The organism is Nonomuraea sp. NPDC003214 (assembly GCF_053590035.1).
Map to the genome: position 1 here is coordinate 514,454 of NZ_JBSFSX010000003.1, position 113,747 is coordinate 628,200.

At 73.8% G+C, this 113,747-nt stretch carries 91 protein-coding genes, 2 tRNA genes and 1 pseudogene (1 of these 94 cut by a window edge); 20 read left to right on the top strand and 74 right to left on the bottom strand.

Annotated features, from left to right (window positions below):
* Positions 1 to 254, bottom strand: the beginning of a protein-coding gene (locus ACWDXC_RS11260; RefSeq protein WP_449980631.1) for a carboxylesterase/lipase family protein. 1,273 nt of this gene lie to the left of the window's left edge; the window shows 254 of its 1,527 coding nt (coding positions 1–254); the start codon lies at positions 252 to 254; its stop codon lies beyond the left edge, outside the window.
* Between the two features lie 120 nt (positions 255 to 374).
* Here ACWDXC_RS11260 and ACWDXC_RS11265 point away from each other — a divergent pair, with 120 nt between their 5' ends.
* Positions 375 to 1,196 (top strand): DUF4253 domain-containing protein, encoded by an 822-nt coding sequence (locus tag ACWDXC_RS11265; RefSeq protein WP_219511571.1) that lies wholly within the window; start codon positions 375 to 377, stop codon positions 1,194 to 1,196.
* Positions 1,197 to 1,230: 34 nt separating this feature from the next.
* Here the strand turns inward: ACWDXC_RS11265 and ACWDXC_RS11270 are convergent, their stop codons facing one another.
* Positions 1,231 to 2,097 (bottom strand): SAM-dependent methyltransferase, encoded by an 867-nt coding sequence (locus ACWDXC_RS11270; protein ID WP_246646345.1) that lies wholly within the window; start codon positions 2,095 to 2,097, stop codon positions 1,231 to 1,233.
* A gap of 125 nt (positions 2,098 to 2,222) precedes the next feature.
* Complete coding sequence (locus ACWDXC_RS11275; protein WP_219511570.1) at positions 2,223 to 3,479, bottom strand: helix-turn-helix domain-containing protein; 1,257 nt, start codon at positions 3,477 to 3,479, stop codon at positions 2,223 to 2,225.
* A gap of 213 nt (positions 3,480 to 3,692) precedes the next feature.
* Here ACWDXC_RS11275 and ACWDXC_RS11280 point away from each other — a divergent pair, with 213 nt between their 5' ends.
* From ACWDXC_RS11280 to ACWDXC_RS11295, 4 genes are all read left to right on the top strand, one after another.
* Positions 3,693 to 4,451: a hypothetical protein gene (locus ACWDXC_RS11280; protein ID WP_449980634.1), complete on the top strand. Its 759-nt coding sequence runs from the start codon at positions 3,693 to 3,695 to the stop codon at positions 4,449 to 4,451.
* 11 nt (positions 4,452 to 4,462) lie between these two features.
* Positions 4,463 to 4,654 (top strand): hypothetical protein, encoded by a 192-nt coding sequence (locus tag ACWDXC_RS11285; protein ID WP_449980637.1) that lies wholly within the window; start codon positions 4,463 to 4,465, stop codon positions 4,652 to 4,654.
* Positions 4,651 to 5,364 carry a maleate cis-trans isomerase family protein gene (locus ACWDXC_RS11290; RefSeq protein ID WP_357587279.1) on the top strand — a complete coding sequence of 238 codons (714 nt, stop codon included), beginning with the start codon at positions 4,651 to 4,653 and terminating at the stop codon, positions 5,362 to 5,364. Before ACWDXC_RS11285 ends, ACWDXC_RS11290 begins: the two co-directional genes overlap by 4 nt.
* A 210-nt stretch (positions 5,365 to 5,574) precedes the next feature.
* Complete coding sequence (locus ACWDXC_RS11295; protein WP_449980639.1) at positions 5,575 to 7,578, top strand: hypothetical protein; 2,004 nt, start codon at positions 5,575 to 5,577, stop codon at positions 7,576 to 7,578.
* 87 nt (positions 7,579 to 7,665) lie between these two features.
* On the opposite strand, the gene ACWDXC_RS11300 is transcribed toward ACWDXC_RS11295, so the two are convergent.
* Positions 7,666 to 9,588, bottom strand: a complete 1,923-nt coding sequence (locus ACWDXC_RS11300; protein WP_449980641.1) for a Xaa-Pro dipeptidyl-peptidase — start codon at positions 9,586 to 9,588, stop codon at positions 7,666 to 7,668.
* A gap of 72 nt (positions 9,589 to 9,660) precedes the next feature.
* On the opposite strand from ACWDXC_RS11300, the gene ACWDXC_RS11305 reads away from it, so the two are divergent.
* Positions 9,661 to 10,341, top strand: a complete 681-nt coding sequence (locus tag ACWDXC_RS11305; RefSeq protein ID WP_246645569.1) for a FadR/GntR family transcriptional regulator — start codon at positions 9,661 to 9,663, stop codon at positions 10,339 to 10,341.
* Positions 10,342 to 10,350: 9 nt separating this feature from the next.
* On the opposite strand, the gene ACWDXC_RS11310 is transcribed toward ACWDXC_RS11305, so the two are convergent.
* The 3 genes from ACWDXC_RS11310 to ACWDXC_RS11320 form a co-directional block, all read right to left on the bottom strand.
* On the bottom strand, positions 10,351 to 11,379 hold the full coding sequence (locus ACWDXC_RS11310; RefSeq protein WP_449980643.1) for a hypothetical protein: 1,029 nt from the start codon (positions 11,377 to 11,379) through the stop codon (positions 10,351 to 10,353).
* 132 nt (positions 11,380 to 11,511) lie between these two features.
* A complete protein-coding gene (locus ACWDXC_RS11315) occupies positions 11,512 to 12,147 on the bottom strand; it encodes a class I SAM-dependent methyltransferase (RefSeq protein WP_449980645.1) in 636 nt (211 codons plus the stop codon).
* 34 nt (positions 12,148 to 12,181) lie between these two features.
* Positions 12,182 to 12,742, bottom strand: a complete 561-nt coding sequence (locus ACWDXC_RS11320) for a YybH family protein (RefSeq protein WP_449980648.1) — start codon at positions 12,740 to 12,742, stop codon at positions 12,182 to 12,184.
* A gap of 407 nt (positions 12,743 to 13,149) precedes the next feature.
* Here ACWDXC_RS11320 and ACWDXC_RS11325 point away from each other — a divergent pair, with 407 nt between their 5' ends.
* Positions 13,150 to 13,362 carry a CDGSH iron-sulfur domain-containing protein gene (locus ACWDXC_RS11325; RefSeq protein ID WP_357587289.1) on the top strand — a complete coding sequence of 71 codons (213 nt, stop codon included), beginning with the start codon at positions 13,150 to 13,152 and terminating at the stop codon, positions 13,360 to 13,362.
* Here ACWDXC_RS11325 and ACWDXC_RS11330 read toward each other — a convergent pair.
* The 9 genes from ACWDXC_RS11330 to ACWDXC_RS11370 all read right to left on the bottom strand — a co-directional run bounded on the left by ACWDXC_RS11330 (position 13,294) and on the right by ACWDXC_RS11370 (position 24,828).
* The gene (locus ACWDXC_RS11330; protein ID WP_449980650.1) at positions 13,294 to 14,274 is read right to left on the bottom strand and encodes a glycosyltransferase; all 981 of its coding nucleotides are present in this window, start codon (positions 14,272 to 14,274) and stop codon (positions 13,294 to 13,296) included. The genes ACWDXC_RS11325 and ACWDXC_RS11330 overlap by 69 nt on opposite strands.
* On the bottom strand, positions 14,274 to 15,281 hold the full coding sequence (locus ACWDXC_RS11335) for an iron-containing redox enzyme family protein (protein ID WP_449980652.1): 1,008 nt from the start codon (positions 15,279 to 15,281) through the stop codon (positions 14,274 to 14,276). The genes ACWDXC_RS11330 and ACWDXC_RS11335 overlap by 1 nt, the downstream gene beginning before the upstream one ends.
* Positions 15,281 to 16,015, bottom strand: a complete 735-nt coding sequence (locus ACWDXC_RS11340) for a class I SAM-dependent DNA methyltransferase (RefSeq protein WP_364169548.1) — start codon at positions 16,013 to 16,015, stop codon at positions 15,281 to 15,283. The genes ACWDXC_RS11335 and ACWDXC_RS11340 overlap by 1 nt, the downstream gene beginning before the upstream one ends.
* A 59-nt stretch (positions 16,016 to 16,074) precedes the next feature.
* Positions 16,075 to 16,401 carry a nitrite reductase small subunit NirD gene (gene nirD / locus ACWDXC_RS11345; protein ID WP_364169551.1) on the bottom strand — a complete coding sequence of 109 codons (327 nt, stop codon included), beginning with the start codon at positions 16,399 to 16,401 and terminating at the stop codon, positions 16,075 to 16,077.
* Positions 16,398 to 18,827, bottom strand: a complete 2,430-nt coding sequence (gene nirB / locus ACWDXC_RS11350; protein ID WP_449980656.1) for a nitrite reductase large subunit NirB — start codon at positions 18,825 to 18,827, stop codon at positions 16,398 to 16,400. Before nirB ends, nirD begins: the two co-directional genes overlap by 4 nt.
* Entirely contained in the window at positions 18,824 to 20,218 is a 1,395-nt protein-coding gene (locus ACWDXC_RS11355) for an FAD-dependent oxidoreductase (protein ID WP_449980658.1), read from the bottom strand. Before ACWDXC_RS11355 ends, nirB begins: the two co-directional genes overlap by 4 nt.
* On the bottom strand, positions 20,215 to 22,242 hold the full coding sequence (locus ACWDXC_RS11360; RefSeq protein WP_449980661.1) for a molybdopterin oxidoreductase family protein: 2,028 nt from the start codon (positions 22,240 to 22,242) through the stop codon (positions 20,215 to 20,217). The genes ACWDXC_RS11355 and ACWDXC_RS11360 overlap by 4 nt, the downstream gene beginning before the upstream one ends.
* A 3-nt stretch (positions 22,243 to 22,245) precedes the next feature.
* Positions 22,246 to 23,556, bottom strand: a complete 1,311-nt coding sequence (locus tag ACWDXC_RS11365) for an MFS transporter (RefSeq protein ID WP_449980664.1) — start codon at positions 23,554 to 23,556, stop codon at positions 22,246 to 22,248.
* A 141-nt stretch (positions 23,557 to 23,697) separates the two neighbouring features.
* Positions 23,698 to 24,828 (bottom strand): epoxide hydrolase family protein, encoded by a 1,131-nt coding sequence (locus tag ACWDXC_RS11370; protein WP_449980667.1) that lies wholly within the window; start codon positions 24,826 to 24,828, stop codon positions 23,698 to 23,700.
* A 54-nt stretch (positions 24,829 to 24,882) separates the two neighbouring features.
* Here ACWDXC_RS11370 and ACWDXC_RS11375 point away from each other — a divergent pair, with 54 nt between their 5' ends.
* From ACWDXC_RS11375 to ACWDXC_RS11385, 3 genes are all read left to right on the top strand, one after another.
* Entirely contained in the window at positions 24,883 to 25,905 is a 1,023-nt protein-coding gene (locus ACWDXC_RS11375; protein WP_449980670.1) for a helix-turn-helix transcriptional regulator, read from the top strand.
* Positions 25,874 to 26,170 carry a hypothetical protein gene (locus ACWDXC_RS11380; protein WP_364169568.1) on the top strand — a complete coding sequence of 99 codons (297 nt, stop codon included), beginning with the start codon at positions 25,874 to 25,876 and terminating at the stop codon, positions 26,168 to 26,170. The genes ACWDXC_RS11375 and ACWDXC_RS11380 overlap by 32 nt, the downstream gene beginning before the upstream one ends.
* Positions 26,171 to 26,374: 204 nt before the next feature.
* A complete protein-coding gene (locus ACWDXC_RS11385) occupies positions 26,375 to 26,824 on the top strand; it encodes a DUF6228 family protein (RefSeq protein ID WP_449980673.1) in 450 nt (149 codons plus the stop codon).
* A gap of 114 nt (positions 26,825 to 26,938) precedes the next feature.
* Here the strand turns inward: ACWDXC_RS11385 and ACWDXC_RS11390 are convergent, their stop codons facing one another.
* Together ACWDXC_RS11390 and ACWDXC_RS11395 are read right to left on the bottom strand one after the other, a co-directional pair.
* Positions 26,939 to 27,148, bottom strand: a complete 210-nt coding sequence (locus tag ACWDXC_RS11390; RefSeq protein ID WP_449980676.1) for a hypothetical protein — start codon at positions 27,146 to 27,148, stop codon at positions 26,939 to 26,941.
* 58 nt (positions 27,149 to 27,206) lie between these two features.
* A complete protein-coding gene (locus tag ACWDXC_RS11395) occupies positions 27,207 to 28,013 on the bottom strand; it encodes an alpha/beta fold hydrolase (RefSeq protein WP_449980679.1) in 807 nt (268 codons plus the stop codon).
* Positions 28,014 to 28,068: 55 nt separating this feature from the next.
* Between ACWDXC_RS11395 and ACWDXC_RS11400 the strand changes: the two genes are divergently transcribed.
* Positions 28,069 to 28,707, top strand: coding sequence for a TetR/AcrR family transcriptional regulator C-terminal domain-containing protein (locus ACWDXC_RS11400; RefSeq protein WP_449980682.1), 639 nt, complete (start codon positions 28,069 to 28,071; stop codon positions 28,705 to 28,707).
* Positions 28,708 to 28,815: 108 nt separating this feature from the next.
* Here the strand turns inward: ACWDXC_RS11400 and ACWDXC_RS11405 are convergent, their stop codons facing one another.
* The 3 genes from ACWDXC_RS11405 to ACWDXC_RS11415 all read right to left on the bottom strand — a co-directional run bounded on the left by ACWDXC_RS11405 (position 28,816) and on the right by ACWDXC_RS11415 (position 31,728).
* A complete protein-coding gene (locus tag ACWDXC_RS11405) occupies positions 28,816 to 29,733 on the bottom strand; it encodes a hypothetical protein (RefSeq protein ID WP_449980685.1) in 918 nt (305 codons plus the stop codon).
* A 271-nt stretch (positions 29,734 to 30,004) separates the two neighbouring features.
* A complete protein-coding gene (locus ACWDXC_RS11410; protein WP_449980688.1) occupies positions 30,005 to 31,072 on the bottom strand; it encodes an ROK family protein in 1,068 nt (355 codons plus the stop codon).
* Positions 31,069 to 31,728, bottom strand: coding sequence for an N-acetylmannosamine-6-phosphate 2-epimerase (locus ACWDXC_RS11415; RefSeq protein WP_219508260.1), 660 nt, complete (start codon positions 31,726 to 31,728; stop codon positions 31,069 to 31,071). The genes ACWDXC_RS11410 and ACWDXC_RS11415 overlap by 4 nt, the downstream gene beginning before the upstream one ends.
* Before the next feature lie 96 nt (positions 31,729 to 31,824).
* Between ACWDXC_RS11415 and ACWDXC_RS11420 the strand changes: the two genes are divergently transcribed.
* Entirely contained in the window at positions 31,825 to 32,535 is a 711-nt protein-coding gene (locus ACWDXC_RS11420; RefSeq protein ID WP_357587313.1) for a GntR family transcriptional regulator, read from the top strand.
* 21 nt (positions 32,536 to 32,556) lie between these two features.
* On the opposite strand, the gene ACWDXC_RS11425 is transcribed toward ACWDXC_RS11420, so the two are convergent.
* The gene (locus ACWDXC_RS11425) at positions 32,557 to 33,033 is read right to left on the bottom strand and encodes a GNAT family N-acetyltransferase (RefSeq protein ID WP_364169596.1); all 477 of its coding nucleotides are present in this window, start codon (positions 33,031 to 33,033) and stop codon (positions 32,557 to 32,559) included.
* 137 nt (positions 33,034 to 33,170) lie between these two features.
* On the opposite strand from ACWDXC_RS11425, the gene ACWDXC_RS11430 reads away from it, so the two are divergent.
* Positions 33,171 to 34,877: a hypothetical protein gene (locus ACWDXC_RS11430; RefSeq protein ID WP_449980693.1), complete on the top strand. Its 1,707-nt coding sequence runs from the start codon at positions 33,171 to 33,173 to the stop codon at positions 34,875 to 34,877.
* Here the strand turns inward: ACWDXC_RS11430 and ACWDXC_RS11435 are convergent.
* The 3 genes from ACWDXC_RS11435 to ACWDXC_RS11445 form a co-directional block, all read right to left on the bottom strand.
* A tRNA-Met gene (locus tag ACWDXC_RS11435) sits at positions 34,875 to 34,948 on the bottom strand. The genes ACWDXC_RS11430 and ACWDXC_RS11435 overlap by 3 nt on opposite strands.
* Before the next feature lie 31 nt (positions 34,949 to 34,979).
* Positions 34,980 to 36,938: a GTP-binding protein gene (locus ACWDXC_RS11440; RefSeq protein ID WP_449980696.1), complete on the bottom strand. Its 1,959-nt coding sequence runs from the start codon at positions 36,936 to 36,938 to the stop codon at positions 34,980 to 34,982.
* A 152-nt stretch (positions 36,939 to 37,090) separates the two neighbouring features.
* A complete protein-coding gene (locus ACWDXC_RS11445; protein WP_219508255.1) occupies positions 37,091 to 37,543 on the bottom strand; it encodes a VOC family protein in 453 nt (150 codons plus the stop codon).
* Between the two features lie 155 nt (positions 37,544 to 37,698).
* Here ACWDXC_RS11445 and ACWDXC_RS11450 point away from each other — a divergent pair, with 155 nt between their 5' ends.
* The gene (locus ACWDXC_RS11450) at positions 37,699 to 38,031 is read left to right on the top strand and encodes a putative quinol monooxygenase (RefSeq protein WP_449980700.1); all 333 of its coding nucleotides are present in this window, start codon (positions 37,699 to 37,701) and stop codon (positions 38,029 to 38,031) included.
* Here ACWDXC_RS11450 and ACWDXC_RS11455 read toward each other — a convergent pair.
* From ACWDXC_RS11455 to ACWDXC_RS11470, 4 genes are all read right to left on the bottom strand, one after another.
* A complete protein-coding gene (locus ACWDXC_RS11455) occupies positions 37,964 to 41,353 on the bottom strand; it encodes a helicase HerA domain-containing protein (RefSeq protein WP_449980703.1) in 3,390 nt (1,129 codons plus the stop codon). The genes ACWDXC_RS11450 and ACWDXC_RS11455 overlap by 68 nt on opposite strands.
* Complete coding sequence (locus ACWDXC_RS11460) at positions 41,338 to 42,015, bottom strand: hypothetical protein (RefSeq protein WP_449980705.1); 678 nt, start codon at positions 42,013 to 42,015, stop codon at positions 41,338 to 41,340. Before ACWDXC_RS11460 ends, ACWDXC_RS11455 begins: the two co-directional genes overlap by 16 nt.
* A 3-nt stretch (positions 42,016 to 42,018) precedes the next feature.
* Complete coding sequence (locus ACWDXC_RS11465) at positions 42,019 to 43,428, bottom strand: endonuclease domain-containing protein (RefSeq protein WP_449980707.1); 1,410 nt, start codon at positions 43,426 to 43,428, stop codon at positions 42,019 to 42,021.
* Between the two features lie 97 nt (positions 43,429 to 43,525).
* Entirely contained in the window at positions 43,526 to 45,868 is a 2,343-nt protein-coding gene (locus ACWDXC_RS11470) for a hypothetical protein (protein WP_449980709.1), read from the bottom strand.
* A 300-nt stretch (positions 45,869 to 46,168) separates the two neighbouring features.
* On the opposite strand from ACWDXC_RS11470, the gene ACWDXC_RS11475 reads away from it, so the two are divergent.
* Both ACWDXC_RS11475 and ACWDXC_RS11480 read left to right on the top strand, forming a co-directional pair.
* Positions 46,169 to 46,681, top strand: a complete 513-nt coding sequence (locus tag ACWDXC_RS11475; RefSeq protein ID WP_449980712.1) for an NUDIX domain-containing protein — start codon at positions 46,169 to 46,171, stop codon at positions 46,679 to 46,681.
* Positions 46,678 to 47,649 (top strand): carbohydrate kinase family protein, encoded by a 972-nt coding sequence (locus ACWDXC_RS11480; protein WP_449980715.1) that lies wholly within the window; start codon positions 46,678 to 46,680, stop codon positions 47,647 to 47,649. Before ACWDXC_RS11475 ends, ACWDXC_RS11480 begins: the two co-directional genes overlap by 4 nt.
* A gap of 221 nt (positions 47,650 to 47,870) precedes the next feature.
* Here the strand turns inward: ACWDXC_RS11480 and ACWDXC_RS11485 are convergent.
* Positions 47,871 to 48,680: pseudogene (locus ACWDXC_RS11485) on the bottom strand (HIT family protein); the annotation flags it as partial.
* Positions 48,681 to 48,732: 52 nt separating this feature from the next.
* Here ACWDXC_RS11485 and ACWDXC_RS11490 point away from each other — a divergent pair.
* Both ACWDXC_RS11490 and ACWDXC_RS11495 read left to right on the top strand, forming a co-directional pair.
* Positions 48,733 to 50,037 (top strand): prenyltransferase/squalene oxidase repeat-containing protein, encoded by a 1,305-nt coding sequence (locus ACWDXC_RS11490; RefSeq protein ID WP_449980718.1) that lies wholly within the window; start codon positions 48,733 to 48,735, stop codon positions 50,035 to 50,037.
* 160 nt (positions 50,038 to 50,197) lie between these two features.
* Positions 50,198 to 50,788, top strand: a complete 591-nt coding sequence (locus tag ACWDXC_RS11495) for a DUF6461 domain-containing protein (RefSeq protein WP_449980720.1) — start codon at positions 50,198 to 50,200, stop codon at positions 50,786 to 50,788.
* Here the strand turns inward: ACWDXC_RS11495 and ACWDXC_RS11500 are convergent.
* From ACWDXC_RS11500 to ACWDXC_RS11510, 3 genes are all read right to left on the bottom strand, one after another.
* Positions 50,777 to 51,538: a thioesterase II family protein gene (locus tag ACWDXC_RS11500; RefSeq protein WP_449980723.1), complete on the bottom strand. Its 762-nt coding sequence runs from the start codon at positions 51,536 to 51,538 to the stop codon at positions 50,777 to 50,779. The genes ACWDXC_RS11495 and ACWDXC_RS11500 overlap by 12 nt on opposite strands.
* A complete protein-coding gene (locus tag ACWDXC_RS11505) occupies positions 51,535 to 52,263 on the bottom strand; it encodes an ABC transporter ATP-binding protein (RefSeq protein ID WP_449980726.1) in 729 nt (242 codons plus the stop codon). The genes ACWDXC_RS11500 and ACWDXC_RS11505 overlap by 4 nt, the downstream gene beginning before the upstream one ends.
* A gap of 66 nt (positions 52,264 to 52,329) precedes the next feature.
* Positions 52,330 to 54,216, bottom strand: a complete 1,887-nt coding sequence (locus ACWDXC_RS11510; protein WP_449980729.1) for an ABC transporter permease — start codon at positions 54,214 to 54,216, stop codon at positions 52,330 to 52,332.
* 368 nt (positions 54,217 to 54,584) lie between these two features.
* Between ACWDXC_RS11510 and ACWDXC_RS11515 the strand changes: the two genes are divergently transcribed.
* Complete coding sequence (locus tag ACWDXC_RS11515) at positions 54,585 to 54,731, top strand: hypothetical protein (protein ID WP_364169635.1); 147 nt, start codon at positions 54,585 to 54,587, stop codon at positions 54,729 to 54,731.
* Positions 54,732 to 54,753: 22 nt separating this feature from the next.
* Here ACWDXC_RS11515 and ACWDXC_RS11520 read toward each other — a convergent pair whose 3' ends face one another.
* From ACWDXC_RS11520 to ACWDXC_RS11715, 40 genes are all read right to left on the bottom strand, one after another.
* The gene (locus ACWDXC_RS11520; RefSeq protein ID WP_449980732.1) at positions 54,754 to 55,479 is read right to left on the bottom strand and encodes a DUF4097 family beta strand repeat-containing protein; all 726 of its coding nucleotides are present in this window, start codon (positions 55,477 to 55,479) and stop codon (positions 54,754 to 54,756) included.
* Positions 55,476 to 56,117, bottom strand: coding sequence for a response regulator transcription factor (locus ACWDXC_RS11525; RefSeq protein WP_308125896.1), 642 nt, complete (start codon positions 56,115 to 56,117; stop codon positions 55,476 to 55,478). The genes ACWDXC_RS11520 and ACWDXC_RS11525 overlap by 4 nt, the downstream gene beginning before the upstream one ends.
* Positions 56,105 to 57,361, bottom strand: coding sequence for a sensor histidine kinase (locus tag ACWDXC_RS11530; RefSeq protein WP_449980735.1), 1,257 nt, complete (start codon positions 57,359 to 57,361; stop codon positions 56,105 to 56,107). Before ACWDXC_RS11530 ends, ACWDXC_RS11525 begins: the two co-directional genes overlap by 13 nt.
* A gap of 83 nt (positions 57,362 to 57,444) precedes the next feature.
* Positions 57,445 to 59,523: an MMPL family transporter gene (locus ACWDXC_RS11535; protein WP_449980738.1), complete on the bottom strand. Its 2,079-nt coding sequence runs from the start codon at positions 59,521 to 59,523 to the stop codon at positions 57,445 to 57,447.
* Between the two features lie 140 nt (positions 59,524 to 59,663).
* Positions 59,664 to 60,971 (bottom strand): MFS transporter, encoded by a 1,308-nt coding sequence (locus ACWDXC_RS11540; protein WP_449980740.1) that lies wholly within the window; start codon positions 60,969 to 60,971, stop codon positions 59,664 to 59,666.
* The gene (locus ACWDXC_RS11545) at positions 60,968 to 66,079 is read right to left on the bottom strand and encodes an amino acid adenylation domain-containing protein (protein WP_449980742.1); all 5,112 of its coding nucleotides are present in this window, start codon (positions 66,077 to 66,079) and stop codon (positions 60,968 to 60,970) included. The genes ACWDXC_RS11540 and ACWDXC_RS11545 overlap by 4 nt, the downstream gene beginning before the upstream one ends.
* A gap of 10 nt (positions 66,080 to 66,089) precedes the next feature.
* Positions 66,090 to 77,114 carry an amino acid adenylation domain-containing protein gene (locus ACWDXC_RS11550; RefSeq protein WP_449980745.1) on the bottom strand — a complete coding sequence of 3,675 codons (11,025 nt, stop codon included), beginning with the start codon at positions 77,112 to 77,114 and terminating at the stop codon, positions 66,090 to 66,092.
* 68 nt (positions 77,115 to 77,182) lie between these two features.
* Positions 77,183 to 77,392, bottom strand: coding sequence for an MbtH family protein (locus ACWDXC_RS11555; protein ID WP_449980747.1), 210 nt, complete (start codon positions 77,390 to 77,392; stop codon positions 77,183 to 77,185).
* A 128-nt stretch (positions 77,393 to 77,520) separates the two neighbouring features.
* The gene (locus ACWDXC_RS11560; protein ID WP_449980750.1) at positions 77,521 to 79,356 is read right to left on the bottom strand and encodes a BTAD domain-containing putative transcriptional regulator; all 1,836 of its coding nucleotides are present in this window, start codon (positions 79,354 to 79,356) and stop codon (positions 77,521 to 77,523) included.
* Between the two features lie 69 nt (positions 79,357 to 79,425).
* Positions 79,426 to 81,081, bottom strand: a complete 1,656-nt coding sequence (locus ACWDXC_RS11565) for an acyl-CoA dehydrogenase (protein ID WP_449980753.1) — start codon at positions 81,079 to 81,081, stop codon at positions 79,426 to 79,428.
* Entirely contained in the window at positions 81,078 to 81,974 is an 897-nt protein-coding gene (locus ACWDXC_RS11570) for an ornithine carbamoyltransferase (protein WP_449980755.1), read from the bottom strand. Before ACWDXC_RS11570 ends, ACWDXC_RS11565 begins: the two co-directional genes overlap by 4 nt.
* Positions 81,971 to 86,683: an amino acid adenylation domain-containing protein gene (locus tag ACWDXC_RS11575; protein WP_449980757.1), complete on the bottom strand. Its 4,713-nt coding sequence runs from the start codon at positions 86,681 to 86,683 to the stop codon at positions 81,971 to 81,973. Before ACWDXC_RS11575 ends, ACWDXC_RS11570 begins: the two co-directional genes overlap by 4 nt.
* Positions 86,680 to 86,853 (bottom strand): MbtH family protein, encoded by a 174-nt coding sequence (locus ACWDXC_RS11580; protein WP_219511627.1) that lies wholly within the window; start codon positions 86,851 to 86,853, stop codon positions 86,680 to 86,682. Before ACWDXC_RS11580 ends, ACWDXC_RS11575 begins: the two co-directional genes overlap by 4 nt.
* A gap of 14 nt (positions 86,854 to 86,867) precedes the next feature.
* Entirely contained in the window at positions 86,868 to 87,848 is a 981-nt protein-coding gene (gene sbnB / locus ACWDXC_RS11585) for a 2,3-diaminopropionate biosynthesis protein SbnB (RefSeq protein ID WP_219511629.1), read from the bottom strand.
* Between the two features lie 3 nt (positions 87,849 to 87,851).
* Complete coding sequence (gene sbnA / locus ACWDXC_RS11590) at positions 87,852 to 88,856, bottom strand: 2,3-diaminopropionate biosynthesis protein SbnA (RefSeq protein ID WP_219511630.1); 1,005 nt, start codon at positions 88,854 to 88,856, stop codon at positions 87,852 to 87,854.
* 115 nt (positions 88,857 to 88,971) lie between these two features.
* Positions 88,972 to 90,633 carry an AMP-binding protein gene (locus ACWDXC_RS11595; protein WP_449980760.1) on the bottom strand — a complete coding sequence of 554 codons (1,662 nt, stop codon included), beginning with the start codon at positions 90,631 to 90,633 and terminating at the stop codon, positions 88,972 to 88,974.
* A gap of 190 nt (positions 90,634 to 90,823) precedes the next feature.
* A complete protein-coding gene (locus ACWDXC_RS11600; RefSeq protein ID WP_449980762.1) occupies positions 90,824 to 92,158 on the bottom strand; it encodes a condensation domain-containing protein in 1,335 nt (444 codons plus the stop codon).
* Positions 92,158 to 92,397, bottom strand: a complete 240-nt coding sequence (locus ACWDXC_RS11605) for an acyl carrier protein (RefSeq protein ID WP_357587347.1) — start codon at positions 92,395 to 92,397, stop codon at positions 92,158 to 92,160. The genes ACWDXC_RS11600 and ACWDXC_RS11605 overlap by 1 nt, the downstream gene beginning before the upstream one ends.
* On the bottom strand, positions 92,387 to 93,949 hold the full coding sequence (locus ACWDXC_RS11610) for an acyl-CoA dehydrogenase (protein ID WP_449980764.1): 1,563 nt from the start codon (positions 93,947 to 93,949) through the stop codon (positions 92,387 to 92,389). The genes ACWDXC_RS11605 and ACWDXC_RS11610 overlap by 11 nt, the downstream gene beginning before the upstream one ends.
* The gene (locus ACWDXC_RS11615; protein WP_449980766.1) at positions 93,942 to 95,651 is read right to left on the bottom strand and encodes a fatty acyl-AMP ligase; all 1,710 of its coding nucleotides are present in this window, start codon (positions 95,649 to 95,651) and stop codon (positions 93,942 to 93,944) included. The genes ACWDXC_RS11610 and ACWDXC_RS11615 overlap by 8 nt, the downstream gene beginning before the upstream one ends.
* Positions 95,652 to 95,663: 12 nt before the next feature.
* A complete protein-coding gene (locus ACWDXC_RS11620) occupies positions 95,664 to 96,308 on the bottom strand; it encodes a DsbA family protein (RefSeq protein WP_449980768.1) in 645 nt (214 codons plus the stop codon).
* The gene (fabG, locus tag ACWDXC_RS11625; RefSeq protein ID WP_449980770.1) at positions 96,305 to 97,036 is read right to left on the bottom strand and encodes a 3-oxoacyl-[acyl-carrier-protein] reductase; all 732 of its coding nucleotides are present in this window, start codon (positions 97,034 to 97,036) and stop codon (positions 96,305 to 96,307) included. Before fabG ends, ACWDXC_RS11620 begins: the two co-directional genes overlap by 4 nt.
* Positions 97,033 to 97,515 carry a 3-hydroxyacyl-ACP dehydratase FabZ family protein gene (locus tag ACWDXC_RS11630; protein ID WP_449980772.1) on the bottom strand — a complete coding sequence of 161 codons (483 nt, stop codon included), beginning with the start codon at positions 97,513 to 97,515 and terminating at the stop codon, positions 97,033 to 97,035. Before ACWDXC_RS11630 ends, fabG begins: the two co-directional genes overlap by 4 nt.
* Positions 97,512 to 97,838, bottom strand: a complete 327-nt coding sequence (locus ACWDXC_RS11635) for a hypothetical protein (RefSeq protein ID WP_449980774.1) — start codon at positions 97,836 to 97,838, stop codon at positions 97,512 to 97,514. Before ACWDXC_RS11635 ends, ACWDXC_RS11630 begins: the two co-directional genes overlap by 4 nt.
* A complete protein-coding gene (locus ACWDXC_RS11640) occupies positions 97,835 to 98,095 on the bottom strand; it encodes an acyl carrier protein (protein WP_449980776.1) in 261 nt (86 codons plus the stop codon). Before ACWDXC_RS11640 ends, ACWDXC_RS11635 begins: the two co-directional genes overlap by 4 nt.
* Positions 98,092 to 99,459 (bottom strand): acetyl-CoA carboxylase biotin carboxylase subunit, encoded by a 1,368-nt coding sequence (locus ACWDXC_RS11645; RefSeq protein ID WP_449980778.1) that lies wholly within the window; start codon positions 99,457 to 99,459, stop codon positions 98,092 to 98,094. The genes ACWDXC_RS11640 and ACWDXC_RS11645 overlap by 4 nt, the downstream gene beginning before the upstream one ends.
* Position 99,460: 1 nt before the next feature.
* Positions 99,461 to 99,892, bottom strand: coding sequence for an acetyl-CoA carboxylase biotin carboxyl carrier protein (locus ACWDXC_RS11650; protein ID WP_449980780.1), 432 nt, complete (start codon positions 99,890 to 99,892; stop codon positions 99,461 to 99,463).
* Entirely contained in the window at positions 99,885 to 101,534 is a 1,650-nt protein-coding gene (gene accD, locus ACWDXC_RS11655) for an acetyl-CoA carboxylase, carboxyltransferase subunit beta (protein ID WP_449980782.1), read from the bottom strand. Before accD ends, ACWDXC_RS11650 begins: the two co-directional genes overlap by 8 nt.
* Positions 101,531 to 102,562: a beta-ketoacyl synthase N-terminal-like domain-containing protein gene (locus ACWDXC_RS11660; protein WP_449980784.1), complete on the bottom strand. Its 1,032-nt coding sequence runs from the start codon at positions 102,560 to 102,562 to the stop codon at positions 101,531 to 101,533. Before ACWDXC_RS11660 ends, accD begins: the two co-directional genes overlap by 4 nt.
* Positions 102,555 to 103,394: an enoyl-ACP reductase FabI gene (locus ACWDXC_RS11665; RefSeq protein WP_449980786.1), complete on the bottom strand. Its 840-nt coding sequence runs from the start codon at positions 103,392 to 103,394 to the stop codon at positions 102,555 to 102,557. The genes ACWDXC_RS11660 and ACWDXC_RS11665 overlap by 8 nt, the downstream gene beginning before the upstream one ends.
* Positions 103,388 to 104,224, bottom strand: a complete 837-nt coding sequence (locus ACWDXC_RS11670; RefSeq protein WP_449980788.1) for a beta-ketoacyl synthase N-terminal-like domain-containing protein — start codon at positions 104,222 to 104,224, stop codon at positions 103,388 to 103,390. The genes ACWDXC_RS11665 and ACWDXC_RS11670 overlap by 7 nt, the downstream gene beginning before the upstream one ends.
* Positions 104,221 to 105,309: a beta-ketoacyl-[acyl-carrier-protein] synthase family protein gene (locus ACWDXC_RS11675; protein WP_449980790.1), complete on the bottom strand. Its 1,089-nt coding sequence runs from the start codon at positions 105,307 to 105,309 to the stop codon at positions 104,221 to 104,223. The genes ACWDXC_RS11670 and ACWDXC_RS11675 overlap by 4 nt, the downstream gene beginning before the upstream one ends.
* On the bottom strand, positions 105,306 to 106,193 hold the full coding sequence (locus ACWDXC_RS11680; RefSeq protein ID WP_449980792.1) for a hypothetical protein: 888 nt from the start codon (positions 106,191 to 106,193) through the stop codon (positions 105,306 to 105,308). Before ACWDXC_RS11680 ends, ACWDXC_RS11675 begins: the two co-directional genes overlap by 4 nt.
* Entirely contained in the window at positions 106,190 to 106,999 is an 810-nt protein-coding gene (locus tag ACWDXC_RS11685) for an alpha/beta fold hydrolase (protein WP_449980794.1), read from the bottom strand. The genes ACWDXC_RS11680 and ACWDXC_RS11685 overlap by 4 nt, the downstream gene beginning before the upstream one ends.
* Positions 106,996 to 107,937: a beta-ketoacyl synthase N-terminal-like domain-containing protein gene (locus ACWDXC_RS11690; RefSeq protein WP_449980796.1), complete on the bottom strand. Its 942-nt coding sequence runs from the start codon at positions 107,935 to 107,937 to the stop codon at positions 106,996 to 106,998. The genes ACWDXC_RS11685 and ACWDXC_RS11690 overlap by 4 nt, the downstream gene beginning before the upstream one ends.
* Before the next feature lie 22 nt (positions 107,938 to 107,959).
* Positions 107,960 to 109,084 (bottom strand): beta-ketoacyl synthase N-terminal-like domain-containing protein, encoded by a 1,125-nt coding sequence (locus tag ACWDXC_RS11695; protein WP_449980798.1) that lies wholly within the window; start codon positions 109,082 to 109,084, stop codon positions 107,960 to 107,962.
* Positions 109,084 to 110,295 carry a beta-ketoacyl-[acyl-carrier-protein] synthase family protein gene (locus ACWDXC_RS11700; RefSeq protein WP_449980799.1) on the bottom strand — a complete coding sequence of 404 codons (1,212 nt, stop codon included), beginning with the start codon at positions 110,293 to 110,295 and terminating at the stop codon, positions 109,084 to 109,086. Before ACWDXC_RS11700 ends, ACWDXC_RS11695 begins: the two co-directional genes overlap by 1 nt.
* A gap of 25 nt (positions 110,296 to 110,320) precedes the next feature.
* Positions 110,321 to 110,581, bottom strand: a complete 261-nt coding sequence (locus ACWDXC_RS11705; protein ID WP_449980801.1) for an acyl carrier protein — start codon at positions 110,579 to 110,581, stop codon at positions 110,321 to 110,323.
* A 56-nt stretch (positions 110,582 to 110,637) separates the two neighbouring features.
* Positions 110,638 to 112,326 carry a TROVE domain-containing protein gene (locus tag ACWDXC_RS11710; protein WP_449980803.1) on the bottom strand — a complete coding sequence of 563 codons (1,689 nt, stop codon included), beginning with the start codon at positions 112,324 to 112,326 and terminating at the stop codon, positions 110,638 to 110,640.
* A gap of 269 nt (positions 112,327 to 112,595) precedes the next feature.
* Positions 112,596 to 112,669, bottom strand: a tRNA-OTHER gene (locus tag ACWDXC_RS11715).
* Between the two features lie 370 nt (positions 112,670 to 113,039).
* Here ACWDXC_RS11715 and ACWDXC_RS11720 point away from each other — a divergent pair.
* A complete protein-coding gene (locus ACWDXC_RS11720) occupies positions 113,040 to 113,210 on the top strand; it encodes a GNAT family N-acetyltransferase (protein WP_449981028.1) in 171 nt (56 codons plus the stop codon).
* A 28-nt stretch (positions 113,211 to 113,238) separates the two neighbouring features.
* Here ACWDXC_RS11720 and ACWDXC_RS11725 read toward each other — a convergent pair whose 3' ends face one another.
* Complete coding sequence (locus tag ACWDXC_RS11725) at positions 113,239 to 113,559, bottom strand: hypothetical protein (protein WP_449980805.1); 321 nt, start codon at positions 113,557 to 113,559, stop codon at positions 113,239 to 113,241.
* Between the last annotated feature and the right edge of the window lie 188 nt (positions 113,560 to 113,747).

Genomic DNA, 113,747 nt, shown 5'->3' on the forward strand with positions numbered 1-113,747 from the left:
GAGCCGACCTGCGGGCACATCGCGCCGGGCGCGGTGGCGTCGCGGACGCCCTGCCAGGCCGGGGCCGGGCGGGGCGCCTCCCAGCGCTCGGCGGTCGCGTAGCGGATGCCCTGGAAGATCCGGTGCTCGCCGGACACGCTGCCGCGCACCGTACCGGCGTCGGTCCGGACGACCGCCGGGTCCGGGGCGGCCTGGGTGCTCGTCGCGGTCCCGCAGGCGGTGAGCAGGACGGCCAGTGCGAGAAGTGTTCTCATGCCTCAACGGTCGCGGAAGCGCCCGGGGCGCCGGAAGGTTCATGCATCCGGGATCGCCCAGGACAAATGTCCCCGGCATTACCATCTGCGAGACGGGATTCGGTATCGGAACGGTAGGGCATGAACGATCATCAGCTGCCGCCGGAGCTGTGCCCGCTGTTCGCCGACGGCGGCAGGGGACGGGCTCTGGGGATCGCTGTGCCCGAGGGCGGCATGGTCTGGCCCGATCCGGGCTACACCGGGCAGGGGCCGGCGGCGCGGCCGGCGTTCTGGATGAGCGACGAGCCCGTCTCCGGGGCCGACTGGCGGCGCTTCCACGCCGAGCACCCGCGCAGCGGGCTGTGGCCGGTGCTGCTGGACGAGAGCGCGCAGCCGTGGTCGGTGGGGCAGGTGGTGCCCGACGAGCCGGTGCAGATCGACCATTTCACCGCCGAGGGGTTCATGGCCGAGGTGTGGCAGGAGTGGGTGTCGCAGATGCCCGCCCAGGACGCCTTGGACGAGCTCGACCCCTACGGGGCGATCTGTCCTGGCCTGGCCCCGCCGGGGACGCCGGTGGCCCACCCGGACGAGGTCGCCGCCTGGTACGCCGGGGTGCTGGCCGAGCGGGGGATGCCGCTGGGGCTGGTGGCCGCGCCCCGGGGCGCGGACGCGCTGGCCGTGATGGGCTGGCAGGGCGCGCTGCACCACAACGAGTGGATGGTGCCGCTGGCCGCCGTGGTGCGCAGCTGGGAGGAGCGCTTCGGCGCGCGGGTGGTGGGCGTCGGCTTCAACACGCTGGAGCTGAGCGTGGCGGCGCCGCCCGTGGAGCCGGAGCACGCCATGCGCGTCGCGGCCGAGCACTGGACGTTCTGCCCGGACAACGTCGTCCAGGGGCCGGGCGACCTGCGGGGCTACGCGCAGCAGATCATCGGCGAGCACGCCTGGTCGTTCTGGTGGGACTGACGCCGCCCGCCCGGCGGCGGGCGGCGGGTCCCGATCACGGCAGGCGGGCCACCGCCCCGTAGTTGCCCGACGTCCCCGGCTGGTCGGCGCAGTGCGGGTCGCCCTCGTCAGGCCGCCACTCCGGGACCCACACCAATCCCGGTTCCAGCAGGTCCAGACCGTCGAGCAACGCCTCCACCCGGTCGCGGGAGCGCACCGCGTGCCCGGGCAGCGTCATGGCCAGCAGGTCGTTGATGGCGGGCAGCAACTCCGGCGGTATGCCGTCGAACGTCGTCTGCAGGATCGCCAGGTAACTCCTTTCCGGCACCGACTGGCGCAGGCGTTTGACGACGTAGCGCGCCTGCTCGTCGTCGCTGAGGCTGTGGGTGGACACCACCACCCAGGCCATCGGCCGGTTCCAGTCGGCGAACGTGCGCACGACCCGGTCGTCGAGGATCTCGTCGATCTGGCGGATGTCGCCCTCGACCACGCGGACCGAGTCGGTGATCGGTTCGATGGTGGCCTGCGCGTTGGCCAGCACCATCGGGTCATTCTCTATATAGACGACACGCGCACAAGAGGTACGGAGCGTGTCGCGGGCGATGTCATGCAGCTGCCCGCCGGGTGGCAGGCCGCTGGGGACACCACTTCCCACGATCATGAACTGGTCAACGCCTTCACCGGCCAGGTGCCGTACGGCCCGGCACAGATACCCCTGGACGGCCCGAGCCGCGGCGGTCGTCACCGCGGCTGCCACGTCGTACCGGTTCACCGCTTCACGGTCGGCCCGGAAGTTGTTCTTGCCTCCGGTGGCGGCATCAAGGATGCGCGTGATCCTCGCGTGTGCGGTGTCGAGATTGGCCAGGTTTCGGATGGCACGTTGCCGCATTGCGTGTCGCCCCTTTCCCCTCGCCGCGTCCATTCGGGAAAGTTCCGGTCTCTGACCCCACTCGGATGACCAATGTTAATAATGATCCATAAATTCTCTTATTCAACTACATGGGGCAGTGTATTTTGAGGAAATATGACTTTTCGCATTCCCGGAGATCAATTCGCGGGCGTACGTGAAAGTCTTTCGCGATGCGCGCAGAGCATGTCGATCGTCTCGTCGCGGGTGGTCGTGGTGACCGACAGCTTGGTGAACGCCTGGTGGTACGCCTCCACCACGACCCCGTCGGTGATCAGCTCGTCGGCCTCCAGCGCGTGGGAGCACGCGATGTCGGGCTCGAACGCCTCCGCGAAGCGCCACAGCGTGAACGGGCCGGTGCGCGGCACGTACGCCGGGTCCTCCATCGGCACGATGTGCAGCGAGATGTTGGGCCGCTTGGCATAGGCGATCAGCCGGTCGAGCTGGTCGAGCATGACCTCCGGGTCGGCGATCGAGCGCAGCAGGACGCCCTCGTCCATGACCGCCCACACGACCGGGCCGTTGGGCCCGAAGATCAGCCGCTGCCGGGCGGCCAGGATGTCGACCGCCGCGTCGGCCGTGGTGTGGCGGAACGAGCCCTGGTCGGCCGTGGCGATCGCGGCCAGCGCGTAGGACTCGGTCTGCAGCAGCGGCGGCACGAAGTGGGTGTGGTAGGTGCGGATCACCGAGGCCCGGCTGTCGATGGCGCAGGTCGTCGCCAGCCACACCGGGAACGAGCTGGCGTCGTACCAGGCCAGCTCGCGCTCGCCGCGCGCCAGCGAGAGCACGTATTCGCGGGCGGGCACGGCGGTCACCCCGTAGAGCGTCAGCAGGCGCTCGACGGTGGCCGGCGCGGGCGTGATGCGGCCGGCCTCGATCGCCTCGACCGCGACGGCGCCCTTGCCGAGCGCGGTCTCCACCTTCTCCGGGCTGATCTGCGCGGCCAGGCGCAGCGATCTGAGCCGCTCGCCGAGCGCCACCCGCATCGGCTCCTCCAGCGGCGCCGCCGCGTCGGGGATCTCCATGGCCGGCTCGGGCTCCTCGGGCAGGCCCTCGGCCTTGCGGGCCAGCTCGATCACCCCCCGCAGCACGGTCAGCGAGGCGTCGGACAGCCCGGAGGCGGACACGCCGATGGCGGCGGCGCGGAGCTGAAGGTCCTCCACCGCCCCGGACTCCAGGTAATCCTCACCTACGAGCCAGCCAACGCTCACCTGGAGGCACGCCGCCAGGGCGCGCAGCACCTGGAGCGTCGGGTTGGTCTGCTTGCCGGTGCGCAACTGGCTGACGTAGGCGCGTGTGATCGGGATGCCGGCCTCGGTGAGCGCGGCGGCGACTTGAGCGCCTGTGAAACCTCGCTTGTTGAGCGCGAGATCGAGTCGCTCGGCGAACTTCGCCACGCGGACCTCCTGCTACCCGTGAACGCTCTTCCAGCCTAGACGCCGCCCGGCGTGTCCGCGCAGGGCGCTCTTCCCGTACCGGAGCCGCTCACGTATTGTCGAAAACTGAGAGTTGACACCATAACCCGCATTTGGCCAGTATCGTACGACACGTGGAAACTGTTACCTGACAGCCGGCCCCTTCGGAGGCCCCCGGCAGGGAGGTGGCCGAACGTGACCATCGATCACCAGATAAGCCCCTGGTTCACCAAGAGCACGGCCTCACCGGCGCAGGAGCGGGTGATCCAGCGCATCTGCTCCCGGGTCGCACCGGCCGGGACAACGGTCAACGTATCGGACCTGCCTCTCGGCGGGGTCCAGATCTGGACAGACGGCGACGCCGGCACGTGGAGCCTGTACCAGCGGATGGCGCGCGAGCTGCGGCTCGCCGGCTGGCACGCCGAGGCGGGCACCGACCGCCTCATGGTGCTGGGCTGGAGCGCCGAAGCCCTGTCGTACCGGGTGCTCGTGCTCGACGCCGCGCTGGCCGGGCGGCTGGCCGACTACGACCTGACGTCGTTCATGGCGGTGACCGTCGCCACCCGGCTGCTCCAGGAGGGGCTGGCCGCCGAACGCGTCGTCCCGGAGGTGGAGGCGCGCCTGCGCGAGGAACTGCGCTGGCCGGGACGGCTGGCCGACCTCGCCGGGCTCGAACGCACCGCCACGCTGGAGCCGCTGCGCCACCGGCTCGCCCAGATCGCCGGGCTGGAGGCCAGGGTGCGCGACCGCTGCGCCGAGCACCTGTCGCTGGCCGGCCGGGTCGCCACCTCGGTCACCGGCGGCAAGCCGCCCCCGCGCATCGGCTTCCCGCACCTGACGGCGGGCCTGGCCACGGGCCTGTCCGAGCGGCTGGTCGCGGCCAGCGTGCCCAACCAGGCGACCGCGCCGCCCCACGCCCTGCTGTCCCCATCGGACGCAGGCGCCCTGACCTGACAGGAGTGATCATGCTCACCGACGAGGTCCGCGGGCCGCGCCACCGGCCCTGCGAGGTCCCGGTACGCGGCACCCGCCCGCCACCACCCCCCGACCGGCCGCCCCTCGACCGGGCGGCGGGGCCACGGGCGGACGTCACGCCGATCGCGCACCCGGTGCGGCGGCTGCGGCCCGCGGAGCGGCACGGCGGGAGGCGGACATGAGCCGCGGCAGGGTGGGCGTGCTGGTGCCGCCCGCGAACCCGTCGGCGGAGCCGGAGCTGACCCGCCTGCTCGGCTCGCGTGCCGACATGCACGCCGCCCGCTTCCCGGTACGCCCCGGGCTGGCCCCGGCCGAGCGGCTGGAGAGCTACAACGCGGCGCTGCCCGCCATGACGCACGCCTTCGGCGACCTGCCGCTCGACGCGCTCGTCATGGCCTGCGACGCCCCCCGCTACCTGCTCGACCCGGACGAGGACCGCGAGGGCTGCCTGCGGCTGACCGAGCGGTGTGGGGTGCCGTTCGCCTCGGCGACCGTGGCCATCCTGGAGGCGATCGGGCATCTCGGGCTGGAGGAGGTCCACATCGTCTCGCCGTTCCAGCCGTGGCTGACGGAGCTGGCCGAGCGCTTCTGGAAGGCCGCCGGGCTGCGCATCGCCGGGGTGCTCCCGGTCCGCGCCCAGGGCGGCTGGTCCCCGTACACGATCACTCCCGCCGAGCTGGTGGAGCAGGTGAAGCAGGCGCGGCTGCCCCGGGACGGCGTGCTGCTGTTCGTCGGCAGCGGCATGGCGACGCTGCCGGCGCTGGGCACGCTGGGCGCCGGCAACGACCGGGTGCTGCTCACGTCCAACCTGTGCACCGCCTGGTGGGCGCTGTCGCGGGCGACCGGCAAGCCCGTCACGCTCAACCGCTCCCCGCACCGGAGGGCCTCGTGAGCGCCGCACCGGGCGCGCTCGCCCTCCCCTGCCCCCTGACGAGGGTCGCCGGCGCTCCGGCTCGCGGCCGTGCCGGGCCTGCGGCCGGTCCGGGCGGCACGCGGTCCGGCGCCGGCGATCCCGGCGCCGCCGCGGAGGCCGTCTGACGGGCCCATCCCCTGCGAGGACCGGGCGAGGGTCGGCGCGGTGACGTGAGGAGTGCTCGATCAGATGTGGCGGACGCTGACGGACGAGGCGCGCGAGGCGATCGGCGCGCTCTGCGACGAGCACGGGCGGCACCTGTACGACTACTGCCGCACGGCGCTGGCGGGCTCCGACGCCGAGCTGGCGGTCGCGGGCGCGCTGCTGTCGGCGCACGCGCACGCCGCCCGGCTCCCGTCGCCGGACGCGCTGCGGCCGTGGCTGTACGCCCTGGCCCGCGCCCACCGCGCCGCCGTCGCCGCCGCCAGACCGGCCAGCATCGGCTCCTGGTCCCGTCCCGGCCCCGCGCCCGACCTGGTGCCCGAGGGTCTGACGGCCCTCGACGGCCCGCACCGCGAACTGCTCGACCTCTCGGTACGGCACGAGCTGTCCGACGACGAGATCGCGCTGATCTTCGCCGCGGACACCGGTGACGTGACCGCCATCGTCACGGAGGCGGCCGACACGCTGGAGCAGTGGTTCGCGGCGGTGCGGGCGGCCAGGACCCGTGACGGCTGCGCCCGCCTGGCCTCCCGGCTGACCGACTGGGCCAGGACCCCCGGACGCCGCAACCGCACGCGGATCGCCCGCCACATCCTGACCTGCCCGGAATGTCAGGCGGCGCCCCGGACGCTCCGCGCGGCCACGCTGCTGCGCCGCCTCCCCCTGGCCGACACCCCCGGCACCCTGCGCGAGCAGCCCGCCTGGGGGCAGCCGCTGCCGGACGACGACTCCGCCTGGCGCCCGGACGGCTTCCCCGTCCAGGCGCGCGGCCTGGCGGAGCCGCCTCCGGCCATGATCTCCCTGGTCCCCGGCCCCACGACGGAGACCAGGGACAACCCCTGGCCGGCGACGGGCGCGGCCGTCGCCGGCCAGGAACCCCTCCCCGCCCCCACCCCGCCCGAGCCTCCGGAGGACGACTGGGTGCCCCCTCGCCCGGTGCCGCGCGCCCCGGTGGCGGAGGAAGGGGAGGGGCGTGGGGTCAGGGTCGTGGAGGAGGCCCGGGTCCGGCGGGGCGGCAACGGCGCCGGCTCCGGGCAGGCGCTCGTGCACGCCGCGCATCCGGGGTCGGGGCAGCGGCGCGAGTACTATCTGCCGCCCGACCCCGTGCCCCCGCACGACCCGCTGCGGGCCAGGGAGCGCGCCCGGCCGGCGGCGCGGCCGGGCGAGCGGCGCAGGGCCGAGCCCGGCGACAAGCTCGTCCACGCCGGTGACCGGCCGCCGCCGCGTGACGACGGGGGTGACGCCCGGTGGGAGGACTTCTGGCGGGAGCGCCCCGACGAGGACGACCCGGAGGCGCGCATCTCCCTGCGCTGGCTGGTCCGGATGGCGCTGATCTTCGGCCTGGTCCTGCTGGCCGGGGGCCTGGCGTGGTCGGTGCTCAAGCCCCAGTCCCGTCAGGCGGCGACGACCGCCGCCCCCGCCGCGGCGGCCCAGCCTCCCACCGCCCCGCAACCGACCGCACAGGAGCCCACCGCCCCGCAGCCGACCGCCCCGCAACCGACCGCGCAGGAGCCCACCGCACAGGAGACCACCGGGCCCGAGCCCACCGCCGAGGAGCCGCTCGTCCAGGAGCCCACGCTCCAGGACCCTCCCGCGCGGGAGCCCACCGGCGCGGCCGAGGAGCCCGGCAGGGCGCTGCCCGCGCCCGAGCCTCCGGTGGCCAAGCTGGCGCCCGCGTCCGTGCGGCTGGGCGAGAAGCGCAGCGGCCGGTTCAGGCTCACGTGCACCGGCGACTGCCGGGTCACCTTGTTCTCCGGGACGAACGGCATCACCGTCGACGGCAACACCTTCACCGTACGGGCGCCCGCCGAGCGGCCGGGTTGCGCCGGGCCGCCCGTGACCGAGTCGGGCGTGATCACCGTCGGCTGGTCGGGCACCGCCACCGGCGACGGCAGGACCACGGAGGGCACCACGGCGGGCGACGGCACCCTCACCATGATCGTTTCGTGGACCGTGACCACGAACCGAGGAGCGTTCATCCCCGACACGAACGGAGGCGGCTATTGGAGCAATTGCCCTAAGGGCGAGTGAAACAGGCAAGCACCATGCATCAGCCACGCACGTGACGGCCCCGGGCATCGCGCCCGGGGCCGTCAGCGGTCAGAAGCCCGTCTCCCGTCAGAAGAACGAGAAGCCCGGCTCCGGCTCCGGCAGCGTCAGCTCACGCGGCCCGAGGAACCTGGCGGTGTCCTTCGGCACGTCGGCCAGCGGGGCGCCCGGCACGACCGGGACGGTCACGCCGGTCCTCGACAGGTCGACGGTCACCGCGGCCCCGGTGCCCGTCTCGGAGCTGTAGGAGGCGTCGGTGCCCGCGATGATCAGGCCGATCCGGTGCCCCTTCTTGAAGGTGTAGTCGTGCGGCAGCGTCTCCCACCTGACCTTGGCGTACTTCCCGACCGGCATGGGCGACGGCCGGGTCAGCGAGTGGCGGTTGCGGGTGTCGATCCAGCCCCGGGCGACGACCTCCACCGGCCGGTTCGCCACGTTCGTGACGACCTTCTTGTAGCAGCCGTCGTCGGCAGCGGTGGTCTCGCCGTGGCAGTCCTCCTCGGCGATCGTGGTGACGCCCTGGCCGCGCCGCCAGTCCAGGCGGGTGTCGTCGCCGAAGTCGACGAGCAGGGCGGTCAGGTTCGAGGCGGGCCGGTCGAGCTTGACCCGCAGGTCGGCGGTGGGCGTGCCGGACAGGCGCAGGTCGACCGGCAGCGCGCCCGTGGTGAACGCCAGCCGTCCCGGGTTCGCGGCGCCGACGTCGGCGACCATCGCGGACTCGGTCATGGCCACGTCCGTGAACGTCGCCGTGGCGCGCCGGTCGGGCCGCAGCCCGAGCGTGCCGTCGGCGGCGGGCCGGAGTGTCAGCCGGGTGGCGTGCGGCGCCGGCCAGTCGCGCTGCGTGATCCACTCGGTCGGCCCGACCTGCACGTCGGCGCGCGGCTCGCGCATGATGTCGTTGCGCACGCCGTGCAGCCAGTGGTCGAACCAGCGGTGCAGCGTGTCGACCCACACGTCCCGCCGGCCCTCGAAGTCGAACGGGTCGACGTGGTTGTACTGGCCGACCCAGATCTTGCGCGGCACCCGGCGCTCGGCCAGCGCCTGCCACCAGGTGGAGAAGTTGTCCGGCTTGACGTTCAGGTCGTTGGACGTGTGGACGACGAAGACGCTGGCCCGCACCTTGGAGACATCGCCGAGCAGCCCGCCGAGATAGTCGCGCTCGGCCCAGAACGGGTTGTGGTCGCCGGTGTCGTCACCGTCCCCGGCGTCCATCCGGTCGCGCACCGCCTGGCACTTGGCCTCGGGGTCGGTGTCGACGTAGTTGGCCAGCCAGGAGGCGTAGTCGTAGTTGTAGATCACGCCGTTGGAGCGCTGGTACCGGTACCAGGAGCTGATCGCGGAGATCGGCACGATCGTCTCCAGGCCGCGCACGCCGGTCGCGGCCACGGCGTTGGCCAGCGTGCCGTCGTACGACTTGCCGATCATCGCGGACTTGCCGGTCGTCCAGTCGGCCACGGCGGGGCTGCCGTCGGCCCGGTACGCCTTGGCCCGGCCGTTCAGCCAGTCGATGACCGCCTTGCCGCCCAGCACGTCGGCCTTCCCGCCGACGTCGGGGCAGCCGTCGGAGCGGGTGGTGCCGATCATGTCGACGTTCAGCACGGCGTAGCCGCGCGGCACGAAGTAGTTGTCGTAGAACAGGGGGAACTTCGTGACGTTCCTGTCGGCGCCGTACTCCTTGCGCTCCCCCTCGTTGCCGCGTCCGGAGTTGTCGTAGTACGGGCTCTCGTCGATGATGACCGGGACGCGGAGCCCGGGACCGGACTCCTTGGGACGGATGATGTCGACGCGCACCCGGTCGAGCCGGCCGTCGGCGTCGCTGTCGACCGGCGACTCGACGTAGACGTGCTCGCGGACCGCGTCCGCGTAGGAGAAGACCGGCTGCGTACGGCCGTTCTCGACGGTGACCGCGGGTGCCGAGGCCGCGGCGTGGACGGGGGTTGCCGTGCCCAGGACGAGGACTGCGGCGATGAGGGCCGGGCGTAATTGTGGCACGCGTGACCTCCGTGGCTGTACCAAAAGTACGAGCAATCTCTCAGACGCCCGGAAGCCTGACAAGATCTGACCATGCGGGTCGAGAGGATGGGCATGCGGAACGTGGCACGGACCTCGTTGGTGGACGCCGCCATCGAACAGCTGCGCGACCAGATCACCAGCGGCGCGTGGCCGGTCGGCACCAAGCTGCCGTCCGAGAGCCGGCTCGCCGAGACGCTCGGCATGAGCCGCCTGTCGGTGCGCGAGGCGCTGCGGGTGCTGGCGCACGCCGGGCTGCTGGCCACCCGGCAGGGCGACGGCACGTACGTGACGGCCACCGACGAGTCGCAGGTGGCGCTGCGGCGGCGGCTGGACAGGGCGGCGGCCATGGACATCATCGACGTGCGGCGCGGGCTCGACCTGGTGGCCGCCCGGCTGGCCGCCGCCCAGCGCACCGACGAGGACCTGGCCGGGATGCGCGAGGCCCTGGCCCGCCGCGACGCCGCCGCCGGCGCCGGTGACCTCGACGCCTTCGCCGACGCCGACGTGGCCTTCCACCTGTGCGTCGCCGACGCGGCCCACAACCCGCTGCTCGGCGACCTCTACCGGAGCATGAGCGAGTCGGTGCGCGAGAGCGTCCGCGACCTGGAGGAGGCGGCGCTGCGGCCCGACAGCTCCCACCACGAGCTGCTGGCGGCCATCGAGGCCGGTGACGCGGCGGCGGCCGTGGCGGTCTCGGTCGGCATCCTCGACCGCCAGGAACGCGACCTTTGACCCGGGCGCTCACCCACCGATCGTGATCGTGTCCGCCTCGTCGTCCACGGGCGGCTCCGGCTCCCGCCTCCCCCACGGCCCCCGTACGGCGACCAGGGCGAGCACCGCCCCGCCCACGGCGGCGACCACCAGCCCAAAGACCGGAACCCCGCCGAGATCCGCCCCACCCTGCGTGGCCGCCCCACCCTGGGTGACCGCCCCGCCGTTGGGGTCCGCGCCGCCCTCAGGGTCCGCGCCGCCCTGCGTGGCCGCCCCGCCCTCGGGGTCCGCGCCGCCTGGGAGGGCAGGGGCCGCCCCGTCGTCGGTGGCCGCGCCTTCCCTGAGGGCCGCGCCGTCGCCGGTGGCCGCCTCGGCCGGGTACGGGGTGCCGGAAGGCCGCGTGCCCGGCGACGGCCCCGCCGCGAGCGGGCTCGCCACGGCCGCGCCCGGCTCGGCACGTCCCTCCTCGGCGCGCCCCGGCTCAGCGCGCCCCTCCTCGGCCGCGCCCGGCTCGGCGTGGCCCCGCTCGGCGTCACCCCGGTCGGGGGTGCCCGGTGCGGGGTGCTCGGGGTCCGGGGTGGGGCGGCCCGGGGGGAAGCCCGGGGGGCGGATGGCGCCCCAGTGGCTCTGCGGCTCCTTCACGGCGCGGGCGAGGCCGGGTTGCAAGGGGTTGAGGGCGAGGCCGCCCGGCACGGTGAGGGTGCCCACGGCGTACGGGTCGAAGATGCCCTGGATGCCTTCGACGCGGTACGTCCCGGCGGCGGGGACGGTGAGGGCGGCGGCGTAGTGTCCGGGCTCGGGCAGCGGCGTGCCGGCGAACAGCGTGACCTCGCCGCGGGCGTCCGTGAGCCGGAGCCCGGTGGGCCCGAGGTCGCCCTGGTAGGGGTGGTTTCCGTGCTGGAGCACCCAGTAGCCGGCCGTGTAGGACGTGCCGGCCTTCAGGGTGCCCGGGAGCGGGTCGAGGTAGGTGACGGCGAATCCGCCGGCGGCCGCCCCGGGGGCGGCGAGCGGCCCGGCGGCCAGCAGCAGGGCGGCCACGACGGTGGCGAGTCTTCTCATGGGACACCTCCGGCGTGCATACACCGGCGGCGCGCCCGGAGTTCCGGCCGGGGCCCAGAATGGGGGACTCGGGGAGGCTTCGCGCGGTCGCCGTCCATCCCGCGCTGGTGGATCAGCGGCGGGGCTGACCGGTCAGGGGTTGCGGGCCCGCCCGAGGATGTGGGTGAGCGCAGGGCTGCCGGGGACGGGCCGGTGGGCGAAGCTCCGCTGCTCCTCGACGAGCAGCCCGGCGGCGCGGATGGCGGCGGCGGTGTCGCGGTTGGGGTGACAGCCGCCGCCGACGCGCCGCCAGAGCGGGGTGATGAGGTCCTGAAGGACGCCGCGGACCGGCCGGGGCGAGCGGACGTGCTCGAAGTAGCGCAGCTCGCCGCCGGGCGCGAGCAGCCGTCGCACCTCGGCGAGGGTGGCCGCCGGGTCGGGCACGGTGCAGAGCACGAGCGACAGCACGGCGGCGTCGTACGCGCCGGGCCCGCCCGGCAGCGCCCCCGCGTGGCCGGGCACCACCCGGACGGTCACCGGGGCGCGGGCCGCGGCCCGCTCGGCCGCGGCGCGCAGCAGGTGGTCGGGCTCGACGGCGACGACCTCGCGCACTCCCGCGGGGTAGTGCGGGAAGTTGAGCCCGTTGCCCGCGCCGATCTCGATCACCCGCCCGGTCAGCCCGGCGAGCAGGCGCTCGCGCAGTGCGGCGGTGGCGGGATCGGCGCGCTCGGTCATCCTCTCGTAGGCGCGGGCGAAGCGCGGGTGCTGGTACTTCGAGAGGTCCTGCATCACCCCAGCCTAGGTCCGGGCGTGCGCCGGAGGGCTAGGACGGGCTGTTGCTCATGTAGCGGTCGATCTTCCATTCGCCGTTGTCCTGCGTGAGCAGGAAGAACGCGCGGGTCTCCTCGGAGCCCTCGCCGCTGGTGGCGCGGACGAACGCCTGCTTGCCGGCGACCTGGGACTCCTCGATCGTCGGCGTGCCGCCCTGGCCCTCGCCCATGCCCTCGAACAGCGTGGTGAGCGCCTGCGTGCCCTCGGCGGTCTGCTCGCCGGCCACGGCTGCCACGGCGTCGGAGGTGAACAGCTTCACGACCTGGGCGGAGTCGCCCGATTCGAGCGCCTTGTAGAAGCTCTCGACGACGCCGCGGGGCGAGCCCTGGCCGGCGCCGGTGTCGGTGGGCGACGGGCTGCCGGTGCCGGTCGTGGTGTCGGTCGGCGAGGCGGAGTCGCCGGGTGTCATGCCCGTGTCGGTGGCTGTGGGGGACGCCGGGCTCGCGGCGCCCTTCATCGCTTGCCCGGTGCCGCCCGCGGCGCAGCCGGCGGTGAACAGGGCCGGTACGATCGCGGCCAGCAGGAGGCCCCTGCGCAGAGAATTCATGCTCATGGCCGCTTTGATTCCCGCCCCTATCAAGGGCGAATGCGGTCTTTATCCAGTCCGCACGACCCTTTTAACGTGCGCGGTATTTTCTCACCCTGGGGTTCACAGAATTCGGCGAGATCGTTCAGAGGTCTGATCGTTGCGCCACTGAGACCCGTTGCCCGGCGCGCCGCCGATACCGTCCCTCTAGTGCCGCATATCAAGGCGAACCCCGCTCCGCCCGCCGATCCTCTGCCGCAACGCGACGACGCCGAGCGTTGCGCCTCCGCCGATTCGGGGCGGCGATGCGTCCTCCCGCCCGCCCATCATGGCGCGCATGTTTTCCCGCCTGCGGAGAAGGATCTCCGACTCTGACATCGTTTCAAAAGTGCCATTTCGGGCAATTGACGCGAATGTCGGATGAACCGGTCACGGTGACCCCCTGTGAAGACGGCCCGCTGCTCATTCGTGGCGAGTTCGCGCTGGTGACCCAGGACGGCGAGCGCATCCCGCCCGGCCGGGCCACCGTCGCGCTGTGCCGGTGCGGCCGCTCGGCGGCCAAGCCGTTCTGCGACGGCTCACACAAGACGGCCGGCTTCCGCGCCCCCAGCGGCCAGGAGGCGGAGCCTGCGGACGGAGCTGGCTGACCGGCGCAGCCGCCGCCCCGCGTACGGGACGCCGCCGGTGAGCGCGGCGGCCAGGGCGAGCCAGCTGCAGACGCCCCGCTCGGCCACCCACACGGGCGCGAACAGCGACGACGTCGCCGGGAAGACCCGGTGTCCGCCGCAGCGGCGGCGGCCCAGCTCGGCGACCGCCACGGTGACGGCGGCGGCCCCGGCCAGCGCGGCGGGACGGCGGCGGGCGAGCGCGACGGCCACGCCCGGCGCCACCGCCAGGAACGCCGCCATCCGCCACGGCTGCGCGAGGTCGTCGTAGGCCTGCCGGACCCGCTGCGACCAGAAGCGCCGCGCCTGGCAGGGCAGGCGGCGCACGTAGAGGCCGGGGGCGGAGACCACGCGTCCGCCGCGCGCCCGGACGGTCCGGATCAGCTCCAGGTTCTCGAACAGCACGTCGCCGTCGTAGCCGCCCATGCCCAGGAAGAAGTCGCGCCGGACGCCGAGGGTGCCCGGGTAGTCGGCGCCGAACGCCCGGTTGAGCAGGCTGCGGGCGGTGTCCCAGCGGGCGTGCCAGGGCAGCGGGGAGAAGTAGTTCTGCGGGCGCACCAGGTCGGCCCCGGCGAGCAGCTCCCGCATCCTGGCGAGCCCCGCCGGGCCGTAGCGTACGTCGTCGTCGGCGATGACCACGTGCGCGGCGCGGGCCAGCCGCACGCCGGTGGCGACGCCGGTGACCTTGCCGTTGGCGTAGCCGAGCGCGGGGTCGGGCGGCACGTGGGTGACGAGGCCGCGCCAGCGGCGGGCGTGCCGGTCGAACAGGGCGGCCGGGCTGCCGTCGACGACGATCACGCGGGCGTGCCGGGCCAGGCCGGTCAGGTAGGCGGTGAGCTCGTCCAGCCCCGCGTCGTCCTCCCACCGCAGCGGCAGCACGTAGTCGAGGTCCATCACGGGCTCGCGACGGCCGTCTCCAGCTCGGCCAGCGACGAGACGCCGCGCTCCCAGCAGTCCATGACGTGCTCGGCCCACAGGCGTTCGAGGGTGAGCGCGCACGCGGCCCCGTACAGGATGTCGCCGGTGAGCGACGGCTGCGCGGCGGCGAGCCCGCCGCACAGGTCGTTGGCGGCGATCTGCTCGTGCACCGCGTCGGCCTGGACGTGCTCCTCGTAGAAGCGGGTGGCGGTGGCGTCGCCGCCGAGGCGGCGCAGGCCGGTGGCGTAGCGGCGGTTGGGCAGCGAGGAGGTCATCTCCAGGGCGGCCAGGTGGCCGGCGAGCGCGCCGCGCAGCCGGCGGTGCAGGCCGAACAGCGACATCGCGTTGGAGATCGCCAGCGTGATGCCGGGGACGCGGCCGAGGTGGGCCAGGTAGGAGTCGTCGAGGCCGAGGCCGCGCAGGGTGGCGCGGAACAGCTCGGAGTGCATGCGCTCGCGGCGTCCGCCGCCGTACTCGTCGGCCTGGATCTCGACCAGCGCGGCCTTGGCCCCGCCCTGGAGGCGCGGGATGGCCCAGGTGTGCGGGTCGGCCTCCTTCAGGTGGTAGATCGAGCGGTGGACGGCGAACTCGCGGAACTGGGCGAGGTCGGCCGTGCGCTGCAGGTGCTGCGACAGCGGCGGGCCCTCGTCGGCGACGGCCAGCGCGGTGAGCGCCCGCCGCACGTGGCGCGGCTCGACCGGGGCGGGGCGCGGCACGGCGCGGGCGAGCGCGTCCTCGAAGCCGCGCTCCAGGGCGGCGCGGGCCCGCAGCAGTGACGGTTCCCACTCCCAGCGCTCGTCCACGTCGTCGAAGCCCTGGTAGTGCAGCTCGTAGCAGACGAACAGGGCGAGCTGGAGGTCGTCGTCACCGAGCGGCAGCGCGCCCGGCTCCAGCGGCCTGAGCTCCCCGAGCTCCCCGGGCGGCCCGGTGAGGCAGGAGAAGAGCTGGTCGCTGATCGGGCCCCGGGCGGCAGGCAGGCGCATCAGGCACTCCGGCGGTAGACGGACACGTGCGCGCGGCTGTCGTCGCCGAACGGGGTGCGCGCCCAGTCCGACCAGCGATGCTCGCGCTCCATCGAGGCCAGCCGGGCCATCAGGTCGAGCTCGGCGGGCCAGGCGTAGCGGTGGTTGGCGGGCAGCAGGCGCACCCCCTCGGCGGTCAGCCGGATGCGGGTGGTGTGCATGTGCTGCCCGGCCGGGGAGAGCACGGCCGCCTCGGCGACGACGGCGTCCTCGGTCATCGACAGCAGCCGCAGCGCGCTGCCGTCGCGGAAGGCGGCCGGGTCGGGCACCCACGCCTCGACCACGAACCTGCCGCCGGGCCGCAGGTGGGCGGCGGCGTTGCGGAAGCAGGCGACCTGGGCGTCCTGCGACGGCAGCGCGTAGACGGTGTTGGCGGCGAGCACGACGAGCGCGTAGGAGCCGCCGGCGGTGGCCGTGGAGAAGTCGCCGATCGTGACGGGCACGCGGTCGCCGCCGGGCTTGCCGCGCAGCACCTCGACCATCTCCGCCGAGCCGTCGATGCCCGCGACCTCCAGGCCGCGGGCGGCCAGCGGCAGGGCCAGCCGGCCGGTGCCGATGCCGAACTCCAGCACCGGCCCGCCTTCGGCGAGCTCGTGGAGCAGGTCGACGGCCTGGTCCGTGGGCAGGCCGCGTACGGTGGCGTCGTAGATGTCGGCGATGCCGCGGCCGTAAGCGGAAGCGTCGAACGCCGGCATCCGCACCTCCCCCGAGTTCCAGCACGTGAATGCCAGCTGAATGCCCGGGGCGCCACCCGTTAAACGCTCACGGCCACCTGCACGAGGTCGCCGTCGAGCCGGACGTGGTAGACGGGCACGGCGATGTCGGGCTCGTCCAGGCAGTGGCCGGTGACCAGCGAGAACACCTGCTTGTGCAGCGGCGAGGCGACGGTCGGCTCGCCCTTCCTGGTGCCGACGATGCCGCGCGAGAGCACGTACGCGCCGCTGAACGGGTCGAGGTTGCCGAGCGCGTGCACGGAGCCGTCGTGGGTGCGGAAGAGCGCCACCTGGCGGTCGCCGACGAGCGCGCAGACGCCGCGCTCGGGCAGCAGGTTCTGGTAGCCGCAGACGTTCACCCAGGTCATCGGGTCACCACCGGCTTGATCTGGCCGCGCTCGGCGGCGAACACGATGGACGGGTCGGGCACGCCCGGCGCGTTGACGAAGCTGACGAACCGGGAGAGCTTGTCCGGATCGTCCAGGGTCGCCCGCCATTCGTCGACGTAGGTGGCGACGTGCCGCTCCATGTGGGCGTCGAGGTCGGCGCAGATGCCGAGCGCGTCGTCGACGATCACCGAGCGCAGGTAGCCGAGGCCGCCGTCGAGCGACTCCAGCCAGGCGGAGGTGCGTTGCAGCCGGTCGGCGGTGCGGATGTAGAACATGAGGAACCGGTCGATGGTCCTGATGAGCTCGTCGGTGGTGAGGTCGCCGGCGAGCAGGTCGGCGTGGCGGGGCTTGAAGCCGCCGTTGCCGCCGACGTACAGGTTCCAGCCCTGTTCGGTGGCGATGATCCCGAAGTCCTTGGAGCGGGCCTCGGCGCACTCGCGGGCGCAGCCGGAGACCGCCGACTTCAGCTTGTGCGGCGAGCGCAGGCCCCGGTAGCGCAGCTCCAGCGCGATGGCGAGGCCGACGGAGTCCTGCACGCCGTAGCGGCACCAGGTGGAGCCGACGCAGGACTTGACCGTGCGCAGCGCCTTGCCGTAGGCGTGGCCGGACTCGAACCCGGCCTCGACGAGCCGCCGCCAGATCTCCGGGAGCTGTTCGACGCGGGCGCCGAGCAGGTCGATCCGCTGCCCGCCGGTGATCTTCGTGTAGAGGCCGAAGTCGCGGGCGACCTCGCCGATGACGATGAGCTTGTCCGGGGTGATCTCGCCGCCGGGGATGCGCGGGACGACCGAGTACGTGCCGTTCTTCTGGATGTTGGCGAGGAAGTGGTCGTTGGTGTCCTGGAGCGCGGCGCGCTCGCCGTCGAGGACGTGCCCGTTGTGCAGGGAGGCGAGGATGGAGGCGACGGCCGGCTTGCAGATGTCGCAGCCCCGGCCCTGCCCGTGCTGGGCGATGAGCTCGGAGAACGTGGTGATGCCGCGCACCCGGGCAATGTCGAACAGCTCGGCGCGGGAGTGGGCGAAGTGCTCGCACAGGTTCTTGCTGACCTCGACGCCGGACTTCTCCAGGAGCTGCTTGAGCATGGGCACGCAGCTTCCGCAGGTGGTGCCGGCGCGGGTGCACGCCTTGAGCGCGGGCACGTCGGCGCAGCCCCGGTCGGTGACGGCGGCGCGTACCTCGCCCGCGCTGACGTTGTTGCACGAGCACACCTGGGCGTCGTCGGGCAGGTCGAGGTTCGCGCCGCCGCCGGTGAACAGCAGGTCGGACGGCGGCGCGGGCAGCGGCTTGCCGACGAACGAGCGCAGCGAGGTGTACGGGGCGGCGTCGCCGACGCAGATGCCGCCGAGCAGGGTCCGGGCGTCGTCGCTGATGAACAGCTTCTTGTAGACGCCGGCGACCGGGTCCATGTAGGTGACGTCGAGCGCCCCGGTCATGGCGCCGAACTGGGCGACCTCGACGCCGAGCAGCTTGAGCTTGGTGGACAGGTCGGCGCCGTCGAACGTGCCGTCGCCGCCCATGATCCGGTCGGCGGCGACCTCGGCCATCGTGAAGCACGGCCCGACGAGCCCGTACACCATGCCGCCGGCCAGCGCGCACTCGCCGATGGCGTAGATCGACGGGTCGGAGGTGCGCATGCCGGGGTCGACGACGACGCCGCCGCGCTCCCCCACCTCCAGCCCGCAGGCCCTGGCCAGCTCGTCGCGCGGCCTGATGCCCGCGGAGAAGACGACGACCTGGGCCTCGATCAGCGTGCCGCCGGGCGTGCGCAGCCCGGCCACCCGGCCCCGGTCGTCGGTGACGATCTCCTGGACGCCCGAGCCGGCGTGCACGCTCAGCCCGAGCCGTTCGATGTGCGACCTGAGCACCGAGCCGCCGCCCTCGTCGACCTGGCGGGGCATGAGCCACGGGCTCATCTCGACGATGTGGGTGCGCAGGCCGAGGGAGCGCAGCGCGTCGGCGGCCTCCAGGCCGAGCAGCCCGCCGCCGACGACGACGCCGTCAGCGGCCTCCTTGGCGGCCAGCCTGATCGCGTCCAGGTCGTCGATCGTGCGGTAGACGAAGGCGTGCCCGGCCCCCGGCACCGGCGGCACGAACGGCGCCGACCCGGTGGCGAGCACGAGCACGTCGTACGGCTCCGGCTCGCCGCCCTCGACGGTGACCACGCGGGCCTGCCGGTCGATGCCGGTGACGCGGCTGTTCAGCCTGGTCACCGCCCCGGACGGCACCGGGTAGGCGAGGTCCTCGGCGCTCACGCCCGACAGGTACGAGGTCAGCGCCACCCGGTCGTAGGCCGGGCGGGGCTCCTCCCCGATGACCGTGACGCGCCCGTCGAAGCCGCGCTGGAGCAGCGCCTCCACGAGCCGGTGTGCTGCCGGGCCGAACCCGGCCACGACGATCTTCTTCATGCGGAGACCCCTTCCTGTTCGCACAGCCAGCCGACGATGCCCGCGACGGCGTCACGGCAGGTGCCGCAGCCGGTCGTGGCGCGGGTGGCGGCGGCCACCCCGGCCACGTCCCTGGCGCCCGCCTCCCAGCAGGCCCGAATCTGGCCCTTGGTCACGTTGTTGCACTGGCACACCTTGGCCGCGTCGGGCATGAGCACCGGGCTGTCGGCGACCGGCGCGGCCGACAGGCCGGGGAACAGCAGCCCGGCCCGGTCGCCGGGCACCGGCCCGCCGCGGTCGAAGAGCTGGGTGAGCGTGCCGACGGCGTCGCTGTCGCCCAGCAGGATCGCGCCGACCAGGCGGTCGTCGCGGATGACGAGCTTGCGGTAGGTGCCCCTGGCGCGGTGGCTGAAGCGGACCACCTCGGCGTGCTCGTCGCTGAGCTGCGTCTCGCCCATGGCGGCCAGCTCGACGCTGCTCGCCTTGAGCCGGGTGACCAGGCGCGAGCCCCGGTAGCGCGCCTTGCCTCCGGTGATCACGTCGGCGGCCACGGACGCCTGCTCCCAGGCGGGCGCGACCAGCCCGTACACGGTGCCGTCGTGCTCGGCGCACTCGCCGATCGCGAAGATCGACGGGTCGTCGGTGCGCAGCTCGTCGTCCACGACGACGCCGCGCCGCACCTCCAGCCCGGCCTCGGCGGCGAGCGCGGTCAGCGGGCGGACGCCGCAGGCGAGCACGACCAGGTCGCCCTCGACGAGCTCGCCGCCGGCCAGCCGGACGCCCGTCTCCTCGACGGACGCGGCGGACACGCCGGTGCGGGTCTCGACGCCGAGCCCGGCCAGCGTCTCGCCGAGCAACAGCCCGGCCTCGGCGTCGAGCTGGCGTTCCATCAGATGGCCGGCCAGGTGCAGCAGCGTCACGGGCAGGCCGCGCCCGGCCAGCCCGCGGGCGGCCTCGACGCCGAGCAGCCCGCCGCCGACGACGACGGCGCGGCGGCTGTGCTCGGCGGCCTTGAGGATGCGCTCGCAGTCGTCGAGCGTGCGGAACGGGACGGCCCGCGCCACGCCGGGGATCGGCGGCACGATCGCCTCGCTGCCGGTGGCGAGCACGAGCAGGTCGTACGGCTCGCGGCGGCCGTCGGCGGTGTGCACGGCGCGGGCCTCCCGGTCGATCCAGGCGACCTCGCCGCCGAGCACGGCCTCGACCCGGTTGGCGGCGTACCAGGACAGGTCGTGCAGGCCGAGCTGTTCGGGCCTGGCCTTGCCGGCGAGCACGTTCGACAGCAGCACCCGGTTGTAGGGGCGGCCGGGCTCGGCGCCGAACACGGTGATCGTCATCCGCGGGTCGCGCGCCCGGACCTCGCCGACCAGCCGGGAGCCGGCCATGCCGTTGCCGACCACGACGAGCCTCATGAGACCCGCTCCACCCGTACGGCGCAGACCTTGAACTCCGGCATCCGGGACGCGGGGTCGAGCGCGGGGTTGGTCAGCCGGTTCGCCCCCTCCCAGTGAAAGGGCATGAACACGGTGTCGCTCCTGATCGCGTCGCTGATCCTGGCCACCGCCTCGTCCGTGCCGCGCCTGCTGGTCACCCGCACCAGGTCGCCCGCCTCGATCGCCAGCCGTTCGGCCAGGTCGGGGTGGAGCTCCACGTACGGGTGCGGCGAGGCGGCGGTCAGGGAGGCGATCCTGCGGGTCTGCGCGCCGCTCTGGTAGTGGGCGAGCACGCGGCCCGTCGTCAGATGGACGGGGTAGTCGTCGTCGACCTCCTCGGCCGGGGGCCGGTGCTCGACGGGCACGAACCTGGCCCGGCCGTCGGGCGTGGGGAAGGAGTCCAGGAACGGCCGGGGCGTGCCGGCGTGCCCCGGCTCCGGGCAGGGCCAGAACACGCCGGTCTCGCCGGCGATCCGCTCGTAGGTGATGCCCGCGTAGTCGGCCGTGCCGCCGGCGCTGGCGCGGCGCAGCTCCTCGAACACCTCGGCGGGGTCGTCGGCGAAGTCGTGGCCGAGCCGGCGGGCCAGCCCGGCGATCACCTCCAGGTCGCCGCGGACGCCGGGCGGCGGCGCGAGCGCCCGGCGGCGCAGCAGGACGCGGCCTTCGAGGTTCGTCATCGTGCCGGTCTCCTCGGCCCACTGGGTGACCGGGAGCACCACGTCGGCCAGCGCCGCCGTCTCCGACATCACCACGTCGCAGACGACGAGCAGGTCCAGCGCCCGCAGCCGGGCGGCGATCCTGGAGGAATCGGGCGCGGACACGACGGGGTTGGAGCCGAACAGCAGCATCGCGCGCGGCCCGCCGGGCGTCCCCAGCGCGTCCAGCAGCTCGTACGCCGACCGTCCCGGCCCCGGCAGGTCCTCCGGCCGCACCCCCCACACGCCCGCGACGTGCTCGCGCGCCGCCGGGTCGTCGATCCTGCGGTAGCCGGGGAGCTGGTCGGCCTTCTGGCCGTGCTCGCGGCCGCCCTGGCCGTTGCCCTGCCCGGTGAGGCACCCGTACCCGGAGCCGGGCCTGCCGGGCAGGCCGAGCGCGAGCGCCAGGTTGACGAACGCGCTCACGGTGTCGGTGCCCTTGGCGTGCTGCTCGGCGCCGCGCCCGGTGAGCACGTACGCGTTCCGCGCGAACGCCAGCGCGCGCACGGCCTCGCGCATGCGCTGGACCGGCACGCCGGTGACGCGCTCGACCCGCTCGGGCCACCAGGAGGCCAGCGAGGTGCGCACGTCCTCGAACCCGGTCGTGCGCGCGGCCACGTACGAGGCGTCGACCAGGTCCTCGGCCACGGCCAGATGCAGCAGGCCGAGCGCGAGCGCCAGGTCGGTGCCGGGCGCGGGCCGCAGGTGCAGCCAGGCCAGCCGGGCGGTCGCGGTGCGGCGCGGGTCGATCACGACGAGCCGCGCGCCCTCCAGGTGGCGCACGAACGGCGGCATCGTCTCGGCCGGGTTCGCGCCCGCCAGCAGCACCACGTCGGCCCCGGCCAGGTCGGTGACGGGGAACGGCATCCCCCGGTCCATGCCGAACGCGCGGATCGACGCGGCGGCGGCCGACGACATGCAGAAGCGGCCGTTGTAGTCGATCTGGCTGGTGCCGAGCGCGACCCGGGCGAGCTTGCCGAGCAGGTACGCCTTCTCGTTGGTGAGCCCGCCCCCGCCGAACACGGCCACGGCGTCGGGGCCGTACTCGTCCCTGAGAGCGATGAGGCGCGCCGCCACGTGGTCGAGCGCCTCCTCCCAGGTCACCGGGTTCCCGTGCAGGAGCGGGCCGGTCAGCCGCTCACCGTTGGTGAGGAGCTCGGCGGCGGTCCAGCCCTTCTGGCAGAGCGCGCCGCCGGCGTTGGCCGGGACGTCGGCCCGGGGGGTGATCGTGATCCCGGTCCCCCCGGCGCCGATCGCCATCCCGCACTGCAGGGCGCAGTACGGGCAGTGGGTGTCGACGGTCGTCATCGCTCACACCCGCGCATGGGCGAGGGAGGCGATCCGGGTCACGCCGACGGTGCGCGTGTAGCACCACCAGGTCAGCGCGAAGCAGGCGGCGTAGAAGGCGCCGAACGCGGCGAACGCCACCGCCGGGCTGCCCGTCGCCGCGAACGACATGCCGAACGCCCGGTTGATGAGGAACCCGCCGAGCGCGCCGACCGCGGAGATGATCCCGATGGCCGCCGACGCCTGCCGCCTGCCGTGCAGCAGCGCCTCCTCGCCGGTGCCGCGCTCGGCGACCGCCTTGGCCTGGAAGATGGCCGGGATCATCCGGTACGTGGACCCGTTCCCGATCCCGGCCGTCAGGAAGAGGATCTGGAAGGCGAGGAAGAACGGCCAGAAGCCGCCGGACGCCGAGGCGAGCCAGACGAGCACGACGCCCGCGCCCATGGCGGCGAAGTTCCACAGGGTGACCGGCGCGCCGCCGAGCCGGTCGGCCAGCCAGCCGCCCACCGGCCTGATCAGCGACCCGGCCAGCGGCCCGGCGAACGCCACCGCCGCCCACGGCGCGTCCGGGAACAGGCTCATGCTCAGCAGCGGGAACGCCGTCGCGTAGCCGATGAACGAGCCGAACGTGCCCACGTACAGGAACGACAGGATCCACGTCTGGGCGCGGCCCGCCACCGCGAGCTGCTCGCGCGGGCTGGCCTTGGCGCTGGACAGGTTGTCCATGAAGAAGTAGGCGCAGCCGGCGGCCACCACGATGAACGGCACCCAGAACCAGCCCGCCGCCGCCAGCCCGAACGCCCCGATCACCAGCGGCATCACGAGCTGCACCGAGCTGACGCCGATGTTGCCGCCCGCCGCGTTCAGCCCGAGCGCCACGCCCTGGCGGGCGCGCGGGTAGAAGTAGGTGATGTTGGCCATGCTGGAGGCGAAGTTCCCGCCGCCGACGCCGGCGACGGCCGCGATGGCCAGGAACGCCCAGTACGGGGTGTCCGGGCTGCTCACCGCCACGCCGAGCAGCACCGCCGGGACGATCAGCAGCAGCGCGCTCGCCACCGTGAAGTTGCGCCCGCCGAACCTGGCCGGTCCGAACGTGTACGGCACCCGCAGCGCCGAGCCGACCAGGTTCGGCACCGCCACGAGCCAGAAGAGCTGGTCGGTCGAGAAGTCGTAGGCGCCCATCCGGGCGGCCACGATGCTCCAGAGCGTCCAGACGGTGAAGCCGAGATGCTCGGCCAGGATCGAGAAGACGAGGTTCCGGCGGGCGACCTTCCGGCCCGTGTGCTGCCAGAAGGCCGCGTCGTCGGGATGCCACTCGGCGATCCAGCGCGTCATCGTTCCTCCTACGTTCTGGTGAGGTCGAACGTAGGAACCCGGCGTTACGCACATGGACGGTCCGTGGCTGTGCGCCGGTTACATGTGACTCACCCGGGCAACACGCAATACATATGCGTCACGCCGGAAACATGCTGGTAATCAGCCCCGAAGGGCCCGGAAGAAGGCCCGCACGTCCTCGGTGAGCGCCTCCGGCTGCTCCAGCGCGGCGAAGTGCCCGCCGTGCGCGAACTCCGACCAGTGCACGATCGTGTCGGTCCGCTCGGCCAGCGCGCGGACCGGCTTGACGTAGTCGTGGGCGAACACCGCCACGCCCGTCGGCGTCGGCGAGCGCTCCGGCATGCTCCACGCGTGCGCGAACTCCCAGTAGATCTGCGCCGCCGAGTCGGCCGTGTTCGTCAGCCAGTAGAGCGACACGTTCGTGAGCAGCCGGTCGCGGTCCACGCCGTTCTCGGTCCACTCGGCGAACTTCTCCGCGATCCAGGCGAGCTGCCCCACCGGCGAGTCGGCCAGCCCGAACGCGAGCGTCTGCGGCCGGGTCGACTGGATCGCCAGATAGCCGCCCAGCTCGCCCGTGAAGCGCTCCAGCCCGGCCAGCCTGGCCCGGTCCTCCTCGCCGAGCTCGGCCTGCTCCGCCGGGTCGCCGTGGGGGAAGGTCATGAGGTAGTTCACGTGCACGCCGATCACGCGCCCGGCGTCGACCCGGCCCAGCTCCCGCGACACGCCCGACCCCCAGTCGCCGCCCTGCGCGCCGTAGCGGTCGTAGCCGAGCCTGGCCATCAGCGTGGCCCAGGCTCGGGCGATCCGCTCCAGCGTCCAGCCCGGGCCGGCCAGCGGCGCGGAGAAGCCGAACCCCGGCAGCGACGGGACGACCAGGTGGAAGGCGTCGGCCGGGTCGCCGCCGTGCGCCCTCGGATCGGTCAACGGGCCGATCACGTCCAGGAACTCCACCACCGAGCCCGGCCAGCCGTGCGTCATGACCAGCGGCGTGGCGTCCGGCTCCGGCGAGCGGACGTGCAGGAAGTGGATGACCTGGCCGTCGATCGTGGTGACGTACTGCGGAAGGGCGTTGAGCCGCTTCTCGTGCAGGCGCCAGTCGTAGGCCGTGGCCCAGTGCTCGGCCAGCTCCGCCAGCGCGGCGACCGGCAGGCCGCGCTCCGGCCCCGCCCCGGGCGTCTGCGCCGGCAGCCGGGCCCGGGCCAGCCGCTCGCGCAGGTCGTCCAGGTCCGCCTGGGGGATGTCGATGCGGAAGTCCCTGATCTCTTCGCTCATGACCCCACCGTCGCAGCCCTTGTGGCAAAGTCCTTGCCTGGATTGAATGCGGGCATGCTGGGAACCTCCGCGCGGCTGCTGCGCCTGCTCTCACTGCTCCAGGCCAGGGCCGACTGGACCGGCGCCGAGCTGGCCGAACGGCTGGAGGTCAGCCCGCGCACCGTCCGCTACGACATCGGCAAGCTGCGCAGCCTCGGCTACCCGGTGCACGCCGCGCCCGGCGTCGCCGGCGGCTACCGGCTCGGCGCGGGCGCCAAGCTGCCGCCGCTGCTGCTCGACGACGAGGAGGCCGTCGCCGTCGCCGTCGCGCTGCGCACCGCCGGGGCGTTCGAGGAGACCGCGCTGCGCGCCCTGGTCAAGCTCGAACAGGTCCTCCCCGCCCGCCTGCGCCACCGCGTCCAGGCGCTGCACCGGCACACCGTGTCGCTCCGGCCACCCGGCACGCCCGTCGCCACCGGCACGCTGACGGCCGTCGCCGCCGCCTGCCGCGACCGGCACCGGCTCCGGTTCGACTACCGCACCCACACCGGTGACGGACGCGTCTGCGACGTCGAACCGTACAAGCTCGTCCACACCGGACGGCGCTGGTATCTGATCGCCTGGGACGTGCACCGCGCCGGCTGGCGCACCTTCCGGGTCGACCGGATGACGGTACGCACCCCGCACGGCCCCCGCTTCACCCCGCGCGCCGCGCCCCCGGCGGACGTGGTGCCGCAGGGCGTCGACACGGCGCTCATGCGGCACCGCGCGACCGTCACCGTGCACGCGCCCGTCGCCGCCGTCCGCGCCCTGCTGCCCCCGTCCGTCGCCGTCGAGCCGCGCGGCGACCACGCCTGCGCGGTCCACGCGGGCGGCGACACGCCGATGCGGCTCGCGCTGCACATCCTCATGCTCGACGCCGACTTCCACGTCGACGGCCCGCCCGAGCTCCTGGCCGCCTTCCGCACCCTGTCGGAACGCGCCGGCCGAGCCTCCCTCCCCCCAGTCACCAGGAACGATTACGGAAGGTCACGCGGGGTAACAGCATCACAGCAAGGGGGGAATCATGATCAAAACGCTCCACAAGATGGGCATTAAGTCAAACCACTGTTATCTGGCCGGAATCGCTTCCGTTGGCTTGGCCTTCGCCACCTGGATGACGTCCAAGAACATCGAGAACGCCGGCATGGACCGCGCCGACCGGTGGGGGATCTTCATCGGCCAGTGGGCACCGACGCTGTTCTGCATGGGCGTGGCGCTCCGCATCGAGGAGACCCACGGGCCGGACGCGCAGACGGAGGAGGAGATGTACGGCCACACCGGCCGCCAGTCGGAGAGGATCCGGGCAGGCGCCGGCGTGTGAACACCAGGCAGGCCATGTCCCTTCACCGGACATGGCCTGCTCCCCCACCCGCTGACCGATTCCGTGGTTGCGCCCCTCCGCCCGCCCGGATCGATGGGCCTCACTTCGTTCGGACGTCTTCCCGGCTTTCGCCGCACCCTTGGCCGATTCGGGCACGGAAGGCGTCGAACCCGCATACCCCGGACGGGGGGCTACCCTGCCCAGGTGGACACTGGAGATCACCAACCCCCCGAGCCGCCCGGCGTGACTGTCCGGTGCTCGCAGGACCCGAGCCTCACCGTTCACCTCACCGGCAGGCAGTTCGTCGACGCCTACGAAACCAGCTTCACCATCGAGGCCCAGGCTGACGGCCTGCTGGCCAGAGTCCCCGACGCGACCGTCTCCGTCTGGGACAGGGACGGCGACATCCCCTGCTTCCTGCAAGCACTGGTGGACGACTTCCGCGGCTGGACCGGGGAGCGCACCTGGCACACCAACCAGCTCACCCTCACAGCCGCCTTCCACTCCGGCGGGCACATCGCGCTGACCTGGACACTCCGCCCCCAAGAGCTCACACTCCCGGAGTGGGAGGCGTCCGTCACCACCTGGATCGAAGCCGGGCAACACCTGACCTCCCTGACCGCCGACCTCCGAGCCTTCTTCACCCGCCCCTGACCGATGTGATCGGCCCGGCATACCGCCATACCGGTCCAAGAAGCACCGGAGATACGGAGCGACACCCGCTCGATGGCTTGTCCGGGCTGTCAGGCGAGGGTCATCGGTGCCGTGTCAGGAGTAACGACGCCCAGCGCGTTCGGCATTGTCGTCGCGGTCGGTGGTGATGGAGGCGAACCAGGCCGGGGGCCAGTGGGTGTCGCCGTCGGAGCCGGCGCCGTGCACGAGCCTCAGCGTGTGGGCGCGGACTTCGCGCAGCTGATCGGCCGTCAGGCGGTCGACCAGCCGGTGCATGTCCTCGTACTCTTCCGGCGCGGCACTCACATCTCACAGTGTAGGCGAACCGTCGCGATCGGCTCGCTGCTGAGGCGGTTCCTGGGGCCTACGCGTTCCCGGGGGTGGTGAGGACTTCCGTGGCGAGGGTTTCGATGACGTGGGCGACCTCGGCCGGGGCGCGGAGGTGGGCGCTGTGTCCCTGGCCGCGCAGGGTGACGCGGCGGGCGTTCGGGAGGCGGCGTTCGAGGGCGTCGAGGCGGGCGGCCAGGTGGGCGGGGCTGCGGTCGCCGCCGAGCAGGACGACGGGGGCGTCGATGGCGGCGTACGCGTCGAGGCGGTCGCCGAGTTCGTCGATCGCCTCGAGGTCGTCGATCTGCCGGGGCGCCAGGGCCCGCATCCTGGGCGCGGCCGCCACGTACAGGCCGACGAGGCGGGAGGCGAACGGCGGGATGCCGACGACGTCGCGGACGAAGATCTCGATGGCCTTGCCGGGGCGGCCGGCGTCGGCGAGGGCGCGGGTGCGGGCGGTGGCCTCGCCGCCGAGCGGGGGGCCGGTGACGACGGGGGGTTCGTAGAGGACCGCGCCCGCGAACGCGCCGGGGGCGGCGGCGAGCGCCTCCAGGACGGCGACGCCGCCGGAGGAGTGGCCGGCGAGCAGCACCGGGCCGCCGAGCGCCGCCGCCGCGACGCGGACGTCGTCGGCCTCCTGGGCCATGGTGCAGCGGGGGCGCAGGTCGAGGCGGTACTGGCGGCGGTGGATCCGGACGACCCGGTGGCGGGGGCTGAGCAGGCGGGCGACCTTGTGCCATTGCGAACCGTCGTCCAGGCCCGCGTGCACCACGAGGACGGCGGGGCCGCGGCCCTCGTCGGTGGCGCGTACGCCGGCGCCGTCGGGGGTGGGGATGGTGAGCACGATGCCTCCTTAGCAACGCTAAGGGCGACTTTAGCATTGCTAAGGTAGGGCGTCGATGGGTGAGAACAGGCGGGGCGCGCTGTCCCCACAGGTGCTGGTCGAGACCGCGTTGCGGCTGCTGGACGAGGTCGGGCTCGACGGGCTGACCGTGCGCAGGCTGGCCGCCGAGCTGGGCGTGCGGTCACCGGCGCTCTACTGGCACATCCGCACCAAGCAGGAGCTTCTGGACGGGATGGCCGACGCGATCGTGCTGGCGGCGGGCATGGGGCCGCCGGGCGCGGACGAGACGTGGCAGGAGTGGCTGGTCCGGCGCGCCCGCGCGTACCGGCGCTGCCTGCTCGCGCACCGCGACAGCGCCCGCATCGTCGCCGGGGCCACGCGGCTCGGCGCGGAGACGGTCGCGAGGTTCGACGAGGAGCTGGCGGAGCTGGTCAGGCGCGGGTTCGGGCCGGTGCTCGCATTGCGGGCGATCACCCACGTCACCCATTACGTCAACGGGTTCGTGCTGCAGGAGCAGGCGGAACGCCCCGAGAGCGGACAGCCGGCCGGGCCGCCCGGCGAGACGCTGGCGGCGGCGCTGCGCGAAGGAGGCAGCCCGCTGAGCGAGGAGGCGTTCGAGCACGGCCTGCGCACGCTCGTCGCGGGCATCGAGGCGAGCATCGAGGCGGGCCTCGAGGCTGGTGGTCAGCGGTAGGGGTCGGTGATCTCGCGGAGGCGCGTCAGGGCGTGGCGGAGCCGGTCGGTCTCGCGCTCGCCGAGGTGGCGGGCGGGGGCGGCACGGTCACCGGCCCGGCATAGACGGTCATCGGGTGGTACGTGGCACCCAGCCCAGGAACGTGCCGTCGGGGCAGTGCGTGGCCAGGGCCGCCGCGATCGAGCCGTGCAGGTGGGCGTCGCCGGGCAGGGCGAGGTGGCGCTCGCCGGGCTCGTCGTGGAACGACAGGTCGAGCCGGGCCCCCGGGTAGCGGCGGACGCCGTCGACGGTCTTCGCTTCGCCGGTGTACGAGAGGGCGGCCGAACGGATTCTGGGCCAGGGGTGCTCGTTGATGCCGCGTTCGGTGACGGTCAGGACGCCCAGGGCCTTGGCGCGCAGATTGATCCGGATATATCCGGCGATGCCGATGATCACAACGAGCACCACGCCCACCATGAACGCGAGGTGGTCCGGCGCGTCCACCCCCCGGTCCTCGGGCAGCGTCGCGCCGATCACCCCGACGACGACCAGCACGGCGACGGAGACGACGACCATCAGGCAGCCGAACATCCCCCGGCCCTGCCTGAGCGCGGCGCCCCGCAGGTCGAACGCGGTCCCGTCAGACGGCTGTCGCACCACCCGCACCACGGCCGTGGAACGGCTCCATCGCTTGACGTCCTCGCGCCCCAGCAGCAGCCCGCCCGCGACACCGCACAGCGCGGCCCCCGCCCCGATCCCCTGCGACGGGTACACCCCGCCACCGGAGACCCCTGCGGCGAGCACCGCGCCCACGAGCAGGATCGAGCCGATCCCGAGCACCGCCACGCGCATCAGCCCGATCGCCATCGGCCCGCCCAGCCACACCCGGGCGAGCCAGAAGCACCAGACCGAGCTCCAGAACACCCCGGCGAAGATCTCGAACGGCGCGGCGGCGGTCCCCCACACGAGCACGGCGCCGCCGACGAGACCCAGCCAGAACACGGCGAGCAGCCCGGCAGCCAGCCGAAGAGCGGGGGGACGCGGCATGCGCGGCATCCTAACCGGCCCCGGGCCGCCACCACGCCCGCCGAGGTGCGTCCGTAGTTACGGGGGCCGCCCTTGGGAGACGACCGTTCGGGCGAGCTCGGCGCGGGGGCGGCCATGAGGCGGGCCCTCGTCCGTACGGGCGCGCCCTCCGGACGGAGGAGAGCTCGTACGTACGAGGGGTGGTCCGTACGGGGAGCGGTCCGTACGGGCGCGGTCCCTACGGGCGGGTGGTCGCCCCGATCCGGGCCTGCTGCGGCCAGGACGGGCCTGGTCAGGAGGGTGGGGGGAGGGCGGTCAGGCCGGCGCCGATGAGGCCCGCCTGGTCGGTGAGGGTCGCCGGGTGGATCGGGGCGCGGCGGGGGCCGGGCAGGGCGTCGGCGCGGTAGGCCAGGCGGAGCGGGTCCAGCAGGAGGGGGCCGAGTCGCGAGACACCGCCCGCGATCACGATCACGTCGGGGTCCAGGAGGTTGGCGGCGCCGGCGAGCGTGCGGCCCAGGAGGGTCGCGGCGGTGGTGATCACCTGGATGGCGCGCGGGTCGCCGGATCGGGCCAGGGCGGCGATGGCGGCCAGTCCGAGGCGGTCGCCGGTCAGCTCGTGGCCTGCCAGCTCGTGGCCGGTCAGCTCATGACCTGTCAGTTCGTGGTACGTGCGTTCGATCGCGGGGCCTGAGGCGTGGGCTTCGATGTGGTCCGTCGCGCCGCACGAGCATCTGCGTGAGGAGACCAGGGCGGCGGCCGGGGCGGGGAGGTGGCCGAGGGCGCCCGCGGTGCCCGTGGGGCCGGGGTACGTGGTGCCGCCGGTCACCAGGGCGCCGCCGATGCCGGTGCCGACGGCGACGACCAGGGCGGTGCGGGCGCCCCGGGCGGCGCCGAGGCGGGCTTCGGCGGTTCCGGCGGCGTGACAGTCGTTCACCACGGTCACCGGGAGGCCGAGGGCGTGCTCGGCGACGGACCTGACGTCGGTGCCGGCCCAGCCGGTGAGCAGGTCGGTGGCGCTGGAGACGCGTCCGCCGGCGTCGACCACGCCGGCCGTCGCGATGCCGCACGCCACCACCCGGTCGCCGCCGAGGGCCAGCAGAGGGCGGGCGCAGTCCAGGACGGCCGCCATGATCGCCTTGCCGCCGTCGGCCGCCGGGGTGGGCGTGCGCCGCTCGCCGGTCAGCCGTCCGGCCGCGTCCACCAGCCCTGCCGCGATCTTGGTGCCGCCGATGTCCACCGCCACGGCCAGCGCACCGCCACCACCGCTGAAAGCCCGGGAGTCGACGCCGGGGGCCTCGGAACGGGTGCCCGGCTCCTCACCGCGGTCCCAGGACAGGTCGCCTGGGCGGTTCGCCGTCATCGGGAGGCTGCCGGGGTGGCGTGGGTGAGGCGGGCGGTGAGGGACACCGGGTCGGTGATCGCGCCGCCGGCCACGACGGCCCACGCCCCGGCCTCGAACGCGCGCCGTACCTGGTCCTCGGTCCGGTAGCGCCCCTCGGCGACGACCCGCACGCCGTGCCCGGCGAGGGCGGCGACGAGGGCGAGGTCGGGGTCGTCGGGCGTGGGGAGCTGGGCGGCGGTGTAGCCGGACAGGGTGGTGCCGACCACGGCGGCGCCCGCGTCCCAGGCGGCGAGGCCCTCGTCGAGGGTGGAGACGTCGGCCATCACGGGCACGAACGCGCGCACGGCCGCGACCAGCTCGGCGTCGGCGGGCGATTCGCGGGTCAGGTCGACGGCGACCATCGCGGCCCCGGCCGCCGCCAGGTCGCGGGCGAGACCGAGGGTGGGGGTGATGAGGTGGCGGTGCGCGTACGGGATCTTGTGCAGGCCGATGACCGGGAGCGCGGTGTGGCGCCGGACGGCGCGGATGTCGGCGGCGGAGTTGATCCGGAGCCCGGCGGCGCCGCCGAGTTCGGCGCAGCGGGCGAGCCGGGCGATGGTCTCGGGGTCGCGCAGCGGGTGCCCGTCGGGCGCCTGGCAGGAGACGACGAGGCCGCCCCGGATCTGTTCCAGCATGGTTGTATAGCCCAATCCACCTGATCCCCCACGACAAGGGGGATTCGCTCGGCGAAATGGTATAGCCCAATTCTGAGGAGGGCTAGACTGCCGGCTGTGAACGAGGAGGCGGAGGGCAAGTCGGCACGGCTGCGCCGGCATCTGCTCTCGCTGCTGGGCGACGAGCTGGCCCCGCACGACCGGCTGCCGACCGAGCGCAGTCTGGCGGAGGAGTTCGGGGCGAGCCGGTTGACGGTGCGGCTGGTGCTCGACCAGCTGGAGCGGGAGGGCCGCGTCTACCGGGTGCAGGGCTCGGGGACGTTCGCGAGCGAGCCGCGCATCGCCAAGTCGGTGGAGCTGACCTCGTTCAGCGAGGACATGCGGGCGCGGGGGCTGCGGCCGGGTTCGCTGGCGGTGACGGAGGAACGCATCCCGGCCGGGGCGGAGGTCGGCTACGCGCTGGGCATCAGCCCGTCGGCCGAGGTGCTGCACGTGCGGCGGGTGCGTACGGCCGACGGCGAGCCGATCTGCCTGGAGCACTCCTACCTGCCGTCGGCGCTGGTGCCGGGCGCGCTGGGCGAGGCGTTGCGCGGCTCGCTGTACGAGGAGCTGGCCGGGCACGGGCTGGCCCCGCGGCGGGCCGAGCAGACGATCAGGGCGACGGTGCTCGACCCGGCCGACGCGCGGGAGCTGCGGGTGGCGGCGTTCTCGCCGGCGTTCCTGGTGCAGCGGACGGCCTACGACGCGCGCGGCCGGGCGGTCGAGCGCGCGCTGTCGCTCTATCGGGCCGACCGCTACTCCTACGAGCTGACGATCTACCGGGACTGACCGGCTACCGCGGCTGACCGGCTATCGGGACCGGCCGGCGAAGGTCGTCAGCGCGTCGCCCGAGAGCCGGTAGCGGATCCACTCGTCGCACGGCTCGGCGCCGATCGACCGGTAGAAGTCGATCGACGGCTGGTTCCAGTCGAGCACCGACCATTCGAACCGCTCGTAGCCGCGCTCGACGCCGATGCGGGCCAGCTCCGTCATGAGCGCCTTGCCGTGCCCGCCGCCCCGGCTCTCCGGCCGCACGTACAGATCCTCCAGATAGATCCCGTACGTCCCGGTCCAGGTGGAGAAGCTGAGGAACCACAGCGCGAAGCCGACGACCTGCCCGTCGCTCTCGGCGACGTGGGCGTACGCCGCCGGGGAGTCGCCGAACAGCGCGTCCTTCAGCCGCTCGTCGGTGAGCTTGACCTCGTGCAGGGATTTCTCGTATTCGGCCAGGTCGCGGACCAGCTGGTTGATCACGGGCACGTCGTCGGGAGTGGCGGGGCGAATCATGTGCGCAAGCGTATGACACCTGCGCGCCTACCTATTTCGCCCGTCCCCGTGCGACGATGCGCAGGCGTGGTGCGCGCCGGGGGGCGGGGGGCCTGTTGGGATGGCGTGCGCGCGCGTTCCCGGGAGGTGGCTGTTCGGTGGGGGGCGTGGATCTGGCCCGCTGTGACGACGGCGCGTTCGCGATCACCGCGGGCGAGCGGGCGCTGTACGAGGAGGGCGACTTACGGGCCGCGCGGCGCTGCTTCGAGGCGGCGCACGGCCGGGCCGAGGCGAGCGGCGACCGTGCCGCGCTGGCGCGGGCGGCCCTGGGGCTGGGCGGGATCTGGGTGCAGGAGCACCGGCCGGGCCCGCGTCAGGAGACGGTACGGGCGCGGCAGCGGCGGGCGCTGGCGCTGGTCGGCCCGCGCTCCCCGCTGGCGCTGCGGCTGCGGATCAGGATGCGCGGCGAGGACGACTACCGGGCGGGCGAGCACGCCGGGACCCTGCGCCTGCTGGAGGAGGCGAGGGCGGCGGGTGACCCGGTGGCGCTCGCGGAGGCGCTGAGCCTGGCGCACCACTGCCTGCTGGGCCCGGCCCACGCGGGCACGCGGCTGGCGCTGGCGTCGGAGCTGACGGGCGTGGCGGCGCGCACCGGGCGGCGCGGCGACCTGCTCATGGGGCTGATGTGGCGGACGGTCGACCTGTTCAAGGCGGCCGATCCGCAGGCGGAGCCGTCTCTGCGGGAGCTGCGGGCGGCGCTGGCGGCGGGCGACCATCTGGCGGTCGGGTTCGTGGCGCGGGCGGCGGAGGTGATGCTGGCGACGCGGGCGGGCCGGTTCGAGGAGGCGGAGGCGCTGGCGGGCGCGTGCGCGCAGCGGGGCGCGGAGGCGGGGCACGTGGACGCGCCCGGCTGGTACGGCGAGCAGCTCGGCGCGATCCGCTGGTTCCAGGGGCGGGCGGGCGAGCTGGTGCCGTCGCTGCGCGAGCTGGCCGGGTCGCCGACGCTCAGCCCGGTGGACCACGCGGTGGCGGCGAGCCTGGCCGTGTCCGCCGCGACGGCCGGCGATCATCGGACGGCGGCGGGGGTGCTGGCCCGGTTGCGCGGCCAGAACCTGCCACGTTCGGGAAGCTGGCTGGCGACGCTCTACTTCCTGACCGAGGCCGCGTACCTGCTGCGTGACACGGGCACGGCGGCGCGGGCCCGCGAGCTGCTGGCGCCCTACGCGGGGCTGCCGGCGGTGGCCGGGCCGGGCGTGACGTGTCTCGGCTCGGTGCGGCACTCGCTGGGGATGGCGGCGCTGACGACCGGCGACGTGGACGGCGCGGTGGCGGAGCTGCGCGCGGCGGTGCGCGACAACGTGGCGCTGGGCCACCGGCCCGCCGCGGCGCTGTCGCGGCACCGGCTGGCGCAGGCGCTGGCGCTGCGCCACGGCCTCGACGACGAGGCGGCCCGCCGGGAGCGGTCGGCCGCCGCCGAGGAGGCCAGGGAGCTGGGCATGATGCTGCCCGCCGGGCCGGGCGCGTGCCGGATCGAGCCGCACGGCAGGCAGTGGCGGGTGACGCTGGGCGGGCGGCGCGCGCTCGTCGCCGACAGCGTCGGCATGCGCCACCTGGCCGTCCTGGTGGCGCGGCCCGGCCGGGAGGTCCCGGCGGCCGACCTGGTCGAGGAGGACCGGGCGGGCGGCGGGGAGCGGGCCAGGATCGCCGTCGGCAAGGCGGTCAGGCGGGCGCTGGCGCGGATCGCGGAGGCGGACCCGGTCATCGGCGTGGAGCTGCGGGCCGCCGTGCGGACGGGGGCCCGCTGCGCGTATCTGCCGGGAAACGACGAGATCCCGCCCAACCGGACGGGATCTCGTGAAGAGTAGCGGGGGAAGGATTTGAACCTACGACCTTCGGGTTATGAGCCCGACGAGCTACCGAACTGCTCTACCCCGCGTCGACTCCTCAACTGTATCGCACTTCCGGACCTACACGAGCCGGATCACGTGAAGCAGATACTCCTTCCGGTTGAGCGGGTTGTGGTCGGTACGCGGCCGCGCGGGCACGGGGCCGCGCACCTCCTGGTAGGAGTCGAACGCGCTCTCCAGCATCCCCTCCCCCCGGGTGAGCCCCGGCAGCCGCTGCTCCAGCTCGTGCACCCGGGCCGCCGGGATCACCCCGTCCACCCGGTACGCGCTCCCGGCCGGCCCGGCGGCGCCCGGCACGCCGCCGAGGCGGACCAGCTCGGCCAGCACGGCGGCGGAGGCGTCGGCCGGCAGCTCCAGCGTGAAGCGGTGCATCGGCTCGTACACGCGGGTGCCGGCCCGCTTCAGCGCGTCCATGAGCACCAGCGGCGTCAGGTGGCGGAAGTCGCCGGCGGTGCTCGACATGCTCTTGTCGAACCCGCCGTGCGCGCTGCTCTGCCTGGCCCAGTAGCCGGAGTGCGTGAGCGTGACCACGCAGTCGAGCACCTGCCAGCCGTGCAGCCCCTGGCCCAGGGTCTCGCGGACGGTGTCCTCGACGGCCCGCATGAACGTGTACGGCATCGAGCCCAGCTCCACCTCCAGCCGGAAGTCCACGCCTGACCCGATCGGCGCGGGCTCGACGCGCAGCCCGACGGTGCCGAGGAACGGGTTGCCGTCCTTGCCGATCAGCTCCACGGCCGCGCCGGTGCCCGCGGGGCGCTCGACGCAGATCGTGGTGGTCTCGCGGAAGGTGACGCCGAGCCCGTACTCGGCGGCCAGCGTCTCCTGGATGACCTCCTTCTGCACCTCGCCGTACAGGGAGACGGAGATCTCCTGGCGCACGTCGTCCTGGCGCAGGTTGATCAGCGGGTCCTGCTCGGCGAGCTGGGAGAGCGCGGCGTGCAGGGCGGCCCGGTCGGACGGGTCGTCCGGCACGACGACGGTCTCCAGCGTGGGCGGCGCGAAGTGCTGCCGGGCGAGCCGCGGGGGCCGTCCGACGGCGTCGCCGATCCGCACCTCGGTGAGCCCGTGCAGCCGGGCGATGCGCCCCGCCTCGACGGCCGGGGCGCGGACGGCCGAGCCCCGGTCGAACAGCGCGATCGACGTCACCTTGCCCTCCCGGCCGTCGCCGAACGGCACGACGTCCCGTACGCGGACCGTGCCGGAGAACAGCCGCACGTAGGCGGCCTTTTCCCCGGCGGGCCCGCGCTCGACCTTGAACACGGTGCCGGAGAGCGGCCCACCGGCGTCGCCGCGCGCGGCCGGGAGCAGGTCGCGGATGCCGCCGACCAGCTCGGGGACGCCCGCGCCGGTGATGGCCGAGCCGAGGAACACCGGGTGCGCGAGCGCCCGCCGCGTCTGCCCGGCCAGCGCCCGGCGCAGTCGCCGGTACGGGACGGGGGTGCCCTCCACGTACGCGGCCAGCAGCGCGTCGTCGTGCTCGGCGAGCGTCTCGGCCAGGGCGTCGTCCGCGTCGCCCGGCCCGTACGGGACGAACAGGGCGTCGCGCCGGCCCTCGCCCGTGACGGCGCCCATCGCGACGCTCGCCGGGGCGAGCTTGGCCTGGATGTCGCGCAGCACGCCCGCGCAGCGCGCCCCGCCCCGGTCGATCTTGTTGACGAATATCAGCACCGGGATGCCGAGCCGCCGCAGCGTCCGCATCAGCACGCGGGTCTGCGCCTGGACGCCCTCGACGGCGGACACGACGAGCACCGCGCCGTCGAGCACGCCGAGCACCCGTTCGACCTCGGCGATGAAGTCGGGGTGGCCGGGCGTGTCGATGAGGTTGACCGTCACGTCGCCCAGCGGGAAGGAGACGACGGCGGACTTGATGGTGATGCCGCGCCGGCGTTCGAGGGCGAGGGAGTCGGTCTGGGTGTTGCCGTCGTCGACGCTGCCGAGCTCGTCGATGACTCCGGCGGCGTGCAGCAGCCGCTCGGTCAGGCTGGTCTTACCGGCGTCTACATGCGCAAGGACGCCCAAATTCAGAAATTTCACGAACCGCCATGTCCTCTGAGTGGATGGAAGTGCTCAGCTGGGGGGACATGGTTGTGGCTCGCATCGTGAAGCTCCTCCGCTCGTCGGTGTCCCGGCAGCACACCAGATCGGCGGCCGCCGGGACAACAGGTTTTACCTCAGCCGGCGGCGGCTTCGAGCAGACCCTTCACCTCGATCTTGTTCATGCCGAGCATGGCCTGCGCGACCCTGGCCGCGACCGCCGGGTCCGGGCCGCCCATCAGGTCCGGCAGGGCGCGCGGGATGATCTGCCAGGACAGGCCGTAGCGGTCCTTGAGCCAGCCGCACCGGCCCTCCTCGCCGCCCTCGGTCAGCCGGGCCCACAGCTCGTCGACCTCCTCCTGCGACGCGCAGTCCACGTACAGGGAGGTCGCCTCACTGAACTCCTTGCCCGGGCCGCCGTTCAGCGCGATGTGACGCTGCCCGGCCAGCTCGAACGTCACCGTCATCGCCGCGCCCCCCGGCACCCGCTGGACGTCCACGATCCGCGAGTCCGGCAGGAGCGAGGTGTAGAACGTGGCCGCCTCCTCGGCCTGGTCGTCGAACCACAGGAATGTCGTGACCTTCTGCATGACGTCGTCCTCTCGTGCGGGGGAACCTCCCCCTCACCAGCGCGTCGAACGACCGGCCGCCGGATCGACACGCGACCGAGAAGTTTTCCGCCGGGCGCGTCACGGCAGGTCAGGCCACCCGCCATACGATCGTCCCCGAGACCTGAGGAGGCCCGATGATTTTCATCACCGCGAAGTTCCGCGTACTGCCCGAGTCCGCCGCCAGGTGGGCGGAGATCACCGCCGAGTTCACCGCCGCCACCCGGGCCGAGCCCGGCTGCCTGTGGTTCGACTGGTCGCGCAGCCTCGACGACCCGAACGAGTACGTGCTCGTCGAGGCGTTCCGCGACGACGAGGCCGGCGCCGCGCACGTCCAGTCCGACCACTTCCGCGAGGCGCAGCGGACGCTGCCGCCGCACCTCGCGGAGACCCCGCGGATCATCAACACGACGATTGCGCAGGACGGCTGGTCCGAACTGGGGGAGATGGCCGTGCCGCCCGCGCGATGACCTCCTCCGTCGTGAGCGGCGCCCTGGGGTGGTGGCTCAGGCACATCGGCACCCGCGTCCTGACCGGGCCCCGCCCCTCCAGCGCCACGTAGAACTCCCCGGACCGCAACCGCGACACGTCGGGCACGTCGCCGCCCTTCGCCCGCGCCATCTCGCGGGCCGCGCCGATCTGGATGGGCGCGTTCAGCAGGCCGAAGAACTGGGTGGCGGCGTTGCCGGGGATCTGGTTGTGCAGACCCTTCGGCGCCTGCGTGGCGAAGACCAGGCCGAGCCCGTACTTGCGGGCCTGCGACGCCAGCGCCAGCGTGCTGCGCAGGCACGCGGTGACGCCGCCGGCCGCCGGGGCGAACGTCTGCGCCTCGTCCATCACGAACAGGCCGCCCAGCGGCCGGTCACCCGCCGGGTTCTTCTTGACCCAGGCGAACAGCGCAAGCTGCAACTGGCTGACGAAGCTCTGCCGCTGCTCGTCCCCCGGCAGGCCCGCCAGGCTCACCACCGACACGCGGGCCCGCCGGCCCGGCGGCGGCGTCAGCAGCAGGCCCGGGTCCACCGGCGTCCCCTCGCCGCCGAACAGCGGATCGTTGTCCATCGCCGCCCGCAGCGACTGGGCCAGATCCGCGGCGATGCGCTCCGCGTCCGCCAGCTCGCTCACGCCCTCCGGCAGCGCCGCCAGCATCCCGGCCAGGCCGCGCAGCGTCGTCCCGCCGCGCCGCCCGTACCATTCGAGCGCCTTGCGCAGCACCGCCTGGCCGCGCTGCGCCTTCACGGTCTGCGCGGTCAGCTTCAGCCTCGGGGCCACGGCCGCCATCGCGGCCTCCACCGCCTCGCCGAACTCGTCCGGATCGGCGGCCACCCCGGCCAGGTCGGGCAGCGGCTGGAAGCTCAGCGGCCGGCCCGCCGCCCGCCTCGGCGTCCACACCACCACATCGGTGCCCGCCAGATACGCCTCCGCCTTGCGCTCGTCGCCCTCCGCCCAGCCCTCCGGCCGCTCCGGCCACCGGTCCCCCAGCCTCGCCAGGTCGTTGTTCGGGTCGAGCACGATGGCCGACACACCCCGCAGCGCGCACTCCTCCACCAGCCGCCGGATCAGCACCGTCTTGCCGGAGCCGGTGCCGGCGAAGATCGCCACATGCTTCCTGAGCCCCTCCAACCCCACCCGCACCCCGACGTCCACGTACTCCCCACCGTCGAAGTCTCCCGAAACGGACACACCCGACACGACTGGAGAGGGCGCGGCCGTCCGCGGCGTCGCCCCTCCCGCAGCGGGCGCGGCCGTCTGGGGCGTCGCCCCTCCCGAACCGGGAACCCGCACCGCGCCCCCACCCGAACCGGACGCAGCCGTCGCGGGCGCGACCGCACCGGGTGCGGCCGTCGTCGCCGCTGCCGCTCCAGGAGCGGGCGCACCCGACGCGGCGGGGGCGGGCGCCTCCGGCGTGCCGCCGCCCGGACCGGACGGCTCCACCCCGGACGTGGACGCACCGGACTTGGGCGGTCCGGGGGGAACGGTCCAGGGGCCGGTGAGAGCTTGGGTGAGGAAGGGGATGGCGGACGTGGGGCGGCGGGCGGTGAGCCAGGACGCGAGCCCCGGCGGGTTCTCGGCCAGCAGCGCCTTGAGCGCCGCCAGGACCTTGAGGTCGGCGGGCGTCACGGGCAGGGTGCGCCCTCCGGCGTGCTCGAAGGCCGCGATCGCCTCCTTGGTGCGCACCCCGGGAGACCAGGGCGCGTTGCGCAGCAGGAAGAGCCGCCGCTTGGGCACGCGCGGATCCAGCCCGGCGGCCACGGACGCCTTGCGCACCCGGTTGAGCGCCGCGTTCCCGTGGGCGGCGCTGACCGCGCGGAACGCCCAGTGCGCCTCGTCCTCGGTCTCCTCGTCGAGCGTGTGCCGCAGCCGGGCGTGCAGCGGCGGCTTGGCGCTGGGCGGCGGGTCGACGCTGAACGCCTTGCCCGCTTCGCCGCGTTCGCCGACCCAGGCCGTCAGCCCCGCCGCGAGGAGCGCGGGGACGATGACGTCCTCGGTGGCGGCGTCGAGCTCGGGCGGCTCGGCGGCGTCACGCAGGCGGGCGAACCGCGCGTCGATCGCCGCGAGCAGGCCCGCGTCGGGGGCGGGACTCTGGCGCGGCGTGCCGGTGCCGGACCCGGTGAGCCGGGTCAGCTCGCGGACCTGCCCGTCCTGGACGCAGCCCCGGACGTGGTCGTCGATCGTGATGAGCAGTTGCCGGGGCGTGAACCCGGGCGCCTGCTCGAACGCCTCCGGCCGGACGGGCCAGGTCGGGTACGGCGGCTCGAACCCGGCGGCGGCGTACTGCACCTCGAACCGCCGCGCCACGAGCCGCGCCGCCGTCTGCGCGTCGGGCAGGGTCTTGAGCTGCACGGCCTGCCGGAACCGGTCCCGTACGGTGTCGACGGCCACCTTCTCGATCAGCGTCCAGGTCGCGGGCAGGCAGGTGACGACGGTGAGCGTGCGCCGCGTGACCTCGCGCAGGTCCATGAGCCCGCCGGCGATCCGTTCGATCATGGCCGATTCGCCCGGCTCGCGGGCGAGCGGGTCGGTGGCGACGGGCGACTGGGCGACGAGCGCGTCGATCTGGTCGACGGCGACGATGGCGGGCCCGGTGAGGGCGAGCAGCCGCGAGACGTCCCTGACGATCTCCTGCGGCGTGCGGTCGACCTGCCGGATGCCCCAGCGGGCCCGCTCGCCGGGTTCGCCCTCGGGGGCCGACGACAGGAACGCCTCGCCGATGTCCTGCAGCGCGAGGTCGTCGGACGCGTACAGCACCAGGGCCCGCGCCGTGTCCTGCGCCTGGCTGCCGACCTGCCGGTCGAGCCGGCGCAGCGCCGTGACGAACCGGTCCAGCACCTCCCGGGTGATGGCCTTCCTGCCGCTGACGGCGCGCCGTTCCATCCGGGACAGGTCGGCCGCCGAGGCCAGCCGCGTCAGGAACAGGCCGAGCTGGCTCTGTCCTTCGGCGGCGTCGCGGGACAGGCTGTCCAGGACGGACACGACGGTGCTCTCCCAGAAGCCCTTGGCGTCGAGCAGGCCGACGAGCACGAAGTAGCCGCCGCGGCGTTGCGCCTGTTCGCGTACCCAGCCGAGCAGGTGGGTCTTGCCGGTGCCGCGCTGCCCCTGGACGACGACGCCGATCGGGCTGGTGTCGCGCCCCTCGGCGGCCTCGGCCAGGCCGGTGAGCACGATCCCGGCGGACGGCCCGTGCAGCCCGTCCACGTGGTGGTCGGAGTGCCGCCAGACGTCGTCGGCGCTCTCGGCGTAGTTGAAGCGGAGCGCCGCCAGGGCCGCGGCCCCGGCCGTCACTGCCCGATCCACAGCAGGTGCTTGTCCTGCTCGCCGATGCGGACGGCGGCCTCGCGGTCCTGCGGGCTGAGCGTCTTCTGGTTGGACTCGGGGACGAGGTTGACGTCGGCGAGGCGTTCCATGCGGGTCAGCGTCCCGTCGAGCGCCTCCCTCGGCACGTCGCCGAGCAGCGCCCGCAGCCGCGTCAGGCTCACCCACGCGCCGGGCGAGGCCGCGAGCCGGGTGTAGGCGTCCCGGACCCGCCCCTCCACGTCCGCGCTCTCCCCCGGCGGCTGCGCCAGCGGCTGGAACCCGGGCGGCTGGAACCCGGGCGGCTGGGACTCGGGCGGCTGGAAGACGTCGGCGAGCCGCTGGTCGGTACGCTCCAGGAACTCCGGCAGCCAGCCGAGCAGCGCCCGCGCGATCACCCCCGACGAGCCGCCGAACACCGGCAGCCGCCCCGCGCGCAGGTCCTCCCCCAGCCGCGCCCAGCCCGCGTCGGTGAGCACGTGCGCGAACCCGCGCCCCTGCTTCCAGCTGTCGACCAGCTTCAGCTCATTGAGTCTGACCCGCTTCTTCCCGTCGATCGACAGCCCGCGCCGCGCCTTGAGCTCCGTGTTGGAGATCTCCCGGGCCTCGACCGCCAGCGCCACCAGCGCCGAGAACTCGGGCAGCGACAGGGCCTTGTCTGACATGGCTCATCCTTCGGTAGTCCCGCGGCGGCTCCGCAGAAACAGCTCGATCTGCCGGGCCACCGATCCGGGATCGGTCAACACATGGGAATCGGTGAAGCGCAGCACCGCGTAACCGGCGAGCTGGAGCAGCACATCCCGCCTCCGGTCGTCGGCGAACTTGGCCGGCCGCCGGTGGTCGGGGCCGTCGATCTCGACGACGCACCGCTCCGCCTGCCACAGCAGATCCACCCGGATGGGCGGGGCCAGCGGGTGGGGCTGGTACGTCCGGTTCCACGCCCGCCCGGCGGCCCAGGGCCGTGGCGCGAGTGCGTCCTCCAGCGCCTGCTCGCTGCGGCTCGCCGGATGCGGCCGCCCCGCCACCGGCGGATAGCCCAGCCCTCCGCCCTCCGCCTCCCCGTGCGGCGGGCGCGCGTCATCCGGCGTCCAACCGGCCGGCCGTACGCTCTCCGCCTGGTCGGCGGGGATGCGGACGCGCTCGCCGGGGAGTGCGCGGACGGCGGGAAGGCGGAGCGGCCGGAGCGGGAGCTCGACGGCGGGCACCCGGTCCACGGCGGGCAGCGGCGCCCCGGCCAGCCACACGCCGAACCCACCCCGATGGGCGAGCCATTCGCAGCCGGCGACGAGCACCTCCTGCGCGGCGGGCGGCAGCTCACCGGGGACGCGCACCAGGATGGCCGTCCACTCCCGCCGGAAGCTCGCGGCCAGCACCCGCGCCAGTCCAGCCGCCCGCGCCTCCGGCCCGAACTGCCCCCGACCCCGGCCCCGGCCCCGGTTCTGGCCCTGCTCCTGGCCCCAGCCCTGATCCCCGCGCCCGCCCTGATCCCCGCTCTGGTCCCGGGTCCCGGCCTGATCCCGGCCCTGGCCCTGGCCTCCGCCCTGATCCCCGCCCTGGCCCCGAACCCCGCCCTGGCCCCGAACCCCGGCCTGGTCCCGGCCCTGGCCCTGGCCTCGGCCCGCGCCCTGGTCCTGGTCCTGGCCGAAGGAAGGGGCGGGGCCCGTACCCGGGAGAGGGCCGAAGCCGGGCGCGGAGCCCGGGACGAGGCCAAGGCCGGAAAGGGGGGTGTGGGTGGTGAGGGCGCGGGTGGCCAGGGCGGCGAGGAAGGGGCCGAAGTGGGCGGTGGTCGCGGCTTCGCGCAGGGCCAGGGCGCGGACCGCGGCCGGGGCGGCGCCGCCGGGGCCGTCGAGCGTCGCGGCGGCCGGCAGCCAGGCGGGGAAGAGGGCGAGCGCGGCGGCGTCGAGCTCGTCCAGGACCGCCGCGACGAAAACGGCAGCGGTGCGGGCCGGGCGGGCGGTGTAGGTGACGATCGCGGGGCCGTCCTCGGGCAGCGGATCGGCGGCGAGCTCGATCGCGTCGGGGTCGGCCCCGGCCCACACCACCCGGCCGGCCGGTGATCGCGACCATGAGCGCACCACAGGCCAGTCCTCGTCGGGGGGAGAAAGCGGGGGGACAGCGGGGGGAACCATCGGCGAGGCTATACGGGCCCGCCCGCGGCTGTCCGGCGAAAGGGTCTCAGACGCGTACCGGCACGGGGGCCGCCTCCGGCCGGGCCCGGCCGCGCCGGACGTGGACGAGGCCCGACAGCCCGGCGAGCAGCACCAGGATGGCCACGGCCACGGGCCAGGCCAGGTCGGGCACCGGTTCCGGGACGACGGGGGCGGCCTGGGCGGCGCGGACGAGCGCGGGGGCGAGCGCGTACGCGAGCCCGAGCCCGGCCGCCACTCCCCCGGCGGCGTAGAAGAGGGCGCGGGCCCCGGCGAGCAGCGCGGCCAGGACGAGGACGGCGAGCGCGGCGGCCAGCCCGAGCAGGAGGGCGGCCCGCTGGTCGCCGAGGAGGGGTGCGGCCAGGTCGCGCGAGCGGGCGAGGTGGACGTCCCAGCCGGGGTGGGCGGCGAGCGCGGCGCGGGTGCGCTGGGGGTCGCCGGTGGCGAGCCACCAGTCGGTGGCGGGCGCGGGGAGCCGCCCGGCGGCCAGCTCGCGGACCTGGAGGGTGGGCCAGTCGGCGAGGATGCCGGGGAGCGCGGGCGTGGTCGCGGGCAGCCGGTCGACGATGCCGGCGACCTTGACGCGTACGGGTTTGCGTTCGAGGAGGATGACGGATTCGCGGCCGGTCTCGAGGTTGTGCGCGGCGGCGAGGTCGGCGGTGACGACGACGGGCAGCGGCCCGTCCACGGGCGCGGCGGTGGGCACGGGCCGGACGGTGACGGCGCTGTCGGCGACGCGCACGGTGAACAGCCCGCTGTCGGCCTGTTCGCCGCCGGTCCACTGCTGTCCGGCGGGCAGCGTGAGCGTCTGGCCGCCGGCGCGCAGGGCGGTCACGGTCGCGGTGCGGGGGACGCCGTCGACGACGCGGCCGAGGAACCCGCGGACGGTGAGCGGGTAGGCGATCTCCTCGCCGGGGCCGGCCAGCGCGGACAGGTCGACGTCGGTGGCGCCGGTGCGCAGCGGCGGCACGGGCACGCCGTGCCAGGTGCCAAGGGCGTCGGAGACCACCAGGACGAGCGGCAGCGGCCCGTCGGGCGTCTCGGCCTCGACGGTGAGCGTGCGGGGCGTGCCGGGGACGGGCAGCCCGCCGATGGCCGGGCGTCCGGCGGCGAGGCCGGCGGCCAGTTCGGCGACGGTGCGGTCGGACAGGTCGGGGCGGATCCGGTACGCCTGGCCGAGGCGGTCGGCGTCGAGGCCGACGAGGGTGGCGTCGTGCAGGTCGACCACGACCGTCACCCGGTGGGCGGGCACGGCGGCGGTGACGCCGGGCAGCGCGGCGAAGGCGCTGCCGCGGCCGAGCGCGTGCGGGGTGCCGCCTTCGGCGGGGCCGTGCACGCGCAGGTCGGCGCCTGCCTGGTGGGTCGCCTGGTCGGCCTGGGAGGTGCGCCAGGTGGCGGCGGTGGACACGGTGGTGACGACGAGGGCGGCGGCCAGGGCGACGGAGATCCCGCGCACGCCCGGCCGCCGTACGAGCAGCAGGAGCAGGGCCGCGCCCAGCCCGCCGGCGAGCCCGAGCACGGCGGCCCGGGAGGCGGCGGTGACGGCGTCGAGCCGGGCCACGGTCGCGGGCAGCGCGCTGACGGGCGTGCAGTCGGCGCACCCGGCGCTCAGCAGGCTCTCGCGCAGGTCCCGGACCCCCGCGGCCATCGATCGCACGCCCTCCGCCGCAAAGCCGGTCAGATCGGGAGTGAACGTCCAGGACGCCTTGACGTTGGTGGCGAAGCGGTCGAGGAAGGTCCGCTGGTCGACCATCAGCGGGCCGAACGTGGTGTAGTAGTCGCGCTCGTCGACGCCCCTGGCGAGCATCGGGTCGTCGGCCCAGCGCGGCCCGTACGGGTCGTCGAGCAGGTAGACGCCGGTGATCCGGACCTTGACCGGCTTGCCGTCGATGCGCCCCTGGACGATGATCTCCTGTCCGGCGCGGAGCCTGGCGAGCGTGGCGGCGGGCTGGGAGACGGCGGCCTGCACGGTGCCGTCGGCGCCGCCGTGACCGGGCCAGGCGCCTTCGACGAGCTTGGCGTGCTCGCGCAGGTCGCTCACGCTGTCGAACCTGAGCCGCTCGGGCCGGCGCAGGTTCTCCTGACCGGGCATCGCGTAGGCGTCGGAGCGGAACCGGGTGGCCGGCTCGCCCCCGGCCCCGCCGAGCGCCGCCCCGGCCTGTTCGCGGACGACGCCGTCGATGCGGGCGTACGTCTCGGCCGTGATCAGCCCGGTGACCGTGACGGAGGTGGCCTCCGGCGGCGCCGAGGCCAGCGCTTCGCTCAGGCCGGACCCGCCCAGCGACATGGCGTAGCCGCCGAGCCCGGCCAGCGCGGCGGCCGGCAGCACGACGGCCAGCCCTTTCCAGAGAACGCGACTCCACTTGGACACCCCGACAAGTTCCCAGTGAACGCGCCGAAGATCAAGAGCACGCGGGCCACGGGTTGATCAACGCGACCCCGCATTAAGCCGCCCGAAATTCACCGATTCGATAATGGAATAACCACTGTCCGGCAGCTCGTGCTGGCATTCCCGCGCCTTTACCCCGATACTGGGAATGCAAGATCCGCTCATTTCCAGCCGGGAGAATCGCAAGCAGCCGGGCGTTCGAGTCTTGCGAAGAATGAAAGGGCGCTATGGTTGGGCGCCGGCTCACGCAAGGACGTTCCCTATTCGGCAGGGGTGGAATCCGTGGCGAAGCAGCTCCTGGGCGGCCTGACCGAGGCGGATCGCGCCGGCCGTCAGCACGTGCACGTCACCTTCGTGCAGAAGGCGTTCCTGGCCGACGACGGGCGGCTGCTCCTGGTGCGCAAATCGGCCGCCGACCCCTACCATCCGGGGCTGTGGGAAGTGCCCGGCGGGCGCATGCAGCCCGCCGAAGGGCTGGACGAGCACATCGTCCGCGAGGTGCGCGAGGAGTCGGGCATCGACATCGAGCCGGGGCCGCCGTTCCACATGTGGGACTGGCTCATGCGCGGTGACGGCCGCTCCCGGGTCCGCGCGATCGCGGTGGGCCGGATCTGCCGGCCGCTGTCGCGCCGCCTGTCCCGCGCGCACCAGGTGCCCGGCGACCACATCAGCGACGTCCGCTGGGTGGCGCTCGACGAGCTCGCCGACTATCCGCTCATTCCCGGCATGGACCAGGCCGTCGAGCATTTCGTCCGCCTGCTCCGGCGGGGGCTCACCGACTCCCTCTCGGCATGACGGCGGCCCGGCCGCCGGGCGGGCGTGCGGGCCGCCTGGTCGTGATCGGGGAGATCCGGGTGGACGTGCGCGTCCGGCTCGACTCGCTGCGTTTCGCCGAACTGGACGCCAACCGCCTGCACTACGGCCCGGTGGACGTCACGCCCGCCGGGGTGGCGCTCGGCCTGGCCCGGCAGGCGGTCGGCCGGTTCGACCGGGTCGAGCTGGTCGCCAGGATCGGCCGTGACGCGTTCACCGAGACGATCCTGGCCGAGCTCGCCGCCCTGGGCGTCGAGCCGCGCCTGACCGTGGTGGAGGGCGTCTGCACCGGCCGCGTCGTGGTGGTGCGCGACGCCGGGCCGGGTGACGGGGTGCGGCTCATGGTCGCCGAGCCGCTGCCGGAAGGGCAGTTGCTCGCCCCCGCCGACGTGCGGGCGGCCGGGCGGGCGATCGCCGAGGCGGACGTGCTGTTCCTGACCGGCTACGAGCTTCTCCACCCGCGCTCGGCCCGCGCCGTGCTGGAGGCCGCGGGCATCGCGCACGCCGGCGGCACCCTGGTCTGCGTCGACATGGTGCCCCATGACCTCCACCGGCGCGTGGACTCCCGCCGGTGGCTGCCGGCGCTGCACGCGGCCGACGTCGTCGTGGCCGAGCTGCAGACGCTCAACGGCCTGCTGGGCACGCCGTGCGCGACGCCGGCGCAGCTCTTCCCGCATCTCGACGCGGCGCTGCCGGGCGGCCCGGTGTGGCTGATCAGGTCAGGGGCGGGCAACATGGGCCGCTCCACGGTCTACCATCACGGCCTCGTCCACCGCGACTACGAGACCGGCTACGAGCTGGCCCGCGAGCCCATGGGGTTCGGTGACGCGGTGACGGCGGCCGAGCTGCGCTGGCTGCTGTCGGCCTGGCCGCTGAGCAGCCGGTCGGCCCACGGCAGCAGCGCCCGCAACGTCGCCAGGAAGAGCTCGCGCGTCGCCAACGTGCCGTAGGTCTCCTGCCAGCGCCACGGCCGTCCCTCGGCGGTCGCGGCCTTGCGCAGGAACTGGGTGGGCAGCGCCGTGCGGCACGGGTAGACGGCCGGGCCCGAGGCGTCCTCCACGTACAGGTAGGAGGTCCGGCGCCGGTAGAGGCCCGTCATCCCGTACGGGCCGGCCCGCAGGCCCTCGGCCTCGACGCTCTCGCGCAGGGAGGGCAGGCCGGGGACGCAGTGCAGGTGCGCGTGGTCGATGCAGGCGCCGCCGCCCTGCGAGGTCGCCGGGCCGTGCTCGAAGAAGGTGACGGGCAGGCCGTACGCGCCGGCCAGCATGCCGGTCACCAGGGCGCGCCAGGCGGCGAGCTTGTCCAGCAGGGCGGGCGGGCACGCGCCGAAGCACGGGCGGTGCGCGGTGGACACGATCAGCAGGTGGCCGGGCCGCAGCGGGGCGAGGTCGGGGGCGCACCACAGGTCGTCGTCACCCCACAGCACACCGGCCGCTCCCGGCACTCCGGTGTCGGCGTTCATCCGGAATCGATAACGGGCGCAGAAAACACAGTCCGTTTCTTCCGCCCGTGCGGTTGCATTGTTCCGCCCTATTACCGCGCCGTTCTTTTCCGTGGCGGTGAGCCCGGCGGCGGTGAGCCGTTCGCGCCATGATTCCCGCTCGGCCTCCGGCACCCGGCTCAAGGTCACGGTCCCGCCGGGCGCGGGGAGCGTCAGCGCCTCCGCCGCGAAGCGGGCTCCGGCCGTCAGGTCGCAGTGGACGCGCCGGAAGAACCCCGGAGGGTACGGCAGGGCCCCGCCCGCGGGCCTGCTGACCACGGCTCCCTCCACCGCGTAACCGTCCGGGGACGATCGGAGATGGACGAGCCCGGCCCCGTCGCGGAGGGAGGCGGCCCATTCCGGTGTTCCGCCGATGACCGCCGTGTCGCCTTCGTTCATGCGCTCCTGCTCCATAAGGGACGCCGAAATACAGGATTTATCCAGATCAATCACGAAAGGCTCCCCAAACATATTCAACGGCACCATCCCCGGCAACACCATCAATAGGTACGATGCGTGCGAGATCTCAGGCGGCCCGGCACGAAAGGGCTCGATGTACGAGATAGACCTGACCCAGGTGGAGGGCGCGCTGCGCCGGTCGACGAGCCTGTTGCGCCGGACCTACACCGAAAGCCCCGCGGGCGGTGGCGGCTGGTACCACATGCTCGAAACCCCTCCCCCGGGCGCCACCGCCACCGCGGTGGCGCTTCTGGCCTTCCACGCCGCCGGAGAGAAGCCGCACCAGCTCACCGACGCGCTCGCCTTCCTGCGGGCCAGGCAGCTCCGCGACGCCGACCCCCGCGTCGACGGCGGCTGGTGGACCAACACGAGCGGCGAGCGCCCGGTCGTCGAGGCGACGGCCTGGGTGATCCGGTGCCTGGCGACGCTCCGCTGCGACTCCCGGCCCGACTCCCCCGACCTGGACCGCGCGGTGGAGTGGCTGCGCCGCAACCGCCACCCCTCGGGCGGCTGGGGATCGTTCGCCGACTGCCCGCCGCGCACCTGGCTCACCTGCCTGGCGCTGCGCGCGCTCGTGGCGGCGGCCCCGTACGATCCGGCCGTCGAGTCCGGCGTGGCCTGGCTCCTCGACCAGCGCCTGTTCCCCCGGGCGTGGGGCGCGGAGCCGGGCGCGACGCCGAGGGTGGCACACACGGCGATGGCGCTGACGACGCTGCTGGCGGCCGGGGCCGACCCGGCCGACGAGCGGCTGCGGGGCCGGTTCGACTGGCTGCTCGAACACGTCGACACCAGTTCGCTGGACGAGAAGCACAACCGGGTGGAGAGCACGGCGGTGCGGCTGCCGAGCGCCATCGGCGGCGAGATCTGGCGGCCCCCGCCGCTCATGCACTACGCGCTGCCGGTCGCCGCCACGGCGCTCATGCGCCACCCGCGCGTGCCCGAGCCGGACGTGACGGCCCGGCTGGCCGAGGCCGTGCACCGCATCGTCACCGACCAGTGCGACGACGGCTCGTGGCCCAACAACCACGACATGAACGTCACGCTGTGGGGCGTGTGGCCGTGCGTGGAGACGCTGGCCGGGATCCGCGCGCTGCCGCTGGCGCGTGCCGCGGACCGGGTCGTCTGGGCCGAGGGCGTCGTCGTGCTCCGACACGGCGATCGTGACCGGCCGCTGGCGGCGGCCCTGAAGCCGCTGCTGCCGGCCCGGCCGAGGCCGCGTCCGCTGCGCTGGGCGCGCCGCCACTGGGCCTGGGTGGTGTTCGCCACCTTCGGCCTGGGCGGCACCGCCGGTCTGCTGGCCGGGCTCATCGAGCCCAAGGACCTGGCGCTGGGCCTGCTCGTCCCCGTCGCACTGCTGGTGATCTCGGCGGTCATGCAGCGCAAGCAGGCCGAGCCGTAAAGTTTTGGCGTCCCAGTCGTCCCCCGACTGGGACAAGTAGAGATTATGGCCTTCTGTCCGGTTTGTATAGGTTTTTTGGCCAGCTCCCGCGCCCGCCATTGCGCACCGATCTGTCGGCCACGTCTGCGATCATTCCGCTCACATCGACACAGGAGCGACCATGACCGAGATCCCCGGACACCTCGTCCCCCTCCCCGGCGCCGACACGCTGGACGACGTCTACTGCGTGTCCTTCGTACGCAACCTCACCCCCGACGAGGTCCTGCGCCGCTTCGGCGTGGACGAGGACACCCTGGAGGAGGTGGCGTTCGACGACCTCGGCGAACGCTCGATCGACACCATGCGCGAGGACGCGGCCGGCTTCATCGGCGCCACGAAGGCCGGCGACTGGACCGTGGTCGTCGAGCCGGGCGGCTGGCAGCTCGCCGTCGACCCCGACGTGTACGGGCCCGTGTCCCAGGGGACGGAGGTGGTCTCGATCTGCCGCCACGACTACGCCTCCGACAGCTTCGCCTACATCGTCGACGGCACGCCGGTCGTCGCCTTCGACCCGCGCCAACCGGAACTCCCCTCGGGCGCCGACGCGGACCGGCTCGCCGCGGAGATGCGCGCGACCGGACTGGTCCCCGGCGGCGAGATCGACCGTCCGATCGAGCGGGCCTTCGCCCTGGCCGAGCGCATCACCGGCCTGCCCTTCTCCGCCGGCCTGCTGGCCCAGCCGTTCCTGGGCGCGGAGACGCTAGACGACTGACCCGGGATCGGGCGGCAGCAGGGTCCGCCTGATCTCCTCGGCGACCCCGGCCAGCTCGCCGGTCAGGTAGAAGTGGCCGCCGGGGAACCGCCTGAAGGTGAACGCGCCGCCCGTGTGGTCGCGCCAGGAGCGGGCCGCGCTCAGGCTGGTGCCCGGGTCGGCGTCACCGGCCAGCGCGGTCACCGGGCAGGCGAGCACCCCGCCGGCGTAACGGTAGCGCTCCAGCGCCTTGTAGTCGCTGCGGATCGGCCCCAGCACGAGCCGCATCAGCTCGGGGTCCAGGAGCAGCACGTCGTCCGTGCCGTCGAGGCGCCGCATCTCGGCGATGATGCCGTCGTCGTCACGCAGGTGGACCTCCTCCGACCGCTCGGAGGAGGGGCTGCGCGCGGCCGACACGAACAGGTGCGGCACCGCGATCCCGTCGCCTTCGAGCCGCTGCGCCACCTCGAAGGCGAGCGTGGCGCCCATGCTGTGCCCGAACAGCGCCGGGGGCGGGCCGGCGAGCTTGCGCACCCGCAGGAAGATCTCGTCGGCGAGCGCGTTCAGGTCCTCGACGCACGGCTCGGCGACCCGGTCCTGGCGGCCCGGATACTGGATGACCAGGACCTCCAGGCCGGGGCTGAGCGCCTGCGACAGGGGCACGAAGAAGCTCGCGGAGCCGCCCGCGTGCGGGAAGCACACCAGGCGCGGCGCGCCGGGCCGGGGCTCGTGGAAGCGGCGGACCCACAGGTCGCCGTGGTAGGGGCTCATCGGCGTTCCAGGTTCGTCATGTGGCCGGCGACGCGGTCGGCGGTGGGGCGGTGCAGGGTGTCGACCACCCGCCCGTCGGTCAGGAAGACCACCGAGTCGGCGTAGGAGGCGGCGACGGGATCGTGCGTCACCATGATCACGGTGCGGCGGTGCCGGTCGACCATCGCGCGGATGAGCTCCAGCACCTCCTTGGCGCTGCGGGTGTCGAGCGCGCCGGTCGGCTCGTCGGCGAACAGCACCGCCGGCTGCGTGATGAGGGCGCGGGCGATCGCGACCCGCTGCTGCTGCCCGCCGGACAGCTCGGCCGGTCGGTGGGAGCTCCGCTCGGCGAGCCCGACCTCGGCCAGGGCGCGCTGCACCTGGTCCGCGGCGGGTTTGCGGCCCGCCAGCAGCAGCGGCAGCCCCACGTTCTGCGCGGCCGTCAGCGCGGTGATCAGGTTGAACGCCTGGAAGACGAAGCTGATCCTCTCCCGGCGCAGCGTGGTCAGCCGCTGCTCGTCCAGCCCGCCCAGCTCGACGCCGGTGAGGATCACCTGGCCGGAGTCGGGCCGGTCGAGCCCGGCCGCGCACTGGAGCAGCGTGGACTTGCCGGACCCGGAGGGCCCCATCACGGCGGTGAAGCTGCCCGTGGCGAAGCCGATGCTCAGATCGGCCAGCGCGGTCACCGCGGCGCTCCCGATCCCGTACGTCTTGCGCACCGAGCGCAGCTCGACGGCGAAGTCCATGGCAGTCACCTTCTCTGTCGTCACTCTGTCGTCACTCTGGCGCGTCACTCTGGCGTCACTCTGGCGTCACTCTGACAACGGGGCGGGCGTGCGCACGGCCGCCGTGGCGGTCAGCGTCGTGGCGAGGATGGCGAGCAGGGCGCTCGTGGCGGCGAACGCGAGGACGGGCGCCCACGGGACGGCCAGCGTGGCCCCGGGCACGACCTGGGTCAGCGCGGCCAGCAGCCCGGCGAAGTTGATCGCGGACGCGGCGGTGGCCAGCACCATCGCGGCCGCCGCGATCACGACCGACTCGGCGAGCAGCGCCGCCACCGCCTGCCGTGACGTGGCTCCGAGCAGCCGCAGCAGGGTCAGGTCGCGCCGCCTGGCCGTGGCGGCCATGACCATCGTGTTGACGATGGCGATGCAGCTGTAGACGATCGCGATGCCGAGCGTCACCAGCATGCCGATCACGCCGGTGCCCTGGTCGCTGTTGCCCACCGTGGCCGCCCATGCGGCCTTGGTCAGCAGCGAGGCCCCCAGCTCGCCGCTCCGCTCCCGCAGCGCCGCCGCGGCCTCGCCCCCGGCCTGCACGTACGCGGCCTCGGCCGGGCGCGGGCCGGTGTCGGAGACGTCCAGGTAGAAGTCGCCTCCTCCGGCGCTGTCGCCGACGACCGCGGCCACGGTGAGCTGGACCGGCTTGCCGCCGTCCGGCGTGACCGTGACGCGCTGCCCGGCGCCGAGCTCCCAGATGTCGGACACCACGATGCCGCCGGGCCCGAAGTCCTCCAGCGTGCCGTCGATCAGCGGCAGCGAGGTCATCGCGGCGAACCGCTGGGCGTCGGTGGCGTAGCCCCAGAACCCGTCGGCCAGCCCGGCCTCGCCGGTGACCTGGACGGTCGTCGGCGCGAGCGGGGCGATCCGGACGCCGGGGATCTTCCGTGCCCGATCGAGCGCCTCGGCGCTGATGGCGGGGCCGCCCTCGGGCACCAGCACGTAGTCGGCGCGTAACCGCTCGCCCGCCTCGACCGACTGGGCGTGGCCGATCGTCTCCAGCGCGCCGAGCAGGCTGATCGACATGCCGGCGGTGATGAGGATGGGCAGCGTCGTCGCGGCGGTGCGCCTGGCCATCGTGAGGGTGTTCTCCCGGACCAGGGTGCCGATCGCGCTGCCGCCGCGCGCCCACGGCAGCGTCAGCAGCCTCAGGACGGGCGGGACGAGGGCCGGAGCCAGCAGCGCCACGGCCGCGACCAGCGTGAGCAGCACCCACAGGTAGACCACGGGGACCGTGGCGAGCTCCGGCAGCACGGCCGCGACCACGCCCATCCCCATGAGCGAGATCAGCAGGAGCGCGACGCCCCAGCCGGTCCGCGCGGACCTGCCGGGCCGCGCCCCGGGCGGGTCGCCGACCGACTCGCGCAGCGACTGCGTCGGCCGGATCGTCGCCGCCCGCCGCGAGGCCACCGACACGCTCAGCGCCGTCAGCCCCAGGCCGCCGAGGCAGACCAGCACGAGCGGCACGGGCGAGATCGACACCTCGAACCAGGACGGGGCCAGGCCGCTCGACGCCAGCACCGAGGCCAGCACCGGCGCGCCCACGAGGCTGATCACGACCCCGGCCACGCAGCCGATCGCGGCCAGGAGCAGCGCCTCGATCACGATCATCCGCCGCACCTGCTGCGGGGTGGCGCCGATCAGCCGGAACAGCGCCAGCTCACGGGTGCGCTGGATCACCGTCAGGGCGAAGGTGGAGGCCACGATGAAGACGGTGGCGAACCCCGTCACCCCCGCCGACACGCTGAGCAGCACCACGGTCCCGGTCAGCGCGGCGCGCTGGCCGGGGAAGCCCGTGAGGGCCGAGTTCATCACCAGCGCGATGGTGGCGATGATGCCGACGCCCAGGGCGAGGGCGACGAGGGACACGACGAAGGCCACCCACCGCTCCCGGAGCGTGCTCATCGCGATGCTCAGCACAGGCGAACCTCCACACCTTCAGCGACAGAGGGGACGACGTCGGCGACCGTCTTGACGGCCGCGCTGACGGCCATGTCGACAGTCGGGGTCGACGGTCGAGGTCGCCGATCCGTGCGGCGGCCGGACGGGCCGCGTGCCGATATCCCCCGGATGGCTCGATACGCAGGCTAATCCTGCCCGTCAATGGACAGAATTCCAATACTCCCGCCAAATATAGTGAGACTATAGCATTTCATGAAAGGGTGCCGTTTCAGCATTTCAATGAGGCTCTCCGGGTGCCTGCTCCACGACCGAGGTGGAGTTAGCTACCGGTGGGAAGTAGCGCCCCCTTTACCGACACCTGCCAGGAAACCTGACACGATGTGTGCATGACGGATACGGACTCGCGGGAATGGTGCCCGGTCCTGCTGCGCCGCACGCAGCCCGGCGAATGCGCCGGGTGCCCCAACCGGGCGCGGGCGGAGCCGGCGGCTGACGACCCGCCCGGGCGACCGGCCGACGGCGACCGCGACTGACCGGCGTGAACCTCCCGGCTGGTCAGGACCCCAAATACGCGACCCGTATCCCGCCCGTACTGTTGTGCACCGAAATATTGTTCTTCGCGCCTTCGGTGGCGCGTACTCCGACGTCCGGCTCGCCGATGCCGCTGCGAATGTCGAGCGCGTAACCGTCACCTTCGGGCACCTCCACGTCGATGTTCCCGGCCTGCGAATCCGCCCGCACCGAGCCCGGCGGCCGGACGAATCTCAGCGCGATGTCGCCCAGCTGGGCGCTGACCTCGACGTCGGCCGCCCGCAGCCCCGTGCCCGTGATCGCGCCGGTCTCCGTGGCCAGCCGCAGCTCCCCAGTCAGGTCGCGCAGCGTGATGTCGCCCTCGGCGGTCCGCGCCTCCACGGCGGTCCCCGCCGGGACCCGGATCGTGTAGCTGACCCAGCAGGCCCCGATCAGCAGGTCCTCGTCGCAGCGCGCCCGGATGCCGAGCGTGTCGCCGGACCACCGCTCCGTCAGCGCCGGCCGGGGGCCCGACCAGGTCAGCCGCCGTTCGACGTCGACCCGCCCGGCCTCGCCGGGGAGCAGGCGCACCTCGCCGATCCTGAGGTCCACCGTGACGCGGGCGGCCGGGCGCTGGTGGGTCTGGCGCTGCGTCTCGCTCTGCCTGGCCAGCCAGGACCACAGCGTCAGGCCGATCAGCACGGCGATGAGCAGCGCCGCCCCCGCGCCGAGCGTGATCCAGCCCGCCCGGGCCCGGCGTGAGGCGGTCATGCCTTCAGGTATTTCAGCACGGCGAGCACCCTTCGGTGGTCGGTGTCCGTCGTGGGCAGGTCGAGCTTGGTGAAGATGCCGTTGATGTGCTTGGCGACGGCGCTCTCGCTGATCGCCAGGCCCATCGCGATGCCCGCGTTCGACTTGCCCTCGGCCATGAGCGTCAGCACCTCGCGCTCGCGGGCCGACAGCCGGGAGAGGCTGTCGGGCCTGCGGCGGACGAGCAGTTGCGACACCACCTCGGGGTCGAGCGCGGTGCCGCCGGCGGCGACCCGGCGCACGGCTTCCAGGAACTCGCGGAAGTTCGCCACGCGGTCCTTGAGCAGGTAGCCGAGGCCGCTGGACTCCCCGACGAGCAGTTCGGTGGCGTACTGCTCCTCCACGTACTGCGAGAGCACCAGCACGGCGACGTGCGGCCACCGCTCGCGGACGACCAGCGCGGCACGCATGCCCTCGTCGGTCTGGGTGGGCGGCATGCGCACGTCGACGAGCGCCAGGTCCGGCTGGTGTTCCTCGACGGCGGCCAGCAGCCCGTCGGAGTCGGAGGCGGTGGCGACGACCTGGATCCCGGCCAGCTCCAGCATCCGGACCAGCCCCTCGCGCAGCAGCGCGGAGTCCTCGGCGATCACGACACGCACGGCATCTCCACGTCGATGACGGTCGGCCCGCCGGCCGGGCTGTCGATGCGCAGCTCGCCGCCGACGGATCTGACGCGGTCGCGCAGCCCGCGCAGGCCGGAGCCCTTGTCCAGGCTGGCGCCGCCGCCGCCGTCGTCGGCGATCCGGATGCGCAACCGGTCGTCGCGCCGGTTGACCTCGATGTGCACGTTGTCGGCCTCCGTGTGCTTGGCGACGTTGGTGAGTGCCTCCGAGACGACGAAGTAGGCCGCCGCCTCGATCGTCCGTGAGGGTCGTGGCCGCACGTCCACGGTGAGGTGGACGGGAAGCGGCAGCCTGGCCGCGATCCCGGACAGCGCGGCGTCGAGGCCGCGGTCGTCGAGGACGGCGGGGTGCAGCCCGCGGACGAATCCGCGCAGCTCGGTGAGGGCCTGCTTGGCCTCCTCGTGCGCGTCGGCGATCAGCTTGCGGGCGTCCGGCGGGAGGTCGGAGAGCAGTTCCCTGGCGATGCCCAGGTTCATGGCCAGGGAGGTCAGGCGTTGCTGGGTGCCGTCGTGCAGGTCGCGTTCGATGCGCCGGCGCTCGGCGTCGGCGGCGTCGAGGAGGCGGATCTGGTTCTCCGACAGCACCTCGACGCGGCGGGCGAGCTGGTCGACGTGGGTGGAGGTCAGCAGGCGGGTGGCGACGGCGGCGTCCCAGGCGGCCAGGCCGCGCACCACCCACGGGGTGCCGAACAGGCACAGCAGCCCGGCCGCCGTGAGCGCGAGCAGGGTGGCGGGCTCGTGCAGGCCCCAGCCGAAGCCGTTGCGGGCCGGCAGCGCCCACGCGTAGCCGATGATCGTGGCGCCGAGCAGGCCGGCCGTCCAGAGCGTCACCGAGACGGCCGCGCCCAGTGTGAGCACCAGGCCGCTGAGCAGGCTGTAGGCCAGGCGCGAGCGGACCACCGGCTGCTGGAGCTCGGCCCGTACGCGCGAGCGCAGGCCCTGACCTTCGGGGGGCGGGTGGACGGCGGCCGGGATGGGCGCGCCGCGCAGGGCGGCGAAGCGGGAGCGGTGCATGCGCGTGCATGTCCGCCCGCACCACAGCAGGGCCGACAGGGGGAGCCAGCGGACGCCGACGAGGGTGAGCATCACCACGGCGGAGCCGACGACGCTGAGCACGGTGAACGCCAGCATCCCGACGGCGCTGCCCGCGGCGATCTGGAACGTGGCCAGCCAGGTGCGGGCCTGCCACGGCGCGCGTAACACCCGTCCCCCGACGGTCACGAGCCCTCCCCGTTCTCCACCCGTTGCGGCCGAATCCGTTGGTAGGCAATCATGCGCCCGCCCCCGGGACAAGCCTGCGGTGATCACACCCTGGCCAGGGGGTCGCGCTCGTGCTCGCGCAGCCCGACGCGCTCGTGCGCGCGGCGCATCCGGCCCGGCGCCCACCAGTTCCAGCGGCCCAGCAGGGTCATGGTGGCGGGCAGCAGGAGGCAGCGCACCAGCGTGGCGTCGACGATCACCGCGACGAGCAGGGCCACGCCGAGCTGTTCCATGTCGCCGATCTTCGAGGCGCCGAAGCAGGCGAAGACGATGCCCATGACGGCCGCGGCCAGGGTGATCAGCCGTCCGCTGTGCTGCAGGCCGTGGCGTACGGACGTGTTGGTGTCGTGCCCGCGGTCGGCGTACTCCTTGATCCGGGCCAGCAGGAACACGTGGTAGTCCATGGCGAAGGCGAACCCGAACGCGAACACGGTGACCAGCAGGTAGACGCTCAGCCCGGAGACGGGCAAGGTGTCGAGCGGGCCGGACAGCCGGCCTTGCTGGAAGAGCAGGACGAGCACGCCGTACGTGGCCGCGAGCGACACGATGTTGAGCACGACCGCGACCAGCGGGGCGACGACCGAGCCGGTCATGAGGAACAGCAGCACGAGCATCGCGAGCAGGGCGACGGCGACGGCGAGCGGCAGGTCGCGGGAGGTCCGGTCGAGCAGGTCGAACATGCCGGCGGTCTCACCGGTCACCCACGAGCGGACGCCGTCCGGCCGGTCGGCGCGCAGCCGGTCCAGCACCTGTTCGGCGGCGGGTCCCTGCGGGTCCCCGTGGACGAGGATGCCGACGGACGACAGGCCGGGGCCCTCGGCGCGGGGCGGCTCGATCCTGGCGATGCCGGGGTCGCCGCGGAAGGCGGCGCTCCAGGCGGCCAGCTCGGCGGGGCCGGTCTCGGCGACGACGCGCAGCGGCGGGTTGCTGGTGAAGCCGTAGTGGGCGGAGACCTCGCGTTCGACCTGGAGGGACTGCGTGCCGGGCGGGACGCTCTCCGCGCCGGCCATCCTGATCTGGAGCCCGGTCAGCGTGCTCCCAGCGACGGCCAGCACGAGCAGCACGCCGGCCAGGACGAGCACCGGCACGCGCTGGGTGACCCGGGCGATCCCGGCGAACACCCCGTTGTCCGGCCGGGCCCGCACCCGTGCCGGCTTGACCCGCTTGCCGAACAGCCCGAGCAGCGCCGGGACGAGGGTGACCGCGGCCAGCATGCCGAGCAGGGCCGAGGCGATGCCGGCGGCGCCCATCGTCTGCAGGCGGGGCTGCTGGATCACCAGCAGGCTGGACAGCGCGGCGGCGACGGTGAGGGCGCTGAACAGCACCGTGCGCCCGGCGGTCGCCCACGCCCGGCGGACGGCCTCCGGCCGGTCGTGCCCGGCCGCCAGCTCCTCCCGGTAGCGGGCCACCAGCAGCAGGCCGTAGTCGATCGAGAGGCCGAGCCCCAGCAGGTCGACGACGCTGAGCACGGTGTTGTCGATCTGCAGGACGCGGGTCGCCAGCAGCATCAGCCCGAACGACGAGGCGATGGTCGCCACCGCCGTGATCACCGGGATGCTCGCGGCGAGCAGGCCGCCGAACACGAAGACCAGCACCACCAGCGTGATCGGCAGCGAGTACATGGTCGCGTTGGCCATGTCCTGCTGCGCCATCGCGTTCGTGTCGTCGGAGATCAGGTCGATCCCGCCGAAGCGGACGCTCACGCCGGGCCGCTCCTCGGCCAGGTCGCCGAGGCGCTCCTGCGCCTGCCGCAGCGGCACGCTCTGGTCGCCGGCCTTCACGAGCTGGACCTGCACGGCCGCGCCGGTCCCGCGGTCGCCGGCGTACGGCTCGCCGACCGCGTGCACGCCGGGGATGGCCCGCACGTCGGCGAGCGCGCGGGCGAGCTCGGGGGCGGCCCGGTCCATCCCGGCGACCACGGTGGTGAACTCGCGGCCGTGCGTACGGCCCTCCACGAGGGCGCGCTGGCCCTCGTCGGCCTCCAGGCCCCTGATGTAGTTGGCCGAGCTGACGGTGTGGAGCAGGGGGCCGACGGACGTCCCTCCCACGACGACGATCAGGATCCAGGCCGCGAGAACCCATCCTCGGCGGCGGTAACAGAAACTGCCGATCCGACTAAGCATGCTCTTCACTGTGGCAGCGGGGAGAGCGGCTGTCGGGAGTGCCTGTTGCCGTTTCCGGGTGGTACTAGGTACAGCCCCCGCCCGGACGTGACGAAGTCCCTGACCGGGGGCCCGGCCAGGGACTTCACGCACGGGCGCGGTCACGCGCCGCCGCTCGGCAGCCGCCCTCCGTGCGGTGTGTTGACGACGTCGCGGACCGACGGGTTGAGCACGGCGGCGACGACGAGCAGGCCCATCATCGCGGTCATGCCGAGCACCGAGTTCGTCACGCCCCACCAGCTCAGCGCGGCGCCCGCGATCAGGCTGCCGAGGAAGTTCGCGCCGGAGCCGAGCGTCATCATCACGCTCAGCACGCGGCCGAACAGGTGGTCGGGCGTCACCTGCATGGTGTAGACGGAGCCGGCGACGTTGAACACGCCGGACACGTACCCGTTGAGCGCGAACACCGCGGCCAGCGGCCACGGGTCGGTGACCACCGCGAGCGGCGCGATGCAGATCGCCCAGACGAACAGCCCGCCGCAGACGAGCGTGCGCATGGTCACCCGCTGGCGCCACATGGTCGCGGTCATCGCGCCGGCCACGCCGCCGATGCCGCCCGCGGTGACGACGAGGCCGACGATGGCGGGCGAGTGGCCGCCGTCGTGGATGACGGCGAACAGCGTCAGCGTCATCCCCATGAAGATCATGTTGCTGGCGGAGATGAGCGTCATCGCCGCCCGCAGGAACGGCTGCCCCCACACCCACTGGACGCCCTCGCGGATCTCCGCGTACAGCCTGCCGCGCGGCGGCGGCGCGCCCTCGGCCTGGAAGCTCTTGCGGATGAACAGCAGCTGCACCAGCGAGATCACGTGCATGACCACGGTGAGCAGGAACGGCGTCCAGCGCACCAGGCTGAACAGGAAGCTGCCCAGCGGGTTGGCCAGCATGTTCACGCCCTGCATCCGGGCCTCGTTGCGGCTCAGCGCCACCGGCACCTGGCTCTCGTGCACCAGGTTGCGCACGGCGGAGCGCTCGGCCAGCTCGTAGAAGATGCTGAGGCTGCCCTGGACGAACGCGGCGATGATCAGGTGGGGCAGCCAGATCGCGTCGGCGAGGACGGCGACGAGCACGCTGGCGGCCGTGACCACGCACCCGAGGTCCGAGAGGATCATCAGGCGCCGCCGGTCGAACCGGTCGACGAACGCGCCCGCGGGCACCTGGACCAGCAGGTGCGGCAGCGAGGTCGCCGCCGCGATGAGGCCGGTGGCCACGGTGGACCCGGTCTGCCAGAGCACCAGCAGCGGGTAGACCGTCATGGTGAGCATGGCGCCGAGCGAGGTGAACCCGGCGCCGGTCCACAGGAGCATGAAGTCCCGGTTGCGGCCCAGCGGGACGATGTTCTCGGCGGGGCTCTCGACGGCGCTCTCGACCGGGTCCTTGACCGGCTCGGACGACTGGGTGGCGCTCATCGGTTCACCTGCCCGAGGTGGGCCTTCAGCAGGGCGGCGATCTCGGACAGCGGGCCCGGATCGGCCATCTGGTGGTGTGCGCAGGAAATCTCGTACTCCTTGATGCTCCCGGCGACGTACGGCCGCCACAGCTCGCCCGGCGATGCCACCGGCTTGCCCTCAGCCGCCGTGAAGAACAGCAGGTCGCCGTCGAAGGCGGCGTCCGGCGGCTGAGATCCGATGCCCTCCTCGTTGCGGTAGACGCGGTAGAGCGAGCGCAGCGTCGGCTCGTCGAGGTCCGTCAGCGGCGCGCCGTTGTCCTTGATCGCCTGGAGCGGGGACTCGATGTCGCTGAGGACCTCCCGCAGCAGCGCGAACGACAGCGGGCGGCCGTCCAGGGCGCTGGTGTCGACGCCGGTCTCGCGCAGGATGTTGCCGATGAACTCGGCCTCGGTCGGCACCTCGCCCGGCTCCTCGTCGGGGTAGGCGTCGAGCATCGCCAGCAGGTCGACCTGGTGGCCGAACCTGCGCAGGTGCACGGCGACCTCGTGGGCGATCCGGCCGCCCCACGACCAGCCCAGCAGGCGGTAGGGGCCTTCGGGGGCGACGGTGCGCATCTGCTCGGCGTAGTCGGCGGCCATCTCGCCGATCGAGCGCGGGCTCAGGTCCGGCTGGGCGATGCCGCGCGCCTGGATGCCGTAGATCGGCTGGTCCGCGTCGAGCATCCCGATGAGCCGCGCGTAGGGCCAGGCCAGGCCGCCCGCCGGGTGCACGCAGAACAGCGGCGGCCGGCTCCCGCCGGTCTGCAGCGGGAGCAGCACCCCCAGCCCGGCGTCCTTGGCGTCGGAGCCCAGCCGCCGGGCGAGCGCCGCGGCGGTCGGGGCCTCGAACACGACGCGCACCGGCAGCTCGTGGCCCAGCACCGAGCGGATCCGCGCGGCGAGCCGGATCGCGAGCAGCGAGTTGCCGCCCAGCTCGAAGAACCCGTCGTCGACGCCGACCCGTTCCAGCCCCAGCACCTCGGCGAACAGCCGGCAGAGGGTCTCCTCCCTGGCGTTGCGCGGCTCGCCGCTCGACACCAGGCCGGACAGGTCGGGCGCGGGCAGCGCGGCCCGGTCGAGCTTGCCGTTGGCGGTGAGCGGGAAGGCGTCCAGCACGACGATCGCGGCGGGCACCATGTGGCCGGGCAGCCATTCGCCGGCGAAGCGCCGCAGCGACACGGCGAGCTCGCCGGTGCGGCGCGCGCCCGCGGGGTCGTTGACCGTGTCCGGCCACCGCCTGTCCTCCCGGGCCAGGTAGAGGCCGTCGAGCGCGGCCGGCGCCGCCGCGTGCGGCAGGAAGACGGCGTCGAAGGCGTCGGCCCGGCCGCGCGACCAGGTCAGGTAGACGGAGTGGCCGGTCCGCGCCGCCCAGGCGTGCAGCGCCTCGGGGTCGGCGGCCGGGATGGGGGCGGTCAGCTGCGCCCGCACCAGCTCGGGCGACACGCCCTGCGTGAGTGCCTGCGCCGCGGCGACCTCGTTGACCAGGCGCGCGTTCGGGATGCCGGTCACGCGGACCGGCCGGCCGAGGCGCCCGTCCAGGTCGCCGAGGCCGTGCACGTCCCTGCCCCAGACGAGCTCGGGCACCGCCTCCACGGACCGGCCGGGGACGGGCGTCTTGTGCAGCACGACCTCGTAGCGGTGCCGGGTCAGCTCGTTGTGGTCGGCGCCGCGCTTGAGCCGGATGTCGACGGCGCCGACGCTGCCGTTCTCCTCGGCCAGGGTGGTGAAGAACTCGGGGTCGATCACCAGCTCCCGCTCCAGCCGCATCGCCCGCTCGACGCCGGCGAGCATGGCCTCGCCGGCGGCCCTGTTCTCCCTGCCGAACTGGATCGCGGTGTGCAGCGCGCGGAGGGTCTCGCCCCGGCGGACGTCGCCGACGAACAGCCTGCCGCCCGGGGCGAGCAGGTCGATCGCCTGGTTGAGCACCTGCCGCAGGTAGGCGCCGTTGGGGAAGTACTGGACGACCGAGTTGAGGATCACGGTGTCGAAGAACCCGGCAGGCAGCCCGTCGGTCACGTCGGCGGGCTGCGAGCGCAGCCGTACCTTGTCGGTCAGGCCCTGGGCCTTGACGTGCTCGCCGAGCAGCGCGATCGCGGAGGGCGACAGGTCGGTGCCCCAGTAGGTCTCCACGTCGTCCACGAGCTTGGCCAGCAGCAGGCCTGTGCCGACGCCGATCTCCAGGACGCGCCGGGGCCGGTACTCGGCGATGCGCGCGATCACGGCGGCGCGCCAGCTCTCCATCTGGTCGAGCGGGATCGGCTCCCCCGTATAGCTGGAGTCCCAGCCGCCGAAGTCGGTGCCGAACGGGGTCTCCTCCAGGTCGGTGTGCTCGATGGACTCGTGGAGCTTCAGCCACTCCTCGACCTGGCGGCCGGCCGCGTCGTCGTCGCCGCCCGAGGGGACGACGTAGGCGACGAGCTGGTCCGCCCGCGCCACGGCGACGGCCTGCGCCACGCCGGGGTGCTGGACCAGGGCGTTCTCGACCTCGCCGAGCTCGACGCGGAAGCCGCGGATCTTGACCTGCTCGTCGGCGCGGCCCAGGTACTCCACGGTGCCGTCGTCGCGCCAGCGGACCAGGTCGCCGGTGCGGTACATCCGCTCGCCCGGCGCGCCGAACGGGCAGGGCACGAAGCGCTCGGCGGTGAGCCCGGGACGGTTGAGGTAGCCCCTGGCCACCCCGGCGCCCGCGAGGTGCAGCTCGCCGGTGACCCCGATCGGCACGGGCAGGCCGTGGGCGTCGAGCACGTAGGCGCGCACGTTCCACAGCGGCCTGCCGATGACCTGCTCGCGCTCGCCGGCCATCCGGTGGTAGAGCGCGTCGACCGTGGCCTCCGTCGGCCCGTAACAGTTGTAGACGGCGGTCCCGGTGGCGCCCGCGAGGGCGTCGAGCAGCGGCTCGCTCATCGGCTCGCCGCCCACGACCAGCACCTTCGGGGGCGCCTCGGCCAGCAGGCCGGCGGCGACGAGCTGCTCGGCGAACGACGGCGTCACGTCGACCAGGTCGAGCCGGTTGGCCCGCGCGTAGGCGACGAACGCGGCGGGGTCGTAGCGGCAGTCGTCGTCCAGGACGTGCAGCTCGTGCCCGGCCAGCATCCACAGCAGCCCGGCGACCGAGGCGTCGAAGGAGATCGACGCGGCCAGCGCCACCCGGAACCGCCCGTCGCCCGCGAGCGGGCGGTACAGGCCGGCCAGGTGGTCGTGGAACAGGTTCGCCACGTTCGCGTGGGTGACCACGACGCCCTTGGGCGTCCCGGTGGACCCGGAGGTGTAGATCACGTACGCGGGGTTCGCCGGGTCCGGCGCGGGCAGCCGGACGGCGGGCGGGTCGGCGGCGCGGTCGCCGTCGATCAGCAGCGTGTCGACCCCGTCGGGCAGGACCCCGCCGCCGAGCACGTCCGAGCGCGAGACGACGACGGCGGGCGCGGCGTCCCGCACGAGGTAGGCGATGCGGGCGGCCGGGTAGTCGGGGTCGACGGGCACGTAGGCGGCGCCCGACTTGAGGACCGCCAGGATCGCCACGATCAGGTCCGGCGAGCGCGGCAGCGCCACGCCGACCAGGCGCTCCGGCCCGGCCCCCCGCGCGGCGAGCTCGGCCGCGAGACGGCCGGCGCGGGCGTCGAGCTCCGCGTACGTGAGCGCGGCGCCGCCGGACACGACCGCGACCGCGTCGGGCGTGCGGGCGGCCTGGGCCTCGAACAGCTCGGGCAGGGTGGCGCGCGGCACCTCGTGCGCGGTGGCGTTGTTGGTGACCAGCACCCGCTCGCGCTCGGCGGGGTGCAGGACGTCCACGCCGGACACCGGCCGGGCCGGGTCGTCGGCGAACGACTCCGCCAGCCGCACCAGCCAGCCGAGGACCCGCTCGGCGAACTCCCGCTCGAACAGGTCGGTCTGGTAGTCCAGCCGCAGCTCCAGGCCGGTGCCGGGGGCCACGGCGAGCGACAGCGGGTAGTGGGTGGCGTCGGTGCCCGCCGTGCCCACGACGCTCACCATCGCGCCCATGTCGCGGTCGGCGTCGGTCGCCGGCGGGTAGTTCTCGAACACCATCAGCGTGTCGAACAGCGTCCCGCCGCCGGCCAGTCTCTGGATCTCGACCAGGCCGAGGTGGTGGTGGGGCAGCAGCTCGGCCTGGGTGCGCTGGAGCCGGCCGCACACGTCGGCGAGCGAGTCGCCCGGCGTGATGCGCAGCCGGACGGGCACCGTGTTGATGAACAGGCCCACCATGTCCTCGACGCCCGCGATCTCCGGCGGCCGGCCGGAGACGGTCGCGCCGAACACCACGTCGTCGCGGCCGAGCAGCCGGGCCAGGGCCAGCCCCCAAATGCCCTGGACCACGGTGTTGACCGTGAGCCCGGCCCGGCGCGCCTGCCGGGTCAGGCCGTCGGTGAGCTCGGCGCTCAGCGTGGCCGTGACCGTGCCGGGCAGCCCCGGGATGTGGTCGCCGAGCTCGGGCACGACGAGCGTCGGCTCGTCCAGGCCCTGGAGCTCCCGCGTCCACGCCTGCCGCCCCGCGTCGGCGTCCTGCCGCGCCAGCCACTCCAGGTAGGTCTTGTACGGGGTCACCGGCGGCAGCCCGGCCGGGTCGCCGTGCTGCCGGTAGAGGGTGAGCAGGTCCCTGAAGAGCGGCGGCGCCGACCAGCCGTCCATCAGGATGTGGTGGTGCGTGAGCACCAGCAGCGTCCTGCCCTCGGCACAGCGGATCACCATGATCCGCAGCAGCGGCGGCTTCGCCAGGTCGAACCGCTCGGCCTGGTCGGCCAGGAGCAGCCGTTCCAGCTCGGCGTCCCGGTCGGCCTCGGGCAGGTCGGCCAGCTCGATCCGGCGCAGCGGCACCTCCACGTCGACGGGGATCAACTGCACCGGCGCGCCCCGGTTCTTGCGGGTGCGGAAGCAGGCCTTCAGGTTGACGTGGCGTTCCAGCAGTGCGCGGACGGCGACGCGCAGCGCCTCGATGTCGAGCTCGCCGTGGAACTCCAGGACCGTCTGCGGCATGTAGACGTCGACGGCGTCGTGGTCGTAGAGGGAATGGAACAGCATTCCCTCCTGGAGCGGCGACAGGGGCAGGTAATCGGCCAGACCTCGGCGCTTCATGAGCGGACTCTCATTCGTTGTCCCATTCGGTGGCAAGATCGTCAATTTCTTCCTGGCTCAGTTCGAGCAGCGGCAGGTCGGACGGAGTGTGGCCGCCCGCGTCACCCCGCCGCACGTGCGTGACCAGGCCCCGCAGGGCCTCGGCCCACAGCTCGGCGAGTTCTTCCACGTCCTCCCTGTCGATCCAGTCCGCCGGGAACGTCCACGTGGCCTCCAGCCGCGGGCCGGCGGGCAGGTCGTACGTGACGGCGTTGATCTCCAGCGGGTGCCCCACGGCCAGTCGCGGGCGGGGGGCCGCGGGCGGCGCCTCCTCGCCGGCGCGCTGGATCCGGCCGAGGTAGTTGAAGCTGATCTGCGGGGCGGGCAGCCCGGCCAGCCGGGGCGCGGTGCCGGGGTTGAGGTGGCGCAGCATCCCGAAGCCGATGCCGTTCTCGGGGACGGCGCGGAGCTGTTCCTTGACCCGCTTCATGGCCAGGCCGACGGCCGGCTCGCCGGCGCGGACGGCCGCCCAGTCGGCCGGGCCGGGGTCGACGGCCACGGGGAAGAGGCTGGTGAACCAGCCGACCGTGCGCGACAGGTCGACGTCGCCGGCGATGTCCTCGCGGCCGTGCCCTTCCAGGTCCAGCAGGACGGCGGTCGGACCGGGCAGGGCTGCCGCGCGCCGGGACCGCCACTGCGAGACGGCGAGCCCGAGCCCGGTGAGCAGGACGTCGTTGACGCGCCCGTGGAAGGCCGCGGGCACGCTGGTCAGCAGCGGTTCCGTCACCTCGGCGGGCAGGGTCACGCGCACGTCGGCCGTCCGGTCGGAGGTGTCGCGCACCGGGTCGAGCGGGCGGCTGCCGAGGAGGGGGTCCGGCGTGGCGAGCACGTCGGTCCAGAACGGGAGCTGCGCCTCCCTGGCCGGGTCGCCGGCCAGCTCGCGCAGGCGCCGCGCCCACCGGCGGAACGAGGACGGCACCGGGTCCAGCTCGACCGGCTCGCCGGCGGCCAGCGCCGTCCAGGCGGCGTGCAGGTCGGGCAGCAGGATCCGCCAGGAGACGCCGTCGACGACCAGGTGGTGCAGAACCAGCAGCAGCCGGCCCTCGCGGTCCGGGCCGTGGTCGAACCAGACGGCGCGCACCATCACGCCCGCGTCCACGTCGAGGCCGGCCACGGCCGCGTGCCCGTGCCGGGCGAGCGCGGCCTCGTCGAGCCCGCCGCCATCGAGCCCGTTCGCGTCCAGCCCGGTCGCGTCGAGCCCGGTCGCGTCCACCCGGCGTACGCAGGACGCGGCGTCGAGGGCGCCCTTCTCCGGCACCGTGAGCCGCCACTGCCCGCCGGTCCGCGACAGCCGCATCCGCAGGGCGTCGTGGTGGTCGAGCAGCGCCTGGAGCCCCTGGGTGACCAGGTCCAGGCGGGCGCCCGGCGGCGTGGGCAGGAACGCCGACTGGTGGTGGGCGTCGATCGAGCCGTGCCGCTCGGCCAGCCAGGCGATGATGGGCGTGAGCGGCACGTCGCCGACGGCCTCCGCGGGGTCCTCGGTGACCCCGGCCGGAGCGGGGCGCATGGCGGCGGCCAGCGCCTCCATCGTCCGGTGGGTGAAGACGTCCCGGGGGGTCAGCTGCCAGCCCGCCCGGTGCGCCCGTGCCGCGAGCTGGATCGTCATGATGCTGTCGCCGCCGAGCTCGAAGAACCCGTCGTCGAGGCCCACCCGCTCCAGGCCGAGCACGTCGGCGACCAGGCCGCACAGCAGCTCCTCCTGCGGGGTGCGGGGGGCGCGGTGCGCGGCCAGGTTCCGCGACCACGGCTCGGGCAGCGCCCGGCGGTCGAGCTTGCCGTTGGGGGTCAGCGGGATCGCGTCGAGGTGCATGACCGCCGACGGGACGAGGTAGTCCGGCAGCAGGGCGGCCAGGTGGGCGCGCAGCTCGTCCGGGCTCGCCGCCTCCCCCGCCGGGACGACGTAGGCGACCAGGCGCTTGACGCCCGGCTGGTCCTCGCGCGCCACGACGACGCTGGTGGTGACGTCGGCGCGCTCGTTCAGCACCGCCTCGACCTCGCCGGGCTCGATCCGGAAGCCGCGGATCTTGACCTGCTCGTCGGCGCGGCCGAGGAACTCCACCTGCCCGTCCTCGCGCCACCGGACGACGTCGCCGGTGCGGTACATCCGCTCGCCGGGCGCGCCGAACGGGCAGGGCACGAACCGGTCGGCGGTCAGGTCCGGCCGGTGCAGGTAGCCGCGCGCCAGCCCGTCGCCCGCCAGGTACAGCTCGCCGGGCACGCCCACGGGCATCGGCTGGAAGTGCTCGTCCAGCACGTACACGTGCGCGTTGAGCAGCGGCGTGCCGATCGGCGGGGCGGCGCCGGGCGGCGCGGCGGCGACCAGCGCGGCCACGGTGAACTCGGTGGGGCCGTAGGCGTTGAACATGCGGCGCCCAGGGGCCCAGCGGGCGACCACCTCGGCGGAGCACGCCTCCCCCGCCGTGACCACGGTCTCCCAGCTCGGGTACGGGCGCTCGGGCAGGGTCGCCAGGACCTGGGGCGGCAGCACCGCGTGGGTCACGCCGGCGCCGTCGATCAGCTCGGCGAGCCGGTCGCCGCCCAGGCAGTCCAGCGGGCGCAGGACGAGCGCGGCGCCCGCCGCCCACGCCATCAGCATGTTGGCGACGGAGGCGTCGAACCCGAAGGAGGCGAACTGCAGCACCCGCGACGTGCCGGTGATCCCGTACCGCTCGATGTTGTCGGCGGCCAGGGACGCCAGCCCGCGGTGGGTGACCACGACGCCCTTGGGCGTGCCGGTGGAGCCCGAGGTGTAGATGACGTAGGCGGGCTGGTCCAGCGCGATCGGCGGGCGCGGGTTGTCCGCCGTGGCGGGGACGTCCTCGATCGGCACGACGGCGTGGCCGTCCGGGACGCGGGCGGCCAGGCCGGGCGCGGCCAGCACGAACGCGGGCTCGGCGGCGGCCAGCACCTGGGCGATCCGCGCGTCCGGGTGGTCCGGGTCGATCGGGACGTACGCCGATCCGGACTTGGCGACGGCGAGGAGCGCCACCACCAGCTCGACGGAGGCGGGGGCGAGCACGGCGATCAGCCGTTCGGCGCCCGCGCCGCGCTCGATCAGCGCCTTGGCCAGCCCGTTGGCGCGGGCGTCGAGCTGCGCGTAGGTCAGCTCGGTGTCGCCGAGGACCAGCGCCGGCGCATCAGGGGTGCGGGCGGCGGCGGCCTCGAACAGCTCGGGCAGCGTCCGCGCGATCCCGGGCCGGGCGGTGTCGTTCCAGCGGACCAGGACCTGCTCCAGCTCGCCGTCCGTGAGCAGCGCGGTGTGGCCGAGCGGCCGGTCGGGGTCGGCGGCTACGGCGGTGAGCAGCCGGCCCAGCAGCGTAGCCAGCCGCCGCGCGGTGGCCGCGTCGAACAGGTCGGTGGCGTAGTTCAGCTCGCCGCTCAGCCCGGCCGGGTCGCCGGTGGCGGTGCGGTGCTCGGTGAGCTGGACGAGCAGGTCGAACTTGGCCACGCCCTCCTCGAACGGCACCGGGGCGACGTCGAGGCCGGGCAGGTCGAGCGTGGCGTGCTCGTCCGGCGCGAGGCTGAGCATCACCTGGAACAGCGGGTGGCGGCCCGCCGACCGCTCCGGCGCGACCAGGTCGACCAGCCGTTCGAAGGGCAGGTCCTGGTGGGCGAAGGCGCCGAGGTCGGTCTCCCTGACCCGCGCCAGCAGCTCGCGGAACGACGGGTTGCCCGAGGTGTCGTTGCGCAGCACCAGCGTGTTCACGAAGAACCCCACCAGGTCGGAGAGCGCCTGGTCGGTGCGGCCGGCGACCGGGGAGCCGATCGGGATGTCGGTGCCGGCGCCCAGCCGGGTGAGCAGCGCGGCCAGCCCGGCCTGCAGCGCCATGAACAGGGTGACCCGGTGCTCGGCCGCGACGGCGGCCAGCGCCCGGTGGGTGTCGGCGTCGACGCGCAGCTCGGCGGACGCGCCCCGGTGGGACGACACGGCGGGGCGCGGCCGGTCGGCGGGCAGCGCGATCTCGTCGGGCAGCCCGGCCAGCGTCTTCGACCAGTACGCGACCAGCTCGTCGGCCGAGTCGAGCACCTCCCGCTGCCACAGGGCGTAGTCGGCGTACTGGACGGGCAGCGGCTCCCATCCGGGGGCCGTGCCGCGCACGCGGGCGGAGTAGGCCGCCGCCAGGTCGCGGGCGAGCGGGCCCATCGACAGGGCGTCGCCCGCGATGTGGTGCACGACGATGAGCAGCACGTTCTCCTCGGCCGACAGCCGGAACAGCCGCGCGCGGACGGGCAGCTCGGTGGCCAGGTCGAAGCCCTCGGCGGCCGCCTCGGTCAGCACCGCGCGGAGCCGCCCGGGCTCGACGTCGGCGCACGGCAGGTCGATCGCGGCGTCCGGCACGATCTCCTGGCGCGGCACCCCGTCCACTTCCGGGAACACCGTGCGCAGGCTCTCCTGCCTGTCCAGTACGTCCGCGAACGCCTGCCGCAGCGCGCCGGCGTCCAGCGGCCCGGTCAGCCGCAGCGCGGCGGGGATGTTGTAGGTCGCGTTCGGGCCCTCCATGCGGTTGAGGAACCACAGCCTGCGCTGCGCGAACGACAGCGGCAGCACGTCGGGCCTGGCCACGGGCCGCAGCGGCGGCTGGACGCGCCCGGACGCCTCGGCCAGGTGCCCGGCCAGCGCGGCGACCGTGGGCGCCTCGAAGACCAGCCGGATCGGCAGCTCCACGCCGAGCACGGCGCGTGCCCTGGACACCAGGCGGACGGCCGACAGCGAGTTGCCGCCCGCGTCGAAGAAGCCGTCGTCGATGCCCACCCGCTCGACGCCCAGGACCTCGGCGAACAGGTCGCACAGCACCTGTTCGCGGGGCGTTCGCGGCGCGCGGCTGACGACCGGGGCGGCCGCCTCCGGCGCGGGCAGCGCCCGGCGGTCCAGCTTCCCGTTGGCCGTCACGGGCAGCCGGTCGATCACCATGATCACCGATGGGACCATGTAGCCGGGCAGCCGCCCGGACACGAACCCGCGCAGCTCGGCGACGTCCGTCTCCGGCCCGCCCACCACGTACGACACGAGCCTCGGGTCGGCGCCGCCCTCCAGGACGGTCGCGGCCTCCGTGACCGCCGGGTGCGCGGCGAGCGCCGAGGAGATCTCGCCCAGCTCGATCCGGTAGCCGCGCAGTTTGACCTGGTCGTCGGCGCGGCCGAGGAACTCCAGGGTGCCGTCGGGGCGCCACCGGCCCAGGTCGCCGCTGCGGTAGAGCACGCCGCCGTGGCCGAACGGGTCCGGCACGAACCGCTGCGCGGTCAGCGCGGGGTTGCCGAGGTAGCCGCGCGCCACGCCCAGGCCGCTGATGTGGATCTCGCCGGGCGTGCCGACCGGGACCGGGGCGCCGTGCCGGTCGAGCAGCTGGACCCGGCCGTCGGCCAGCGGCCTGCCGATCGGGTTGCCCGCGCCCGGCTCCAGGTCGGCCTCGGTGATCCGGTGGAACGTGGTGTGCACGGTCGTCTCGGTGATGCCGTACATGTTCACCAGGGCCGGCCGGGACAGCCCGAACCGGGACGTCCACGGCCGCAGCTCGGCGATCTCCAGCTTCTCGCCGCCGAACACCACGTAGCGCAGGGCCAGCCGGTCCAGCCGGGGGTCGCCGTCCCTGGCCAGGGCGACGAGCGAGCGGAACGCCGACGGCGTCTGGTTCAGCACGCTCACCCGGTGGCGGACCAGCAGGTCGACGAAGTCGTCCGGGGAGCGCACCTGTTCGAGGGATGGCACGACGACCGTGCCGCCGTGGAAGAGCGCGCCCCACAGCTCCCAGACGGAGAAGTCGAAGGCGTAGGAGTGGAACAGGGTCCACACATCGCCGAGGCCGAAGTCGAAGTGCCGCGCGGTGGCCTCGAACAGGCTCGTGACGTTGGCGTGGGTGACGCCGGTGCCCTTCGGCCGTCCGGTCGAGCCCGAGGTGTAGATGACGTAGCACAGGTCGCCGGCCGATCCCGGCGCGGCCGGGGCGGTGCCGGGGTAGCCCGACACGTCGCCGAGGACGAGCGCGCCGCGCAGGTCCGCGGCGCGGCCCTCGTCGGTGATCACGATCGGCGCGCCGGAGTCGGCCAGGATGTAGTTCACCCGCTCGTGCGGCTGCTGCGGGTCCAGCGGCAGGTACGCGGCGCCGGACTTGAGCACGCCGAGCAGGGTGGGCACGAGGTCGGGGCCCCGGTCGAGGCACACGCCGACCAGCGTCTCCGGCCCGGCGCCGAGCTCGATGAGGCGGTGGGCGCAGCGGTTGGCGCGCCGGTCGAGCTCGGCGTAGGTCAGCTCGGTGCCGCCGGACACGACGGCGACGGCGTCCGGGGTGCGCGCGGCCTGCCGTTCGAACAGCTCGTGCACCCGCGCGGCCGGCGCGGTGATCTGCTCGTCGCCGCTGAAGGCGGCCATCAGCGCCTCGTCGCCGTCGGGCAGGAACGTGGCGACGGCGTCGCCGTCGGGGTCCGTCGCCATCGCGGCGAGCACCTTGCGGTACATCTGGGTCAGCCGGTCGGCGTCGGCCCTGCTGATGACGCTGGTGTCGACGCTGATGCCGATGTGCCCGACGCGCACCGCCACGCCGAGCGGGAACTCCGTCGGGCTGTCGTCGATGCTGGCCAGGTAGTCCACCAGCCCGGTGTCGACCTGGTGGAAGTCCAGGTAGACGAACATGGTGTCCAGCAGCCGCCCGCCACCGGCCAGCTCCTGGATCGCGGGCATCGGGAACTGGCGGTGCCGCCACATCGTGCGCTCGCCGGCGAAGGTCCGCTCGACGAGGTCCCGCCAGGTCCGGGCGCCGGTCTCGTGGGCGAACGGCAGCGTGTTGAGGTACATGCCGTACACGTGCTCCGCGCCGGTCACCTCGGGCCTGCCGTGGAACACCACGCCCGCCAGGAACGACTCCTCCTCGGTGAGCTGGCTGAGCACCTTGAGGTGCGCGGCCAGCAGCACGCTCTTCATCGGGGCGCCGGCGGCGTCCGCCAGCGCGCGCAGCCCGGGCTCCAGGTCGAGGAAGGAGACGACGGCCGTGTGGTTGCTCCGCTCGGCCTCGCCCGTTCCGGGCGTCACGGCGAACTTCGGGTGGCCGCGGACGATGTCGCGCCAGTAGCCCCGGCTCTCCTCCGACTCCAGCGAGCGCAGCTCGGCGGCGATGAAGTCGGCGTAGCGCAGCCGGGGGGCCTCCCACGGCTCCGGCTCGGCGCCGTCGCGCAGCCGCCGGTAGCAGCCCAGCAGGTCCATCAGCATCGAGTGGTGGCTCCAGCCCTCCATCACCGCGTGGTGCTCGGTGACCGACAGCCACCACGAGCCGTCCGCGCAGGTGTGGGCGGCCAGCCGGATCAGGCACGGCCGGCCCAGGTCCTCGAACGGGCGGGCGCGCTCGGCCTCGACGTAGGCGCGCATCGCCCGCTCGATGCCGGCGTCGTCGAGGACGCCGAGGTCCGCCGTGGTGACGGACATCTCCGCCTCCCGGTGGACGAGCTGCATCGGCACGCTGTACGTGGTCATGTCGATGGCCGTGCGCAGCGCCTCGTGGCGGGCGACGAGGATCGCGGCCGCCTCCCGGAACGCCTCGGGGGAGAACGCCGCCCCGTCGCGGATCCGGAACGACGTGGCGTTGTGGTAGACGCGCAGCTCCTGGTCGGCCATCATCTCGGCGACCATCCCGGCCTGCACCCGGGAGAGCGGGTACGCGTCGGCGATCCCGGCGGGGACCTTGGCCCGGTCAGCCGGCGAGATCAGCTCGAACGGCCGCACGTACCCCTGTTCGGGCGCGTCGTCCTGGGGCGCGCCGACGGCGGCGGCCAGCGCGGCGACGCTGCGGTGCTCGAACAGGTCGCTGACGCCGACGTCGAACCCGGCCTCGCGCAGCGCGCCCGCGAGCGCCACCGCGCGGATGGAGTCGCCGCCGATGTCGAAGAACCCGTCGTGCACGCCGACCTTGTCCACGCCGAGCACGTCGCTCCAGATGGCGGCGATCCGCTCCTCCACGCTGTCGCGCGGGGCCAGGTAGTCGCCCCGGGTGCCCAGCTCGGCGCGGCCGGGCGCGGGCAGGGCGGCGCGGTCGAGCTTGCCGTTGTTGGTCAGCGGGAAGCCGTCCAGCACGACGAAGGCCGAGGGGACCATGTACTCGGGCAGGTCGCGGGCGAGGAACTCGCGCAGCTCCGCCGGGGGCGGGACGTCGCCGCCGTCGCTGATCAGGTAGCCGACGAGCTGCTTGTCCCCGGCGGAGCCGCTCTCCCTGAGCAGGACGACGGCCTCGCTGATGCCGGGGTGCCGGGTGAGCACGGTCTCGATCTCGCCCAGCTCGATGCGGTAGCCGCGCAGCTTGACCTGGTGGTCGATGCGGCCGAGGAATTCGAGGCTGCCGTCGGGGAGCCTGCGGGCCAGGTCGCCGCTGCGGTACATGCGGGCGCCCGGGTGCGCGCCGAAGGGGTCGGGGACGAACTTCTCGGCGGTGAGCGCCGGCCGGTTGAGGTAGGCGCGGGCGACGCCGGGCCCGCCGACGTGGATCTCGCCGGGGACGCCGATCGGCACCAGGTTCCCCCACTGGTCCAGCAGGTGGACGCGCAGGTCGGCGAGCGGGCGGCCCACGGCGTTGCCGGCGCCCGGCCGCAGGTCGGCCTCGTTCACCTCGTGGTAGGTGGTGTGCACGGTCGTCTCGGTGATGCCGTACATGTTGACCAGGACGGGGCCGCGCAGGCCGAACCTGGCGACCCACGGCTCCAGCTCGGAGATCTCCAGCTTCTCCCCGGCGAACACGACCGCGCGCAGCTTCAGCCGGTCGAGGCCCGGGTGGCCCTGCCGGGCGAGGCCGACCAGGCCGCGGAAGGCCGACGGCGTCTGGTTGAGCACGGTCACCCCGTGCTCGGCCAGCAGGGCGAGCAGGTCCTCGGGGGAACGGGTCACCTCACGGGGCGGCACGACGAGGGTGCCGCCGTACAGCAGCGAGCCCCACAGCTCCCACACGGACACGTCGAAGGCGTAGGAGTGGCACAGGGGCCACACGTCGGCCGCGGAGAAGCGGTAGTGCCGCTCGGCGCTCCGCAACAGCCGGACCACGTTGGCGTGGGACAGGCACACGCCCTTGGGCCGCCCGGTCGAGCCGGAGGTGTAGATGACGTAGATCAGGTCGTCGGCCGTGCCGGGGACGGCGAGGTCGTCGCCGGAGTGGCCGGCGATGAGCTCCCGGTCCCGGTCGACGTCCACGATCGTGCCCTCGTAGAACCCGGCGACGGTACGGGCGCGGGCGGCCGAGGTGACGAGCACGGGGGCGGCCGCGTCGGTGACCATGAAGCCGAGCCGGTCGGCCGGCTGGGCGGGGTCCAGCGGCAGGTAGGCGGCGCCGCACTTGAGGACCGCGAGCAGGGCGGGGACGAGGGCGAGGTCGTTGTCCAGGCACACGCCGACCAGCGAGCCGGGCCCGGCGCCCAGGGCGCGCAGGTGGCGGGCCAGCCGGTTGGCCTCGGCGTTGAGCTGGGCGTAGGTGAGCCGGGTCTGCCCGAACACGACGGCGGTCGCTCCGGGGGTGCGGGCGGCCTGCCGTTCGAACAGCTCGTGGACGCGGCCGTCGATGACCGGCTGCTCGGCGGCGCCGATCTGCAGCGCGCGCTCCTCGGCGCCGATGAAGCCGAGCGTGGCCGCCCGCGCGGCGGGGTCGGCGGCGACCGCCCGGAGGAGCCGGACGTAGTTGCCGGCCATGCGCGTCATGGTGTCCCGGTCGAACAGGGCGGTCGCGTACTCCAGCTTGGCCGGCAGCCTGTCGTGCTCGCTCTCGTCCACCAGGAGGGTCAGGTCGAAGCGGGAGAAGCGGGAGGAGCCGGGGATCGGCGCGACCGTGAGGCCGGGCAGCCGCAGCCCGGCCCGCTCGCCCTGCTGCAGGGTGAAGGCGACCTGGAACAGGGGGGTCCTGGACATGTCGCGCTGCGGCTGGAGCTCGTCCACCAGGAGGGCGAACGGGATGCCCTGGTGGTCGAAGGCGTCGGCGACCATGCCGTGGGCATCGGCGAGCAGGTCCTGGAAGGCGGCGTCGTCGTCCCAGCGGGCGCGCAGGACGAGGCTGTTGATGCCGTAGCCGATCAGCTCGCGCAGCTCGGGGCGGGAGCGGCCGGAGACCATCGTGCCCACGGGGATGTCGGTCTTGCCGGTGTAGCGCGAGAGCAGCACGTGGAAGGCGGTCAGCAGGACGGTGAACAGCGTGGTGCCGCGGTCGCGGGCCAGGTCGCGGAGCCGGGCGGCCAGGTCGCCGGGGATCTCGAAGCCGAGGACGTCCCCGGCGGGGTCGCGGTGGCTCGGCCGGGGCCGGTCGGCGGGCAGGTCGAGCGGCTCCATGCCGTCCAGGCGCTGCCGCCAGTAGCGGAGGTGCCGCTGGTGCTCGGAGTCCTGGGCGCGTTCCCAGGCCGCGTAGTCGGCGTACTGGACGGCCAGCGGGGCCAGCGTGGGCGGGCGCCCCTCGTGGCGGGCCGCGTACAGCTCGCCGAGCTCGGCGGTCAGGACGGCCAGCGACCAGGCGTCGCAGGCGATGTGGTGCAGGACGACGATCAGCGCGTGGTCGTCGTCGGCCAGCCGGGCCAGCGTGGCCCGGACCGGCCACTCGTGCTCCAGGTCGAACGGGACCAGCGCCTCCCGCTCGCTCAGCTCCGCGACGGCCGCGTCCCGGTCCTCGCGGGCGGACAGGTCCAGCGACGTCAGCCGCAGGTCGCCGGGGGCGTCGACGACCTGGACGGGCTCGGTCCCGGCCATGCGGTAGCGGGTGCGCAGGATCTCGTGCCGGGCGAGCACCTCCCGCCACGCCTCCACCAGGGCGGCGACGTCGAGCGGCCCGCGCAGCCGCCACGCGACGGGGACGAGGTACTCCGGGTTGCTGGTCTCCAGCCGGTTGAGGAACCAGAGCTGCTGCTGGCCGAACGACAGCGGAAGCCGCGCGTTGCGATCGGCCAGGGGTATGCCCGCGGCGGGTGATCCCCGGCGCGCTCGCCGGGCTTCAAGGCTCCGGCGGATCAGCTCCTCACGAGCGGAATTCGAGACTGGCTCGTTGCTCATCCCCGTTGCTCCCTAGACAGGTGGTCGGCCATCAGAGAACGAGCCTTGGATCAGCGCCTATACGGGCCCTATACGGGGGCGCCCGTCTCACGGCGCAGGCTCGCGGGGCGCATGTCGGTCCACACGCGCCCGATGTGGGCGAGGCATTCCTCGCGGGTCCCGGTGAACCCTTCGGGTCTCCAGCCGGCCGGGAGATCCCGGTCGGCCCACCAGATCGAATGCTGTTCCTCGTCGTTGAGCACGACGAGGAACGGGGCGGCGGTTCGCTGCTCGGTCATGGGGAACTCCTCGCTGCGCGGCGCGGGTGCGCCGGCGTTGTCGTCGCGAGGAGTCTCGACGCCTCCGCCATATCCGCCCTATACGGACGTCTCCCGATTTACTGGGCTTTCTTGATCACTGGGCTTGATTACTGGGCCGGGGCGATCTCGCGGAAGCCGATGCCGTCCATCTGGATGGAGGCGGCCGTCATCCGGGCCAGGGCCGCCTGGCGGTCCAGCGAGGAGTCCTCCCGTACGGCGAAGTCCAGCGCGAGCGCGCGGACCAGCGGGTGGAAGCGGTACTGCGCGGACATCCCGTGCGTGCCGGGCACGCTCTCCAGCAGCCGGGCGTCCAGCAGTTGCTCGACCAGGTCGCGGGCCCGGGTGACCTTGGTGTCGAGGACGACGGCCGCCATCCACAGCGTGAAGGCGGGCACGTCGAGCAGCACGAGCAGCCGCAGGGCCCGCTGGGTGTCCGGCGCCAGCGCCAGATAGCTGCGGCCCAGCCGGTCCCGGAGCGTGACGTCGGCGGCGCCCAGCTCCGCCAGCCGCTGCCGGGGGTCGGCCAGCCGCTGGGCGAGCTGGCCCAGCGACCAGTGCGGCTTGGCCACCAGGCGCATGCCGGCCAGGCGGACGCCCAGCGGCAGGTGGCCGCAGAACGCGGCGATGCGCGCGGCCTCCTCCGGCTCCGCCTGGACGCGGCCGGCGCCGATGATCCGGCCGAGCAGGGCGACGGCGTGCCGCTCGGCCGGCACGTCCAGGTCCAGTGCCGGCATCCCGGCGAGCACCAGCCGCGTCCGGCCGGTCACCAGGACGGCGCTCCTCGGGCCCGGCGGCAGCAGCGGGCGGACCTGCTGCTCACCGGCCGCGTCGTCGAGCACCACCATGATCCGCTGATGGATCATCCGGCTCCGGTAGAGGCGGAGGCGCTCCTCGAACGAGGCGGGCACCGCCGAGGCGTCCACGCCGAGCGACAGCAGCATCTCGCCGAGCGCGTCGAACGGCGACACCGGGCGGGCCCGCAGCCCGCCGAGGTCGACGAAGAGCTGGCCGTCCGGGTAGCGGTCGAGGACCTGGTAGGCGACGTGGACGGCCAGCGCGGTCTTGCCCACCCCGGCCATGCCGCCGACGACCGAGCCCACCGTGACGCCCTGGCCGCCCTTGCCGCTGAGCGAGGCGCTGAGCTCGGCGGACTCCGCGGACCTGCCGGTGAAGTCGCCCACGTCGGGCGGGAGCTGGCCGGGGCGCAGGCGCGTGGTGACCGTCGCGCGCTCCCCCGCCGTGTCGAGCGCCGGGTCGCCGACGAGCACCTTGCCGTACAGCTCGCGCAACTCCTGGCCGGGCTCGGTGGACAGGTCGTCGGCGAGCAGGCCGCGCAGGTCCTCGTAGACGTTGATCGCGTCGGCCTGCCTGCCCGAGCGGTGCAGGGCCAGCATGAGCTGGCCGCGCAGGCGCTCACGCCACGGGTGCCTGGACACCAGCCCGGTCAGCTCCGACACCAGGCCGCTGTGCCGGCCCAGGAGCAGGTCGGCGTCGACGCGGTCCTCCAGGGTGGCGAGCTTGGCCTCCTCCAGGCGGGGCCGCTCCACGGCGGTGAGCAGGTCGGTGGCGCCGGACAGCGCCGGGCCGCGCCAGAGCGCCAGCGCCTCGCCCAGCACGCGCGCCGCCTCGCCCGCCGCCCCCTTCTCCAGCAGGTGCCTGCCCTGCCGGGTGAGCTTCTCGAAGACGAGCAGGTCCACCGCGTCCGGGTCGGCCTCCATGAGGTAGCCGGGCCGCTGCCGGGTGATGGAGACACCGAGCTTCTGCCGCAGCCGCGAGACGTAGATCTGGATCTGCGCCTCGGAGGTGGTGGGCAGCTCCTCCCCCCACAGCATCTCCGCGATCCAGGAGTCCGACACGATGCGCGAGCGCGACAGCAGGAGGATCGCCAGCAGCGTACGGATCTTGGTGGCGCTGAGTTCGACCGGGCCCGACGCCCCGCTCACCGTTATCGGGCCGAGTATGCGAAAGTGCAGCACCCCATCACCTTTCATCACGAAGCTCGTCTCGGGTCGTCACCGGCGCCCGTGCCTGGCCAGCCGCCGGGGGATCACGTCGAAGGTGCGCGAGTCCTCGTGCCGGGCCAGCAGCTCGGCGAACATCACCTCGCCCGCCTCGCCCGCCGGCCGGGCGGGCGCCCCGAGGCGGGCGGCGATCCGGCGCAGGGCGACCCGCTGCCAGGCGGCGCCGAAGTCGCCGGCCCGCGCCGCCGTCACGCCCGCGCACGCGGCGGCGGCCAGGGTGAACGCGTACTGCTCGGCCAGCGCGAACGTGGCCGCCGAGGCCGTCACGGTCCGCTCGCCCGGCGGCAGCTCCTCGCAGCGCGTGCGCAGCTCGGCCAGCCGGTCGAGGAAGAACGCCCGCAGCTCGGCGTCCTCGATCCGCGACAGCGCGGCGGTCAGGCTGTCGCGGCCCCGCGCGTCCGGCGCCAGCCTGCCGAAGTCGAGCTCGGGCAGCGCGGAGCCGAGGTCGAACAGCTCCTCCGGCCCGGCGTCGGCGCGCAGCCAGCTCCGCCGCGCCAGCCGGGGCAGCTGCGGGATGATCGTCGCCAGGCAGGCGGCGCTGCTCGAATGGGCCAGCGCGGCCACGGCGAGATCCCGGTGATACTTCTGGAAGATCCCGTAGGGGCCCTCCCGCAGGTACGAGCGCGCGCCGAGGATCGTGAAGAGGTCGTAGGAGGCCGAGTCGAGCAGGGCGCACACCACGTACTTGCAGGCCGCCGCGAGCACGCTGGTCTGCTCGGGCAGCAGGTGCAGGGCGCGTCCGGCCACCGCGCCGAAGGCGTCGCACACCAGGAGGTCGGCGAAGACGCCCACCAGGCAGTCGCGGGTGACCGGGATGTCGGCCACCGGCCGGCCGTAGAGCACCCGCTCCCCGGCGAAGCTCAACGCCAGCCGGAGCTGGGTGTCCAGGGCGCCGAGCGCGATGGCGGGCAGCGCGATCCGCGTCACCTGGAAGGCGCGCAGCGCGGTCTCCAGGCCGGTGCCGGGCTCGCCGAGCAGCGCGTCCGCGGGCACCCGGCTGCCGTCGAACGCCACCCCGGCCAGCGGGGTGGCGCGCAGCCCGGACGTGTGGTGGCGGGGCAGGATGCGGTAGTCGCGGGTGCCGGCCAGGTCGACCAGCAGCATGGAGTGGCTGCGGCTGCCGGGATCGTCGCGGGTGCGGGCGAACACGGTGACGGCGCGGGCCCGGCCGATGTTGTTGATGAGCTGCTTGGTCCCGGTCATCACCAGGCTGTCGCCGTGCGCCTCGGCGCGCATCGACATGCGCGAGAAGTCGGCGCCGTGGGCCAGCTCCGTGAACGCCGCCGCCGCCCGGTCCCCGCCGAGCAGCCGCCCGGCCAGCCACGCGCGCTGGGCGGCGTCGCCCGCCGTCCACACCGGGACCGCGGCGATGAAGCTCGTCACCCCGTAGCCGATGCCCAGCGTGGGATCGCGCCTGAAGACCGCCCGCATCTCCTGGACGAGGCCGTTCACGTCGACGAAGGCGCCGCCGAGCGAGGCCGGGACGAACCGGTCGGCCAGCCGCGCCCCGTCGAGGACGGCCTCCCCGGCGGCCAGCAGCTCGCCCCGCTCGTCGGCGGCCAGGACCGCGGCGAACCCGGTGGGGTTCGCCGCGTTCCAGGGGTCCCCGAAAAGCTCGTCCAGCGTCGTCATCGGCACCACTGTCATCGGCACCACTCGAGCACGGCCATGGCGCTGTGCAGCTTGTTCTCCGCCTGGTCGAAGACGATGCTGTGCGGGCCGTCGATGACTTCGGCGGTGACCTCCTCGCCCCGGTGGGCGGGCAGGTCGTGCATGAACGCCGCGCCGGGGCTGGCCCGCCACAACTCGCCGGTCACCTGGAAGGGCGCGAACGTGTCACGCCAGCCGGGGTCGGGCTTGGCGGTGCCCGTGGTCTGCCAGCGGGTGGTGTAGACGACGTCCACGGCCTCCGGCAGGTCCCGCATGTCGTGCCGTTCGGTGACCACCTTGGGGTTCACCCGGGCGAGCACGTCGTCGGCCAGGCCGTAGCCGGGCGGGGTGCGCAGTTCGAGCTCGACCGCGTCGTACCTGCTCAGGGCGAGGGCCAGGGCGGCGGCGGTGTTGTTGCCCTCGCCCACGTACAGGATGCGCAGGCCCTCGATCGCGCCGAAGCGCCACAGCAGCGTGGTGAGGTCGGTCAGCGCCTGGGTGGGGTGCTCGGTGGCGCTCATCGCGTTGATCACCGACATGCGGTTGTCCGCGGCGTACAGGCGCATCTCGGCCGGGTCGCCCGCGGTGCGCATGACGAAGACGTCCAGCATCCGGTTCAGCACCTTGGCGGTGTCCTCGACGGACTCGCCGGTGTTGGTCTGCAGGTCGTTCGGGCCGAAGGCGATCGTGCGCGCGCCCAGGCGCAGCGCGCCCGAGGTGAAGGCGGTGCGCGTCCTGGTGGAGGTCTTGCTGAAGTAGATTCCGACGATCTGGTCGGCGAGCGGGTGCGTGGTGACGCCGCCGTTGCGGAAGTCCAGGCCGCGGCGGGCCAGGTGGCGCAGGGCCTCGTCCGAGAGGTCGTCGATCGAGATCAGGTGCTGGGGCGTCATGCCGTTTCCTCCACTCGGAAGTCCTCGTCCAGCAGGACGGCCTCGACGCGGCCGGCCAGCAGGGCGAGTTCGGATTGCTCGAAGACCTCGCGGGCGCCGAGCTCCACGTCGAGCTCCTCCCGGACCCGGGAGATCATCTTGAGCACCTGGAGCGAGTTGCCGCCCAGGGCGAAGAAGTCGTCGCGCGCGCCCACCTTGTCGACGCCGAGCACGTCCTGCCAGATCTCGGCCAGCAGCGTCTCCACCGTGGTGCGCGGCGCGACGAACCTCGCCGCGCCGGTCTCCTCGCGTCCGGGCAGCGGCAGGGCGGCCCGGTCGAGCTTGCCGTTGACGGTCAGGGGGATGCGGTCCAGCGCGATGACGGCGGCGGGCACCATGTAGTCGGGCAGGCTCCGGCCCAGCGCCTCCTTCAGCTCGCCCACGTCGATGCTGTCGCCGGCCGGTTCGACGTAGCCGACCAGCGCCTGGTCGCGCACGACGACGACCGCGTCACGGACGCTCGCCTGGCCGAGCAGTGCCGCCTGGATCTCGCCCAGCTCGATGCGGTAGCCGCGGATCTTCACCTGGTCGTCGGCGCGGCCCAGGAACTCCAGGCTGCCGTCGGGGTTGCGCCTGGCCAGGTCGCCGCTGCGGTAGAGCCGCCCGCCGCCGGGGGCGGGCAGGAACCGCTCGGCGGTCAGCGCCGGCCGGTTCAGGTAGCCGCGCGCCACGCCCGGGCCCTCCACGTAGATCTCGCCGGGCACGCCGACGGGCGCGACGCCCCCGTGCTCGTCCAGCAGGTGCACGGTGAGGTCGGCGAGCGGGACGCCGATCGGGCTGCCGTGGTCGTCCGGGCGGATCTCGTGGAGCGTGGTGTGGACGGTGGTCTCGGTGATCCCGTACATGTTGATCAGCCGTGGGCGTCCGGCGCCGAACCGGCGGATCCACGGCGTCAGCTCGCCCACCTCCAGCTTCTCGCCGCCGAACACCACGGCGCGCAGCGCGAGCTCCCCCACCCGGGGGTCGCCCTCGGCGGCGAACGCGACGAGCTGCCGGAAGGCGGACGGCGTCTGGTTCAGCACCGTGACCCGCTCCTCGCGCAGCAGGTCCAGGAACCGGCCCGGGTCGCGCACCACGTCGCGGGGGACGACGACGAGCCGGCCGCCGTACAGCAGCGCGCCCCACATCTCCCACACCGAGAAGTCGAAGGCGTAGGAGTGGAAGAGCGTCCACACGTCACCGGGGCCGAAGGCGAAGTCCGCCTCGGTCGCGCCGAACAGGCGCAGCACGTTGGCGTGCGTCACCTCGACGCCCTTGGGCCGCCCGGTGGAGCCCGAGGTGTAGATCACGTACATGACGTCGTCGGGCGCGACCGGCGTCCGCGGGTCGTCGGGCGAGGAGCCGGCCGGGAACGTGTCGAGCAGCACCACCGGCCCGGTGACCCGGTCCGCGAGATCCCGCGTGGTGACCACGAGCGCGGCGGCGGCGTCCTCGATCATGTACGTGAGCCGCTCGGCCGGCTGGCCGGGGTCCAGGGGCAGGTATCCGGCGCCCGACTTCAGCACGGCCAGCAGCGTGACGACCAGCTCGGGGCCGCGTTCCAGGCAGACGCCGACCAGCCCGCCCGGCCCGGCCCCGCGGGCGCGCAGGTGGCGGGCCAGGTGGTTGGCCCGGCCGTTCAGCTCCGCGTACGTCATGCCGTCCACGGCCGGGGCGCCGGGGGTGCGCGCCGCCTGCTCCTGGAACGCCTCGTGCACGCAGCGGGAGGGCGGGGCGGCGCGGCGCGCGGGCTGCTCGAAGTCGGCCAGGTCGACGGCCGACAGCCGGGTGCGCGGCCGGGCGGCGACCTCGCGCAGGAGCTTGAGCAGGCGGCCGGCCATCCGCGTGGCGGTGTCCCGGTCGAACAGCGCGGTGGCGTACTCGATCGAGGCGAGCACCGAGCCGTCCGGCCGCCGCTGCGCGAGCAGGCTGAGGTCGGTCTTGGCGATCAGCCACGACCCGGCCATCACCTCGGCGTCCGCCGCCTCCAGCGCCGTGTCCGTGTGGCCGACCTCGTGCAGGTCGAAGGTGACCTGGTAGATCGGCGTCCGGGTCAGGTCGCGCTCCGGCTGGAGCTCCTCCACGAGCCGGTCGAAGGGCAGGCGCTGGCGGGCGAAGCCGGCACGGCAGACCTCGTTGACGCGGGCCACGGCCTCCTCGAAGGAGGGGTTGCCGGTCAGGTCCATGCGCAGGGCGAGGGCGTTGAGGAAGAACCCCACGACGTCGGCGAACTCGGCGCGATCGCGCCCGGCGACCGGGGTGCCGACGGCGAAGTCCCGCTGCCCGCTGTGCCGGGAGATCAGCATCGCCCAGGCGGTCAGCAGCACGGCGACCAGCGTGGCGCCGCGCTCGCGCCCCCACGCGGCCAGGGTGTTGGCCAGGTCCGCCGGGATGTCGAAGGTGACCATGGCGCCGCGCGGGTCGCGCTGGGCGGGCCGGGGCCGGTCCGTGGGCAGGTCGAGCGCGGGCACGCCGGCCAGGTGGTCGCGCCAGTAGGCGAGGTCGCCGGCGAGGCTGTCCTCGGTGAGCGTGCGGCGCTGCCAGGCCGCGTAGTCGGCGTACTGCAGGGGCGCGGGCGGCAGGTCCTGGCCGGCGCAGAGCGCGCGCAACTCCCGGTCGAGCACCACGGTCGACCAGCCGTCGCTGGCGATGTGGTGGACGGTGATCAGCAGCAGGTCGCCCGCCAGCAGCGCCCGCCACACGGGCCCGCGTTCCAGGTCGAAGCCCCGGGCGAGCTGTTCGGCGACCAGCGTCGCGGGGTCCTCGCCGGGGGCGGCGACCCGCAGCTCGACCGGCGCGGGGGCGTCGACGACCGGCCGGGGCTCGCCGTCGGCCGGGACGTAGCGGGTGCGCAGGATCTCGTGCCGCTCGGCCAGCCGGTACAGGGCGGCCCGGACGGTGTCCGGGTCGGCGTGGTCCAGCCTGACGAACAGCGGCGCGACCCACTCGGGGCTGCCGGGCTGGATCCGGTCGAGGAACCACAGGCGGCGCTGGCCGTAGGAGACCTCGGCGGCGGCCCCGGGCCGGGCCGGGCCGACGCGCTCGTCCCCGGGGGCCTGCCGGTCCAGGAGCTCGGCCTGGCCGGACACCGTGGAGATCGCGTACAGGTCGGGGACGGGCACGCCGAGCCGGTTGGCGAGCTTGGTGAGGAGCAGCGAGGTGCCGCCCCGCTGGAAGAAGTCGTCCTCGGCGCCGATCCTCTCGACGCCCAGCAGCTCGGACCAGACGGCGGCGACCCGCCGCTCGGCGGGGGTGCGCGGCGGCGTGTGGGCGGCCTCCTCGGTGGGAGCCTTCAGCGCCGCGCGGTCGATCTTCCCGCTGGGCAGCACGGGCAGCCTGTCGTGCAGGACGTAGCGGGTCGGCACGTGGGTGTCGGGGAGCACGTCGCGGGCGAACAGCCGCAGCTCGGCCGGGGCGACGCCGCCGGCGACGTGCGCGACCAGGCGTCCCTCCGACGCGACGACGGCCACGGCCGCCACGGCCGGATGGCCCTGGAGGACGGCCTCGATCTCGCCGGGCTCGACCCGGACGCCGTTGACCTTGAGCTGGTCGTCGAGGCGGCCCATGAAGTGCAGCACGCCGTCCTCGGACCAGCGCACGAGGTCGCCGGTGCGGTAGAGCCGTTCGCCGTCGCCGAAGGGGTCGGGCACGAAACGCTCGGCCGTCAGGGCGGGCATGCCCAGGTAGCCGCGGCCGACGCCGGGCCCGCCCGCGCACAGCTCGCCGGGCACGCCGATGGGCGCCAGGCCGCCCTCCTCGTCCAGGACGCGCACCCGCATGCCGGAGATCGGCCGGCCGATGGGCACCGCCTCGCCGTCCTGGTCCGGGTCGACGAGGTGCGCGGTCACGTCGATGGCGCACTCGGTGGGCCCGTAGGTGTTCCACATCGCCAGCCCCGGCAGGGCGGCGGCCCGCGCCAGCCCGGCGTGCAGCGGCTCGCCGGCGCTGAACAGCAGCCGCAGCGAGCCGAGGCCCGCCCAGCCGGGCTCGCGGACCAGCTCGCGCAGTAGCGACGGGACGACCTGGAGCACGGTGATCCCGTGCTCGCGCGCCATGCCGACGAGCGTGGCCGGATCGCGCTCGGCGCCCGGCGGCGCGACGACCACCGTGCCGCCGCTCACCAGCGGCCCGACCATCTCCCAGCCGGCCGCGTCGAAGGTGACGGACGTCTTGTGCAGCAGCCTGTCGCGCGGGCCCAGCTCGTGCGTCCGCGTCGTCCACAGCACCCGGTTGGCGATGCCCTCGTGCGTCACGACGACGCCCTTGGGCCGCCCGGTCGAGCCGGAGGTGTAGATCACGTACGCGGCGTCCGCGCCGGAGACCGGGACGGGCGCGGCCTCCGGGGTGGGCAGCGAGCGCAGCAGCTCCGGGGTGAGCACGATGGCGGGCCGGGCGTCCCGCAGGATGCGGTCGCGGCGCTCGCGCGGGTGCTCGGGGTCGGTCGGCAGGTAGGCGGCGCCGCTGCGCCACACGCCGAGGACGGCGACGATGAAGTCGGCGCCGCGCGGCAGGTTGAGGCAGACGACGTCGCCCCGGCCGATGCCCCACCCGCCCAGCAGGTGGGCCAGGCGGGCGGCCCGGCGGGCCAGCTGGGCGTAGGTCAGGGTGCGGTCCCCGTCCACGACGGCGACCGCGTCCGGTGTGGCCGCCGCCTGCCGCCACACCAGGTCGCCGAGGAGACCGTCGCTCACCGCAGGCTCCGCGGGCGCATGTCGGTCCAGACCTGCTCGATGTGGCGCAGGCACTCGTCCTTGGTGCCCTGGGTCCCCTCGGCCTGCCAGCCGGAGGGCAGGTCCCGGTCCGCCCACCAGATGGAGTACTGCTCTTCGTCGTTGAGCACTACCAGGTACTTGTCGCTCATGGCGGACTGCTCCTTCACGCGGGTTGCTGAAAGGCCTCGACGGCCAGCCCGGAGCCCCGGGCGACGGCCTGCTGGAACACGTACCGGGCCAGCGCCAGGTCCAGCGCGCCGAGGCCGAACGGGGAGAAGATGATCGGTGAGTCGCCGCCGGGCAGCGTGGCGGTTCCGCGCAGCAGCCCGCCGAGCGTGGCGTGGACGAACGCGCGGTCGCCCGTGGCCTGCTCGGCCAGGTGCGGCGAGGTGCGCTCACGCAGCACGTGGTCGACGTCGTCGACGACGTTGCGCGCGGCCAGGACGGTCTCCGGCGTAAGGTCGCGCAGCGACAGGTGCAGCACGACCGTTCCCGGCCGGGCCCCGTCCAGGGTCAGGTGCGGCTCGACGGCGGTGGTCGCCAGCGACACCACCCCGGCCGCCGCGACGGCCTCGGCGGCGGTGGCGGCGACGCGTACGCCGAGGCCGGGCAGCAGGGCGCGGGCGCGCTCGCCGAACTCCTCGGCGCGCTCCCGCGACAGGTCGAAGAGGGTCAGCTCCGTGACATCGGGCAGGAACCGCAGGACCTCGAGGTTGATCAGGCCGCAGCCGATCACGGCGATCGACCGGACGGGGTCCGGGCCGGTGAGGGTGCGGGCGGCGACCGCCGCGGAGGCGGCGGTGCGCGCGGCGGAGATCTGCGCGCCCTCCATGAAGGCCACCGGCCGGCCGGTGTCCATGGAGTTGAGCACGATGGTGGCGCTGGCCCGGGGCAGCCCCTTGCCGAGGTTGCCGGGGAAGGACGCCACCCACTTGATGCCCGCGACGGGCTGGTCGCCGCCCACGAACGCGGGCAGGCCGATGATGCGGTTGGCGCTGTCCCCGGGGAAGCGCAGGAACGTGGAGTGGGGCACGACCGTCTCACCGGCGTCGTGCTCGCGGTAGGTGTCGCGTACCAGGTCCAGCACGGCGTCCTCGGCGCCGTGCAGGATGTCGCGCACCTCGTCGTGTCGGATGACCAGCATGGGTCAGATCCCTTCCTTCCACAGGTGCGAGACCTCGCCGAAGGTGCGGCGCACCCACTCGTCGGAGTAGATAGTGTCGAGGTAACGATCTCCGCCGTCCGGGAGCAGCAGCACGCACGTCGACCCGGGCGCGATGTCCCGCTGGGTCGCGGTGAGCGCGGAGACGATCGCGCCGGACGACGCGCCGGCCAGGATGGCCTCGCGTTCGGTCAGCCTGCGGCACCCCACCACGCAGTCCAGGTCCGACACGTGGACCACGCGGTCGGCGGCGCCCTCGCGGAAGAGGGCCGGGCGGATCGCCGCGCCGTGGCCCGGCAGCAGGCGGGGGCCAGGCGTCTGCCCCTCGAAGATCATGCTGCCGATCGCGTCCACGGCGGTGATCTGGACGGACAGGCCGTGCTCGGCGACGTAGTCGGCGCAGCCGACCAGCGTGCCGCACGAGCTCACCGGGACGAACAGGTGGTCGATCTCCCCGTTGAGCGCCTCGGCGATCTCGCGCATCGTCTGGACGTGCGCCCGCGCGTTCAGCCGGTTCCCGTACTGGTTGGGGTGGAAGGAGTTCGGAACGCTGTCAAGGAGCTCGCGCACCCGCTGGATCCGGCGCGGCAGGTACTCGCCGGTGTCGGGGTCGGGGAACTCCACGACCTCGACCTCGGCGCCGAATGCCCGCAAAATCGCGAGGTTCTGCTCCGTGGTCCTGGCATCGACGACACAGATGAATCTGAGGCCGAGGTAGCGGCAGATCTGCGCCATGCCGATCGCCAGGTTTCCCGAACTGGACTCCACCACGACGGAGATCCCTGGAACGAGATCACCTGCGTCGATGGCCGCGCTCAGCATGCTGAGCGCACTGCGGTCCTTGAGGCTTCCGCCGGGATTGAACCGCTCCAGCTTCGCATACACCAACAGTCCGGGGACCAGCCGTTCGAGTTCGACAAGCGGCGTCCCACCAATAGCCGAAATAATTCCAGTCGTGGTGGATATTGGCACAGCGCTGGCTCCGTCCATGAAATTGCGCCGGTTCCGCAACCAGAACCAGCCAGCTCACTATCCGGGCACGCCGCTATATCTCGCCTATATTCCGCGTGCGGAGAAATGGAGCCGGTCAAGCCGGGCGACGCCGTCAGCGGTTCTCCGGGACGGTGGAGTCGAGCACGTCCAGGGCGTTGGCCCGGAGCAGCTCCCGGACGAGCTGGCGGTTGACGCCGCCGTCAGGCGTGACCGGGAACTGGCCGGGCCTGACCAGGACCACGCCGACCCGTTGCAGCCCAAACCGCAGGGCGAGCCGGTCGCGGACGGCGCGGACCAGGCCGTCGCCGGCCCGGCCGCCGCCCGGCTGGGCGACCACGACGATCTTCTCGGCGGAGTCGGGCGCGGGGAAGGCGGTGCAGGCCACGAGGGTGCCGAGGTCGAGGAGGCTGCGTTCGACCCGGCCCAGGTGCAGCGGGCGGCCCTGGAAGAGGACCAGGTCGCGGGAGGTGCCGGTCACGTGGAGGCGGCCGTCGACGGTGGCGCCGAGGGTGCCGCTGCGCACGAATCCCTTCTCCCCGGTCGCGGTGCTCTGCTCGAAGCGCTCGGCGCTGAGCCGGTCCCTGCGCCAGTAGCCCGCGGCGACGTGCGGCCCGCGCACCCAGATCTCGCCGACGGCGCCCTCGGCCGCCGGGACCCCGGTGAACGGGTCGACGATGAGGAGCTCGTGCCCGGCGGGCCGGCCGAGACCGGCGAGCCGGGGCCCGTCGGCGCCGGGCAGCAGCAGGCCCTTGTCCAGCGCCCGCGTGTCGAAGCCGGGCGCGGCCAGGGCCTGGCCCGCCGCGCCGATCGAGGCGATCATCGTGGCCTCGGGCAGGCAGTAGGCGGTGCGCAGGGCGTCGGCGCGCAGCCCGGCGGGGCGCAGGCGGCCGGCGAAGTCGTGCAGCATGTCCGGCTCGATCGGGGGCAGCCCCGTCATCTCCAGCACGAGCAGGTGACGTAATCGCGACAGGTCCAGCGTCGAGCACTCCTCGTCGGTCATCTCGTGCAGGCACTGGTCGTAGCCGAAGCTCGGGGCCGCGCTCACCTCGACCTGGTGGCGGTCGAGCAGGCGCAGCCAGGCGAGCGGGTCGACGCAGAACGTCTCGGGCGGCAGCAGCACCGCCGTGCCCCCCGACAGGAGCGGCGCCAGCAGCATGGAGAACAGCCCGAGCCCGTGGTGCAGCGGCAGCCAGCCGCCCGTGCGCGTCCCCGGGCGCAGGCCGCAGGCCTCGGCCAGGGTCTCCACGTTGTGCAGCAGGTTGGTGTGCGACAGCGGGATGCCGACGGGCTCGCCGGCCAGGCCGCTGGTGTAGTGGAGCAGGGCCGCGTCGTCGCCGGACCGCATGGGCTCGACCCAGTCGGCGGGGTCCTCGTACGTGACGCCGTCGGTGGCGACGCAGGCGTAGGTGCCCAGGTCGTCGTGGGTCAGCCAGGCGTGGATGGCGTCGGCGTGGGCCGTGTCGGTGAGGACGAGGTGGGCGTCCGCGTCAAGCGCGACGCCGGTCTGCGTGCTGAGATGGTGATCGGCGTGCGTGGGGAGCGGCAGCGGCACCGGGACGACGTCGGCGTAGAGGCAGGCCAGCAGCGCCCGCACGAACTCGATGCCCGTCGGGTAGCAGAGCAGCACCCGATCCCCCGGTTTGCACACGGTCTGCAGCCACGACGCCACCTCCCTCGCGGCCAGGTGGAGATCCAGGTAGCCGATACGAGTTTCGCCGTCCCCCTTGAATATGACCGCGTCAGCCTGCGGCCTTTCCTCGACGTGACGAAGCATCGCCCCGAAAACAGAAATATCCCCCATACGAACTCCCCTTGCAGGCTCACAAGGATGGGACCTTGCGCCCGATCGGGCCAAACGCAACTATACCCATCATTCGGGACAGACCCCAGAAACCAAAAGGGGGGAACAATATTCTATTAGGGGTTGCGGGACGCCTTTGTCAGCCAATAACAATGAGCATGACTCATGCTTCACCGAAGGCCAGTAAACGCTCCACCTCACTCTCGTCCACCGCCGGCAGCCTGCCGATCGGCGAATCCGGACCCGACTCCACCGCCTGACGGAGCCGCCCGGTGAAACGCTCGATCGTGAGCCGGTCGAACAGGGCGGCGTCATACTTGACCACGGCGGTGAACAGCGCGCCCGCCCTGCGCACATCCACCATCAGCTCGAACTGGCCCTCCATCTGCGCGAGGTCGAGAACGGCGAACCGCAGCCCCCGGTAGGTCGTCACCGGCCCCTCGATCGAGCCGTCGGCCGCCAGCGGCAGCGGCGGGTCCATCGCGTCCATCGACAGCAGGTTCACCGCGAGCTGGTAGGGCAGGCCCCGGCCCGGCGTCAGCTCCCGGATGAGCGCCGACGGGAACTCCCCGTGCGCCGTCGCCGCCACCAGCTCGCGGTGCGCGGCCACGGCGGCCTCCCCCAGCGTGGTCCCCGGGCGCAGCCGCGCCCGCAGCGGCACCGTGTTGGCGAAGCAGCCCACGACGTCGCGCGCCCGCCCGGCGAAGCGGGTGCTGACCGGGCAGCCGATGAGGAAGTCGCCGCCCGCGCCCCGCCGGTGCAGCGCCGCCTGCACCCCGGCGACCACGAGCGCGAAGGGCGTCACCCCCAGCGTCCTGGCCTGCTCGATCAGGCGCGCCCCGGTCGCCTCCGGCCACACGACGGTCACCGAGGCCCCCCGGAACGCCCCCGCCGGCCGCGCCCGGCCGGCCGGCAGCCCCCCGGGCTCGGCGCCCTCGCAGACGCCGCGCCAGTAGCGCTCCAGCCGCTCCCGCCGCGGCGAGGCCAGCAGCTCGCGCTCGTGCCGGACGTAGTCGCCGAAGGTCCGCGTGATCACCGGCCAGCCGGGCTCGTCCTGCTCGTACGCCCACAGCAGGTCGCGCAGGATCATCCACTGCGACATCGCGTCACTGACGATGTGGTGCGCCGTCACCAGGAGCACCGACCCGCCGCCGCCGCGCACCAGCGTGACCCGGAACGCCCCCACGCCCAGGTCGAACGGCTCCCCCGCCGCCCGCGCCGCCGCGGCCCGCAGCTCGCTCTCGTCCACCGCCCCCAGCTCGGTGACCGTGAACGGCGGCGGCCGATCGGCCACCGACCGCCGGGGCGCCCCGTCGACCTCGTCGAACACCGAGCGCAGCACCTCGTGCCTGGCCATGACGGCCGAGGTGGCCCGGCGCAGCCGGTCGAGGTCCAGCACGTCATGGACGCGCAGCGCGACGGTGATCAGATAGGCCGTGCTCTCCGGCGCCAGCCGGTACAGGAACCACAGGGCCTGCTGGCCGATCGTCAGCTCCATCAGGCCGCTTCCGCGTGGAGGTAGTCGGCCAGCGCGTTGACGGTCGGGTGGTCCCACGCCACGGTCGGCTCGACGACCAGCCCGAACTCGTCCTCGATGTCGCCGCTCAGGCTCATCGCGAACACCGAGTCCAGGCCCACCTCGACGAACTTGACGTCCGGGTCGATCTCCTCGGGCGTCCGCTCCACGTAGAACGCGACCCGTGCGCGCAGCCAGTTGCGGATGTGGTCAAGCGTCATGGTCGACTCCTCGCAGGAAGGAAAACGCGCGGCCGCGCCGCGTCAGGTCCAGCAGATGATCGGTGGCCGCGTCCGGGCGGTCGAAGACCCTGGCCAGGCAGGCGCGCAGCCACACGTCGTCCAGGGCGTTGTCCGCCCACAGCCGTACGCAGGCCGCCGCCGCGTACAGCCGGGCGTACTCGCGCGCCAGGCCGAACAGCTCGGGCGGAACCTCCCGCCCGCGTGGCCGCCACCCGGCCATCGCCTCGTGCAGCCGGTCGGCCCGCTCGCGCAGCTCCCGCGGCGCGTCCGGGTCGCCGGCCAGGCTCTGCACCAGGCTGCAGCCGTCACGCGCGGCCAGGCTCAGCCGGGCCGGGTCGAGGGGCGGCAGCGGCTGCTTCAGCCCGGTCGCCGCCGCCAGCCCCGCCGCGTCCACGCGCCCGCGCCGGTAGCCGCGCACCAGCGCCGGGAACTGGTTGACCAGCGTGCCGAGGTTGACCCAGGTGTTGCCGTCGAAGACGCCGACGATGGCGTGGTCGCGCCAGATCTTCTGGAAGGGCCCGTCCGTCAGCAGCGCGCGGGCGCCCAGCACCTTGGCCAGCCGCTGCAGGGTCCGGTCGATCAGCGTGGGCACGTAGTACTTGACGACGGCCGAGACGAGGCTCTGCTCGCCCGTGAGCGAGTGGATCGACCGGGTGGAGACCACGGTGACGGCCTCTGCGACCAGCAGGTCCACGTACGAGTCGGCCAGGGCGCGGGTGGTGAGGGGCAGGTCGGCCAGCGGCCGCCCGTACATGTGGTGGTGCTCGGCGAAGTCCAGCACGATCCGCAGGGCGTGCTCCCCCATGCCCAGCGACATGCCGCCGCACAGCGTGCGGGTGAGCTGCAGGCCCTTGAGCAGGACCTCCAGGCCCGTTCCCGGCTCCCCGACCATCGCCTCCGGCGGCACCACGGCGCCGGTGAAGGCGATGCCGCTGATGTCGGCGCCGCGCACGCCGTGGGTGGCCACCTTCGGCAGGCACCGGTAGGCGTGCGCGGGCAGCGTGTCCTTGTCCACCAGGAAGAGGCTGAACCCGCGGGCGTCGCCGCTGTCGCCGGTCCTGGCGAGCACGCACACCACGTCGGCGCGGGTGGCGTTGTTGATCAGCCACTTCTCGCCGTCGAGGCGGTAGCCGCCCGGGACGGGCGTGGCGGTGACCTCCCCGGCCAGCACGTCGCTGCCGTGGGCGCGTTCGGTGAGCGCCAGGGAGACCACGGCGCCGCCCGAGACGCGGGCCGACAGCGCGGCCACCTGCTCGGGGGTGCCGCCGACCCAGGTGGCCACCGAGCCCAGGTAGGTCTTGCAGTGCGCGAGCGCCACGGTGAAGTCGCGGCCGGCCAGGCTCCTGATCAGGGCGAGCAGGCGTTCGGCGGGCACACCGGGCAGGTAGTGGCGTTCCGCGCCGAGGTCCGTCAGGGCGCGGCAGATCTCGCCGGGGAACTCCTCGCGCGCGTCCAGCTCCAGGCAGCGCTCGACGGTCAGCACCGGCGGCAGCACCGATGGCAGCACTGGCGGCAGCACCGGCTCAGCCATCGGCGCCCTTCCGGTAGCGGGCGGTCACCGCGCGGGACAGGGCCTCGTGGTGCGCGGTCAGCCCGCCGGAGGCGAAGAGCTGCCTGGTGACCTGCCTCCGGATCTTGCCGCTGGTCGTCCTGCGGATCTCGCCCGGCCGCACCAGGCACACGTTGGCGGCCCCGACGCCGAACCTGCGGCTGAGCGCCGACCTGATCTCCTCGACCAGCTCGCCGGGCGAGGCGAGCGCCCGCGACCTGACCTCCTGGACGACGACGATCTCCTCGCGCGGCACGGCGACGGAGAAGACGCACGACGGCATGTTCTCGACCGCCGCGTGCACCCGGGTCAGCGCGCGTTCGAGGTCGTGCGGGTAGAGGTTGCGGCCGTTGACGATCACCAGGTCCTTGATGCGGCCGGTGATGTAGAGCTCGCCCTCCAGCAGCGCGCCCAGGTCGCCGGTGCGCAGGAAGCCGCCCTCGCCCGTGGCGGTGATGCCGCCGAAGGTGCGCCGGGTCTCCTCGGGCTTGCGCCAGTATCCGGCGGCCACGCCGGGGCCGCGCACCCAGATCTCGCCGACGCGGCCCTCCGGCAGCTCCGCGCCCGTGTCGGGGTCGGCGATGAGGACTTCCAGCGCCCTCGGCCGGCCGCAGCCCACCAGCGCCCTGCCGGTCGCGGCCGGGTCCAGCGTGTCGCGTTCCAGCGCCCACGGGTCGACCGTGGTCACGACCGGGGCGTGCCCGGGAGCGGTGCCCGAGATGAACAGCGTGGTCTCGGCCATGCCGTAGCCCGCGGTCAGCGACTCCGGCTTGAGCCCGGCGGCGGCGAACCGGTCGGCGAAGCGCGTGAGCGTGCCCGCGTCGATGGGCTCGGCGCCGTTGCACACGTGCTTCCACGAGGACAGGTCCAGCTCGCGCAACTGCTGGTCGGTGACGCGGCGTACGCACAGGTCGTAGGCGAAGTTCGGCGCCGCGCTGACCTCCGCGCCGTGCCGGCCGATGAGGTCGAGCCACTGCCACGGGTGGCGCAGGAAGTCGGTCGGCGACATCAGCACGGTGCTGCCGCCCAGGTGGAGCGGCAGCAGGAGCATGGCCACCAGTCCCATGTCGTGGTGCATGGGCAGCCAGCTGCAGAACCGCGCGCCCTCCCGCAGGTCCAGCAGCTCCGCGCCGACCCGCAGGGTGTCGACCAGGCTGCCGTGGGTGACCATGACGCCCTTGGCGTCGCTGGTCGAGCCGGAGGTGTACTGCAGGAACGCCAGCGTCTGCGGCCCGGTCGCGTGCGGGCGGGGCAGCGGCTCGCCGTACTGGGCGGCCTCGGCCACCAGGGCGGGCTCGCCGTCCGCGAGCGCGGCCGTCAGCGACCCGGCGAGCGGCGCGGAGGTGAGCACCAGGGCTGGCTCGGCGTCGGCCGCCACCGCGAGGACGCGCTCGCGGTGCAGGGAGGAGGCGTCGGGGAACGGCGCCGGGACGGCCACCACGCCCGCGGCCAGGCAGCCGAGGAAGACCTCGACGAACTCCAGGCCGGCGGGGTAGCACAGCAGCACCCGCTCGCCCGGCTCGACGCGCCCGGCCAGCCAGCCGCCGATCCGGCGGGCCGCGAGGTCGAGCTCGCCGTAGGTGAGCGCCTTCTCACCCCGCCGGTCGTGGAAGAGCACGGCGCGCCTGCCGGCGAACTCGGCGGCGTGCCTGCTCAGCGTGCTCATGAAGTCCATGGAGCTCATCCCCTCCTCCTCTCAGCCACAGCCACCGGGGTGGTCCTCCGGCGGGTACGCGTCCGCGTCCTGCTCGCCGGCCGACTCGGCGAAGGCGGCCAGCCGGTCCAGCCCCCAGAACCTCTCCCGCCCGTGGACGAAGAACGGCACGCCGAAGACGCCGTCGCGGTCGGCCGTCCGCAGCGCCTCGATGCCCCGTTCGCGCAGCTTGGGGTCGTCCGCCGCGCCGGTCAGCGCGGCCTCGTCGAGCCCGAGCGAGCGCCCGAGCTCGGCGACCACGCGCGGGTCGCACACGTCGGCCCCCCGCTGCCAGCGCAGCTCGGTGACGCCCGCCGCGAACTCCTGCCCCACGCCGTGGTCGGCCGCGACCAGGTAGGCCAGGTGCGGCACCTCCCATCGGGGGCCTCGGTCCAGCGGCCAGCGCGGCTCCAGGCCGCGCGCCCTGGCCAGCCGCCGCACGTCCTGGAGGATGTACAGGTGCTTCTCGCGGGACATGGCCGAGTAGCCGAACCGGCCGCCGGCCGCGTCGAGCTCGCGCAGCGTGGCCTCCTCCGGGTCCCAGTACGGGATCCAGTCCAGCCGCCGCGCCAGGCCGGGCCGCTCGGCGAGCAGGTCGTGCAGGGTCAACCAGGAGTACGGGCTGCGGAAGTTGAAGTAGAACCTCACAGCGCCATCCCCCCGTCGACGCGGATGACCTGCCCGGTGATGTAGGCGGCCCGCTCGGAGGCGAGGAACGACACGAGCTGGGCGACCTCGTCCGCCGCACCGAAGCGCCCGAGCGAGATCCGGTCGCGGAGCTGGGCGGTGGCCTTCTCCGGCAGGTCGGCGGTCATGTCGGTCTCGATGAAGCCCGGCGCGACCACGTTCGCGGTGATGCGGTAGCGGCCGACCTCCTTGGCCAGCGCCTTGGTGAAGCCGATGATCCCGGCCTTGGACGCGGCGTAGTTCGTCTGCCCGACGTTGCCCGCCACCCCGGCGACCGACGACATCGTGATGATCCGCCCGCCGCCGCGCTTCATCATGCCGAGGACGACCGCGCGCACGATGTTGTGGGTGCCGCCCAGGTTGACGTCGAGGACGTGGTCCCAGTCGTCGTCGGGCAGCAGCGCGAGGGGCCGGTCGCGGGTGATCCCGGCGGAGGTGACGACCGTGTGCACCGGGCCGAGCTCGGTCTCCACGTCGGCGGCGAAGGCTCGCACCTCGGCCCGGTCGGTGACGTCGACCTTCCTGATCAGGGCGCGTACGCCGTGCCGCTCGATCTCCTTGGCGGCCTCCTCGGCCGCTTCGGTGTTGGACTGGTAGCACAGCGCGACGTCCTGGCCGTCCGCCGCCAGGGCGACGGCGGCGGCCCGGCCGATGCCGCGCGAACCTCCGGTGACCAGGGCGACGGTCATGCCAGCACTCCGATCGGCCGAGTCGTCTCGATCATGGTTCCCATCTCCTGCACGACCTCCGAGCCGACCAGCGACTCGCCTTCCATGACGGCGTTCTCGCCGACCTTGCGGACCATGCGCACCCGGTGCTCGATCACCTGGCCGGGCCGTACGGGCCGGTGGAAGCGCACGTTGCGCATGCCGCCGGCCAGCACCACGTCCCCGGCCAGCACGTCGGGGTTGGGCGACTCCCACAGCGCCAGCAGCGCCGCGGCCTGCGCCCAGGACTCCAGCAGCAGCGGCCACGGGTAGTCGTAGGCGCCGGGCCCCGCCTCGTCGCCGATGCCCTCGTAGCAGGGCTCGGTGCAGGTGACGGCCTTGACCGCGACCAGGCTCTCGCCCGGCGTGACGGCGACGACCCGGTCCAGCAGGAGGATCGGGAAGCGGTGCGGGATGACCTTCCTGATCCGGTCGACGCCGATCTCCCCGGGGCCGCTCATGCCGTCCCCCGGTAGCGCACCTGGAGCCGGGCGGTCTCGCCGCGCTCGGTGCTCACCACCGCGGCGAACCCCTCGCCCTGCTCCGCCACCTCCACGGTCATCGTGTCGCCCGGCAGGACCGGCCGCAGGAACCGCCCGCTGACGATCTCGCTCAGCACCAGGTCCGCGCCGAACTTCGCGCGGATCGCCTGGTCGGCCACCTCCAGCACGCCCACGCCGGGGAAGACGGGGAAACCCGGGTAGTGCCCGGCCAGCACCGGCAGCCCCGGATCGACGCGCACGCCGCCGTCACGCGGCGTGCCCGCCGGCAGGATCGCGCTCACCGTCCGGCCCCTTCCGCCAGCAACCCGCACAGCAGCTCGTACGTGCTGGACAACGAGGTGATCCCGGCCATCTCGGTCTCGTCGATCTTGACCTGGAACCGCTTCTCCAGCATCACCGCGATCTCCAGCGCCATCAGCGAGTCCACTTCCAGGTCCTGGACGAAGTGCGCGTCGTCGGTGACCTCGTCGACGTCGATGTCGAGCGTCGTCGCGATCACCTTCCGCAGTTCGTCCTTGTCCACCAGGGAGGCGGTCATGTCGTGCTCCTCTCGGTCGTGCACAGCCTGTCGACGATGTCCTCGACCAGGTCCAGCCGGTAGTCACCGGCCCGGAAGCCCGCGTCGGACAGCAGGGTTCGATGGAAGTCGGCGTTGGTCACCACGCCCTCGCAGCTGAACTCGCGCAGCGCCCGGTCCATCCGCCGCAGCGCGACCTCGCGGGTGGGACCAGTGGCGATGATCTTGGCGAGCAGCGAGTCGTAGAACGGCGGCACCACGTAGCCCTCGTACAGGTGGGTGTCGACGCGGATGCCGGGGCCGCCGGGCAGCCGCAGCCGTTCGACGCGCCCGGTGCTGCCCGCCCAGTCGCGCGCCACGTCCTCGGCGTTGATCCGCACCTCGACGGCGTGCCGGCCGAGGTCGGGGCCGCGCTGCCCGAAGGGGAGCGCCTCGCCGCGGGCGATCCTGATCATCCACTCGACCAGGTCGATCCCGGTGCGCTCCTCGGTGACCGGGTGCTCCACCTGGAGGCGGGTGTTCATCTCCAGGAAGTACGGCTCGCCCTCGTCGGACACCAGGAACTCCATGGTGCCCGCGCTGACGTACTCCACCGACGTGGCGCCCAGCACGGCGGCGTCGCGCAGCCGCTCGCGCAGGTCGCCGGGCAGCGACGGGGCGGGGGACTCCTCGGCGAGCTTCTGGTGCCTGCGCTGCACGGTGCAGTCGCGCTCGCCGAGGTCGACGACGTTGCCGAAGGAGTCGGCGAGGATCTGGACCTCGATGTGCCGGCCGCGCGGCACGTACCGTTCGAGGTAGATGCGGTCGTCGCGGAACAGCGTCCGGGCGACCGCCCGCGTCTCCTCCCACGTCCTGGCGAGCTCGCCGGGGTCGCGGACGACGCGCATGCCCCGGCCGCCGCCGCCCGCGACCGCCTTGAGGATCAGCGGGTAGCCGATCCGGGCGGCCTCCTCGGCGGCCTCGTGCGCGCTCTCCACCGGCCCGTCGGAGCCGGGCAGCACCGGCACGCCGCACGCCCGCATCGCCGCCCTGGCGTCGAGCTTGTTGCCCATGAGCGCGATGTGCTTGGCCGACGGCCCGACGAACGTGACGCCCACCTCGGCGCAGGCCGTCGCGAACAGCGGCTCCTCGGACAGGAAACCGTAGCCGGGATGCACGGCGTCGGCCTCGCTCAGCGCGCACGCGTACAGCAGCGACGGGATGTCGTTGTAGCTGCGCCGCGCGGGCGCGGGGCCGATGTGCACGCTCCGGTCGGCGATCCGCACGGCCAGGCTGTCACGGTCGGCGGACGAGTACGCGACGACGCTGCCGATGCCGAGGTCGCGGCAGGCGCGGACGATGCGGACCGCGATCTCGCCGCGGTTGGCGACCAGCAGACGCTCCACCTCAGCCCACCGCCCCCAGCTCCATGAGCGGCTGCTCGAACTCCACGACGTCGCCGTCGGCGGCGTTGACGCGCAGCACCACGCCGGCGCGCCCGGCCACGACCGGGTTCATCATCTTCATCGCCTCGACGATCGCCACCTGCTCCCCGGCCTCGACGTGCTGGCCGACGGTGACGAACGGCGGCTGGTCGGGGGCCGGCCGCTGGTAGAAGACGCCCATCAGCGGGGCGGTCACCGCCGTGGCGGCCTCCTCGCGGGGCTCCTCCTCCTGCCGCGCCACCGCCGGCAGCGCTTCCGTGACGGCGGCCGGGGCGGAGCGTTCGATCTCGATCGTGACGTCCTCGCCCCTGACCACCAGGCGGCGCACGTCGCTGCCGCGGACCAGATCCAGGATCCGGCCCGTGGCCTCGACGGTCGCGCGGAGATCAGTCATGGTCTTCTCCCTCCGTGCTCCACACCCCGTAGGAGCGCAATCGGCCGCGGCGCGCGGCCACCAGGTCGTCGATCGGCACGCCGAGCAGGTCGCGCAGGTGCCGGGCCAGGGTGGGCCCGAGGTTCCGCTCGGGCACCACGGCGTCGACGACCTCCAGCGCCCGCAGGTCCGCGCCGCGCAGCTTCAGCGCCCTGGCGGTCTCGGGCGCCCGGGCGGCCGTCCCGTACAGGATCGACGCCGCGCCCTCGGGGCTGATCACCGAGAAGACGGCGTGCTCCTGGATGAGCAGGCGGTCGCCGACGGCCAGCGCGAGCGCCCCGCCGCTGCCGCCCTCGCCGGTGATCACCGACAGGACGGGGGTGCGCAGCCCGGCGGCGAGCAGCAGGCACTCGGCGATGGCGCCGCTCTGGTTGTCCTCCTCCGCCGCCACCCCCGGGTACGCGCCCGGGGTGTCGACCAGCGTCACCACGGGCAGCCGGTGGCGCTCGGCGAGCCGGAACAGGCGCATGGCCTTGCGGTAGCCGGCCGGATGCGGCATGCCGAAGTTGCGCGCGACGTTCTCGGCGGTGTCGGCGCCCTTGTGGTGGGCGACGACCACGACGGGCAGGCCGTCGAGCCGCGCCAGGCCGCCGAGGATCGCCGGGTCGTCGCCGCCCTGGCGGTCGCCGTGCAGCTCGACGAAGCCGGTGAACAGCTCCTCCACCCGGCGGCGGGCGTTCGGCCGCCCCGGGTCGCGGGCCAGCCGGACCGTCTCCCAGGCGTCGAGGTCCCCGGCCGGCTGCCCGGCGGGCGGCTCGGCGGGCGGCTCGGGGGGCGCAGCCGCGCCGCGCTCCCCCGACAGGATGCCGAGGACGCGGTCCAGCAGGCCGCGCAGCTCCTGACGCCGTTCGACGCGGTCCACGTGGCCGTGTTCGAGCAGGAACTCGGCGGTCTGGAAGCCCGGCGGCAGCTCCTGCCTGATCGTCTGCTCGATCACCCGGGGGCCGGCGAACCCCGCCCTGGCCCCCTCCTCGGCGACGATCACGTCGCCGAGGCTGGCGAAGGAGGCGGCCACCCCGCCGTAGACGGGGTCGGCCAGCACGCTGACGAACGGCACCCCGGCCTGCCTGAGCGACCGCACCGCCTCGGCCGTCTTGGCCATCTGCAGCAGCGACAGCACGCCTTCCTGCATGCGGGCGCCGCCCGAGGCGGAGACCGCGACCAGCGGGACCCGGCCGCGCAGGGCGTCACCGGCGATCCTGGCCACCTTCTCGCCGACGACCGAGCCCATGCTGCCGCCGAAGAAGGCGAACTCCATGACGGCCAGCGCGACCGGCCGCCCGCCGAGGGTGGCCAGTCCGGTGACGACGGCGTCGTTGAGCCCGGTCCTGGCCTGGGCGCGGGCCAGCCGGTCGGGGTAGGCGAGCCGGTCGGTGAAGCCGAGCGGGTCGAGCGGGGCCAGGTTCGCGTGGCGTTCGGTGAAGCTGCCCGGGTCGGCCAGCATGGCGACGCGGTCGAGCGCGCGCACCGGGAAGTGCCGGCCGCAGTTCGGGCAGGTGTGCTCGTGCCTGGCCAGCGCCTCGTGGTGCAGGAGGACGGCGCAGCCCTGGCAGCGCAGCCAGGTGCCCTCGGGCAGCGCGTTGATCTGCTCCAGCACGGTCATGCGGCGCGCTCCAGCCGCACGGCCGTGCATCCGACGACGCCGTCGCGGTCGACCGAGGTCACCAGCGTCACGGCTCCGGACGGCCCGCCGGTGAGGGCGGCGGCGAGCTGGAACGCGGACGCGGCGGAGGCCGTGTCGCCGAGCGCGTCCCGGCAGCTCCGCCGCTCGGCCTGCGGGCCGACGACGCCGTCGAGGGCGGCGTCCTCCGACTCGGCGCCCGAGGAGACGACCAGGCCGACGTCCTCGGCGCGCAGGCCGAGGTCGTCCAGCAGCCCGCGCACGCACGCGGCCAGGATCGCGCGGACCTCCACCGCGCGCTCGTAGGCCATGAAGCGGGAGCCGAGCACGGCCGCCAGCGGCTCGCGGGAGGCGGCGAGCGCGGCCTCCCGCGACTCCAGCAGGAAGATCGCGCAGCCTTCGCCCGGCGGGACGTCCCGCTGGCCGACGTGCCAGGCGAGCCAGCCGCGCTGCTCGGAGTACTCCTCGACCGCGCCGCACAGCACGGCCCGGCAGCGGTCGCGGCGCAGCAGCCGGGTGGCGTAGTTGAGCGCCAGCAGGCCGGTGGCGGCGCCCCCGGCCACGGTGGCGTTGGGGCCCTTCAGCCCGTGCCAGATCGCGCTCTGCCCGGCCGCCCGGTTCATCACCGTGTTGGGGAAGCGGGCCGGGTCGACGTGGTAGGGCTTGTCCCCGGTCAGCGACTCCTCGGTGAAGTCCATGATGCTCTTGATGCTGCCCGAGCTCGTCCCGAGGACCAGGCCGACCTGGTGCGGGTGCTCGGCCACGGGGGTGTCGAGCAGCATGCCGACGCCCGCCACGGCGATCGCGGTGGCCCGGTCCATCGCCCGCGTCCCCTTCGCGCCGAGGACGGCGCGGACGTCGAAGTCCGGGATGAGGCAGGCGTCGGCGTACGGCCCGCCGGAGGTGGCGGACGTCGGCCGGTCGCCGGAGGCGAGGCCCGCGGCGAAGGCGTCGACGCCGAGTCCGAACGGGGATATCACGGAGCATCCCGAGATGACCAGCTCATCCATCCTGCCGAATCCCTTCCTGAGATGCCCAGGAGCCGCCCGCGGCCAGCAGTTCGCCGCCGTCGACTCCGATCGTGTTGCCGGTGATCCACGAGGAGGTGGTCGCGGACAGCAGGACCACGGCCTCGGCCACGTCCTGCGGGGTGGTGAGCCGGTGGTGCGGGTTGTTGCGCGCGCTGTCGCGGCTGAACTCCTCGTGCTCCGGGATGCGGCGCAGCGCCGGGGTGAGGGTGACGCCGGCGCGCAGCGCGTTCACCGCGACCCCGCGCGGGGCCAGCTCGCAGGCGAGCTGCCGCACGTGCGCCTCCAGCGCCACCTTCGCCGCCGAGACGGCGCCGTAGCTGGGCAGGTGCTGGACGGCTCCGGCGCTGGTCATCGCGTAGACCTTGGCCCCGGGCCGGAGCAGGTCGGCCGCGCACAGGTCCTGCACCCAGTACAGGAGGCTGTGCGCCATGACGTCCATGGTCATCTCCAGCTGGCGCTGCGTGAGCATGGGCCCGCCGGTCTGCTCGGGCAGGTATCTGACCAGCGTGCCGAAGGCGAGCGAGTGCAGGAGGATCTTCAGCCCCGCCCCGTCCGTCAGCTCGCCGAGCGTGCCGACGAGCTCGTCCCTGGTGGACTTGCGCGCGGCGTTGAGGTTGTGGAAGCGGGCCTGGACGCCGCAGGCGGTGATCTCGTCGGCCAGCTCCGCCACGGATCGGGCCGCGGCCGCGGTGTCGAAGTGGACGCCCACCACGTTCATGCCCTGCTGGGCCATGGCGAGGGCGCACGCGCGGCCGATCCCGCTGGATGCGCCCAGCACCAGGCCCCAGGTCTTGTCGAGTGAGGTCAGCATGCCGGTACCCCCGGGAGGAAGGCGCCGAAGGCGTAGTGGCCCTCGGCCGTCGCGGTGATCACTAAGGTGTTCTCCCGCGCGGTGCGCAGGAGGTCGGACAGCAGCGTCATGGGCCCCAGGCAGCCGCCGGCCGCGGGCTCGGAGACGACCGGCACCACGCCGTCGCCGGCGATGGCGACTGCCCGGATGACCGCCTCGGCCACGGGCGAGCCGTCGACGACCGCGTGGACACGCGTCGGCCCGACCCGTTCGACGACCGCTTCGGCGTCGGCGAGCAGCCTGCGGCGTCCCTGGTCGGAGGCGACGAGGTCCGGCGGCGCGAACGCGGTGCGCGCCAGCACGCGGGGCAGGTGGGCGGCGCCCGGCTCGACGACGAGCGCCACCGCGCCCGTGCCCTCCATCGCGGCCACGACCATCACGTCGGCCCGTCCGGCCGCCAGCGCACGCCCGCCCAGCTCGATCGCCTCGAACCCGGCGACGTGCGGCGACGTGCAGGTCAGGCTGAACGCCTTGAGCTCGTGCTCGCCGGTCACGCGGGCGGCCAGCGCGTTGATCGCGAAGTAGGGCGCCATGGCCGGGCTCAGGTCCTCCTGGCCGGTGGCCGTCATGGCCTGGGCGAAGTACTCGCGGACGGCGGTGTTGGAGCCCACCGCCACGCCCCGCCGCTCGGCCGGCGCGTGGTCGAGCCGGCCGCCCCCGGCCACCGCGCGCCGCGTGGCGGCCAGCAGGTAGCGGGAGGCGGGCAGCAGGTACTTGTAGCCGCGCCGGCCCAGCTCCCGCGAGACGTCGGACGGGGCGTGGACCTCGCCCGCCCCGGTGACCGCGATCATGCGGCCTCCAGGACGAACGAGGCGTTGGCGCCGCCGAAGGCGTAGGCGTTGACCAGGACGCGCGGGATCGGCAGCGGCGCCGGCGCGTCCACGGGCAGGTAGACCTCGCAGCGCGGGTCCTGCTCGTCGAGCGGGACGTTGGCCGGCACGGCGCCGTCCCGCAGGATCAGGCAGGCCATCACCGCGCCGATCGCCGCCGACGCGCCGCCGGTGTGCCCGAGCAGGGCCTTGGCGCTGTAGAGAGGCACCCGGTCGGCGGCCGTCCCGAGGACGGCGCGCAGGGCCTGGCTCTCGACCAGGTCGTTGAGCACCGTGCCGGTGCCGTGCGGGATGACGCAGCCGGGCTCGTCGCCGGCCAGCGCCTCACGCATGCCGCGGATGATCTGCTCGCCGCTCGGCTCGGGCGCGGTGAGGTGGTGCGCGTCGCAGCTCCACCCGCTCCCGGTCAGCTTCGCGTACGCCTCCGCCCCGCGCCGGTGCGCGTGCCCGGCGCTCTCCAGGACCAGGATGCCGGTGCCCTCGGCGAGGATCGTGCCCTGGCGGTCCCGGTCGAACGGGCGGCACCGTACGGGATCCACCGCGCCCAGCCGGTCGAACGACGCCCAGCCGACCCGCGAGTAGGCGTCGGCGCCGCCGGTGATCACCACGTCGGCCTCGCCGGTGCGGATGAGGTCGGCGGCCAGGCACAGCGCGAACCCGCCCGCCGCGCAGGCGTTGCTGACGCTGATGTTGGCGCCGAACGCGCCTAGCAGCCTCCCCACCGCCGAGGCCACCTGGAAGTCCGGGCTCCCGTCGGGGCCCGCCTCGCCCAGGCAGGAGCCGAGGACCACTCCGGCGCGCAGGTCGGGCCGCAGCTCCAGGCCGGCGTCGTCGAGCGCCTCCCCCACGGCCGAGGCCGCCAGCGCCACCGCGCCGGACGCCACGCCCGGGACCCGGTGGATCAGCGGGTGGCGCATGACGGCCGGGGTATCGGTCAGCCGCTGCGGCACCGGCGGCGCCGCGGCGGTCATCGCGGCGCTCAGGGCGGCGGCGCCGTACCCCTGGCACGTCACCGCGCCCACCCCGGTGACCAGGACGTCCGTCATGACGGGCGGTTGGTCAGCGCGTCGTGGAGCCGGTCGTCGAGGTCGACCAGGCTCCATTCGGACCTGCCGGTCAGCCGCGCGTAGCCGTGGGTGATCCGGCCCGTCGCCGTCCGGACGAGCACGCCGTCCCGCAGCACGTAGCAGTCCATCCGGCTGGTGTACGTCAGGCGTTTGAACACCTCTTCGACCGTGTAGACGACGTACAGCTCCTCCTCCATGAGGGCCTCGTCGAGGATCGTGACGCGCGAGTGCGGCACGGCCGGGATGAGCCGCTGCTCGTCCAGCAGCCGCTTGACCGACACCCCCCGGTCGGCGAGGAAGCGGTCCACGACCTCCTCCATCAGCCGCAGGTAGCCGGACATCTGCAGCCGCTCGGTGAAATGGCAGTAGAAGTACGGGATGCGCCACTTCCAGGCGAACGCGTTGCGGCCCGCGGTCAGGTGGTCCTCCACCGTCACGCCCTCGGGCAGCCGCTCGCCCGCCCCGCCCTCCCCCAGCCGCTTCACCACGTACGGCGCCAGCTCGGCGGGGGCGTCCTTGACGTCCTCGCCCCACGGGTCGAGCCGCAGCGCCACGGTGGCCCGCGCGTGGATCGCCTTGCGCGCGTCACCCTCGGCGGTGATCTTCACGGTGTACGACATGCCGTCGGCCGCCACCTCGGCCACCGCCACGTCGTCCACCCGCAGCGCGCGCAGGATCCGCGTGTCGATGTCCACGAGGTCCACGCACAGGCCGTGGTCGTGATACAGGTCGGTGACCCGGAGCCCGGCGCCGCGCAGGTGCTCCAGAACGGCCTCCTCCACCAGGTAGTTCAGGTGTTTGAAGCCGATCCAGGTGCCGACGTTGGCGCCTTCGTACCGGGGCCTGAGCCGGGTGGTGTTCACGTGATCTCCAAGGTGTGCGCGGAAACGAAGTCGCCGACGAGCTCGGCGAAGGCCTGTGCTTGCTCGATCATCGGCAGGTGGCCGGCCGCCAGGGTCTCGAAGCGCGCCCGGGGCAACGCCCCGGCCAGCGCCCGCCCGTCACGCGGCGGCGCCGCCCGGTCGTCGCGCCCGCTGACCACCAGGCACGGCGTGGTGACCGCCGCCGTGTCCACCAGGGGCGAGCGCAGGTACGCCTCGAAGAAGCGCATCCAGCTGTAGGGGCCGAGCCGCTCGCGGAGCTTCACCGCCATGTCGTGGCGCGTGTCCGGGGGCAGCCGGTCGCTGGAGGTGACGCGCAGGCCGTGATCGAGGATCGTGTGGAACCCGGCCAGGTAGCTCTCGATGGTCGCCCAGTCGAACTCGGCCGGGCTGGCCCGGTAGAACGGCGCGACCAGGACGGCGGCGCCGACCTTCAGCCCGCGGGCCAGCGACTCCAGGAGCAGGTTGGCGGCGAAGGAGTGGGCGATGACGACCTCGGCCCCCTCGGCCGCGTCCGCCACCCACCGGCCGGGGTCCGGCTGGAGGGTCCACTCCCGCGTCCCCACCGCCGACCACGGCAGGTCGGCCTCCCACAGCTCCAGGCGGGGCGGGGCGAGCGCGGCGAACGCGGTCCAGGTGGCGGGGCCGCCGCCGAGCCCGTGCAGCAGCACCGCCCGCACCCCGGGCTCCGCCGGCCCCGCCCTCCGCAGCCTCAGGGCCCGCCCCTGACCCGCCGTCCGGCCGCCGGTGGCGGGCCGGGGTGCGAGCGCGGGGTGGGTGCTGGTCATAAGGCGGCTCCCGCTCCCGTGAGGACGGTCGCCGCGGCGGCGTCCACGCCCTGGGTGGTGGCCAGGACGGTGCCGCCCGCCCTCTCGCTCAGCCAGGCGGCGCCCGTCACGCACTGCACGACGCCGAGCGCTCCCGAGGCCGGCCCGAGCAGGGCGGTGAGGTCCTGCTCCTCGGCGCTCTCCACCCGGTCGCCGGGCGCCGTCTCCGGACGGCACCACAAGTCCACCCGGTCGCCGGGCAGGCCGCCGAGCACGTCGCCGACGGCCCCGGCGTGCGTCTCCCGTCTGGCGTGGCGTCCCAGCCGGGCCATCGCCGTGGCGCCGCGCTCACGCGCGGTCTCCGCCGACTCCAGCACCAGGGCCGCCGCCCCGTCGAAGGTCGGCCCCACCAGCTCGGCGACCACCGGGTTGGCCGGCTCGACGCCGATCACCAGCATGTGCCGCACCCGTCCCGCCCGGACCATGACGCGGGCCCAGGAGACCGCGTCCAGCCCCGAGGTCGCCCCGTTGCACAAGGTCAGGTTGACCCCGCGCAGCCCGTACGTGATCGCCACCCAGGAGGCGGTGACGTTGCTGGCCGTCCCCGGCAGCGCCATCGGGCTGGTCGCGGTGTAGTCGTGCGCGGCGATGGCCGACACCGTGTCGCAGACGGTGTCGAGGTTGCCGTAGTTGGAGCTGACGACCACGCCGACGCTCTCGCCGGGCACCGAGAGGCCGGGGTCGAGCAGCAGCCCGGCGTCGGCCAGCGCGTCGCGGCCGGCGCACAGCGCGAGCTTGGTGGCCCGGTCCTTGTAGCGCAGGCCGCGCCCGGTCAGGCTCGCCGTCGGGTCGGCGGACGCCTCCGGCACGGCGGGCCGCAGCAGGCCGGCCGGACCCGCCACGCCTCTGATCGCCGTGCCCGCTCCTGTGATCAGCATGTCCTCGTCCGGGGTCGTCATGGGCGCTCCGCTTCCGGGGTCGTCATGGGCGCTCCACCACCGCGACGGCGTTCAGCCCGCCGAACCCGAACGCGTTGACCTGCGCCAGCCGCAGCTCGTCGCCCACGGCCTCGTCGCGTACCAGCCGCAGGCCGGCCATCTCGTCCATGACCTCCCGCACGCCCACCACCGGCGGGATCGTGCCGGTGCGCATCGACTCCACCGCCACGAGCAGGCTGTGCAGCCCGGACGCGCCCGCGGTGTGACCGGTCATCGACTTGATCGCGGTCATCCACGGCGGCGGGGCGCTCTGGCCGAACACCTCGCCGACGCTCCTGGCCTCGGCCTCGTCGTTGAGCGGCGTGCCGGTGCCGTGCAGCATCAGCAGGTCGATGTCGGCCGGGGTCAGCCCGGCCCGCGTGTGCGCCTGCCGCATCGCGATCGTGATGCTCTTGGCGTCCGGCGCGGACGGGTGGTGCGCGTCGCAGTTGACCGCGACCGAGCGCACCCAGCCGTGCCGCGCGCTCTGCGCCCGGCGCAGCACGATCGCCGCGGCACCCTCGCCCTGCAGCATGCCCCGGCGCGCCTTGTCGAAGGGCCGCAGCGCGTCCGGGGCCTCCGGGTAGCAGCGGTCCAGCAGGCCGTAGGTGCTCTCGGAGATGTTGTCGACCCCGGCCACGATCACCGTGTCCGCCGCCCCGGTCTCGATGAGGTCGCACCCGAGCGCGAGCGCGTACAGCGAGGCGGCGCAGGCGTTCGCGACCGTGGAGACCTGCACCGCGCCGAAACGCCGGCGCAGCGCGGGCCCGAAGTGCAGCTCCTCCAGGTCGAAGTCGACGCCGTCGCGCCAGCGCAGCTCCACCGAGCGCAGCTCGCGCAGCGTCGTGCCGATCAGGATCGGCACGCCGCGCAGGTCCGGCAGCTCCGCCTCGGCCGCCGCGACCTCGATCACGTGCTCCAGCCAGCGCGTCGAGCGCAGCGGCACGTCCCGGCCGCGCTCGGGCCGGTCGTCGATCTCGAACGAGAGCCGCGTACGGTACTTGCCGAGGTCGAACCCGTTCGGCGTGCCCAGCCCGCTGCGGCCCGCGCACAGCGCCTGGAAGATCTCCCCCAGGCTGGAGCCGACGCTCGCCACGGCGCCCGCGCCGCAGATGGCCACACCCGACATCAACTCTCCTCGTGCTTGCCGAGGATGAGCACCGCGTTGTTGCCGCCGAAGGCCAGCGCGTTGTTCTGCACCACCCGCAGGTCGGCGACCCGCTCCTGGTTCGGCACACAGTCGACGGCGCACTCCGGGTCCGTCTCGACGTGGTTGATCGTCGGCGGGATGAAGCCCTCGGTGAGCGCCAGCGCGCAGGCCGCCGCGGCGAGCGCGCTGGCCGCGCCCATCGAGTGCCCGAGCATCGACTTGATCGACACCGTGGGCGGCGGGCTGCCACCGAACACCTGGTGGATGGCCTGCGCCTCAGTGACGTCGTTCGCCTTGGTGCCGGTGCCGTGCGCGGAGATGAAGTCCACCTCCGACGGCTTGATGCCCGCGTCCTCGTGCGCCAGCCGGATGCAGGAGGCGATGCTGTCGCGCTCCGGGGCCACCGGGTGGTGGGCGTCGCAGTTGAGCCCGAACCCCAGCACCTCGGCGTAGATCTTCGCGCCCCGGGCCAGCGCCGTGTCGAGGCTCTCCATGAGGAGGATCCCCGCGCCCTCACCGGTCAGGATGCCCTTGCGATCCCGGTCGAACGGCTGGCACACCTCGGGCGCGATCGTGCCGAGCCGGTAGAAGCCGGCGAACGTCTTACGGCACAGCGCGTCGGCGCCGCCGCACAGCGCCACCTCCACGTCACCGCTGCGTACGGCGTCGAACCCGTAGCCGATGGCGTAGTTGCCGGCCGCGCACGCGGTCGGCAGCGTGACGGCCTCGGTGTCCGTCAGCCCCATCTCCCGCGCGATGCCGGACGACAGCCGCCCCGCGCCGATCCTGCCGGCCAGGGCCGGGTCCAGCCCCTCCATGCCGGAGTCGACCCCCTGGCCGGTCAGGACGTCGAAGTCCCGCCCCTCGCCGTTGGTCGTCCCCACCGACACCAGGGAACGCCGCGACCGCAGCTCGGCGAGCGACATCCCGGCATCCTTGACGGCCATCCCGGCCGCCGCCACCGACAACTGGCTCGCCCGCCCGAGCTCGGCCGGGTCGAGCCTCTCGATATACGCTTCCGGATCGAAACCCGCGACCTCGCAGGCGTTGCCGTATTCGAACCCGGTCGTGTCGAACGCGCCGATCGGCTTGACCCCGCTGCGCCCCGACCTGATGCCGGAGAGGAATTCTCCGACGCCGATCCCGATACTGGTTACCACTCCGATGCCGGTGATGACCACCCTGCGCATCACAACGCCTCCGCGGTTGTCTGCCCTAGGCCTCTGCGACGACGGCGTAGACGCCGTTCAGGCTGGTCATCCTGGACAGTTCGGCCTGGTCGATGGTGACCTTGCAGGCCCGCTCGATCGCGGCGAGAATTTCGATGGCGCGCAGCGAGTCGGCGTCGTGGTCCTCCTTGAAGAGGCTGTCGTCCGTGATTTCCGCGGGGTCGATCTCGAGAATCTCGCAGACTATTTCTTTGATGAGGCCGCGCTGCTCCGAATCAAGACCGGCGGCCGCACTCAGCTCCGTCATTCTTCTCCTCCATAAACTTCGATGAAGGAAGAATTGTCGGGGCCGCTATACTTCCCCTATATCGCCGCACCCGCCGCCGCCCGCGTGCGGACGAACCCGTTCACGATCAGCGGCAGCGACGCGTCCAGCCCGGCCACGTTCAGCACGCCGTCGTCGCCCGGGTCGCCGATCGAGTACCCGGTCGGGGTCATCGCCACGACGACGACCCGCGCGTCCGGGTTGACCGTACGCCGGTAGGCGGCCAGCGCCTGCGCCGGGTGGGACCGCCCCGCCCACGTCTCGTTGTCCGTGAACACCACGATCCCGTCGGCGTGGAACCCCTTGCGAGCCGCCCACGTGAATGGCAGCGACAGGTCCGTGCCGCCGCCGGACGGCTGCCAGCGGGCGATCTCGCGCAGGTTGGTGCGCGGCGTCACCTTGGACCCGCGCGCCCTGGTGTCGACGTCGATGACGTGGACGTTGCCCTTCTCGACGCGGGACAGCATGACCGCCATCGCGCAGCCGACCTCGTACGGCGAGCCGACCGGCGAGCCTCCGACGCGGACGCCGTCGCCCCAGGCCATCGACCCGGACGAGTCCACCGCGACCAGCAGCCGCTTCCCGGACGGCTCGACCGCGCCGAAGGCGAGCTCGTACGTCCGCTCCAGCGCGTCCAGGATCGCCGGGACGGGCTTCCACGTGTGCCGGCCGGCGCGCGGGTTCGGCCGGGCCTGGCCGGAGGCGTAGACGCGCAGCGCCAGCCAGGCGTCCATCGGGTGGATGCGGGCACGCGTGATCGCCTCCCGGTCCGTCAGCCGCGCCACGACGCGGGCGGTGCCGTCGCCGAGCGGCTCCAGCGCGCCGATCCGCGTCATGCGGGCCAGGTTCCGGATCAGCGCGGTCAGGCCGACCGTGTCGATCAGCGCCTCCCACACCGAGGGCTCACGCAGCATCGCGTCCGGCAGGAACTCCCACGGCGCCCGCGCCGCCGTCACCACCCGGACCGCCTCGGCCGGCGTGGTGACGGCCTTCGCGGTCAGGAACCGGTCGACGGCGGGCAGCTCGTCACGCGCCTCGTCGTCGGACACGTTCCCGGCGATCCACCCGAACAACGTCTTACGCTGCTCGTCGTCGGCCACCGGGTGCGCGATCCGGAGGACGTCGCGCAGGTCCAGGCTCTCGCCCTGCGGCGTCCTGCGCTGCCGGGCCTTGCACGCCCGGAACGCCACGTCGTCCGGCGACCCGGTCAGGAACCAGGAGCCGAGCGCCGTCCGCAGCGAACGCCCCACCCTGGGGGCGGTGCCGCGGGCGGTCGGCTTGCCGCCGAGGTTCTTGTAGTAGCCGAAGAACTTCGCCAGATGATCCGTGGTGCGCGCGACCTTCGCCAACGCCGCCTTCGCCGCCTGGCGCGTGTCCGCGTCCCCCTTCGCGTACGCCGCGGCGAGAGCGAACAGCGCCGGGCCCTGCTTCGGAGCCCGCGGCGGCCGAGCCGTCGAGATCTCGGTGAGCAAAGCGACGACGCGCGGCCCGTCCTCGGCGATCGCCTGGAACAGCACGCCCGCGTTCTCGGCGGTCAGCTGGTCCTCGCCCACGTAGTACGTGCCGCCCGTGGTGCCGAGGATCAGGAAGTCCTCCACGCGCGTCCACAGGTCCTTGGCGAACACGTAGCCGCCGGCGGCGTTGCGCACCTGGTCGGCGCGGCCCGGCATCGGCAGGGTCTGCGGGGTGGCGATCGTCGAGACGTTCGCGAGAGGGTCACGTGCCATCGTGCGCTCCTTCGATTCGACCCGCCCGGGGGCGGACATGAGAAAAGGGAGCGGATGTGGTGACGACCGCCGGGTTGGACAGATGCGCTGTCCAGGCTGCGCCACCTCCCGACGAGCCGGGAGGGCAGGATTCGAACCTGCGACCCTCTGTTCCCGATAACCGACGACCTTCGACCCGCTCCCCTCGCTCGTCACCCCTGTCGGTGGCGCGGATGTGGGGAGACTGACCGGATTCAGACGTGCTAGGCCGCTGCACCACACCGCCCGAGGGGCGGCGCCGGGATTCGAACCCGGGTCTCCGCTTTGGAAGAGCGATAACCGATCAGATTCGACCCGCGCCACCGACGGGACTGACGAGCGATCAGGTCTGGAACTGGCACGGATATGGGCGCGCCCGCCGGTATTGGCGCTCTGCCGACTGAGCTACCGAGACCGGAGCCTCGGGCAGGACTCGAACCTGCGACAACCCCATGAGAAGTGGATAACCGACAAGCTTCGACCCGTACCAGCACCAGACCTGACCAGCTCACGAGCCCGGAAAAGGCGCCGCATTCGATGCCGCGCTTTTTCGGTCCTCATGAACTGATTCCACCGTAGCGGGAGGCGTGATGGGTCACATCTGATTTTCGGACGAGTCACCAAATGTCAGCACAAGGCACCAGGCGACCCACGGACACGCCCCCTCCGCTCCCAGCCGATACGGCTTCGCGGAAATACGCCTTCACAGAATCCGGCTCACCGTAGTCGCGGAGAACACCGCCGCCATCCGCGTCTACGAAAAGGCCGGCTTCATCGTGGAGGGCCGCGAACGAGAAGCCTTCCGCCGGAACGCCACGTGGCACGACATGGTCATCATGGGCCTGCTGGAGGGCGCGCTACGCTGAGCGGACACCCGAATGGACCGTACTCGTCTCACCCGCGGACGACCTGCCAGAACCACCAGGCGAGAACCCCGATCCCCACGACGGCCAGCACGCCGGCGAGAACCGGCATCTCGTACTGGAGAAGCATCGGGAGCCCCACGGCGCACCCCATGGCGACACCGATGACGACACCTTTCGTGCTCATCGGCTCTTCGGCCCACGGCGGTGTGTCCGCCTGCCGCATGTCCGCCTGATGGCCGGCGTGCTCCGCTGCCTGTTGCGGCAGCGGTTCCCACAGTGTGCCGCAGTCAGGGCAGCGCCACGGCTCGCCAATGGCCGAACCGGAGCAGGTGCACTGGTGGTTGGTCACGGCGTCGTCCCTCCGCAGGTGCCGCACGGCCGCCGGCCCTCCGCCACGGCCTCGCTCAGTTCCCCGGACTCGATCGACTCCTGGCCACAGCCACTCTTCTGGGGCGGTATGGAGAGATCCCGGCAGTCCTGGAGGAATCGTACTTGTCACCCGCCTCGGTCACGCAGACAGTGATCACAGCACCGCCC

What these genes read in the sequence shown, in the direction of transcription:
- ACWDXC_RS11265 (WP_219511571.1), top strand. Translation starts at nt 375, where the DNA reads ATGAACGATCATCAGCTGCCGCCGGAGCTGTGCCCGCTGTTCGCCGAC.
- ACWDXC_RS11270 (WP_246646345.1), bottom strand. Translation starts at nt 2,097, where the DNA reads ATGGACGCGGCGAGGGGAAAGGGGCGACACGCAATGCGGCAACGTGCC.
- ACWDXC_RS11285 (WP_449980637.1), top strand. Translation starts at nt 4,463, where the DNA reads ATGCTCACCGACGAGGTCCGCGGGCCGCGCCACCGGCCCTGCGAGGTC.
- ACWDXC_RS11290 (WP_357587279.1), top strand. Translation starts at nt 4,651, where the DNA reads ATGAGCCGCGGCAGGGTGGGCGTGCTGGTGCCGCCCGCGAACCCGTCG.
- ACWDXC_RS11295 (WP_449980639.1), top strand. Translation starts at nt 5,575, where the DNA reads ATGTGGCGGACGCTGACGGACGAGGCGCGCGAGGCGATCGGCGCGCTC.
- ACWDXC_RS11305 (WP_246645569.1), top strand. Translation starts at nt 9,661, where the DNA reads ATGCGGGTCGAGAGGATGGGCATGCGGAACGTGGCACGGACCTCGTTG.
- ACWDXC_RS11310 (WP_449980643.1), bottom strand. Translation starts at nt 11,379, where the DNA reads ATGAGAAGACTCGCCACCGTCGTGGCCGCCCTGCTGCTGGCCGCCGGG.
- ACWDXC_RS11315 (WP_449980645.1), bottom strand. Translation starts at nt 12,147, where the DNA reads ATGCAGGACCTCTCGAAGTACCAGCACCCGCGCTTCGCCCGCGCCTAC.
- ACWDXC_RS11320 (WP_449980648.1), bottom strand. Translation starts at nt 12,742, where the DNA reads ATGAGCATGAATTCTCTGCGCAGGGGCCTCCTGCTGGCCGCGATCGTA.
- ACWDXC_RS11330 (WP_449980650.1), bottom strand. Translation starts at nt 14,274, where the DNA reads ATGGACCTCGACTACGTGCTGCCGCTGCGGTGGGAGGACGACGCGGGG.
- ACWDXC_RS11335 (WP_449980652.1), bottom strand. Translation starts at nt 15,281, where the DNA reads ATGCGCCTGCCTGCCGCCCGGGGCCCGATCAGCGACCAGCTCTTCTCC.
- ACWDXC_RS11340 (WP_364169548.1), bottom strand. Translation starts at nt 16,015, where the DNA reads ATGCCGGCGTTCGACGCTTCCGCTTACGGCCGCGGCATCGCCGACATC.
- nirD (WP_364169551.1), bottom strand. Translation starts at nt 16,401, where the DNA reads ATGACCTGGGTGAACGTCTGCGGCTACCAGAACCTGCTGCCCGAGCGC.
- nirB (WP_449980656.1), bottom strand. Translation starts at nt 18,827, where the DNA reads ATGAAGAAGATCGTCGTGGCCGGGTTCGGCCCGGCAGCACACCGGCTC.
- ACWDXC_RS11355 (WP_449980658.1), bottom strand. Translation starts at nt 20,218, where the DNA reads ATGAGGCTCGTCGTGGTCGGCAACGGCATGGCCGGCTCCCGGCTGGTC.
- ACWDXC_RS11360 (WP_449980661.1), bottom strand. Translation starts at nt 22,242, where the DNA reads ATGACGACCGTCGACACCCACTGCCCGTACTGCGCCCTGCAGTGCGGG.
- ACWDXC_RS11365 (WP_449980664.1), bottom strand. Translation starts at nt 23,556, where the DNA reads ATGACGCGCTGGATCGCCGAGTGGCATCCCGACGACGCGGCCTTCTGG.
- ACWDXC_RS11370 (WP_449980667.1), bottom strand. Translation starts at nt 24,828, where the DNA reads ATGAGCGAAGAGATCAGGGACTTCCGCATCGACATCCCCCAGGCGGAC.
- ACWDXC_RS11375 (WP_449980670.1), top strand. Translation starts at nt 24,883, where the DNA reads ATGCTGGGAACCTCCGCGCGGCTGCTGCGCCTGCTCTCACTGCTCCAG.
- ACWDXC_RS11380 (WP_364169568.1), top strand. Translation starts at nt 25,874, where the DNA reads ATGATCAAAACGCTCCACAAGATGGGCATTAAGTCAAACCACTGTTAT.
- ACWDXC_RS11400 (WP_449980682.1), top strand. Translation starts at nt 28,069, where the DNA reads ATGGGTGAGAACAGGCGGGGCGCGCTGTCCCCACAGGTGCTGGTCGAG.
- ACWDXC_RS11405 (WP_449980685.1), bottom strand. Translation starts at nt 29,733, where the DNA reads ATGCCGCGTCCCCCCGCTCTTCGGCTGGCTGCCGGGCTGCTCGCCGTG.
- ACWDXC_RS11410 (WP_449980688.1), bottom strand. Translation starts at nt 31,072, where the DNA reads ATGACGGCGAACCGCCCAGGCGACCTGTCCTGGGACCGCGGTGAGGAG.
- ACWDXC_RS11415 (WP_219508260.1), bottom strand. Translation starts at nt 31,728, where the DNA reads ATGCTGGAACAGATCCGGGGCGGCCTCGTCGTCTCCTGCCAGGCGCCC.
- ACWDXC_RS11425 (WP_364169596.1), bottom strand. Translation starts at nt 33,033, where the DNA reads ATGATTCGCCCCGCCACTCCCGACGACGTGCCCGTGATCAACCAGCTG.
- ACWDXC_RS11445 (WP_219508255.1), bottom strand. Translation starts at nt 37,543, where the DNA reads ATGCAGAAGGTCACGACATTCCTGTGGTTCGACGACCAGGCCGAGGAG.
- ACWDXC_RS11450 (WP_449980700.1), top strand. Translation starts at nt 37,699, where the DNA reads ATGATTTTCATCACCGCGAAGTTCCGCGTACTGCCCGAGTCCGCCGCC.
- ACWDXC_RS11460 (WP_449980705.1), bottom strand. Translation starts at nt 42,015, where the DNA reads ATGTCAGACAAGGCCCTGTCGCTGCCCGAGTTCTCGGCGCTGGTGGCG.
- ACWDXC_RS11480 (WP_449980715.1), top strand. Translation starts at nt 46,678, where the DNA reads ATGACGGCGGCCCGGCCGCCGGGCGGGCGTGCGGGCCGCCTGGTCGTG.
- ACWDXC_RS11490 (WP_449980718.1), top strand. Translation starts at nt 48,733, where the DNA reads ATGTACGAGATAGACCTGACCCAGGTGGAGGGCGCGCTGCGCCGGTCG.
- ACWDXC_RS11495 (WP_449980720.1), top strand. Translation starts at nt 50,198, where the DNA reads ATGACCGAGATCCCCGGACACCTCGTCCCCCTCCCCGGCGCCGACACG.
- ACWDXC_RS11500 (WP_449980723.1), bottom strand. Translation starts at nt 51,538, where the DNA reads ATGAGCCCCTACCACGGCGACCTGTGGGTCCGCCGCTTCCACGAGCCC.
- ACWDXC_RS11505 (WP_449980726.1), bottom strand. Translation starts at nt 52,263, where the DNA reads ATGGACTTCGCCGTCGAGCTGCGCTCGGTGCGCAAGACGTACGGGATC.
- ACWDXC_RS11515 (WP_364169635.1), top strand. Translation starts at nt 54,585, where the DNA reads ATGACGGATACGGACTCGCGGGAATGGTGCCCGGTCCTGCTGCGCCGC.
- ACWDXC_RS11520 (WP_449980732.1), bottom strand. Translation starts at nt 55,479, where the DNA reads ATGACCGCCTCACGCCGGGCCCGGGCGGGCTGGATCACGCTCGGCGCG.
- ACWDXC_RS11535 (WP_449980738.1), bottom strand. Translation starts at nt 59,523, where the DNA reads ATGCTTAGTCGGATCGGCAGTTTCTGTTACCGCCGCCGAGGATGGGTT.
- ACWDXC_RS11540 (WP_449980740.1), bottom strand. Translation starts at nt 60,971, where the DNA reads ATGAGCGCCACCCAGTCGTCCGAGCCGGTCAAGGACCCGGTCGAGAGC.
- ACWDXC_RS11545 (WP_449980742.1), bottom strand. Translation starts at nt 66,079, where the DNA reads ATGAAGCGCCGAGGTCTGGCCGATTACCTGCCCCTGTCGCCGCTCCAG.
- ACWDXC_RS11550 (WP_449980745.1), bottom strand. Translation starts at nt 77,114, where the DNA reads ATGAGCAACGAGCCAGTCTCGAATTCCGCTCGTGAGGAGCTGATCCGC.
- ACWDXC_RS11555 (WP_449980747.1), bottom strand. Translation starts at nt 77,392, where the DNA reads ATGACCGAGCAGCGAACCGCCGCCCCGTTCCTCGTCGTGCTCAACGAC.
- ACWDXC_RS11565 (WP_449980753.1), bottom strand. Translation starts at nt 81,081, where the DNA reads ATGACAGTGGTGCCGATGACGACGCTGGACGAGCTTTTCGGGGACCCC.
- ACWDXC_RS11570 (WP_449980755.1), bottom strand. Translation starts at nt 81,974, where the DNA reads ATGACGCCCCAGCACCTGATCTCGATCGACGACCTCTCGGACGAGGCC.
- ACWDXC_RS11580 (WP_219511627.1), bottom strand. Translation starts at nt 86,853, where the DNA reads ATGAGCGACAAGTACCTGGTAGTGCTCAACGACGAAGAGCAGTACTCC.
- sbnB (WP_219511629.1), bottom strand. Translation starts at nt 87,848, where the DNA reads ATGCTGGTCATCCGACACGACGAGGTGCGCGACATCCTGCACGGCGCC.
- sbnA (WP_219511630.1), bottom strand. Translation starts at nt 88,856, where the DNA reads ATGGACGGAGCCAGCGCTGTGCCAATATCCACCACGACTGGAATTATT.
- ACWDXC_RS11595 (WP_449980760.1), bottom strand. Translation starts at nt 90,633, where the DNA reads ATGCTTCGTCACGTCGAGGAAAGGCCGCAGGCTGACGCGGTCATATTC.
- ACWDXC_RS11600 (WP_449980762.1), bottom strand. Translation starts at nt 92,158, where the DNA reads ATGGAGCTGACGATCGGCCAGCAGGCCCTGTGGTTCCTGTACCGGCTG.
- ACWDXC_RS11605 (WP_357587347.1), bottom strand. Translation starts at nt 92,397, where the DNA reads ATGACGCTTGACCACATCCGCAACTGGCTGCGCGCACGGGTCGCGTTC.
- ACWDXC_RS11610 (WP_449980764.1), bottom strand. Translation starts at nt 93,949, where the DNA reads ATGGCTGAGCCGGTGCTGCCGCCAGTGCTGCCATCGGTGCTGCCGCCG.
- ACWDXC_RS11615 (WP_449980766.1), bottom strand. Translation starts at nt 95,651, where the DNA reads ATGAGCTCCATGGACTTCATGAGCACGCTGAGCAGGCACGCCGCCGAG.
- fabG (WP_449980770.1), bottom strand. Translation starts at nt 97,036, where the DNA reads ATGACCGTCGCCCTGGTCACCGGAGGTTCGCGCGGCATCGGCCGGGCC.
- ACWDXC_RS11630 (WP_449980772.1), bottom strand. Translation starts at nt 97,515, where the DNA reads ATGAGCGGCCCCGGGGAGATCGGCGTCGACCGGATCAGGAAGGTCATC.
- ACWDXC_RS11640 (WP_449980776.1), bottom strand. Translation starts at nt 98,095, where the DNA reads ATGACCGCCTCCCTGGTGGACAAGGACGAACTGCGGAAGGTGATCGCG.
- ACWDXC_RS11650 (WP_449980780.1), bottom strand. Translation starts at nt 99,892, where the DNA reads ATGACTGATCTCCGCGCGACCGTCGAGGCCACGGGCCGGATCCTGGAT.
- accD (WP_449980782.1), bottom strand. Translation starts at nt 101,534, where the DNA reads ATGACCGTGCTGGAGCAGATCAACGCGCTGCCCGAGGGCACCTGGCTG.
- ACWDXC_RS11660 (WP_449980784.1), bottom strand. Translation starts at nt 102,562, where the DNA reads ATGGATGAGCTGGTCATCTCGGGATGCTCCGTGATATCCCCGTTCGGA.
- ACWDXC_RS11665 (WP_449980786.1), bottom strand. Translation starts at nt 103,394, where the DNA reads ATGCTGACCTCACTCGACAAGACCTGGGGCCTGGTGCTGGGCGCATCC.
- ACWDXC_RS11670 (WP_449980788.1), bottom strand. Translation starts at nt 104,224, where the DNA reads ATGATCGCGGTCACCGGGGCGGGCGAGGTCCACGCCCCGTCCGACGTC.
- ACWDXC_RS11675 (WP_449980790.1), bottom strand. Translation starts at nt 105,309, where the DNA reads ATGACGGACGTCCTGGTCACCGGGGTGGGCGCGGTGACGTGCCAGGGG.
- ACWDXC_RS11685 (WP_449980794.1), bottom strand. Translation starts at nt 106,999, where the DNA reads ATGACCAGCACCCACCCCGCGCTCGCACCCCGGCCCGCCACCGGCGGC.
- ACWDXC_RS11690 (WP_449980796.1), bottom strand. Translation starts at nt 107,937, where the DNA reads ATGACGACCCCGGACGAGGACATGCTGATCACAGGAGCGGGCACGGCG.
- ACWDXC_RS11695 (WP_449980798.1), bottom strand. Translation starts at nt 109,084, where the DNA reads ATGTCGGGTGTGGCCATCTGCGGCGCGGGCGCCGTGGCGAGCGTCGGC.
- ACWDXC_RS11700 (WP_449980799.1), bottom strand. Translation starts at nt 110,295, where the DNA reads ATGCGCAGGGTGGTCATCACCGGCATCGGAGTGGTAACCAGTATCGGG.
- ACWDXC_RS11705 (WP_449980801.1), bottom strand. Translation starts at nt 110,581, where the DNA reads ATGACGGAGCTGAGTGCGGCCGCCGGTCTTGATTCGGAGCAGCGCGGC.
- ACWDXC_RS11710 (WP_449980803.1), bottom strand. Translation starts at nt 112,326, where the DNA reads ATGGCACGTGACCCTCTCGCGAACGTCTCGACGATCGCCACCCCGCAG.